The organism is Sporolactobacillus kofuensis, assembly GCF_024125425.1.
Taxonomy (GTDB): Bacteria; Bacillota; Bacilli; order Bacillales; family Sporolactobacillaceae; genus Sporolactobacillus; species Sporolactobacillus kofuensis.
The window spans coordinates 57,672-161,497 of the sequence record NZ_JAMXWN010000007.1 but is presented as its reverse complement, the minus strand read 5'-3'; the positions used below and the strand labels follow the sequence as shown (position 1 = coordinate 161,497).

Here is a 103,826-nt window from a genome sequence, read left to right as displayed (position 1 = left end):
GGCCTTCTAAGCCGTGGGTCATGGGTTCGAATCCCTTCTGGGACATCATATAGGTTACAAATAAAAAGCTGAAACGCCTTGATTCCAAGGGTTTTCAGCTTTTTATTTTTGTATGCTCTCGTGATTTTTAAGCATAGGCACTGATTCCATCATTTTTTTATGGTTTGTCAGTCTAAATCGACCCACACCGATTTAACTTCTGTATACATTTCAAGAGCTGATCTTCCCATTTCACGGCCGAAGCCAGATTGCTTAAATCCTCCGAATGGCATTGTGGCATCAAATAAATTATAACAATTTACCCAAACGGTTCCTGCCTCTAATGCGTGGGCAATCTTGTGTGCTTTTCGAACATCGGTTGTCCATACACCTGCTGCGAGTCCATACTCACTCTCATTGGCTCGTCTGATTACGTCCGTCATCTGTTCATCGTCGTCAAACGGCATCGCAGATACTACTGGCCCAAATATTTCCTCTCTCGCGATCGTCATCTCATCTGTTACATCCGTAAAAATAGTTGGTGGAATAAAATAACCGGATCCTTCAATGGTAGTTCCACCAGTTATTGGGCGTGCACCTTCTTGTTTTCCTTTTTCTAAATAGCCTCTAACGGTCTCAAATTGTTTTGCTGAAACAAGTGGACCAACTTGAGTTTCTTCCTCAATACCGGGACCGACTTTTAGCTTTGCAGCCTGATCTGCCATATCAGACAAAAAGCGATCGTAGATTTTTTTATGGATGTACAAACGTGAACCAGCCGTGCACACTTGTCCTTGATTAAAGAATATGCTACGAAGAGCACCTGGAATTGCTTTACTAAAGTCAGCATCAGGAAAAATAATATTGGGTGACTTTCCTCCTAATTCAAAGGTTACGCGTTTTAGGTACTTGGATGCATCACGCATGATACTTTTTCCTACTTCAGTGGATCCGGTAAACGCAATTTTTCTGATCCTAGGATGATTGGTCATTGCAGTACCTATACGATGTCCATACCCTGAAACAATATTGACAACACCTTCTGGAAATCCAGCTTGCTGAATTAATTCAGCAAGAAAGAGTACGGACAAAGGCGTATTTTCTGCAGATTTTAAAATCACGACATTCCCGGTAGCAAGTGCTGCTCCCAATTTCCAGGACGCCATTAATAACGGAAAATTCCAAGGCACGATTTGACCACATACCCCAATCGGCTCGCGTCGTGTGTATGTGAAAACATTGGGATGCATCGAATTATTGATCACTTCTCCACTGAACTTGTTGACCCAACCTGCATAGTATCGGAAATGATCAATCACTAACGGTATATCAGCATTTCTGGTTTCTCGAATTGGCTTTCCGTTGTCAAGCGTTTCTAATTGTGCAATTGCCTCAAGATTTTCCTCAATTAAATCTGCTAACTTCCAAATTAATCGGCTTCGATCACTTGCTGACATTTTGGACCAAGGACCGTGAAATGCTTTCTCTGCTTCATCAACAGCCCGATCGATATCTTGTTCACCAGCCTCATATACTTCGCACAAAACTTCGCCCGTTGCAGGATTAATGCTTTTGAAACTTTTACCTGAAATGGATTCAACAAATTGACCGCCAATGAAAAGTTTTTTCGGGGATTTATTCAAGAATGCTTCTACTTTTGCGTCCAGTTTTATTTTCTGAATGGTGTGATTCAAATGAATGACTCCTTTTTAAGGTTCTCATGAAGCTTACGTTATTTTTTGTCATTAAATTGTTAAGTATTCAATTTCAAATACGCACCTTTTAATGAATAAAAAAAATTATTCTACACAAATTAGAACGAGACAAAATTTTTCTTTGAACTAAAGGATGATCCGGAAATGAAAGCAGCTGTTCTCGAAAAATATAAAGAACCCCTTTCTATCAAAGATATAAAGGAGCCTGTATTAGCACCAGATGGAGTGATTATAAAGTTAAGAGCTTGCGGTGTATGTAGAAGTGATTGGCATGGCTGGATGGGTGACTGGACAGGGTTTATTCCACCACTGCCACATATTCTAGGTCATGAAATGAGCGGAGAAGTTGAAGAAATAGGGAAAAATGTCCGGAATTTCAAAAAGGGCGATCGCGTGATTATACCCTTTACTCTTGGCGATGGAACATGCCCGCATTGTTTATCAGGTCACTCTAACGTTTGTGATCATCAAGTCATGCCAGGCTTTACATATAACGGAGGTTTTGCTGAATACACACATGTGCCAAAAGCAGACAACAATCTTATGCATTTGCCGGATGGTGTGAAATTCGTTGAAGCCAGCGCCATGGGTTGCCGATTCATGACTGCATTTCATGGGATAACTAGCCAAGGAAACGTGCGTCCTGGTGATTGGGTAGCAATTTTTGGTGCAGGAGGAGTTGGGCTTTCGGCAACCCAGATTTGCACAGCGATTGGTGCCAATGTCATTACAGTCGATATTTCCGATGATAAGTTACAATTCGCGAAAAAAATCGGAGCAGTTGAAACGATAAATAGTAAAAACGAAAATCCTGCCGAAGCGATTAAAGAAATCACAAAAGGCGGAGCGCAAGTAGGGGTAGATGCCCTAGGCATCCAAGAAACGATGCTTAATTCCATTCTGTGCCTTGATAAACGCGGCAGACATGTACAAATCGGTATGACTCCTTTCGGCGATAAAGGTCATCTTAAAATCCCAGTTAATGATATCGTTCGTCGAGAAATCCAATTCAAAGGCTCTTTCGGCATGCCGATTTCTGAATTTCCAGGGATGTTGCAAATGGTGGAAAAAAAGCGTCTTGAACCTGGTGAATTAGTCACAAAGACCATTTCATTGGAAGATATTGATAAAGCGATTCATGATATGACAACATTTTCTGGATTTGGTGTTTCTGTGGTCACAAAATTTGATTGAGAAACGACCTGGCGTGTGCAGAATACAAACGATGATGAAAAACGGACAGACCTCTAAATGAAGAGATCCGTCCGTTTATTTTTTATTAATTGTCTATCTCTCAGTAATCGTAACTCTTGTCATAATGTAACTTTTCTTGAGACAAAAGCCGTTTTGCGTGATAAGACGAGAAATTAAAGGATTGCCAATCCATTTTATTGAGTTCTTGTTTTCGCTCGTATAAGTAATTCTCTATCGGTCCGGCAATCTGGTCGTCCTTCGCGTGAAGAAGACGAATCATGCCGGGAACAGCATCATCTGAGAGCTCCGTAAGATATCCGATATCAATTTTTCCGGTGTGTTCGTACCGATCAATGTTCCATTTCGTGATGAACGCATCAATAGTCGTAAAATTAATCAGAACCAATGCTGTAATACCGGTGAGTACATAGCATTTAAAGAGATTCATTCGCCCATTCCAGATTCTTACTAAGGTGAACATAACCAGTACAAACAAGAAGATCATAAAGGCATGGGTAAACACCCGTAAATAAGTGTACCCATACATTTGTTCATAAAGGTACATACGAACAAACGCAGACACCAACATAATTAGTGTGCAGAAAACGAGTAAAGTTTCCAGTGCCTGCATCATACGATTCATTCTGGTAGTTCCTTTTTTTGTACAATAGATCAAGAGTAGCAAGATGCTGAAATTAATCAAGGTCACGAGAACTAACTCGAAAAACCCTCTGCGCGCATATTGGGCATAGGTAAATTCAGCAGGAAGCGCGAATGAAAAGCCACCAAATAAATAAGAGAATTGAATCAATGTAAAGAGCACATAAATGGCATTGATCATGCTAAGTAGTGTACTCGAGATGACCTGATCAAGGCTGCTTCTTAATGACACAACATGATCCCTATCTTCAAAGACAATGCGCTTTATTTTCGGCTTCCTCATTAAACTCCAAATGTAACTGAACGAGAGCAATGTAATCACGGTACTAAAGATTGTTCTCGGTATCAACGTTTCAAAAGGAATATGAATAAAAATGTTCGGCAATGCGTCGACCATAGAATTAAAAATTTGATCAGCCGATGCCAGCAATGCAACAATCACAGCTACAAGTGGAACTGCAACAAGGATACCGATAGTAATCTTAAAAAAATTACTTTCCTTCTTTGTGCCCATTCCTTGACTCAATTTTTTACTAATCAATTGTAAAGGAAGCGCCATAAAAACAAATGGCCGATAGAGGAACCCAAGGAATAAATCACCAATTGCATGATATGGAGACCATGCGCCCCTTGCTTTGTTTGCCGACCAAGTGGTTTGCATTACGATTAAAATTGGAATTGCAATAAAATTAATTGCATAGAACACCTTATTTGAAAAAATAAGATACGTTAAAGACAGAAGAACCACAGGAATCATCAAAAAACCTGCAAAATTCTTTTCTACAGTACTCTGTGTGTTCCAAAGAAATATGCCGTAGAAAGCAAGAACGAAAATCGGATAAGAAAGACCCAGATTTCGATCAAAGAACAGCACATTGGCCAGAATGCCTAGTAACATGGAACAAAGAAACAGTTTGCCGCTCCTGGTTTGTAACATTGAAAACGACTGTACCCGCCCCAAGCTACTCTTTGATGCTAATTTTTTCACTTTGCACACCCTCCTATTGCTAGATCCAGCCTGCAACGCCTTGATCACGCGAAACCTGCTCGATTTTGCTCGCCCCTTTTTTCAATGTGATTATAACATAATAATTATTGAATAACAGTATTTATTTATCGTTTTTCAATAATTTATTTCTGTTTATTAATAAACTTTAAGATTAATTAACGGATCATAACAATCAATAAATGGGGACACAAGCTAAGCTCTTGAACATATTCACTGATTTCTTTACCGATTTATTAAATTTTGTTCGGTATAAAAGGTATGGTACATAGAAATAGTGCACATAATGTTAGTGAGTCAATAACAGTTCAGGTTATTATTTTGTGAAAAACAGGTAAAATGGACAGATCAGCAAATAAAAATAGGCTTGATCTGTATGTTTCCGACTTGCATCGGACATAAAAGAAAGGATATAATATAGTTGTGAAAGCGCTATCATTATTAATTAGGGAGCGTGACCTTTATGGTTATCATTGGTATTTTCGGATCAATTTGTGTAGCCCTTCCTGTCGTTGCCGCTGTGATCTGGGATCGTTATCATACACGTGCTCAATCGTGAGTTCATCCCAATTCTTTATCATATAAAGTCTCGAAAAAAAAGCAAATCGCTCATGCCCGAAAATACGGACATGAGCTTTTCATTTTTCTGCGTGATTAATTATGATACACTCGAATCTTTACCTTTTTCCTACCCCAAATAATTGCTTGCTTCTTCGTCTTAAAATGAACATCAATAATCTTTCCTTTAATCCGACCGCCGACATCACGAGCGATCGCATAACCGTAACCCGGGATATAAACTTTTGATCCAAGTGGGATAACACGAGGATCTACTGCAATTGCTTTTGCTTTTGGATACTTTCGGTAATCGAACCCGGTCGCAGTGCGTCCGAGTTCACAATAGGAAGTCGCGCTGACTGTAATATTTTTATATTTGGTTTTCGCTGTTGCAGAATTTTGAGGGAGACTTGAGAACAAGACAATGATCGCGGCAATTAAAATAATAATCTTTTTCATGTCATCGACATCCTTTGTTTTTCGTCTGCCTCTAATTTAACAATTTAATGTAACAGCCATGTATCACGACTGTTCCCGTTTGATTACAGCACGATGACAAAGCCGTTGCATTACCTGAACATAGGTCAATAGTTTGCTTAACAGGAGAAAAATTGTGGGTGGATCGTTATTTTTTAAGCGAATTCTGAAGAAGAAGCACGAAGATTGGTGGAAGAAACTTCCTGCCGTATCAAATGCCATAATGACTGTTGCGCTTTACCTTTGCATGTGGCATTGATGAATCGAACGATAATGTCGATTGATTGTACGGATTCGGTGAAAATAAATGTCATAAGAATCATCACCAAGGTAAAAAAATGCCAAATTGTTGCATTCCCCCTATACATAAGTTCATAATAAGAACGTCTGAAGGGTATTCTTGTTTATTAAACTTGATGCCTGTCACTAATAGAAACAATGATTTTAGGAGACAGCACCGCTCAGAAATTGATTTCGAACGGTTTGGGGGTATTAAAAATACAATTAGAGCCAACACGTGTTGTGCAGCTACCTTTTATTGCTGATTTAAAGGGCGCATTAATCAACACTGAAAATTGTAACCACGACAATTATTATCCATACACGATACATTCAGGTGATCATCTCTTTTCGAGAACATTTGCATTGGACAGCCTCAATGTAGACATCACCGATTACTTAGGAATTCGTCATTTTCCAGTTTGGATCATTGAACAACGCAACCTATTCATTGAGGGTGATCGAGTCGTGATCCAAACAACTGATCATCGACTTTTTGCAGGAAAATCTAAATTACTGTCAAGTACATCATTGATACTCCGTAATCATGAAGATGTAAATTGTGAAGTATTAGACTTTTCTTCGATTCACTTTATTGGCCGATTTGCACGTGGCATTAGCATGTAATCCTTTCACTTATGTTGTGCCTCGTTCAACCATTACAAATACTTTTCTATCTTTTCAAGACAGAGGATGCTGTTCAAGCGCATCCTCTTTTTTCATCAACAGCATAAATGGCCCGCTCGATAAATACCAATTATTTTGCTGATGCCTCTAACCGCTTTAACTTGTTAATAATTGGAACCAAGAATGGATTTTCTTGTTCATCATAGCCTTTCATTGGATCAATCCCTTTTACGAGCCGATCCAGCACTACAGACAAGCTATAGTTCTCTATTTTGAGTGATGCATTGACCTCTTGCCAATATAAAGGTGCAGCGATGGTTGCCCCTTCCTTTCCTCGTGGTGAATACGGACATATCAACGTCTTTCCCTCTGCATGCTGCACATAATCAATGTACAGACGACCTCCGCGATTCTTTTTTAGGCGCTCAATCGTGAACTTATCTGGAAATTTTTTGACCAATATTTGAGCAATTGATGCTGTAAAAAGTCGTGTATCTGAATAACTAAGATTAAGCCTTGCTATGGGAAGATGAATTTGAATCCCTCTACTCCCCGAAAGCTTTGGAAAACTAATGATGGATAATCGATCAAAAATTTCCTTCATCGCTTCTGCAGCTTGAATCGCAAGTGCGAAAGATGAACGGTCAGGCGGATCGAGATCAAAAACAATTTCAACAGGTCGCTCGGAATTAATTTTCTGAAAGGGAATATGATATTCAATCGCCAGCTGATTTCCGAGCCAAAGTAGCGTCTCTACATCATTACAGATTATTGACCGTCTGCCGTCCTCTTCTACGGTTTGTATGAACTCCGGTGCATAATCCGGACAGTTTTTTTGAAAAAAAGATGCACCTGGAACGCCGTGCGGAAAGCGAATCGTAGTTAACGCGCGATTCGAAAGAAAGGGAAGCATGAATGGCGCTGCGCACTCTAAATAGGTAATTAAGTGCTTCTTTTGAATGAGCGGTTGAGACCAAATGATCTTTTCCGGATGAGTAATCATCCTGTTCGGATTCGTCTGTATCTGTTTCAGGGTCTTCATACTCAATCCTCCTCAAATCGGCATTGAAGAGGATCAGTCTGTACAAAAGCTTGAATGATGGGTTGTCTCAGAGCGTGACCCGTAGTCCATTCACTAAATGTGACTTTTACTGTTAAGACGGGTTGCAACCATTGAGTACTTTTTACGCGAAGAGGTATCTTCAGAAACGGTCGTACTTCGCTTCTCAGTGACTCAGTAACTTTTGTAATGACTTTCCAGTCTTCATGCGTTAGCTTACCCGTTCCTGCACGCCCGATATAGATCAGTTGTTTCTTCTGATTATAAAGACCAAGTAAGAGTGCATTGACAGATCCATCCCGATAGGTGACACCACCAACAACCGCGATGATATCCTCCACTTTCTTTATTTTACGCCAGTTCGCATTCTTCCCATGAATGAGATACGGACTGTTTCTTTTTTTTGAGACAATGCCTTCCAGATCCTGTTTTCGTGCAACATCGAATAACGTCCGGCCGTCTTCATAACTTGGCACGAGTTGGATCCGATCAGTGACACGAATGATCTTCTGAAGCAATGCTGCACGTTCGAAAAAGGGTCTTTCAGTAAGCCACTTGCCATCACAATAGAGCATATCAAAAATCATGTATGTGACTGGTATTGCATTGAGCAATTGAGGTACGCGGGCAAAATGCCGAATACCATCACGTTTCATCACCTCATGAAACGAAGGCTTCCCCTGATCATTTAATGCGATAACTTCACCATCCAAGATAAATGAGTGACTCTGAACAAAAGTATCAGTCTCGAGCAATTCAGGATATACAGAAGTTCGTTCATTTTTTCTTCGGTTAAATAACCGCACTTCATGTCCATCACAATAGGTCAGGATCCGGACTCCATCCCATTTTATTTGATGCACCCATTCATCGCCTTCGGGGATCGCTTCTCCTTTAATCGGTTCAAAGGGTACAATAGGTTGAAGATTCATAGTTCAGACCGTCTTTCTTCGCCTTGTCGTTGTTTTCCGTTTCGGCTTTGTTTCTTTGACACTGGCCTCCAACGCGGAAAGCAAATCCACCACATTGTGCTGCGCCACTTTGTCCTTCTTCTGTTCAACCGGTATTCCGGATACCTTTTCTTCAATCAATTTCTCGAGCTTCAAGCGATAATCATCTTTATATTGATCGGGTTTAAATTCAGTTGTTAGTTGATTAATGAGTTGATTGGCAATGTCCATTTCCTTTTGCGCATTTTCCGCAGTTAAATCTCCTAGCCCGGGTACTTCCTGAATCTTACGCACTTCGTCCGGATAATAGAGTGTCTCTAGAAGCATGCCGTTTTCAAAACTGCGAATAGCAGCGAGATGTTGCTTGGATCGAATAATAATATTGGCAATTCCGATTTTCTCAGAATCCTGAATCGCCTGTTTCAACAAGGAAAAAGCACGCAATCCATTTCCACTGTCCGGTCCGATAAAATAGGATTTCTCATAATAAATCGGATCGATTTCACTCAACTTCACAAAATTAATGATCTCAATATGTTTATCTACATCTTCTTGCAGATCATCAAGTTCTTTTTCACTGAGCGCAACAAACTGGCCGGGTGTATATTCGTAACCTTTAATGATGTCTTCGTTTGCGACTGCTTTTCCGCACTTTGAGCATGTTCGTGTGTAGTTAATTGGTGACATACATTCCTTATGAAGCATGCGTAAGCGGATATCTTTATCTTCTGTTGCCGTATATAACTTTATTGGAATATAGACGAGACCAAACTGAATCGATCCCTTCCACATTGTACGCATGATCCTCACCTCGGATCTTAGTATGCACACATTCGATCAGCGTATGAGCTGATAATTCTTAAAATGAGAAAAACTTGGTAGAAAAACTTTGATTCATCACTTATGCTTCGATTGCTCGCTTGCCGCGGGCGATCCGTGAGCCTCCTCGTTCAGGTAAAAATCTGCGGGGTCTCACTTGGCTCGCGATCATCTGGAACAGTCCCGCAGGCGTCTCGCATCTTCGCTGTATTTTTGCACAAAAAATCCACTTCACACGCGTGGAAAGCGGAACAAAAAAGATGTTGCTCTCTATTAGAAACAAAGGGCAATTCATAAAATGCAACGAGGACTATCTACTTGCACATGATTTGGTTCCTTTCATTCATGACGAAAAAAAGGGCCCTTTATGCAAGGACCTAAAAGGGGGGTTATTGCTTTCACAAGTTACACTAGTAGCATAACAAAGAATGAATAATTATTCTATATATTTTCACAAATTAATTATTACAATAATATTTTTTCCTTATTAGTCTTTCTTTTTGCCGTTTGATCCAGCTCAAGTTATTTCTGAATAAATACAGTTTATTTGATTTTAGCAAGCTTCATTCAGTTAAACAATGATGAAAATTCACAATAAAGCCATCAATAAACTAATAACAACTACCCAAAACGGAATACAGAGTACCATTGCCCACATGGCGCCTTTAAAGAAGTTGCCCTCCATAATACCACCTCATTCTGCCGGTCTGTTTCTGCTAACTTTTGGCAGTATGTCCATTTCCATGATCAGAAATACTTTGATTACTCAAGAAAAGGGTTGTGAAAGAGGCTTTTTTGCTCCTTCATTTCCCCATTCAATTCATTCTGAACAAACATAATATGTATTATCAGGCAAAAGAGTTCATGATGTCTGATAACCGCCATATGAGTGTCCCTCCTCTTCACTCCGTTACGAAGCGGTGCATTTCCGCAAAAAAGAGAACCGGACTGGAATCCGGTTCTCTTTTCCTTAACCCTTATACACTTCAATGTACCATTAGTTATTTTCCTACAATGTTAAATTCCTTAGAAAACTCGTCTATAGGTTTTCCGGCAATGGTGTAGTACGTCACGATTACTTTGTTATTTTGATCATCCTGTTCCAAGATCACATAGGTTCCCTCTTGGTAATTTCGAGGCAAGCGTAAACTTCCCGGATTAATGACAATCATGTTTTCTTCTTGGAATGTCCCTGCAAAATGTGTGTGACCAAAACATACGACATTTGCCTGTTCTTCCAGACCACGATAACATAACCGATCCGAAGACTGACGAACACCTAGAAGATGACCATGTGCAATAAAAAATTTCAAATTTCCAAATTGCTCAATACGTTCATTTGGATAAGCTTTGGGAACATCACAATTGCCTTCGACGGACAGAAAGCCTTCCATTTCCGTACAGTTTGGTTGTAATTCAGAATCACCACAGTGAATCATGAAGTCTAGTTTACCGGCATAGCGCTGCTTTAACACTGATAATTCACGCGTAAAGCCATGTGTATCGCTGACGATCAGCCCTTTCATGAGCGTTCACCTACCCAGCTTGTCCATTTTTCCTGCAAGACTCGGAGTGCTCGTGCACGATGGCTCATCTTATTTTTCTCTTCTTCCCCCATTTGAGCAAAAGTCAGCTGTTTTTCTGGAATAAGAAAAATAGGATCATACCCAAAGCCGGATGCTCCGTGCCTTTCCTTAGTAACACGCCCGTCACATCGGCCCTCAGCAAAATGTGTCGGTTGATTGGGCAGACTTAGTGCGAGGACACAAACGAAGTGCGCCTTTCGTTCTTCTTCTGACACATCAGCTAACTTACTAAGTAACAGATCTATATTCTTTTCACTATTCTTATCCAGTCCTGCGTAGCGGGCAGAGAATATTCCCGGCTCACCATCGAGTGCATCAACACAAAGTCCTGAGTCATCAGCAAGGGTAATCATACCCGTCTGATGGGCTAATGTTTCTGCTTTAAGCGCTGCATTTTCACGGAAGGTCGTCCCCGTTTCAGGTACGTCCGTATGTATATCCATGTCCTTCAATGAAAAGACTTCTACGCCGAAATCGGCGAGTAATGTCTTGAATTCTTTTATTTTCCCCGGATTGTTCGAAGCAATGAGGACTTTTGTCATTTGCTTGATCCCACCTTCTGCTCATTGAATAAATCACCAAGCACTGCTTTTTCAACTTCAATCAGCTCATGAATGCCTTTCTTTGCAAGACCGAGCAAGTCAGCAAGCTCATTTTCATTGAACGTAGCTTCTTCACCGGTACCTTGGATCTCAATATACTCATCATGACCATTCATGACAATATTCATATCTACATCCGTTGTGGAATCCTCTTTATAGCATAGATCTAGTACCGGGCCGTACACGGGATGAATGCCGACTGAAGTAGCCGCTAAATAAGACTTAATTGGCAAATGGTTCACCTGTTTTCGTTCTTGTGCACGTCTTAATGCAAGAACCATAGCTACAAATGCTCCGGTAATTGAAGCTGTCCGTGTACCACCGTCCGCCTGAATCACATCACAGTCGATCCAAATCGTTCGTTCACCGATCGCTTGGAGATCAACCACAGATCGAAGTGCGCGTCCAATTAACCGTTGAATTTCCATTGTTCTTCCGGTCACTTTGCCTTTCGATGATTCCCGAATCGTACGTTCCGGCGTTGCTCGTGGTAACATAGAATACTCTGCGGTGATCCAGCCTTTCTTCTGTCCACGTAAAAATGGGGGAACTCGATCCTCAATACTTGCGTTACAGATTACTTTTGTTCTGCCAATGGTTATTAGAACAGATCCTTCAGGATGAATAATAAAATCCGGCTGTATTTGAACAGACCTTAGTTCGTCACTTGCTCTTCCGTCTGGTCTCATTCTGTCTTTTGCCTCCGTGTACCAATAATTTAAAAGAAAAATTTCTAGTGAAACCTGAACAACCCCAACGTTAAAGAGGCTATCCAAAAGGTTATGGAATTTAAAACACTAAGCGAAGCCCTTATTTTGCATTACGTGTGCTTTGATTGCTCCTATATTTTTATTTGAATGATCAAACTTAGTACAACAACCACAAAGTAAAAGAGGAGCCTTTTTGCTCCTCTTACTATACCATATTTTACTTTTCACAATTATAGACCGGTTGCATCGACCATCTCTCGAGAAACCGGACCGGATAATATCCTTCCCGATTCCAAAGTGATCTTTGTTGATTGGCCGACTTGAATAGATACTTTTTGAATGGCAGGATCTTCGGTCAATGTCAGGACGAGGCTCCGCAGGACCTGATCATTAATTGTTTTTGCCTTTTTATTATCATAAATTGCATCATTAAAATGGAGAAAAACAGTACCATTCTCAATTTTCGGCTTGCTCATCAATTGGCTATCAGGGTTCATTGGCGAAATTAAATTACTTGTGGCCGGCTCATGAATTAGCGCATGAACCATGGTTGTGACTTGATCAGTACGTCCATCTGCACGAACCGTAACCGGTACATCGTACGTTTTTCCTTTATTTGCAGCCATATAATAAACGGTTACAGGTTCACTGCCTGTTAAATCTGCCACATCTCCAGCCACCTGATTAATGCCATCTGCCCGAGTAAGCATTCTTCCTGATGCATTTTGAACGGCCGGCCATTTATCCAGCTGCTTCCCTTCGACAGTAATGGTCACTGTTTTTACCGATTGAAACTGAGTAAGCGTCCATACAATCGATTGAACAGCCCGATTCTGATTACTCACCGGTGTATCCAAAAGTTCTTTTGAGAAATTCACTGTTAAATTGCCTCGTTGATCGTTTAAAACGTTGAGAATTTCAGTTCCTGAAGGCAGAGTTGCCCGAAATCCATTGGGCAATGCGTTGGCAACTGGTCCATCATCAACCAAATAGTTCAGCACCTGTCTCACCGATGATTTAGTGTTCGGCAAGCCCAGCATTTGCGGTACAACATAACCATTTGCGTCCATTAAGTACAACACTCTTGCTGTAAATTGCGGATGTCGACCACTCTTGGTTAGATCCGCTTTGCTGTTGACATAGCTGACACTGTCCGGTTGACGATCTGCCACACCGCAGCCCGAAAGAAGTCCTATAGATAAAATAAGTGAAACGCCGGTAATAATCATCGATGTTCGTCGATACATGTTCGTACCCTCCTCGTTCCCTATGGGTTGTACTATCATGTATACGAGCAATCCAAATGATTAGACCTCTTGCGCCTAGAAAAGCAGCTTAGTCTTGATCAATGCGAACGGTCTTTACATCCGGTCTATAACCCAGTAATTGTTCACCTATTGTCTCCATCATCTGTGCCGAACCTGTTGTATAAAAGTGATGAATCGGCTGAGAAGATTCTTCTCTCGCCAGATTTTTATGATAAAGAACAGTACTTACTTCCAGCGCAGTCTCTTCACCGGAATCAATCAGTTTTATTCTCGAACCCATTGCCTTCTGAATTTGTGGTCGAAGCATCGGATAATGGGTACACCCCAGAATGAGCGTATCCATATTCTCATCCCCATGCAATTCATTTAGCCGTTTAGTAATCGTTTTATATGTTTCAAGACTGCTGAGATTATTTGACTCAACAAGTGGTACAAACTCCGGACAAGCAAGGCTACTTACGATAACCTCATTATTAATATCAAGGAGCGCTTGTTGATAAGCCTCACTTTTTATTGTTCCAATCGTACCAATGACGCCTATATGAAGGCTGCGACTCACTTTTAGTGCAGAACGTGCACCCGGACGGATAACACCAATCACTGGAATATCAAGAGCTCTCTTAATTTGTTCATATGCAGCGGCAGTCGCTGTATTACATGCAATCACTAGCATTTTAATCGAATGATGTTCACGTAAATAGTGAATCATCTGCCATGTATACTGGCGTACTTCCTCAACAGGACGCGGCCCATAGGGACAGCGTTGATTATCGCCTAAATAAACAATCTTCTCTTTTGGTAATTGTCTCATGATTTCCCGGGCAACAGTTAGTCCTCCCACACCCGAGTCGATCACACCAATTGGCTGGTTCAAAAAAATCCCCTCATTCATGTTGTGTTTCTCGTTACCTACCTTAAGACTGGCGAGAAACTGCAAGTCATTTCTCTGGCTGCTTCTGAAGTCTTCAAAATGCCTCTATCATCTTATCACAATCACTGAAGATGAGTAAGAACAATGAAAAACCTGACATACTTATCAGTCATTCGTAACAAATGGAACAGCTGTTATTCTGATAACCTATGATCATTTATTTTTTTTGTTTTTATCTTTTTAAAAATAAGAATATTTGATCACAACATGATATACTCGATTTATAAAAAAAATGTCATAAATTGGGGGAATGAGCATGTCACTTTTGAAAAGAAAAAAGCAAAACATCAAGACTACCGCTCACTCAAATACAGAAGTGGCATCAATCGGCAGAATTCAAGTTGCAGCCGATCAATTAAAAGGAATTGTGGAACAATTACGGCATGCCGCAGAGACTTTGCATGAAGCATCCAGCTCCAGTCAAGCCAGTGTTTCAGAATTCAAAATACATACAAGCCGAACTGCGGATGATACGGCACAGGTTAATCAAGAAATGCAGCAGATCAGGCAGTCTGCAGAAAAAATTCTTTCAATTGTTAATAGTGTTCATACAGATAGCGAGCAGACCTACGATGATCTGATCTTCTCATTAAAGTCAATCAGTGAATTAGAACGAACAATGAGCGGTATTTTACGCGGTCACCATGAGCTCATCAGACAGATGAATGAACTTGTCGATCACTCAAAGAAAATTGATCAAGTTTTCAAATTCATCGGTTCTATTTCCGAAGAAACGAATATTCTTTCTTTGAATGCTGCGATTGAAGCGGCAAGAGCAGGTGAGGCAGGCAAAGGCTTTTCCGTTGTCGCAAGTGAAATTCGTAAACTATCAGGAGAAACACAGCAAGCTGTTCAGGAAACAAAATCTACAACGCAGTTGATACAAAATGAAATAAAAAAATCAACGGAGCGCGTCAATAAAGAATCGATTGAAATCGATCATGGATCTGAAAAACTGAAGGCGATTGTTGCCCATCTTGATACGTTTAAAGCGAAACTAGAAACCATGATGCTTGGCAGTAAAGAATCAGCCGCTTCCGTTGATGAACAAACAGCTAGCATTTCAGCAGTTTCTGATTTAATCAATCAGATCTCTGCAATGGCCCAAACAAACCAGGCACTTGCAGAAACTGTGGAACAGGATGTTGCCAATCAATTTCAAAGTATTGATCAGATGCTCGCTCTAAATAAACAATTGATCCAGACGTCGAATGAACTCCAGACTTCTATTCAGCAGGACAAAGAATCAACAATCCTGATCGACCCGAGACTGATTGAACATGTAAAAGGAAAGATCCTTCAATTTATAAAAGAACATCCATTGATGCCCATTGATTCCATTCGGCATCAAGCAATTTTTACCATGCTCAGAAATGAATTACCAGAACTTGAAGCAGTCTGGTCAAATCTTCCGGATGGTTCGTTTATTTATTCCGATCCAGCAGCCGCACTTGCAAATGCAGGGGCACGTAAATGGTTTAATGAGGCGCTTAGCGGATCATCCTTTATCTCTAATCCTTATTATTCTGCGATCACGAAACGGCCTTGTGTCACACTTTCTTTCCCAATTCGCCACCAAGGTGAAATCCTCGGTGTGTTTGGTGTGGATTTAACCGTTTAAAGATTACCTAAAGAAGTGCACGATGATCCTAAGAAGATACGCTCCCAAAGTGAGGGGCAAAAAGTCAATCTTGAGTACTAAAAAAGAAAAGCGGAGAGAAAAAATCACTTTTTCTCTCCGCTTCATTTCTGCTTAACCGTGTTTTACACTGGTCATCGCGCGCACCCGATGAGCTGAGCTAAATCCCTTAGCTTCTTTCACAATATACAATGGTCGATCTTTCGTTTCATCATAAATTCTGCCGATGTATTCACCAATCACACCTAATATGAATAACGTGAACCCGCTAAACAGCAATTGAATAACAATAAGCGATGTCCACCCCGGTACGGTACTCGATGTAAAGAACCTGAGTGCAAGCGCAACAATCATGTAGACAAAGCCGGCAATCGAAAGCAATGCACCACTATACGTTGCTATTTTCAAGGGCTTATACGAAAAGGAAGTTAATCCATCAATCGACAGTTTCAGCATTTTCTTAAGCGGATACTTCGTTTCACCTGCAAGACGCTCATCACGCACGTATTCAATCGCAGTCTGATTAAAACCCACCCAGCTGACGAGACCGCGCATGAAACGATTCTTTTCAGGGATTCTCTTCATCTCATTACAGACGCGGCGATCAATTAATCGAAAATCACCAGTATCCAAAGGAATATCAATATCCGTGGATAGACGTAATGTTCGATAAAAGAGGGCTGCAGTCATTTTTTTGAAAAAGGTCTCGCCTTTTCGCTCGATCCGCTTACCGTAGACGACATCAAAACCTTCTCCCCATTTGTCAATCATTTTCAAGATCATTTCTGGGGGATCCTGAAGATCTGCATCAATTACGACAATTGCTTGTCCAGTAGCATAATCCATGCCTGCAGTTATTGCGATCTGGTGACCAAAATTTCTTGAGAATTCAAGGACTTTTACATGGGTATCCCCTTCAGAAATGTAGTTCAACATCTCTGATGTTCGGTCCTTGCTGCCATCATTGACAAAGAGTAATTCATAAGGTTCATAAGTACGGTCCATTACTGTCTTTAATCGCTTGTAGGATTCATAAATCACTTTCTCTTCATTGAACACGGGAACCACTACAGAATATTTGATGGTCATGGCATTGCCTCCCTTGCATTTTCTATTGTCCTGTGCCCTTAATCACTATTTTTTTAAGACATACAGTGTAGACTGCCCATCAAATCCAAATTGATTTGACGTTGCGTTGGACCATTCACTCGTTGGTACCTTTGTGGCATGCTGCTTAATCCAGTTCATCACACTTGAATTCTGTGATCTGCCCGCACTGCCGATCAAGAAATACTTTACTTCTCCATTCTTCACCATTTTTTCCAATTTGCTGACGCTTAATGCAGGATCATTACCTTGGAAACCACCCATTGCCATCACCGCATAATTTGTTTTCATCATGATTGAATAAGCAGATTGAGCACGTTCAACAGCAAGAATATATTTTTCTCCGTTGTAGTGTTTTCTTAGATAGGTCAACAATTTTGTATTCACTTGCTCGTCCATACCGCCGCCTCTTTGGGATCGATTCATTCGATACGTCGAGAAGGCGCCAGGCTGCTGGCTATTAGTACGTTTGGATCCCGACTGAGTTGGTGGTTGACCCGGACCCATGAATTTACTTTGTTTTGACTTTGCGTTCCCTTGTTGACTGGCTTGTCCTCCTGGAAAAGACGGGCCATTTTTCCGGGCGCTCATACTTCCGGAGAATTGTTGTCTGCCCATGCCTGAAAGTGTTGAAGAAGGACCGGCAACAGGGATCGAACTATTAGTTTGGTTCATCGTCGATGGCAATGTCCAATAGAACGGAGCGAGCATTATTAAGAAAAGGCTTGTTCCTGCAATGGTTCCCTGGACTTTACGTTCTGCCATTCGCCAAACAAAACCAAAACTGCTTGTGAGTATACCGGCCACGATCAAGAGTACAACCCACAGGGTACCGATATTGTTTTGAAAGAGGATTACTGCTTCGAAAAAGCAGGTTACGCCAAAAGCGATCGGTAACAGATATCCGCGCCACGCACTTTTTTGGTCACTGAATGCTTGCCACATATAGGAAAAACCGATACCAACGAGTGCAGCAATTGGCGGAGCCATTAGACTTAGATAATAGTGATGGAAGAACCCAGCAACACTAAAGAACGCCATCGCCGGAGCCAGCCAAGCGAGCCAGAATAGAGCAAAGGTATGCTTTTCGTCAAGTTTTCTACGTTTGAACCAGTCTGCAACGATGGCAACGAGACTAAGCAATACAAAAGGCAGAAGCCAACTTGCTTGTCCGGATAACTCCTTTGAGAAGAGACGTAGTGGACCGGCAGTTCCCGTACCGAACATCCCACCGGATTGCTGACGACCTGCCCCTCTAAAGAAACCTTCACTCGAAGATGTCTTACCCCTATTCTGACCAAAACCATTAGTGTTAGAACCATTTTCCAGTGAAGCTAGTGCTTTATTGTTTTGATTCATTTTGCTCGTTGGCCTTGCCCCACCACCATTTTGTCCCATCAAGCGAGAGATACCATTATAACCAAAAGCAAGTTCGAGCACAGAGTTTGTCTGACTGCTCCCGATATAAGGGCGTTTGCTCGCAGGAACAGAATCAACAACTACTGCCCAGGAGAGCGAGAGTGCCGCCAGAACAACCGTTGCAGTGAGCAAATGGATAATTTTTTTCTTACAATTCACTTTCACTGCAAGCCAATAAAATAGATATACGGCTGGTAAGATCATAAACGCTTCGAGCATCTTAACATTAAAGCCGAGCCCAACCATAGCGACACTTAAGATTAACCAACGTAGTTTTGTTGTTGCGGCTGCTTTGATCACGGCCCAAGCAGCGATGACCAACGTAAGAATAAGAATACTGTCAACATTGTTCGTTCGCGATACGGCGACAAAGATTGGTGTCACAGACATCGTCAAACCGGAGATAAACGCTGCGTGCTTTCCAGCCTTATGTTTTACCATCTGATAGATCATCACGGTTGATATAATCGCAGCGATCGCTTCTGGAAGTAGAACACTGAAATTATGAAAGCCAAAAAGTTTGGCACTTAATGTTTGTAGCCAAAGCGCAACCGGAGGTTTATCAACGGTAATAAAGCCCGCGGGGTCAAAGGATGCGTAGAAGAAGTTATGAAAATTCTTCATCATACTTTTTACAGCTACCGTATAGTACTCATTCGTACCCGCTTGATTAAGCAAGAAGAGATTCATAAAAGCTGAAAAAAGGATGACACCAAGTAAATAAAAATCGATTCGTTTGTTTTTGACTAAATTCATCGTACTTTTCCTCCTCAACAACCAAAAGCATCATCATCAATTCCTCTGTTTATCAGCAGAGGTATTAAGCTTAGTGTCATTATGACGATCAATTCTTAAAGAATCCTTAACAGCTACTTTTTATTCAAACAAGCGATTGAGAAGAGATTCTATAAAACACAAAATAAAGGTGTCTCAAAAGTCTGTTGACCGTGAGACACCTTTTCATTTAGAAAATAGGATTGATTAAGCGTGAAGGAACGAGACACGTGTAGATAGTGAGCCACAGTAAGTACTACAGGTTCTCCCGAATCCGCCGGCAGCAATCCTTAATGATCGCAAGCAACCGTAGCGTATGATGAATCTCTTTATTGGCATAGCCTCATAAAAATGAGTTTATCACTAATGATTTGAAACTTTTTGAACTTTCTGTGAACACTCTAATCCGCTATTCATTTTCATAAAAAAATTAAGGATTTATTAATAATTGTCGATTATCGTAGGTTATTGTTCCACAGATCATCTATTCATTCATTAAAGGAAGCGATGGAATTGCAAATCCAAGCGACATCTTTATCCAGCAGCATTGATCAATCAAGCAACTCAACAGATTCAGCAGAGAAACTCAAAAGTCTTGAAAAACAAAAAGAGAAGTTGGAGAATCAGCTGAAGCAGCTGGAATCCAACACATCGAATCCATCGAATCAGCAGCAACATGTTCAGGTGATTGAGAAAGAAATTCAACAGATTGATGCACAAATGAAACAGCTTCAATCGCAATCATTAGAATCCAATGAGAGTCAAAGCAATTCAAACGCAAGCTTACAACAATTCAATACAAATTCAGCCATTTCCAGCCAATCTGTTGATGGTGATTTGTTAACCATCAGCCAAGAAAGTCAACGTGCGAATTAACAGAACACCTTTCTAATCGAGAGAAAAAGCCGTTCTCAGCATCATGTTGAGAACGGCTTTTTATTGAGTACTACTGAAATTTGTTGAGATGAATAAAAAGATTAGTAAGAATAGATTTTAGACTCTTTCAACGTGAACATATTTACTGTACGCCGGTTTCCCAACCAGTTTCTCAATCGGAATAATAGCCTCGATGAGCACGTCAGCGTCAAGATCCGAACGTTTATAAATTTCATTTTTTATGCTTTCACTTGAGACCTCTTGATCAGGAGTGTACTGAAGAATAAACGTAATCGCGTCTCCTTCTTGTTTCACTTTCCATAGTAAAGGAATCTGATCTAAGGAATAGATAAGTTCCTGTAATTCATAGAAAGTCCAAAGTGCACCATGACAATTAATTGTGTTCTCATCTCTGCCGTAATGGATCAAAATCGGCGTTTGGTCGGGATCAGTTGGATCAGCATCTCTGATTTCTAAAAGATCATGATTATAATAACGTAATAACGGCATACCCTCACGCATTGTGGACAGAACACCATACCCGCGTACTCCGTGTGGTACCGGATTTTTGTTTTCATCAACCACTTCAATTTTTACATGTGCGTTATTCAGACGATAATAGCCTTGCTCATCGCTGACAAATAAGCCACCGGATTCTGTACTGCCAAAAAAGGTAAATACAGGAACACCCCAAAGCTTTTCAAAATATGCTTTTCTCTTAGGCGAAACAAGTTCTCCGGCCAGAAACAAAGCCCTTAATCCTTTTGTTGGGAATGGAATAGATAGCTGTTTGGCCACTTCAAATAACTTTTCAGCTTCAGACGGAAGCATAGCTACAATACTCGGCTTTGCTCTTTGCATGATTTCTACAACTCTTCGATCCGGTGTAATCATGCTTGCCTTATCCACACCGATATGTGTTGCCCCTACTTCCTCACATGCCCAATATAAAATAAAAGAAGGAATAGCTAAGGCAAAAGGAAAGCGGTTCAACAGGATATCGTCTTTCCTCAAATTTAATTGGGACTTAAGGATCACTCGAGCTTCTTTCGTCACATCGGAATGACTGTACCAACTTGGCGTCGGCGTACCCGTTGTTCCACTTGTTTCATGGTAGGTTGCTATAGCTTCGATAGGTGCACCAAGTACGTCATAGGCTGAAGCATTGCGGAGCTCCTCTTTTGTCGTAAAAGGGATATCATCCCATGAGTCTATCGTTCGTTGTGCTAATTTATTCTTGTAAAATGAAGATCTTAACGCTGAAGCAACAAACAGATCATTCATGAACAACACTCCCAATCCGTTCTTTTTCAACACGTGATTCCATGATATGGTAATTTTTTTCAATAGCGTCAAAAGAAGAGTGAAAGTCATTTAATAGAGTAGCCAGTTGATTAATCTTAGCTGTCCCACCCTGTTGCACTTTCATTGTAAATTCGGTGATCTTCTCAACTTCGTTGGTGCTTGCTGCTAATTGCTGGACTGCAGCCGTCACTTCCATGATCTGATCTGATGTACCGCTCACTTCCTGGATAATGGTTTCAAAATAGCGCTTTGTTTTGTTCATCACGCTCATACCATCTGAAACTTCATCCATACTTTTGGCAGTCATTTCAACCGCTTTATTTACATCAGATTGAATGTCCGATAGAATTTTTGAAATTCGAACAGTTTCTTCTTTGGACTTATTTGATAATTTTCCCACTTCATTTGCTACAACAGTAAATCCTTTGCCAAATTCACCGGCGCGAGCCGCTTCAATGTGCGCATTAAAGGACAATAATTGTGTTTGTTCAGCTATATCTGTAATGGAATGCACAATCTGATCGACTTCCCCCGAATGGTTCGCCAAATTTGCAACAAACGTGGATAACTGATCCGTAATCTTGTACATGGATTGCATCTGGTTAAGTAGATTTCCAATCAGTTTATTTCCTTCATCTGCGGCAATTGACGCCTTTTTGGATGTGTCCGAAACGACTTCCGAGCTGGCAGCAATCTGCTGAATACCACTTGAAATTTCAGTCATGGTATCCGTACTTTTCACCACATTCTTGGTTTGAATTGATGCCCCCTGCGAAATGTCTCCGGCAACATGCACAAGGGTCTCTACTTGATCCGATAATGCGTGCGTGCGATCAGCTAACTCAGAAATTTCATGTTTCGTCGTATTCAGAATGTCCATGCTCAGGTCTGATCGCTTTTGACTTTCAACAGCCTCATTCAAAAACTGAGCCGATGATTGAATCGGAACATCTCTGTAAATGATGATAAGGCCAATAATCGTCAGGCAAAGGGAGATCATTGGTATAATGCCTTCCCAAAGATGAAAGCCATTGCTCACAAATAAATACACAAGCAACGCATTTGAGAAGATAAATAGAAAAGATAGGACTATGTACAGTTTTAATCTAGTGCTCATGCTCCAATTCCTTCCCTGATTAATTTTTGAAATTACTTTTTTAATATCGGTACTGAATAATAATCTTTTAGAATAAAATGAAAAAAATGCCAATAAAACGATAAATTGGTAAAAAAGTCCTTATTTCGCAAAAATAGATGCAATCTTAAAAAAGAAAATAAGACAGAAAGCAGCTCATAGAGGTGCTCTCTGTCTCTTCATTTTTCGTTTTTTCTTTTTTTCTTCTCTTTGAGAGAATACTAGGTACTAACACTTAGTCCTTTTTATTGATTGCGCTTCGATTGCTTGCCGTGGGCGATCCGTGAGCCTCAGATCACCATCTAGGTTTTTTATGTGGCTTATGCGGTTTATGAGGTTTTCGAGTCTTTTCGTGCTTTCGTCCCTCTTCCAAGAGGAATTCCAATAGAATTTCTTTCTTAATGATTAGTTTTAAAATGCTTTCAAGATCTTTTCGATCAACCTTTCTTTGTTCTGTAACAGAACGTAAAGCCCCCGCTAACGCGTCTTCCATATGTTCAACTGCTTTAACTAAAGCCATTGTTCCATCTCCTTTTCATTAAGTTCACTATCACTTTATTCATTTGCACCTTAGCAGTATAGATGAACGTCTTGTGATGAACACAAATGGGAATTTAACTAGGACAGGAACAATTCTCATAACCTATAGGTCCAAATCGGCCGATTCGTTAAGCATTTCACAGGCGTTTATTATCAATAGGTCAGTGCCTTTTCTTTTGTTTTCATGATGGTTTCACCTATTCATGGTCATTGTAATTACATAAGTTAAAAGTGGAGGTGATTGCGGAATGGCGTCGTCATTTTTTGATAAGGATCCTGCGGAAGAGTTCTTCTCGAAACCAAAAGAACACACTTATTGTAAAAAAGATGTTTATACGAATTGCCATAAAAATCGATGCACGACTTGTTTCAACGGTTGTGATGAAACATATATTGAGTTTGTTGAATCTGCTGCTCATATTGAGCACGCATTAGCAACAGCAATTAGTGATACCAGTTTTCAAGTGAAAATGAGACGTGAAAATCCTGAGAAGCTTATAGAACTGATAAGAGTTGCAACAAAAAAAGAATTAATCTTACAACTGCTCATGGAAGAGGTTCGAAGGGGTTGTTAAGCTGCTTTGATCGTTTACTTGCTCTTGCTTTTTGAAACAGGACAGCTCTCCTTGCCAATACGACGCGAAAATTAAAAGATACCCGCGCGATGCACCATCGGTTCGCACAGGTATCTTTTTTATTGACTAGAATCCATTCATAAGAATCTTATCCAAAAAAACTGGGCAAAACCATCCTTATCTTGCATTAAATGCGCTTCGATTTCTCGCCTGCCAGGGCGTCTCGCATCTTCGCTGCATAAGCAAAAATCGTTCTACTTTCTGACCGAAAAAAACAACAGCCGGTGCTATCGTTTGAGTACCAAGTGCAGATAAACAGTCTAAGTTTTCTTGGCGCCACTTCCTGCTCCTTTTCCGGGTATCCAATAAATGAAAATCGTCGACTTCATGTCCAACACATACGGTCTAATGAACTAGAATTATGATCGTTTTGAACACGAAGCTAGGAGTAAAAAAGGCTCTATGTACCTATAAACAAAAAAATCCTTTCGACGATATTTGACATGTTAAAAAAATATTTTTATCGGGGGCGTATTATGCATACGGATGGTAAATGTTTTAAATTAATACTTACTCTTGCATTAGTGCTTACTTTTACAGTTGTTGCACTCCCGCTCGGGGTGCCGCATGCTTTAGCTTCTTCGTCATTTAGTGACAACTTCGAAAGTGGAGCAAGCAAATGGGCAGCAACTCTCGGAACCTGGGGCACTGCGACAGATGCAACACAACCATCAGGGGATACAACGGTTTATACACAAACAGGCACAAGTACGGAAGGACGTTCTTCTGCGGGTAGTCAGTCCTGGACAGACTACAGCGTCGAGGCAAAAGTAAAGGTCGGCAATTTTAATTCGAACAGAGTCATGATTGCCGGAAGATTTAAGGATGCGAATAATTACTATGCCGCTTCCTTATACAGAGGCAATGCATTAGAAATCAGGAAAAAGATTAATGGTTCAGCTTCAACATTGATAAGTAAAAATTATACCTTTGAGACAAATAAATGGTATACCATCAAACTTGAATTTTCAGGTTCAACGATTAATGTTTATGTTAACGGCACACTTCAGCTGACAGCGACAGACAGCAGCTTGACCTCCGGTGCCATTGGCTTGGTGGCGAAAGCAATAGCCGAGTTTGACGATATTGTTGTCTCAGACAATGTGTCCGATTCGTCATCGAGCTCTCCTACGACACCGCCTGCTTCACCATCTGATCCGGCGCCGGATCCATCATCGGGTTCATCAACACCGGACGCAAATGCGGCCTACTATGTATCGCCGTTAGGTAGCGATTCAAATGACGGAACAATTGATGCACCATTTGCAACGATTTCAAAGGCGGTTTCAGTAGCTTCACCGGGAACGACCATTTATGTCCGAGGGGGTACATACCATCTGTCATCCGTGATCGATCTTAGCAGTAGCGGTTCATCGGAAAAATCAATCAACATCTTCGCCTATAACAATGAGAAGCCGATACTTGACTTCTCTGGCGAAGGCTCAGGTACCAGTACTTTTGGCATTAGAATCACCGGAGATTATTGGCATCTAAAAGGTTTGGAAGTTGAACACGCAGCCGGTAAGGGGATTAGAATCTACGGTAGCCACAATACTGTGGAGAATTCTGTTATTCACAATAACAATGATAGTGGATTGTATATTGGCTTGAATAAAAATGTTTCAAATGATGGCAGTAAAGCCGCTTATAATAAAATAATCAATTGCGACTCCTATCTTAACTACGATAAAGGTGGTTCCACGGGAGACGGGGGAAACGCTGATGGATTTTCCTGCAAATTGAATCCTGGTAATGGGAATTACTTCTATGGCGACCGCGCATGGGAAAATTCCGATGACGGTTGGGATTTGTACATGGCCCAGTATCCGGTGACCATTGACCATTGCTACACATGGCATAATGGAGATGAAAAAAGTTTTAATTATTCCGGAAGTAACTGGGCCGGTAATGGTAGCGGATTTAAGCTTGGCGGCGGCACCAGTTATGGTCAACATGTCGTAACGAATTGCGTTTCCTTTGATAATAAATATGGTGTAAACAGTAATCATAAGGCTTTTGATCAGAATGGTTCATCCGGTGCTCTTGGTGGAGTTAAACTATACAACTGTCTGGCCTTTGATTCTGATTGGGGCTTTTATTTTGCTGTTGCGCCCACGCAAGGCGGACCACATACCTTTATAAATAACGTCAGCTTTGATGAAGTGAAAGGTGACGCGAAATTATACAGTGGAGCAGTACAGAAAAACGACAGTTGGAATCTGCCTGTGACAGCAAACAGCGCAGATTTTGAAAGCATTGCAACAGCCGATGCCAAAGCGCCAAGAAATGCCGACGGCAGCCTGCCGGAAAATAATTTTGCACGATTGACCTCGGGTAGTGACCTGATTGATAAAGGTGTGGATGTCGGTATCCCCTATCTTGGTTCCGCACCGGATCTAGGCGCATATGAGAAGCAATAAGTTCACGCATTAAAATAATGCCGCTTCTCTAAACAGTATTTGCGGTACACGAATAATTATTGAGAATCAGGACAAATCACTAAATTACTATCAACTTTAATCAAATAGCTGATCTCTATGAGGATGTCTCAGAATTGTGTTCGTCAATATTGAGGCATCCTCTTTTATTATTTATAGACTTTAGTACGTTTTGCATACATAGCATGCGAAACACCCACCCTTCGCTTTTGGGGTTTGGCTAGTGAAAGGTGGTTTTGATTGTTGTCTTGCTGCTCTCATTAATAAGGCCTTCAAATTGCAAAAGCTACGCACTACGCTCGAGATGTGATTTACAAACAAAAAACAACAGCCGGTCCTTCATCAGGAACCGGCCGGTGCTATAGTTTGAGTTCTCCGAGCCTCAGCAGTTCGACAACCGCCTGGGAGCGTCCTTTCACACCAAGTTTTTGCATGGTGTTTGAAATATGGTTACGAACGGTTTTTTCACTAATGAAGAGTTCTTTGGCTATGTCTCGCGTCGTCTTGTCTTGGACAAGCAGTTCGAAAACTTCTCTTTCCCTCTTCGTCAGCAAAGGTTTTGGACGGTGATATTCTTCCTTCAAAATTCCCCCTCCTTGCTCAGCAGAAGAGCGGGCGGGGAAGGCTTTTAGTCATTAACATTTTATGAAAACAAGGACGATGCGTGCGAAGATTGATGATTTTACGCAAGTGCCCGTAAACCTTTTTGAATTCTACTCATAATTGCATTTGAGGAAGCATTTTATTGATGAGGATGAGCCATTTGCTCTGGTTTCACAAAGGCGTCAAATTCTTCTCCACTGAGTATGCCAAGTGCAATGGCTGCTTCACGAAGGCTTGTCCCCTCTTTATGTGCATACTTTGAAATTTTCGCTGCCTTTTCATAGCCGATTTTCGGATTCAAGGCGGTCACAAGCATCAGTGAATGGTGAAGAAAATAATCGATTTTTTCCCGGTTAACCTGAATTCCTGTTGCACAGTGGATAGTGAACGAGTGCATCACATCGGTTAACAACTTCACGGATTGCAGGAAGTTATAACCGATCACCGGTTTGAACACATTTAACTCGAAATTTCCTTGGCTTGCTGCAAAACCAATCGCTGCATCATTGCCCATCACTTGAACAGCGACCATCGTTACGGCTTCGGCTTGAGTTGGATTCACTTTGCCCGGCATGATCGAACTTCCCGGTTCATTTGCCGGAATTTCCAATTCACCCAACCCACACCGTGGACCACTGGCAAGCCAGCGCACATCGTTGGCAATTTTCATCAGGTTTGCAGCGAGTGCTTTCAATGCACCATGTGCCGCAACGATTGCATCATGGCTCGTGAGCGCATGGAATTTGTTCTCTGAGGAATAGAAAGACTTGCCGGTAATCGTACTTATTTCTCTGGCAGTCAGCGCACCAAATTCAGCCGGAGCATTTAATCCGGTACCGACCGCAGTTCCACCTATGGCCAAACTTTGCAAGTGGCTCAATGTACGTTCAATCAATGCCTTCGATTCTTTCAGCATAAATGCCCAACCACTGATTTCTTGGCCGACGGTTAATGGGACTGCATCTTGTAAATGCGTGCGTCCAATTTTCACAACATCGCTGAATTCTTCTGCTTTGTTATTCAACGTTTCGCTTAGCGCATCAAGCGCTGGAAATAATTGATCAACTGTAGCTTGGACCGCTGCAATATGGAGAGCGGTTGGAAAAGTATCATTTGAACTCTGCGCTTTATTCACATCATCATTCGGGTGTACGCGCGCTTCACAACCGCATTCGGAGAGTAATTGATTTGCGCGATGCGCGAGCACTTCATTCATGTTCATATTCGATTGTGTACCACTTCCTGTCTGCCAGACAACGAGTGGAAATTCATTATCCCATTTTCCTGCAATCACTTCATCAGCTGCCCGTACTATGGCCTCAGCTTTATCTGAATTCAAGATTGCTAATTTTTGATTTGCGATAGCCGCGCTCTTTTTCAGAATAGCAAAGGCATGAACAATTTCAGTTGGCATCTGTTCCCAGCCAATTTTAAAATTGTCTTTGCTCCTCTGCGTTTGTGCACCCCATAACCGATCTGATGGGACTTTAACTTCACCAAGTGTGTCATTTTCTATTCTGAAATCCATTCCATTCATCCCTTCTAATAACCTATATCTAGTTTTACATACAATTTCCGTTTTGTGAATCATCATCGTTGTGTTAAAATTCCGTCTCTCGATAATATGAACGGATAACTTCTTCCAAAGACACAATTATGAAAAAAAATTGTGATCATAGTGTAACGGGAAAAAGACAGTTATAATAGTTGTTGGAGGGATCGAAGATGACGCGAAACGAAAACTGCCCGCAACCGGAACACTACGGTGATGCTACCGTTCCTGCTTTCGGTTATGAACTCATAAGAAATGTACTTATTCCCGAGTTACTCGGAAAAGAAACAGCTTCAATCCTTTATTGGTCGGGACGCAAGCTGGCACGCCAATACCCGCTTAATAACGAGCAGGAGATTATCACTTTTTTTGAACGCGCAGGATGGGGTACTCTTGAACAGGTAAGTAAGTCAAAAAATACTATGACGTTCGAATGTACTTCACCGCTCGTTGAGTCACGAATCAAAGATTACCCGGATTCAGGAAGTTTTTCGCTTGAGGCTGGGTTTATCGCTGAACAGATTCAGCATCAAAACGGCTATGTTGCAGAAACCTATATGGAAATGAAGACCGGCCGACAGAAAAAAGTGATCTTTCTCATTAAATGGGACGTTAAAGATTCGGTTTCAACAGGAGTCTGAATTTTTCCCTTAAGAATCGTTCATAAAGGAATTGTCTGATGCAGAAAACTACCCCAAAGGAGTTGTCCTTTGGGGTAGTTTTCATAAGATAAACCACATTATTAGAGATAACGTTCATCAACTTATGTTGCCTGAATTACAAACTTACCGATTCTTCTTCTGCCAGATGGAACGTTTCATGAAGCGTATCAAGAGCTACGTTTAATTTGTGTTCATCAATGATCGTTGATACCTTGATTTCTGATGTACTTATCATTTTTACCTTTACGCCTTGTTCAGCGAGCGCATGGAACATCTGTGCAGCGACGCCTGGATTGGAAGCCATGCCCGAACCGACAATGGACACCTTTGCAAGTTCCGATTCGAAGATCATTTCATGATACTCAAGATCATTCTTCTGTGTACGAAGCACATCAAGGGTTTCGTTCAGAACCTCTTGATCAACTGTAAAGGAAAGGCTTGTTCTCGCTTCATCAAGTACATTCTGGACAATGACGTCGATATTAATATGTTTCGCTGCAATGGCATCAAACACCCTTGAAACGGCAACCACATTATTCGGAAGTCCGAGCAACGTCACCTTCGTCACATTTTTCTCAAAAGCGAGTCCTCTGACCGATTTTGTCTTCTCCATCGAAACTTCCTCCTTAATTACGGTACCCTCTTCATCTGAAAAAGAGGAGCACACCACCAACTCAAGATGACTATTCTTCGCATACTCTACCGCACGAGGGTGTAGAACGCCTGCACCAAGATAAGCCATTTCAAGCATTTCATCATAACTGATTTCCTTCAGTTTTCTTGCCTTGTTCACATAGCGCGGATCGGTCGTAAAGACACCGGTCACATCCGTATAGATTTCGCAACGCTCTGCGCCGTATGCGGCCGCAAGTGCAACAGCGGAAGTATCCGAACCGCCTCTCCCTAGCGTCGTGATTGCGCCTTCCTCAGTCACACCTTGGAAACCTGCGACTATGGCAATACCGCCATTTTTTAAGTGTGGACGGATTATTGAGGTGTCAATCGATGCGATCCGTGCACTTTCGTGAACTGCTTCCGTTCTGATTCCAGCCTGCCAGCCGGTAAAGGATTGTGCATCATAACCACGTTCAATCAGGACCATAGAGAGCAAAGCAATCGTCACCTGTTCGCCCGTCGATAAGAGCACATCCATTTCTCGCTTGGACGGTCTGTCGGAAATCTCGTCAGCCATCGAGACAAGTGCATCGGTTGTTTTGCCCATGGCAGAAACCACAACAATGACTTGGTTCCCGGCTTCTTTCTTTTTAATAATTCGATCCGCTACCTTCTGCAACCGTTCAACAGACGCTACTGATGTCCCGCCAAACTTCATTACTGTTAATGCCACCTGTACTCGCTCCTTTAAACTATGACCGGCATATTCTTGCTACGCTCTTTCCGGATCCTCTAAGATTCGATCATGTTCGAAAAGTCCGTCAAATAATCGCAAACGACTTTCGTAATCTTTGGGATCTTCTTTGATAAGTGCGTGCTCCTTATGTTTCATTCTCTGCAGTGACAAAAAGAACAGCGAGAGATCCCCGCTGTTGAACAGTCAATCTTTTTCAACATGCTGAGATAGTTCTCCACACTTGTACAAGTGTGACAGCTCTGCATTTATTCAATGCAGATCCAGTCCGGAAATGAGATGAACCATTTCCAGCTTCGGCAGGATTCCCTTTCAGCCGCGGTCAGTGAAGTTCACCCTTCTCGCGCGGTCTACTCATGAAGACTGCTCCTCTATCACTTCAGATATTTGAAAAATTAAGTTATGGAAATTATAACAAACCTAATCCATGGAAACAATACCTTTTTATTGTGAGTTGTCCAAATAGTTTCTGATTGATTCCGCAACTTTCTCAGGAAGTCCGGCATTCAGTAATTCTTCACTGCTCGCTTCGCGAATCTTTTTGACCGAACCAAATTTAGTGAGCAGTAGCTGTTTCCGCTGTTTGCCAATTCCAGGAATGTCATCCAAGACAGAGTGGATCATTGATTTGGCCCGCACCTGTCTATGGAAAGTAATCGCAAAACGGTGCACCTCATCCTGAATACGCTGAAGTAAATAAAAAGCTTGGCTATTTCTTGTGAGCGGCACAATTTGAGCAGGTTCACCAATAACAAGCTGAGCGGTTCGGTGTTTATCGTCTTTCACCAGCCCACATACCGGTACATAAAGACCAAATTCATTCTCGAGAACATCAATTGCTGCAGAAAGCTGTCCCTTACCTCCATCGATCAGAATAAGATCCGGAAGTGGTTTGCCTTCCTTTAGGACACGCGCATAGCGTCTTCGCACGACCTCACGCATCGTCGCATAATCATCCGGCCCATTGACTGTCTTTACACGATACTTGCGGTATTCACTCTTTTTTGGCCGACCATCTTCAAAAACAACCATCGCTGATACAGGGTCCGCCCCCTGAATATTTGAGTTATCGAAGGTCTCAATACGACGCGGCGCCGGCATATCCAACGCTTCGCCAAGCTGTTCAACGGCACCAACTGTTCTTTTTTCATCACGTTCAATCAGCGCAAATTTTTCTTTTAGTGCGATACCCGCATTTTTCACAGCCATTTCAACGAGGTCTCTTTTTCGTCCACGCTGCGGCTGAAGCACCTCGGTCTCCAGCATCTGCTCGATAAGGTTACGATCAACGGACTGAGGAATCAGTACTTCTTTAGGTTTTATATGATTCTGATGACTGTAAAATTGACCAATAAAGGTCAGAAAATCCTCTTCAGGTTCCTGATAAAAGGGAAACATCGATACTTTTCGCTCAATCAACTTGCCTTGACGCATAAAGAAGACTTGCACACACATCCAGCCCTTGTCATAGGCATAGCCAAAAACATCACGATTATCCAGGTCATTAAAAATAATTTTCTGTTTCTCCATAATGGTCTCAATACTGCTAATCTGATCCCGTAATTCTTTCGCCTTCTCAAAATTAAGCTGATCCGATGCGTCAAGCATTTCCTGATGAAGTCTTTTTTTCACATCCTGATAGCCACCATTTAGAAAACGTGTGATCTCTTCAGCCATATCGTTATATGTTTTTTGGGGAATTTCATTCACACAAGGTGCAAGACATTGGCCAATATGATAGTACAAGCAGACTCGATTAGGGAGCGTTCGACATTTGCGTAACGGATACAAATGATCAAGTAACCGTTTCGTTTCATTCGCAGCAGTGACGTTCGGGTAAGGTCCGAAGTATTTGCCACTCTTTCGATTCACTTTGCGCGTGATGATTAAGCGCGGATATTTCTCCGACGTCAACTTAATGTACGGATAACTTTTGTCATCCTTTAGCATGATATTGTATCTAGGGTCATATTTTTTAATCAAGTTAATTTCAAGCAGAAGTGATTCAATTTCTGATGAAACAACAATATATTCAAAGTCTGCAATATCCGCAACCAACCGTTGTGTCTTCGCATCATGTGATCCACTGAAATAGGAGTGGACGCGATTGAACAGATTCTTTGCTTTGCCCACATAGATAATTTCACCTTGGGCATTTTTCATCTGATAGCATCCGGGTTGCTTTGGAAGCAAGCTTAATTTCTCTTTAATGTTCTGACTTACCATCAATGATCATCCTTTAAAATCAATACAGTTTCCAAACGCTCCTGTTGCACTTACCTTACCTATTATCATCGAGGATTAAGAAACATTCAACTGTTGGAAACATGGAGGTATCGCTAATGAGAAAAACTTGGCAAAAATATCAGTCTATACTTAGCATCGTTTATGCTCCGATTGCTCGCTTGCCGCGGGCGCACCGCGAGCCTCCTCGAACAAGCAATTGCCTGCGGGGTCTCGCTGGTCCGCTGATCCCGCTGGCGTCTCACATCTTCGCTTATTTATAAATTTTTTCTTTTTGTACAATAGAAAAACCGGGACAACATGCGCGCTGCGCAATGCGTCCCGGTTGAGGAAAACAGTTCAATTAGCCGATGTGTTGCTTAATGCGTTCAGCCAATGCTTCTTTAGGCTGAAAGCCAACAACTTTATCGACAACTTCGCCGTCTTTGAACAAGAACATCGTTGGGATACTCATAACGCCGAATTTGCTGGCTGTTGCTTGATTTTCATCAACGTCCAACTTCACAATTTTAAGATTATCCGCTAATTCAGAATCCACTTCTTCAAGAACCGGTGCCATCATTTTGCATGGTCCACACCAAGTTGCCCAGAAATCAGCAAGTACAAGTCCTTTTGACGTTTCATCCGTAAAGTTTGCATCATTTACTTGACTAATAGCCATTACCAAAAAACCTCCTCAAAAAGTTCAAAATGCTCTATGTCACAAAGTATAGCATCTCCACTCAATAGATGCCATTATTCAGCTCGAAACAATTGACTAGTTAAACTCCACGACAGTTACACCACTGCCGCCTTCTCCTTGTGCACCCAAACGGGATGCTTTTACACGTGGATGTCGATCAATTAATTGAGTCACGCCTTTACGCAACGCCCCTGTGCCTTTGCCATGAATGATGGAAACGCGCGGGTATCCGGCAAGCATCGCTTCATCAAGATACTTTTCAACTTTAAGCATCGCATCTTCATAGCGTTCTCCGCGAAGATCAAGTTCAGGCTTAACGGTACGCGCTGATGTGCGCACATTCACAACCGGTCGTACTTTCTTCTCTTCTTTTATTTTCTTCAGATCGTTCGCTTTGACATTCATCTTCAGAATCCCGGCTTGTACCAAATATTCCTGATCACTGATTTTATTCACGATATAGCCATCCTGGCCGAAACTGATAATTTTTACATTATCGCCGGGCTTAAAGCCGGTTGCCACTTTCTTTTGTGGCTGAATTTTTTTACCTGAATCGTTCTGTTCCAGAGCATCTAACGCATGAGCGAGTTTCGTTTTCGCATCGATCAGCTGGTGGTCTTTGACTTCACCATTATTCTTATAATGACGCAGCTCCTCAATGATCTCCTCAGCTTCACGTCTTGCCTCTTTCAGTGCATGTTCAGCTTTTTCTCGTGCCTTCTTCAATATGTCTTCCTTGTCATGTTCCAGCTCGCGCAATTTCTTAGAGAGATCGGCCTCTTTTGCTTCAACTTCGAGTTTCAGCTTACGTGCTTTTTCCTCTTCCAGTTCAGCCGTTTTTCGATTCTTCTCCAAAGAGGCAATCATTTTATCGACCTGATTGGTTTCCGTGCTGATTTGAAGACGGGCACCATCAATAATGTCTGCGGGTAATCCCAACTTTCTTGAAATCTCAAATGCGTTACTTCGACCAGGGACACCAAGGAGCAAACGGTACGTTGGACTCAAGGTTTCGACATTGAATTCAACACTCGCATTCATCACACCTGTGCGTTCATAGGCATAGGCCTTTAGTTCACTATAGTGGGTGGTGCAGACGATCGTGGCGCCTTTCCCATATACCGCATCGAGAATGGCCATGGATAATGCCGCACCTTCCTGAGGGTCGGTACCTGCACCAAGTTCGTCAAAGAGTACAAGGCTACTAAAATCAACATCCTTTAAAATCTCAACGATGTTCGTCATATGCGATGAAAAGGTACTGAGGCTTTGTTCAATCGATTGTTCATCACCAATGTCTGCGAACACTTCACGAAAAACACTGGCTTCCGAACCTTCATCTACCGGAAGTTGCAGGCCGGACTGTGCCATTAGTGTCAACAAACCAATGGTCTTCAAGGATACCGTTTTCCCGCCTGTATTCGGTCCTGTGATGATCAAAGCATGCGTTTGTTCATCGAAAATAACGTCAATCGGAACAACACGTGCGCGATCGATAAGTGGATGGCGTGCTTTTTTCAATTGAATAATGCCTTGATCATTCAATTTTGGACGAGTGGCTTTCATTTGATGTGCATAACTTGCCTTCGCAAAAATAAAATCAAGCTGAGCAAGAGACTCCACATCCTGAAGCATTACATCTGCAAATTCTGCAGTTTCCTCGGATAGGACACGCAGAATACGTTCAATTTCATGCCGTTCTTTCGCTCTTGCCTCACTCAACTGATTATTCAAGTCGACAATTGCCTGTGGTTCAATAAATAACGTTGCACCGGATGCTGATTGATCATGCACAATACCGCCGAATGATGCACGATATTCCTGTTTGACCGGCACCACTTGGCGATCATTACGGATCGTAATGATCGCTTCAGAGAGCATCTTCGCGGTCCCACTTGATCGGACAATACTTTCCAGTTTCTGCTTTACCCTACTGTCACATGTCCGAATTTGACTGCGAATATGACGGAGTGCAGGACTCGCAGAATCCATAACCCCGCCTTGATCATCGATGGCGCTGCGAATTTTACGTTCTAAGCCTCCGGGAGGATCAATCGTATCGACGCGTTCGATCAAAATAGGCAGATCCAGTTCTCGATCATGAACGAGATCGAGAATAAAATTTTTCATTAATCGGGAACCACGGATTGTATCTGCAATATCAATCAGTTCCTTCGCCTGAAGCATCCCGCCGATCTTAGAGCGTTTCAACGGTGGACGGATATCGGTAATCCCTCCGAAGGGAACCGAACCCTTGAGTCGAAGCACCGTAGCGCCTTCATCAGTTTCCTCCTGCCAACGTTTCACCTCATCAAGATCTCCAGATGGGACAAGCGTTTCAATCCTACTTTTCCCTAACGAGGATGCTGTATAATGCATGACCTGTTGTTTTATTTTTCCATATTCGAGTATTCTTAAAGCGTGTTCGTTCAATCATCACATCTCCCTCTATTTGAGGATGCCTTCTTTATTCGGTTAAACTGGTTTTTTTTGCTGTAAAAAGTGTTTCAGTTGATCAATGGGCCATGTATTGAGGACGTTCTCCGGCTTGATTCCGGCACGGATCGCTGTCTCTACACCGAGCTTCATATCCTCCATCATCTTCAAAGAATGACTGTCTGTATCAATGGCAATCTTCACCCCGGCCTCTTGCACTTTTCCTAGCCACTTCGACGATAGATCAAGACGGAAGCGGCTTGCATTCAATTCAAGAGCCGTGCCGGTCTCAGCGGCAAGCGCAATCAATGCTTCAACATCCACGGCATAGCCTCGACGTTTTCCTAACATCCGACCCGTGGGATGAGCAATTAGTCGCACATAAGGATTTCGACAAGCATTTTCCAAACGTTTCATGATTTGCTTCTTGTCTTGGGAAAAAGAGGAATGGATGGATGCAATCACGAAGTCCAATTGTCTAAGTATGTCATCCGGATAATCCAATCGTCCATCCGGTAGAATATCCATTTCTACTCCGGAAAAAAGCGTAAAGTCCTTATTACTTTCATTTATGCTTGATACTTCATTAATTTGTTTCTCCAAACGCTCAATCGATAAGCCGTTTGCGACCCGTAACGAGCGAGAATGATCGGTCAGGCAGGCATATCTATACCCACGCGCGCGCATCGCCTCTACCATCTCTTCGATCGTATGTGCCCCGTCACTCCAAGTGGAGTGCATATGTAGGTCGCCTTTAATATTGGAAAGGGAAATTAGAGGCAAGGGGCCTATTTTCGCACGATCTAATTCATCTCGACCTGCACGTGCCTGAGGAGGAATAAAATTTAAGCCAAAATAACGATAAACTTCTGCCTCGTTCTGAAATACTTTGGTTGTCCCGTCTTCCTTCTCGATCCCATATTCACTGATCTTTTCATTGCGCTCCTTTGCAAGACGTCGAAGAAGGACGTTATGTTCCTTCGAACCGGTGAAATGGAGCAGCATCGATGCAAAAGTTTCCGCTGTTGCAAAACGAAAATCAACCGACACTTGATTGTGATCATCCAGCAGGACGGTCATTTTCGCCTCGCCTTGCCCAATGATCTCATGAATCGGTAACTTCTGGAGCAAATCCTCAGCTGCTTGTTTCGGGTCTGATGTCTCAACAACAAAATCAAGGTCTTTCATTGTTTCTTTTGCTCGGCGTAAACTACCGGCACGCGAGAATCGATGCACATGGTCACAAGATTGAAGTGCCCGTTCTATTTGTTCCGCAAGATCAAGCATGTAGGGAATTGGCAGGACACTCGGACGATGCTGTTGCTCTTTCAATGCCTCAAGGAGATTTCCCTCCGTTTTCGCACCAAATCCTGAGAGTTGGCTGACCTTGCCTTGTTCGCATGCTTCCTGCAGTGAAGACTGATCAGTAATGCCCAGTTCTCTATACAGTTTTCCAATCTTTTTTCCACCAAGACCTGGAAGGTTGCGCAACGGTAAGAGTCCGGAAGGGATCTCCTTAACAAGGTCCTGCAATACTGTTGATTTCCCACTTGTCACTAAATCCGTAATCACTTGGGCGGTTGAACGACCAATTCCTTTTAGTTCACTTAAATTTTCAATTTCGTCCATTGATCTCGGATCATTCTCCAGAGCGAGGCCTGCACGATGGTAAGCTGCTATTTTAAACGGGTTTTCACCTTTTATTTCCAAATATAAGGCAATCAAATCAAGATGTTCAATAATTTGTTTCTTATTCATTCAAAGTCACCTTTTCAGAACGCATAACATCAGATAAATATATTTTCGTTTAAATAAACCAACCAGCAAATGCGACCCACATGTCCTTGAACATCTTCGAAAATACCGGGGTATGTGCAATCATTGATTGGGCAAGCGATGATTGGTGAATGGCTGATTGAATTTCACCTACCGGCGTTAACGAACCGGCAAACAGCAAGAAGAACACGATGAGATACACTTCAATAAAACCAAACAATCCACCACTTAAATGGTTCACAGATCTCACGATTGGTAACTCTGCAAGAAAATTAAGCATCGATCCAAAGATATTCAAAATGATCTTAACGGCTAGAAACAGGATCACAAATGCAATTGCCCGATAATACGCAGTCTGGAGATCCATGTTCCCTAGAAATTGGAACATATCACTTTGTTGCGCAGAAGTCGGGAACGGAATCCAAAATTTCAAAGTTCCTGCAAGAGGTTTGACATACATCATTGCGATAATATAAGCCACAACAAACCCTGCCAGATGCACAAGTTGTAAGATTAAACCGCGCCTGAATCCCATAAAAAAACCGGAGACAAGAATGACAAGGAGTATCAAGTTCAAGAGCATAAGATCTATCCCAACTTTCGTAATTAGCATCATAAGAAGTACTACCGATCACAGAAGAAAAGGTACCTTTAGTAAGATTCGGCAAATGGTGCCGCTTTTTGCTTTTATCATATCAGAAACTTGAGAGTATGAAAAATAAAGTTATCAATTTATCAGAAGAACTGGGCAAAACGCCCAGTTCTTATTTTGATTCAATTCCGCTTTGCTTGATTGCTTGCCTCGGTGATCGTGAGCTTCCTCGGTCACAACCTGCGATCTCCGGGTCTCACTTGTCTCGCGATCACCAGGACGCTCCTAGGCGCCGCGCAGCTCACTTCATTTTTAAGCCAAAAACTTTAATACTGTCTTATTTTAAATAAAACCGGAGGAGGCTCATGCCCACACCGGTTTCATTTCATTATATTAACCTCTCAGTTCTGCTCCAAATTGTTCTGCACAGGCACTGACAATCTTCTCATGAATGGCATTCACTTCATCATCCGTTAAGGTCCGTTCCGGATCAAAATACACAAGTGAGAAAGCCATAGATTTTTCATCATCCGCAACGTGATCGCCCTCATAAACATCAAAGAGGCGCACAGATTTGAGGAGCGGTGAACCATTTTCCTTAATGACACGGTTAAGGTCTGAAGCAGCAACTGTTCGTTTAACGACTAATGCGATGTCACGTGTTGTCGAAGGGAAACGTGGCAAAATATGATAATCAATCGCAGGTTCCCCATGACGCAGCAGTGATTCAATAGCAATTTCAAACACATAGGTTTCATTGAGTCCGTGGTTAGCTTGTACCTTAGGATGCAGGGCACCAACATAACCAATCACTCGCCCATTGAATAAAATATCTGCGGTTTGGCCAGGGTGCATCCCTTCTCTTTTAGAAGGCTGATAGTCGATTTGATCACTAACCGCTAACGCATCAAACAGAGTTTCAACCATTCCTTTTGCTGAGAAGAAATCTACGTCCGTTGATTCACCTTCCCAATTTCGTTCAGTCCGTTTACCTGTGATGATTCCGGCCAAATGCTCTTCTTCAGCAGGCCTTGGATCACCGCTAACCGGAAGGAATACTTTTCCGATTTCATAGAACTTCACATTCGGCATCTGTCGATTCAGATGATATTGGACAACGTTAAGCAGTTGAGGAACAATACTTTGCCGAAGCGCCCCATGTTCCTCGCTCATCGGCCAAATGACTTGAGTTGGTGCCGTATCTCTCGTCTCAACCGCATAGGAGGAAGCATTTTCCTTTGTTGTCAAAGAATAGGTGTAGACCTGGCTCAACCCGATACTTTCCATCAATAGCTCCACTCTTCGGCGCATCTTCTGATACGGTGTCAGTGCTGCGTGCGATGATGTACCCTCAGGAAGCGTTGCAAGAATGTGATTATACCCGAAAATCCTACCGACTTCTTCAACTAGATCTTCTGGAATCGTGACATCAAACCGTCTTGCAGGTACGGATACATGCATGATTTCGCCTTCTCCTGTAACAGAGAAATTCAACCTTTTTAAGGTACCGGTAATTTGTTCACAAGTCAGATCCGAACCAAGCACTTGATTAATCTTCTGCCATGGCATTGTGATCTTATGTTCCGGCACTGTACGTTTTCCTTTTTCTACGATCCCTTTGAGCACACGCGCATGAGCAAACTTTGTAAGCAATTCTGCGGCACGGTCTGCAGCACGTGCAACGCGGTTCCGATCTATCCCTTTTTCATAACGGCTGCTGGCATCAGAACGCAAGGATAGTCGAGCGGCCGTTTTGCGGATGGTCATTGGATCAAACACTGCAGCTTCGAGCAGAACAGATTCAGTAGACGCGGAAACTTCTGTATTTTGGCCACCCATAACACCGGCAAGTGCAACACCTTTATGCCCATTCGTAATGAGCAAGTCATGAGCATTCAGCGCTCTTTTTTTCCCATCTAAAGTCGTTAATTCTTCATTGTCCCCTGCAAAGCGAACAGACACATGATTGGACCCGAACTTGTCATAATCAAAAGTATGCAACGGTTGACCATATTCCAACATCACATAATTAGAAATGTCCACGACATTACTAATTGGACGGACACCGGCTGCGATCAAGCGCAATTGCATCCAGCGCGGTGAGGGTAAGATTTTAATACCTGTCATCATTCGTGCACTGTAATAAGGAACTTTATCCTCGGCATCAACCGTGATACGAACCTTTTCAGCAGTTTCTTGATCCGTTTCCTCAACTACCGGCTCTTTAATTTGAACCGGTCGATCGAGAATGGCGCTCACTTCATAGGCAACACCGATCATGTTCATACAGTGGGCACTGTTCACAAGAATATCCAAGTCGAGAATGGCATCATCGAGATTCAAGTAAGGCAGTGCATCTTCACCCACCGGTACTTCATCGTCAAAAACATAAATGCCGTCTTCGTAAGGTGCCAAAGCCTTATCGACGCCCAGTTCACTCAGTGCGCATAACATACCGTTCGATTCCACACCTCGAAATTTTGACCGCCTGATCTTGACATTACCCGCAATCCTTGCACCGTTCGTGGCAACCGGAACCTTCTGTCCCGCCGCAACATTCGGTGCACCGCAGACGATCTGCACCGTTTCCGATCCTAAATTAACTTGGCACACGTGCAGATGATCCGAATCAGGATGCGGCTCACATGTTAACACTTCACCGATGACAATGCCCTTCAAGCCTTCCCCCGGATAGTTAATATGTTCGACCTCAATACCGGCATTCGTAATTTTATCTGCTAATTGTTCCGGCGTCACTCCGCTTAAATCTACATATTCTTTCAACCACTTATAGGAAACCAGCATGTTAATCTCTCCCTTTTACGCCCGATTAAATTGTTTCAGAAAACGAATATCGTCCGTATAGAAATTTCGAATATCTTCAATCCCGTATTTCAGCATGGCAATGCGTTCGGGTCCCATCCCAAATGCAAAACCGGTGTACTCGCTTGGATCAAACCCGGACATCCGCAGCACATTCGGATGAACCATACCGGCGCCAAGAATTTCAATCCAACCAGTACCTTTGCAGACTGAGCATCCATGTCCGCCGCACCTGAAGCAGGAAATATCCATCTCCACAGAGGGTTCAGTAAAAGGGAAGAAACTTGGACGCAGGCGAATCTCACGATCTGCTCCAAACATATGCTTCGCGAATACAGTCAAAATGCCTTTCAAATCACTTAGACGTACATTGTGGTCAACATAAAGACCTTCAATCTGCATAAACTGATGAGAGTGCGTGGCATCATCATTATCCCGTCGATAGACCTTTCCTGGACAAATGACTTTAACAGGGCCAACACCCTTATGCTTTTCCAAGGTATGTGCCTGAACCGGTGAAGTGTGCGTACGCATCAACAGATCATCCGTAATATAGAAAGAATCCTGCATATCACGTGCCGGATGATCTTTCGGTAAGTTCAGTGCTTCGAAATTATAATAGTCTTGCTCAACTTCAGGTCCTTCTTCAATGGAGAACCCGAGACCAATAAAAAGGTCTTCTACCTCACGAATAATCGAACCAAGCAGATGATGATTCCCGGTTTCTGATTTTCTTCCCGGCAATGTGACATCAACTTTTTCTGATTCCAGCTTTGTTTCAAGCAATTTATTTTCTAGGTATGTTCGCTTCTCTTCAATTTTCGTCGCGATCATTTTTCGAACATCATTGGCAAGTTGTCCGATAACCGGTCGTTCCTCAGCTGAAAGCTTGCCCATTCCCTTCAAGACTTCTGTGATTGGCCCTTTTTTGCCAAGAAAACGGACATGAACCTCTTGAAGCGCCTTTAATCCATCTGCCGAACTGATGTGTTCGAACGCCTGCTCACGCAGTTCAAGCAATTTCTCTTTTAACATCTCACTTCATCCCTTCACTTTTTGAACATCCTTAAAACCAAAAAAGCCCCGTCCCCAAAAAGGGACGAAGCGTCGCGGTACCACCCTTGTTGACAGCATGAATGCTGCCCACTTATAAAACGTTTAACGGCGAAAGCCGGCCTATTCTAGACCGGCATTTCACCGGGTTCAAACGGCAACTCAAGAGTGAATTCGTTCAACTCGTATCATGAGCATGCTTGCAGTCAATGACATACTCTCCCTGAATGGCGTCGTTGAATTACTAATCTCCATCACAGTTATTTTATTCCTATACGTTCATTGGAACGTGCTCAATGAACAACAAATCTTGTGACATTCTTTTCCTAGTATAGGCATTTTCATACACTTATGCAAGCCCACCAGATTGAAGCCAATATAACAAAATCCCAGAGGCAACTGCAACATTCAGTGACTCTGCTCTTCCCGCCATTGGAATCTTGACCTGCTGATCCATTTCTGCCAACAGCTCCGGAGATGCGCCATTTCCTTCATTACCAACCACTAAACCAAAATAAGGACGTTCAACCGTTACCTTATGCAGTTCATCTCCTTGGAGCGAAGAGCCGTACAGTGGAATTTTCTGGTTTTTCATTTCATCTGCCAGACTAAATAAGTTGCGGTGGATCACCGGGAGATGAAAATGGGAACCTTGCGCGGAGCGTAACGTTTTCGCATTATAGCCATCGACACAGCCATCACCGAGAAAAACAGCATCCAAACCAAATGCATCGGCCGTTCGAATCAGTGTACCTAAGTTGCCCGGATCTTGAACCCCATCCACCAACAAATAACGGCCTTGCTGTAATTGAATGGCTGACTGACTCATCTCACAAATGGCAATTATGCCTTGCGGCGTTTCTGTTTGAGACAGCTCAGTAAAGATCTTATGCGTGACCTGAAAAACTTCAATCGTGTCTAGCGGCCAATCCTGAGGAAGATGAAAAGCTACATCGATCAAAATCGTATTGATTTGTTCTTTTGCAGAGAACACAGCTTCTTGGACAAGATGCGGGCCTTCAAGTAAATACTGTTGCTCGCGGTCACGCCATTTTCTTATTTTTAGTTTTTTCCATAATTTCACTTTTTCGTTTTGTAAAGAAACCATTCGTCGCACACAAAAGAACCCCTTTAAAAACGGTACATAATTGCCCGCCTACTATCCATACTATACCATATCACCAGCATTAAATGCTCAAAGAAAGGAGTTCGTGACCTAATGGATTTAGACATTCGCCGTGCAGTGCTGCATAACTTATCGGGCAACAACAAACAACAGCTTCAGGATACAGTTGTTGATGCAATTCAAGACGGTCAGGAGAAGATGCTTCCCGGCCTTGGTGTGCTCTTTGAAGTTCTGTGGAACAAATCGGACAATACCTTTCGGGATCAGATGTTGACCCGTTTGGAACAAGGGGTATAAATGATTCATTCAAAAGAATACCGAAGAAATCGAGAGAGATCCTTCTCTCGATTTTTTTTGTTGAATAGGATCTTATATTAACGAACCTATGTCAGCATCATAAACTAGTTAATAAAAACGTGGAGCTGATTACATGGCGGTATGGATCGACATTAAAACATCACTACATGAACTAAACCTATTCGATGATCATCGATTACTTAATACGTACCCCATTGGCGTCGGCAAGATGGTGACACCAACACCAGCCGGAACATACACAATTATTAATAAACAAGTGAATCCAGGCGGACCCTACGGCGGACTTTGGATGGGACTTTCACGGCCACACTATGGGATCCACGGAACAAACGATCCGTCTTCGATTGGAAAAGATGTCTCACATGGCTGTATTCGACTCTTTAATTCAGATGTTCTTGAATTATCCTCTAAAGCTCCGGTCGGTACTCAAGTGGTCATCCATAGATGATCATAACCACCTGTACCCGTTCAGAGCTGAATAGTTCTTTCATTATTATTGTTTCATAATCTGGGCTTTTTCATTATTCCGCATTGAGCCACCAACTCATATACTGGATTATCACGTGATGGGGAGGTGTAGACTTTGTATAATAATCAACCTTATTACGGCGGAGCTTCTGATTGCAAAGGTGGATACGGCGGATATGGCGGGTATGGCAACAACTGCTGCAGTAATTTTGCTTTAATCGTTGTTCTGTTCATTTTACTTATCATCGTTGGGGCAACCTTTGTTTATTAATCATTACCTAACCTTCATTAATAATCATCATGTCACTCCAATGATTAGGGTACCTTGCACCAGGTACCCTTTTCCATATATGCTAAGAAGAATGGGGTAAAAACCGCCCAGTCCTTGATCTTGCATTGATTTTGCTTCGATTGCTCCTTGCCTGGGGCACCGTGAGCCTCCCCGAACACGCAAAAGTCTGCGGTATCTTGCCGGCACGTGATCTCGCAAGCGTCTCGCATCGCCACTTTTGAATGAACATCGCACCTCAACGTTTTATTCATTCCTATCTTTCAACAAGTAACACCCAAAAATTGGGCATTGGACTTATGCATTTGTCCCTTACATTTCTGAACTTCTAACATAAGATGAACTATCATGTGATAAGGAGGTTATTCACTCATGGGCTATGATGGTGGATACAGCCACGGTAGTGGCTTTGCGTTGATCGTCGTTCTGTTCATTCTTTTGATCATTGTTGGCACAGCATTCTGCTACTAATAATGGAACTGTATAGCCACAAGTTCCATCACCTCTCGTGATTCGAGAGCACCTGTCACCCGGGTGCTCTCTTTTATTCTCTCATGTACATCAATTAAAATGATCAATCATTAACTTTGCATTTTCATCGCCTTCCATATTATATGTATTAGAAAAACCAGGTTAAGCCTGGTCCTTGGCTATCACTCTTTATCCGGTTAATTCATCAAACTTTGTGCATAAATAACACTTCAGTTGCTCGCTTGCCGCGGGCAGTCCAAGAGCCTCCTCGGTCAAGCCACGATCTGCTGGGCCTCCTTTGGCCTGCAATCAACAGGAACGCTCCACAGGCGTCTCGCATTTTCATGTTTGAGCCTAAATTTTGACGAAATAAATGTCGTTCATCCGAGTATCTAAGTCCAAAATTTTATACTTTCTTTAGTTAAAACAAAACCCCCACACGTTAAAATAACGGAGGGGGGTTGAACAGCCGTACTTATTTAGCAGCTGCTTTTGCTTTTTCAGCGAGTGTTGTGAACGCTGCTGCGTCGTTAACGGCGAGGTCAGCGAGCATCTTACGGTTCACTTCAATGCCAGCTACTTTCAAGCCGTTAATCAATTTGCTGTATGATAAGCCATTGAGACGAGCGGCTGCATTGATACGCGCAATCCACAGTCTGCGGAAGTTACGTTTTGTTTGGCGACGGTCACGGTAAGCATAAGTCAGGGATTTGAAGACCTGTTGCTGAGCGACCTTAAACAGTTTGTGTTTTGCACCAAAATAACCTTTTGCTAATTTTAATACTCTTTTGCGTCTGCGACGAGTCACATATCCGCCTTTAACTCTTGCCATTGTAAAAACCTCCTAGAATGAGTCGTTCGAAACAGTCGTGTACATGGCTTCGAATCGACATTGAAAAATAAATCTAATTTTGTCGTTGAGATCAGTTATTAATCAGTTTCTTGAGCTTGTTAGCTAGAGTTGAAGTTGTAATTGCGCTCTTATCCAGATTACGCTTTTGCTTATTCGACTTGTGGCTGAACATGTGGCTCGTGAATGCGTGTTCACGTTTGAACTTACCGGTACCCGTTTTTTTGAAACGTTTTGCGGCACCTTTGTGTGTTTTCATTTTTGGCATAAAAAGATTCCTCCTGGTGGAGTCGGTATCTAAAAGCAGCCGAAATTGCTGATAAAAACCGCTCCTATAATCGCTGTCTTACTTTTCGGCTTTCGGAGCGAGCACAAGAAACATGCTACGTCCTTCCATTTTCGGCTTCGCCTCAACAACACTGACATCTGCGCATTCTTCAGCGAGTTTCTCAAGTACTTGCTTTCCGAGATTAGAGTGCGTAATGGCACGCCCTCTGAATCGAACAGAAGCCTTGACCTTGTCACCTTTTTCAAGAAATTTCTTGGCATTGCGCATTTTCGTATTGAAATCATGCTCTTCAATACTCGGACTCAGTCGAATTTCTTTAAGATTGATGACTTTCTGGTTCTTTCGTGCTTCGCGTTCTTTCTTCTGTTGTTCAAAACGGAATTTGCCGTAGTCCATAATCCGGCAAACAGGCGGTTTAGCACCAGGCGCAACCATAACCAAATCCAAGTTTGCATTATGTGCCATAGTCAGGGCTTCCGCCTTTGACTTAATGCCAATCTGTTCCCCATTTTGACCAATCAAACGAACTTGCTGAGCACGAATCCCTTCGTTAACAATCATATCTTTGCTAATATTGAGCCACCTCCAAATAAATTTGAGCAAATCGTTGGCTAATTGAGCAAGCAAAAATGCGGGCGCAAATGCGCCCGCATAAATTATCAATTCATCATCCATACCTGGCAACAGCATTTCTGCGTCGAACAGGTGAGAAGCCGGGCGCCTCTACTTAATTCGTTGTCAATTCCTTAATTACTATAGCATGTTAAGAAATGGAATGCAAGTACTGAATCCAGTTTATGCGTTAATTTTCTCTCGATTATCAAGCAGAAAATCAAACAACATATCATGGCTGACCTGCTTCGCTTCGTTTTCCAGGCCGAGTTGACGAAGAATTTCCAGTCCGATCGGAAGCGCTGTACCCGCTGCTCTAGATGTGATCACTTTTCCAGAAACAACGACCGGATCTTCACTATATGTCGCTTCTTTAATATGATCACGGAAATCCGGATTGCTGGTTGCTGTTTCGCCTTTTAGAACGCCGGCGCGTTCAAGTGCAATCGGTGCTGCGCAAATTGCGGTGACCAGCTTCCCACTTTCCTTGTAAGAGCGAATTAGCTTCTGAGCACGAGCATCGTCTCTCAAATGAGCTGCTCCCTTAGCTCCTCCAGGAAGATAGATGCCGTCAAAGTCTTGTAAGCCTTCACTGTCTATGCTTCTATCTGCTTTCACAAAGATATGCCTTGATCCTTCGACTAATAGATCAGCCAATGAACACAGAACAACGTCAACGCCTCCTCGGCGAAGTACGTCAATCACCGTCACTGCTTCTGTTTCCTCGAATCCCTCAGCCAATAGCACAAGAAATCTTTTCATCTTTCTTCACTCCCTGCTCCATCTTCTTTAATCGTAACATATTGGAGCTAGCAATCAAAGTGACGTACTCAGTCATAAAAATTGTGTACCCTTTTCTAAGCGTGCGGCAGCTCTTCTCATTCGTTTAGTTCTATTCATCCAGCTCTCCTCCTTCGTTTTATTCACCTGATAATAATTACCGAATGTAGCGTCTATGTTCAAATCGCTTGTCAATGATCTTATTTCTCAATGCATCAATTCGTTTGCGATCCTCATACTGTTGCTGCGCAGATTGTGAATGATTAATTGATAAAGTAAAGGTCAAGGCAAATACATGAAATGTGAACATCATATCCCCCCCTTTCTCCTTTGGAATTTTCTTTTTTAGAAATCCTGCCTGGTCAATAGGCATGTTAAAAGTCACCGAAGCGTCCTGCATGATCTTCCACCCTTTCTTTTCATATTCTTGTTTCCTGTTCGCGTGAAAATATTCCACGAATAGTTGTGTATATAAAAGTGCAACGAAAATCGCAACACTTCATACCTTTGGTCATTTGAAAAATTGAGCTCACGCACCAACTGGTAAATGGTTGATCGTTTATATCTTCGCTGTATTTTTCTTCAAAAAAAGACCGCACGACAACACGTCGCTACGGTCTAAAAAAGAGCACAAAAAGACCGCAGTCAGTGGAGACCTGCGGATTTATTCTTCGTTCATCCCAATTCAAGAATCAATGGAATCAGTATACTAATGAATCGCCCGTTGAGGTCATCCGGACACAATATGCAATTGATAAGACGTTGGCTTTCAATCCTAATGTCATCATGTTCTGATGACCTCCTTTCAGTGATTTACATTCATATTATAGTTGGTAAATTATTCAAAGTAAACCCTAAATAAACAAAATAGGCATTTTTCCATCCGCAATCATGATTCAGCCGGAGTAATCACTACCATTGCCAAGATGTAACGTGCGCCGTGCGAAACAGACACGCTCCTCGAATACGCGATGTAGTGTCTTCATCATGCCATGCTCCGGCCGATCCGTATAGACAATCACTTGTTTCGGAGCGAGTGCAATCAATGACAAAATAATAGACGGTTCGGCTTCGATACCCCATTGTTTTAACAGCGGATAAAAGGAACGCACCGACTGCACATTACGAATCAAACGATGATGTTCATCGAAGAGCTTAAACGGATGTTCATCATAGACTTCAATTTTTTCACAAAGCGGCTTGTATGCATGAACAATTCGTCTCAGCTTGTCTACAAACACCTGATATTCTTGTTCCAGCTTATATTCATCAATGGCAATCTCCACATACTGACGCAGAACTTCTCGATAAGCCGTTAAACGAAAACGAATAATGGACTGAAAAGAGAAGGTGTTATGCTCTTTCAATACACCCTCCAGAGACGCCATGATTGTTTCATGACGATCTTGGAGTGTGCCGGTATGGGGCAAATCATCTTTTTCTCCAGAAAAAATTGCAGCTACGATATTTAAGATTGTTACTTTCTCTTCAGCATCTGTAAAATAATAATACTTTTCAATAATAAACATAATCCATTTTTTTTCATATTTCTCAATAATATATCGGGTAATCAATTGTGCAAATTCTCTATAGTCTGCCGTTTTCTGCGGAAAAACAGCAAGTCGGCTGTTTATCAGCATGACACCGGTAACTTGTCTGAAGGAAGAAGGCATTCTTCGGTAGAAATCAGCAGCCTCTTGCTGGGTATCAAAAACAATGTCCAATGGTTCATCCTCCCCGTCCCAACTTATATAAAGACTATATGGGAGGAATTCCATATTCATGCTTTACAGTTTAAATTATTTTAGAGCCTCATGACGTATTATCGACGATTGGCGCCTTTCATAGTAACGAGATTTGTAAAATGGCGGATGCGTTCCATTAATCGTTTGGCCTTGACGTTCTCAACGCCGCTTTTCTGTGAATAGGAGAAATGATCCTCAAGTTCATCATAATTAAAGTTTGAGGTATAGAGCGTTGGGAGATGGTCCATCATCCGATACTGGAGTATACTGCCAAGTACTTCATCACGAACCCATGGCGTAATCGTTTCTGCTCCGATATCATCAAGAATGAGCAGCGGTGTCTTTTTCAATACATCCAATTTATTATCAACCGTATTATCTTGAATAGCCCCTTTAATTTCTCTGAAAAAGTCAGGGACATAGACAATGAGTGACGCAATATGTCTGCGTTCAGCCAGTCGATTCATAATGGCGCCCATTAGATAAGTCTTACCAACGCCAAATTCACCGCATAAGTAAAGTCCTTTTGCTTCTTCTGGATTATCTAAATAAGCTTTCACAAACTCGCCTGCTGCTAGAATGGCTTGCTGACGCCCTCCGTCAACTTTGTCAATGGATTCGAATGTCGCTTGAAGAATATCCTTAGGAACATAGTAACTGCGGATCAGCTCACTTTGTTGGCGCTTCGATTCACGTTCTCTAAGTAATGGACATGGTGAGAAAGACAGTGAAGGTGTACCCTTATCATTAATCAGCTCAGGTCTGTAGCCCTTCATCATATTTGGACAATTCTCAAGCCCAGGACAATTTGAACAATGTTTTCGTTCTTCAACAAACTGAAACAATCGCGATAGACTTCTGGACCAGGCTGCTGAATCAATGTTAGGATTCTGCTCAGCAAATTGATGAATAGCCGGATTGTTTCTAAGCTTTTCAGCGATCTGCTGCCAATTTCCCGAAATTGATTTTCCACCAGTGATCCCCTTAAATAATGATTGAATTGGTTCCATAGAGTCTCCTCCTTTCCTATCAAATATTATTCAAATAATCCTCAAGCCACTTAGCCCGCTGTTTCACTTCTTCATCGTTAGCAACCGGTGAATTCTTTTGCTTCTTTTGATTTTTCATCCATTCAGGAATAACCTCATGATGCTCATTCCGATTTGGCTTGCGGTTGTTGTAGTTCTTTTTCACCGAACCTGAAGCAGGTGCAGTCTTTATCTGGGCACGTTTTCTCTGCTCTTCTCTCGCGTAAGACATCGCTTGCCGTACAGTGCGCACATTCGCTCTTGCCCATTGTGCCGCCACTTTCTCGACAAATGATTTATTGAGATTATGATCATTAACTTTGGTAATATAATCGATAAGGACATTGATCACACCGGGATTAAGTTTCGTATCAAACATCAAATTTTCGATGAGTCGGAGATCCGGTGCAGCCGGTTTACTTCCTTGTCCGAGCGCCTGTAATAATTGATAAGGCGAATGCTGTTCATACCAGGCAATTAATTGTTCTTCCTCATTTTGAGGGGCATTCGTGATCTCTCGTTCCTGCTCCGGTTGTGCGCGTTCATAAAGGGCAGGAAGTTCATCAGCCCCATGTTCAAGCAGGTAGAAATCCCGCACCTCTTTTCGGAGCACTTCAATATCCACTGTCCCGGTATGTAAGGCAGCGGATTGAAGGGCGCGACTCATATCATAGGGATCAACCTGATAGATAAAAGCCAGTTTTTCAATCGACGTTTTCACTTCGTCGGTAAGCGCATCTTCAGAAAGAATCGCATCTGAAAGAAAGGCATTCATTTTCTTGAAATCGAAGGTATTGTTAAAATGAATTGCCCGTGCTTCTTCCCGTGCTTGCCATGAACCTTTGGTTTGTATAGCCCTCATCTCATCCGGAGATTCTTCAGTAGGCATCGATTCAAACACGTCATCAAAAGATACAGAAATGTCCTCATATTGATTGAGTTCAAAAGAAGAAGATGCAAATTCCCGGCTCAATTTCTTATATTCTCTCGGGCCAACCTGACGGTAGAGGAACAAATTCAAAAATCCGTCTTTGAAAAAAAGATCTGGTGTCAGCGGCGGTTCAAGACGATATAAGAATTGACTTGGATTCACATCTTTCTTTTTCAACGTCTGCAATAATCCGATTGCTTCAAGTTTCTTCCTAGCGGTGAGTATTCGGTCCAGAGATACATTCATCGCACCCATAAGATGATGATGGGTAAGAAATTCTTCTGAATCATCCGTCTCTTGCCAGAACGTGAAGTAGAGACTTACCGCTTCAATACCAATGATTGGCTGGTAGAGACAAGTAATCACACGTTGATCAGTCGAATGGAGCAGTCCTGCCGATTGCACGCGGTAATGATCACCCGGAAGTACTTCTTTCCATGATTGCAGCATGCCCTTTCCTCCATTCTGCGTACCTGCGCAGAATTCAGTGATCCGATTTCAACCGGTTTCCCTCAATCGGTCACTTCTTGCTATTTTTTTCTTTTTCCAGCTGATCTTTCAATTCCTGAATCTTCTTGGCAAATACATTAATGTCTGTAAATTGCCTATATACAGAAGCGAAACGGACATAGGCCACTTCATCCACTTTCGCAAGTTCATTCATCACAATTTCTCCGATTTCATGACTGTTTACTTCTGAGCGTCCTTCATCACGAAGTGTTTTTTCAACATCATTTGCAAGCCGTTCGAGCCGTTCAAGCGGTACCGGACGTTTCTCACACGCTTTAATCAACCCGCGCAATATTTTTTCATGACTAAACGCTTCACGGTTGTCACCCTTTTTCACGACGACAAGCGGCGTTTGCTCGACCTTCTCAAATGTCGTAAACCGATGATGACACAACTCGCATTCTCTGCGTCTTCGGATCGCCCGTCCATTGTCAACCGGACGGGAGTCCAGTACTTTCGTCCCCATTTGTTTACAGCTTGGACAGCGCATTATTTTCACCTCATTCGCTGTTTCGATAAACTTATTGTAACGTACCGGACACCGGTTGAAAAGCCGAGCCGGTACATGTTGTTATGGATCTTTTATACTAGAGACCACTTCTTAATTAGTTTGGCTAATTGTGCCTCAGTTTGTTCAATAGAACCATTATTGTCAATGACCGCATCTGCCTTTCGTACCTTTTCAGTAAGCGGTAATTGTGCATGAATCCGTGCACGAGCTTCATCCGAACTGAATCGATTTCTAGCCATTAATCGTGTCCTTTGGTTCTGTTCTGTAACAGTGACAACAATGATCTTATCCACTAAAGTCTCCAGTCCGTTTTCAAAAAGAAGTGGAATGTCAAGAACCACGGTTTGTATGCCTACTCGCTCAAGTTGGTCCAATTCTTTCATCATTCTTTGACGAATGACAGGGTGCATTAAGTCATCCAATTGTTTGCGTTTCTCGGCATTTTGAAAAACGAGTTTTCCAAGCTTGCGTCGATCCAGATTGCCCGATGGGAGAATCATCTGACCACCGAATTGTTTCGCTATTTCTGTCAATGCCGCCTCGCCAGGTTCAACCACTTGTCTGGAAATGACATCTGCATCAATGACAGGGTACCCCTGCTTAATGAACCACTTTGAAACGGTACTTTTTCCACTTGCAATGCCCCCGGTCAAACCAATTTTCATCATTTAGCTTTCCCTCGTGGTTGGCAATGTGGGCAATAGTGTGTCCCTCGCCCATTTGCTTTTATTTTCTCAATTGGGGTACCGCAACGCTCGCATGGTTCGCCCTTTCGCCCATAGACATTCAATTGTTGTTGAAAAAGCCCCATATGTCCTTGACTGTTGACAAACGTACGAATCGTGCTACCACCGAGCGAAACTGCAGCACGCAACGTAGCAACAATAGCCTCCCTCAAATCTTCCAATTTGCTTGTCGATAGATCACACGCCGTGGTTAAAGGATGAATGCCTGCTTTAAAGAGCGATTCATCGACATAAATGTTTCCAAGGCCAACGACAACGGTCTGATCGAGCAATACTTGTTTGATCGTGCGTCGTGTGTTTTGACAAGCAGCCACAAGGTGTTGGGTGGTCAACTCCGATGAAAGTGGCTCAGGGCCAAGTTTTGATAAGGGGAGATGATTCCATTCCTCTCCTTTTCGAAAAAGATGCATGGTCCCAAACTTTCGTACATCGCGATAACGGAGTGCTGTATTGTCAGTAAAATGAAAAATAATATGGGTATATTTATCAACCAGCTCATTCTCAGGATCCAAGCGGTAACGGCCTTCCATTCTCAGATGTGAAACGAGCACAAAATCATGAAATTGAAAAAGCAGGAACTTTCCTCTGCGCCGAACGTCCTCCAACGTTTCACCAATTAATTGTTTTTGAAATTGATGAATATCTGCAGGTCTTCGAATGATATTGGGCCAGCGCACTTCAACATCTTTCACGGTCTTTCCAATCACCAGGTCATTTAATGTCCGTTTCACTGTTTCCACTTCAGGTAATTCCGGCATGATGTCCCCTCCTTATGTCTCTCTATACACGACCTAATCGCCCGGCAATCCCTTAGTTCTTTCGGATCATTTTGCATCATACCAAGTGGGGCCATAGGAACATTCGACTTTTAATGGAACATTTAATTGAATCGCGTGTTCCATCACATCCGGGACAATCTGTTGCATCCGTTCAATCTCCTGTTCCGGAACTTCAAAGATCAATTCATCATGAACTTGAAGCAACATTCTTGTGGTCAACTGTTCTTCTTTTAGCCGCATATCCATATTAATCATTGCCTGTTTGATCACATCTGCTGCGCTCCCCTGAATTGGGGTATTCATTGCTGTCCGTTCTGCAAAACTGCGGCTATTAAAATTTCGACTATTAATATCCGGCAAGTAACGGCGGCGGTTTAAGAGTGTGGTCACATAGCCTTCGGTTCTCGCCTTTTTGACAATTTCGTCCATATAACGTTGAACGCCCGGATAGGTTTGCAAATATTTTTCAATGAATCGAGCGGCTTCCTTCCGCGTGATTCCGAGATTCTGCGAGAGGCCATAATCACTGATCCCATAAATAATCCCAAAGTTAACGGCTTTCGCATGACGTCTCATGAGTGCGGTCACTTCATCCTTGTCCACACCAAACACATCCATCGCCGTTTTGGTATGAATATCCATACCTTCAATAAAAGCTTCCTTCAAATTTTCATCATCGGCAATATGCGCGAGTACACGGAGCTCGATCTGTGAATAGTCGGCTGAAAATATTTGCCAACCTTCATGAGTCGGGAGGAACGCTTTACGTATTTTTCGTCCTTCTTCGAGACGAATGGGTATATTTTGCAGATTCGGATCGGTTGAACTCAGCCTACCTGTTTGTGTAAGTGCCTGATTATAGCAGGTATGTACCCTGCCTGTCTTCGGATGAATGACTTTAAGTAAGCCTTCTACATAGGTAGACTTGAGTTTTCCTAATTGGCGATAATCTAAAATTTTCCCAATAATTTCATGCCGTCCACGCAATTTTTCAAGCACATCGGCAGCTGTTGAATAGCCTGTCTTCGTTTTTTTCACTGGGGGAAGCTGTAATTTTTCAAAAAGAATCTCTCCCAATTGCTTTGGCGAATTAATATTGAACGTCACGCCTGCCATTTCGTAAATAGACTGTTCAATGACGTTCAGTGTGCGATCAAGTTCATCGCCCATCGCCTTTAACGTCTCACTGCTTGCCTTAATCCCGGTGAATTCCATCTTAGCAAGCACGCGGGCAAGCGGAAGTTCTAAATCAAACAGCAACGCTTTTTGTTCATTATTCATCAGTTCTTCGATGAGTTTAGGCTCTAATTGAAGTAAGGCTGCAGCCTTGTTGCCCAGATGTTGCGCCTGACCGTCGCCTTCTGGGATTTTCCTTTTTGCCCCTTTGCCATAAAAAGCATCATCCGTTTCAATGGTCGCGATCCCACGCTTTCTTGCCAGAAATGCCAGATCTTGCCCTGCTTCCGCCGTATCAATCAAATAGGTAGCAAGTCGAACATCAAATGCGGCACCTTGTAACTTGATCCCCCGCCAGTTCAATGCTACTTCAGCTTGTTTACTGTCCAAGAGCACTTTTTTCATTGTCGGGTCTTCTAGCCAGTTACAAAAAGTTTTATCATGGAGTGCTTGATCGGTCTCAATAAAATAAGTGCCGACTGCATTGGATACGGCAAACCCCAAAATATCTCCATAATGGTAATTCTCATCGAGCATCTGAACAATTAATGCACTAGGGGATACGAGCTGTTCCGCTTCAAAATGACTGATGACATCCACCGAAACGGCAGTATGGTCCGATGCAGGTTCTTCCACGTCTGAATCACCGAGCTTATCAAGCAAGGATTGAAACCCAAGCTCTTGGAACAATGCCCGCAATCGATCCGTCACCTTGTTTTCATAAGCACATGCATCCACGGTCAATGTGAGTGGGGAATGCTTATCAATCGTTGCAATTTGTTTACTTAATAATGCTTGAGCTTTATTGTCTTCCAACTTTTCCTTCAATTTTTTTCCTGAGACGTCGTCAAGATGTTCATAGACGCCTTCCACCGTTCCAAATTGCTTCAAAAGTTTGGTTGCTGTCTTTTCGCCAACACCGGGAACACCAGGGATATTGTCTGAAGTGTCACCCATCAGGCCCTTTAGATCAATAACGGCTTCGGGTTTAATCCCGTAGCGTTCATGAACCATGTCCACATCATAATTCACAGTGTCGGTGATCCCTTTTCTGATCAGCGATACTTTGATTCCATCATCCACAAGTTGAAGATAATCCTTATCCCCTGTGACAATCCGGACGTCAAATCCTTCTTCATGTGCCGTCCGTGCCAAGGTGCCGACAATATCGTCCGCCTCATAATTCTCTAATTCGTACCTTCGTATCGCCATTGCATCAAGCAATTCATGAACGAGCGGAAATTGTTGTGAAAGTTCTGGCGGTGTTTTCTGACGACCGCCTTTATAGTCCTTATATGTTGCATGGCGAAAAGTTGTTTTGCCAGCATCAAAGGCAACAAGAAGATGCGTTGGTTGCTCTTCCTCAATTACTTTCATGAGCATCATCGCAAAACCATAAACCGCATTCGTATACATGCCCTGATTATTACTAAGTAGTGGTAGAGCAAAAAAGGCGCGATATACAACATTATTTCCATCAATTAATACAAGTTTATTCATCATTTTCCTCCTGAAATGCAAACGAAAACCTGTGCTGCTTATGATTATATTCTAAAGCAACACAGGTCATTTATCCAATCATGGGTGGTGATTTTAAAAAGGTAATCGTAAAGGTAGAACCCTTACCTGGCGTACTGGTCACATGGATTGTTCCTCCATGTGCCTCTACGAGATGCTTGACAATGGCAAGTCCTAGCCCTGTTCCACCGGAATCTCGGCTTCTTGCTTTATCGACACGGTAAAAGCGTTCAAAAATCCGTGGAATTTGTTCGGCCTCAATACCGATGCCCGTATCGGAAATGATGAGCTGAACATCCTGTTCATGTTCTTGAATGGAAAGCGTGACTGTTCCATTCTCAGGTGTATAGGCAATGGCATTCGTAATCAAGTTAATCATAATCTGTCGAATACGAAATGCATCACCCAATACAATGCCATCACTGCCATTTTTGCGTACGATTTTAATATTCTTCGTCGTGACCTTTTCTTTGAAAATCAACAACACATTGTCGAGAAGCTCTCTCAATGAAACTTGCACCCAATGGAGTTCAAAATGTTCCCGCTCAATTTTTGAGAGTTCGAGTAAATCCGTGATCAAGCTCTGAAGTCGTTGGCCCTCATGAAGCATAATTTGGAGAAACTGCTCTTCTAGATCTTTATCATCGCGAGCACCATCAAGAAGTGTTTCTGTAAAACCGATTAATGATGTGACTGGGGTCTTCAGCTCATGAGATACATTGGCGACAAAGTCTCTGCGCGTGTTCTCTAGCTTCTTTATTTCAGTAATGTCATGAAAGACAACCACAATGCCCCTGACTCTATGATGCTTATTAATAATCGGCGCACAAGAGACATCAAAGTGTTTCCGTTCAATACCTACCGTGAGATGCAACTGCTGAGCTAGTTTTTTCTTCGAATCAAAGACTTCATCGATCATTTGACGCACATTTTCGTACGGGATCACCTCATGGTAATCAGCCAACTCCCAATGCGCTGCAGGAGTATGAAAATCATCTTTGAATGTTTGGTTTACGTAGTTAATGCGCCCGCTGCCATCGACAAAGATCAAGCCATTACCAATATTTTCAATAAGTGTGGACATACTATCCTGTTGACGCCGATACGAACGGCTGAGTTCATGCATTGCATCTGAAACGCGATTCATCGCTAAGTTTAATCGTAACACGCTTTCGCGTTTGACATGATCCGATGCAATCATGTTATATGAACCTTCAAGAAGATTTTCTGCCATGCGTGAAGCAAAGCGAATCGGTTTGGCATAGGAACGTACCAAGTAATCTCTATAAAGAAGGAGAGCGATCCCCCCAATGATAATAAAGAAATAGATAAGACTTAGACCGATAATGACCGTTTTTTTGCCCTCAATTTGCACATAACCGACTGTTTTTTGATCTGCTTGTAGTGGAGCTATGTATCTCAGATGATCATTGACCTGATGGATGCCAATGGATTGGTGAAGTTTCGTATTTTGCATCCCCGTTGAATCATAGAGAAGTTGTCGTTCACGATTATAGATCGTGACTTTTACGTCACCTTTTTTTGAAAAATGAATCAGTCCCGCATTTTCACGATCAATCTGTAATCGTCCGTCTCGAACAACAAAAGATTCAATCCAATTCTTACGTTCATCCATCATTTGCTGATCTTGATGAAGCAGGGCTATTTGTATTACTTCGTTTGAAACAAAAACCACGAAGAATAAGCCGGCGATCACAAATCCCCAGCGCATCCATATTTTTCTGTCAAGCCTTTGGTTCTTCAAGTTTATAGCCCAACCCTCTGACGGTTTTAATGTATAAAGGTTTTCGTGTCACATCTTCAATTTTGTCACGAAGATGGCTCACATGAACATCAACAATTCGAGTGTCTCCGGCAAAATCATAATTCCATACTGCATTTAACAGTTGTTCTCTGGTTAAGACTCTGCCTTTGTGCTTCATTAAATAAACCAAGAGTTCAAATTCTTTCGGCGTCAAAACCATTTCTTCATTTTTAAAAGTCGCTTCGAAGTTGTTTGGATAGACTTTCAGGTCACCAATCGTCAAAACCTCATGCTGTTCTTGTTTACCCAAATCCGTTCTTCGCAAGATCGCCTTCACCCGAGCAACTACCTCTCGCGGACTAAATGGCTTTGTCATGTAATCATCAGCGCCTAGTTCGAGACCGAGTATTTTATCGAGTTCATCATCTTTGGCAGTCAACATGAGAATGGGAATAAAGGATTGTTCTTGTCGCAGTTGTTTACAAACATCCATGCCATCCATTTCCGGCAACATCAAATCAAGAACCATCAAATCAGGTCGCGATTCTTTGGCGAGCCGAAGAGCATCCGTCCCCTTAGTCGCCGTGAGCACATCATAACCGGCTTTTTTTAAATTGAATGAGAGCAATGTAACAATAGATGGCTCATCATCCACAACCAGTATTTTTTTTGCCATGGCTCACACCCCCTGCTTTTCTCTATATCTTATCATAACAATTTTTGGTTGAAGATACAGCAATACGTGTTTTTGAGTATGTGATAAGCTTTTCTTGATTGTGAGGCTTTCAGTGCTCGCTTGCCGCAGGCGATCCGTGAGCCTCCTCATACATACGTGTGATCTTCGGGGTCTCACTTGGCTCGCAATTTCCGCAGGCGTCTCGCACTACGCCTTACGATGCACCTAATCCCTCCGAGAAACTTTTTACACAGACGTTCTTGATCATCCAAACCGACCGGAAATGTAATCCGCTGTACTTTTCTTCTCCGGATTCGTAAACAACGTTTTCGTCTTACCAAATTCAATTAGTTCACCTTGATAAAAAAATGCTGTGTAATCAGCAATACGCGCAGCTTGTTGCATATTGTGCGTGACAATAACAATCGTATAACTGTTCTTGAGTTCAAGCAGTAATTCTTCAATCTTTGCACTCGATACGGGATCGAGTGCAGAAGTTGGTTCATCAAGCAAGATTACATCTGGTTTCAAAGCAAGCGCCCGAGCAATGCAAAGACGCTGTTGTTGTCCACCGGATAAACCCAGTGCTGATCGATCCAGTCGGTCTTTTACTTCATCCCAAAGTCCAACTTGTTTTAAGCAGTCTTCAGTGACTTGATTCAATGTCTTTTTATTTCTCACCCCTGCAAATCGTAAAGGCAATTGAATATTTTCACTGATCGATTTTGGAAATGGGTTCGGTTGTTGAAAAACCATACCGATTTCTTTGCGCAGTTGAACAACATCCACTTTAGGATTTAAAATATTAACATCTTTATAGAGAAGACTTCCTTCACATCTCGCTCCCGGAATAAGGTCATTCATCCGATTGATCGTGCGAATAAAAGTTGATTTTCCACAGCCTGATGGACCGATAAGTGCTGTAATCGATTTTTCATGAATAGGAAGGTTCACATCTTTAACCGCATGATTCTCTCCATAATAGATATTTACATTTTCCACGCTAATTTGAACCGGCATTTCTTCAACATCAACAGTATTATTAAATGAAACTATATTTTTTTCCATCTGTATCATTTTAATTCCTCCTCATTTACTTGCCAGAAAACTTTTGGTTAATCATCTTACCTAATGCACGCGCAAACAGGTTGAAAAGCAAGACGCAGACGACAAGAACAGCGGCTGATCCATTGGCAATTCTTGACACATCCGGCATGATTCCCCCTGTATTGACCGCCCAAATATGAACGGAAAGTGTTTCAGCAGACCGAAACAAGTTAAGCGGAGAATTTGGTGAAATCGGATTCCAATTACTAAAATTCAGATCCGGTGTAGAAAGACCTGCTGTGAATAATAATGCGGCTGATTCACCAAAGACACGGCCTGCTGATAAGATAATACCCGTTAATATGCTTGGAAAAGCAGCGGGAAGCAAAATCGTCTTAATCGTATGCCAGTGTGTCAAACCGAGAGCCAAACCGCCTTCTTTCTGATGAAGCGATAAAGCTCGGAATCCATCCTCGGTCACACGAACAATGACTGGTAAGTTGAATACGGTTAGGGCAAGTGCTCCGGAGATTACAGAAAATCTAAAGCCGAAATAATTAACAAAAATAAGCATACCGAACATCCCGACAACAATTGAGGGGAGAGAAGCTAAGACTTCGACACAGGTTCTTATAAAAGATGTTAATCGTCCAGGCTTTGCATATTCAGCTAGATAAATGCCTCCACTCACACCAATTGGAATGGTAAGAATCATGGTAATGATGAGAACATAGAATGAGTTCCAGAGTTGGTCTTTGATTCCGCCTCCTGCAAGAAAAGGACTCGCTGATGTCGTCAGAAATTGCCATGAAATGTTGGTCACACCTTTAAATAGAATGTAACTTAACAGCGAAACGAGTATACCTGCCATGACCGCAGCACATAAAATGATGACCGACAATGCAATCCGATTGGTGACTTTGCTGCTCATCATGCATTCCTCCTTCTTGACAAGAAACGAATAATAACGATAAACACATAAGAAATCAATAAGAGTAGAAATCCAAGTGACCATAGTGCATCATTCAACACACTGCCCATGGTCGAGTGGCCCATGCTCAAAGTGATAATGGTAGTCAACGTCGCCGATGGATCAAAAATCGATCCTGGTAATTTGGTGACATTACCAATGACCATCTGTACAGCAAGTGCTTCACCAAAAGCACGAGACATACCAAGGACAATAGCTGTGACCAAACTTGATCCGGCTGCTGGAATAACCACCCGCCATATTGTTTGCCATTTGGTTGCTCCAATGGCATACGATGCTTGTCGTAACGAGTCTGGGACTGCGCGAATACTATCTGCGGCTATACTTGCAACTGTTGGCAGAATCATAATGCCGACAACGATCGCACCTGCAAGTAAGTTAAACCCGGAACCGCCAAAATGTTGACGCATAAAGGGAACAATAATAGACAAACCAATTAGCCCATATACCACTGAGGGTATGCCGACAAGGATTTCAATCACTGGTTGCATGACTTTCGTTCCCCATTTTTTTGCCAACTCGGCCATAAAGATTGCCGTGCCGATTGCAATCGGAGTCGCAATCAGAGCCGCTAAAAATGTTACTGCCATTGAACCAAAGATAAATGGGAACGCACCGTATGAGGGGTTTACTGTGCGATCCGGATACCATTGTGTTCCTGTAATAAACGTCCAAAAGTTTAGGTGATCAACAACAAATGCACGAAGACCCTGGATCATCAAAAATAATGTAATCGCAATGACTGCCACAATCATAAGCAAAGCGCTGCTGTAAATGAACATTTTTCCCCGTGTCTCGCTTGCTCGATCCGTCAATCGCCAAAGCAAACCTTTCTCGTTTATCAGCTTTGCATTGTTGTCTAACCGTGATGCCGGATCAGCGGTGGCTATTTTGCTGATTTTCATCCTCACACCTCATTTACATGCCTATATGACGGTGAGCGGGCGTTCACACTTTTCCCGCTAAACCGTCATTAGGCTTTTGTCATTATTTATTTAATGCCTATTTGATAGGCAACTTATTTATCTGTTTGTTTTCCAGTTGCATCGCGTTGAACTTTCATGTCTTTCACGGAAAGGTAACCTTGAGCCGGTACATCTTTGCCTTGTACAGCATCACTCATCATGAAGTCGATGAATGCTTTAACCAGCTTAGAAGGTTTACTCTTCGTGTACATGTGTTCATAAGCCCATACAGGGAATTCACCGGTAGCAACAGTTTTCTCAGTTGCTTCAACGCCATCAAGTGAGAGTTTCACAACGGATTTGTCGTTAGCAGTAAAGTAGGAAAGTGCCATATACCCTACAGCTCCCGGAGTTTCCGCGATGATCTTCTTAACTGTATTGGTTGAATCCTGTGTGATTCCTTCTGCCGGGGTTTTATTGTCAAGAGCAAATTGATCGAATGTTGCGCGTGTACCAGAACCATCCGGACGATTTACAAGCGTGATCTTCTGATTTTTACCGCCAACTTCTTTCCAGTTCTTCACTTTGCCCGTGAACACTGCTTGTAAGTCTTTCTTCGACAGGTTCTTAACGCCAGCCTTAGGATTGACAGCTGCAGTCATACCGACAACTGCTACTTGATAATCTTTCAGTGCTTTTGCATCAATGTTCGTTTTGCTTTCAGCGAAGACATCCGACATACCAATATCAAAATTTCCTGCTTGAGCTTCGCTTAATCCAGTACCACTACCGCCGCCTTGAACCTCAATTTGAACATTAGGATTCTTTTCCATGAATTCTTTTGCTGCTTGAGCTGCAAGTGGTTGCAAAGCAGTTGAACCACCGATGGTGATTTTTCCGGATAAAGCTTCGGATGAACTTGAATCTGACTTAGAAGAACTGCTGCCCGCTGAGCCGTTTCCGTTTCCACAGCCACTAAGAATGAGTGTTAATGAAAGTACGAAAGCCAGACCAATCGCAAGCAAGTTTTTCTTTTTCATAAGAAAATTTCCCCCTCAGAATGTTGAGTCACCTTATTACACTTATAATAATAAGGCTCGTTTTTTAAATGGATATAAACGAATTGTAAAGGTTTTGTAAAGACGGATTTTGTCGAGAAGATTTATTTACTACATAGGGTTTGCATGCCCCACTCTGTTCATGCATCAAATCAACAAACTTTGTAGCAAAAAAAAGGAGAGAAGGCGTTGAGCCTTCTCTCCTTTTTCCTGTCTTATTAAGTGCTCTTTATTTTGAACAATTGATCACATTTACATATTCTCGATCAATGTATCAGCGAAAACTGAACAGTTCACTTCAGTTGCGCCTTCCATAAGTCTGGCGAAGTCATAGGTAACGACTTTACTTGAAATGGTTTTTTCGATGGCATTAATGATTAGTTTTGCCGGTTCATACCACTTTAGGTGTTCGAACATTAACACGCCGGATAGAATAACTGATGAAGGGTTAACCTTATCTAGCCCTGCATATTTCGGGGCAGTTCCGTGTGTTGCTTCAAATAACGCAATACCTGTTTCATAGTTAATATTTGCACCAGGAGCAATACCGATCCCGCCGACCTGCGCTGCGAGCGCATCTGAAATATAATCCCCATCAAGATTCATTGTTGCCACAACATCATATTCATTTGGCCTTGTGAGAATCTGTTGCAAGAAATTGTCTGCAATCGCATCTTTAATTAATACTTTACCATCAGCGATCGCTTGCTGTTGGGCCTTGTCTGCAGCATCCTTTCCCTGTTCTGCAGTAATCTGATCATATTGTTTCCATGAAAAGGTTTGTTCAGGAAATTCCCTTTCAGCCAATGCGTAGCCCCAATTTTTAAAAGCGCCTTCTGTAAACTTCATAATATTTCCTTTATGAACAAGCGTCACACTTTGTCGACCTTCATTAATCGCATACTGGATAGCCGCACGAACCAAACGTTCTGTGCCTTCCTTTGAAACAGGCTTGACGCCGATTCCCGATGTCTCTGGGAAGCGAATCTTTCTGACTTTCATTTCATTCTGTAGAAAATCGATGACTTTCTTTGCTTCTGCTGATCCGGATTCAAATTCGATGCCGGCGTAGATATCTTCGGTATTTTCTCGGAAAATGACCATATCCACTAATTCCGGATGTTTCACTGGAGAAGGGACGCCTTCGAAATAACGAACCGGACGTAAGCAGGTAAATAAGTCTAACTGTTGACGCAGCGCAACATTTAATGATCGAATTCCTCCACCAACCGGTGTTGTCAGTGGTCCTTTTATAGCGATCACATATTTTTTAATTGCATCGATTGTCTCAGAAGGAAGCCACTCCCCGGTAAGATCAAAAGCTTTCTGGCCTGTTAATACCTCTTTCCAAACGATTTTCTTTTCACCACGATATGCCTTTTCGACTGCAGCATCAAAAACACGTGAGGCGGCATGCCAAATGTCAGGTCCAATCCCGTCGCCTTCGATATAAGGGATAATCGGATAATTGGGTACGTTAAGTACGCCATGTTCTACTGTAATTTGTTCACCTTGTGCCACGATGTGTACCTCCAGACCTTTATTAGGACTAATGATTTGAAAAACGTTTTGAAGCTCTCAACTTGATTTTTGCTCGTGTACTGTCAATCTTCTTCTCAGGGATCATCGCTGTTGCACGGGAAGAAGTCGTCGTAAGCGAGGACCATTATATTCCGCACGTGGTCGGATCAGTCGATTATCATTGTACTGTTCGAGAATATGCGCTGCCCATCCTGATGTTCTGCTTATGGCGAACACTGGTGTGAACAGGTCATGATCAATGCCTAAACTATCATAAAGTGTTGCAGAGTAAAAATCAGTATTTGGCAACAAGCCTTTTTTCTCTTTCATTAGTTTCTCAATCTTTTGTGATAGTTCAAATAGATGCATATCTCCGTTCATTTCGCTAATCGCTCTTGCCATAGATTTCAGAATTCGTGCACGCGGATCACCATTTTTATACACCCGATGTCCAAATCCCATTATTTTCTTTTTATTCTCAAGCGCATTTAAAATGTAATCATCCACCCACTCAATGGACCCGATTTCTTCAAGCATACGCATGACTTGTTCGTTCGCACCGCCATGCAGAGGTCCCTTTAGCGCACCAATCGCAGATGTAATTCCTGAGTACATATCCGAAAGTGTGGCCACACAGACACGAGCGGTAAATGTTGAAGCATTCAACTCATGATCTGCATGCAAAATGAGCGCTTTGTCAAACATTCCTGATTCTAAGTTGTTGGGTATCCGACCATTCAACATATACAAAAAGTTCGCGGCAAAAGTTAATTTCGGATTTGGTGCTATCGGATCTAGCCCTTTCCGAATACGTGCAAAGCCTGCAACTATTGTCGCTATGCTTGCCTGTATACGGATGGCTTTCGCGCGATTTGATGCCTTATCCATCTGTTCCGCATCAGGATCATAAATGCCTAACGTTGATATGGCCGACCGTAAAACTGCCATAGGGTGTACATGTTCTAATGGACTATTACGCATAGAATCAAAAAGTTGTTCAGGAACATTCGCATTTTCAGCAAGATCTTTTTTTAATGATGCAAGTTGATCGGCAGTAGGCAACTCGCCGTTCCATAACAAATAAACCGTTTCTTCAAATGTCGACTGTTCGGTTAAATCTTGAATACTGTATCCTCGATAAGTCAGTACATCATCTTTGATTGAACTGATCGCTGAGGTTGTTGCAACAACGCCTTCTAATCCCCTCGTCGCTGTCAAATCGATTCCCTCCCAGAAACGCTACCTATTGCTTATAAACGTCAGGTTTATTATCCACTGATTTTAGAAACGTTTTCAACTATGGCTTAAATCAATGTCGCAAATTTCAATCCGGCCCTATCTTCTTTATAGTGACACCTGAAAGAAGCAACCATTAATTTGATTATATCCGCAAGTTCGTACTTTGTGAAATTTTACACCATTGTTCTTTGAAGCGATCATCTACTCATATATTAGAATTCTTCGCATAGGTTTAGTGATAAGGTGGGATGACGCTATGAATTCAAGAGAATTACAACCAATTATCGTCGTATTATTAATCATCATGCGTATCCTTATCGTTCTGGCAATCACTGCCTGTATTTTACTTATAGTATTTCTTTCCGTCCGATACGCCCTCCCATTTCTCATCGCCTGTGTCCTTGCATTTTTAATCAATCCGATCGTTATTTTTATCGAAAAAAAAATAGGGCTTCCTCGTGGGGCAGCCTCATTTGTCGTTCTGTTTTCCTTTTTCTCGTTATCGATTGGGATACTACTCTTTACCGCAATTGCCCTTATTAAGGGTGTATCTTCATACTCACGATCCATACCGAGTGAAATTCAAGTACTCCTTGGCGATTTGCAAACTTTTTTCTTTTCCCATCTCGTTCCTTCTTGGGAACAAGCCATGCATATTTTTTCCGGTATGCCGGACAGCCAGCAGAAAGCGATTCAATTAAATATTGAAAGCATCGCAGGTACGCTCGTAGATATGATTAATGACCTTGCAACACAGCTTCTAACAAACCTCACGCAATTCGTGACGACCATTCCCGACACCCTAATCTCAGCAGCTTTCATCTTTCTTGCCGCTTTTTTTCTCTCAAAAGATTCCGAGCAGATCAAATCACGATTCCTTACCTTCTCAACTCGCTCAGTAGTTGGGAAGACAATGAATTCAGTATTTATCCAATTGAAAAAAACATGCTTCGGTTTTGTACGAGCTCAATTCATCCTGATTATGATGACTATGGGTCTTGTTTACATCGGACTGCTCGTCATGAAAGTCCCACACCCATTCACCATTGCCTTAATCACTGGCATTGTCGATCTCATCCCTTATTTAGGTACCGGAGCTATTTTCATTCCATGGATTATTTATCAATTTTTTATGCACCATTATTTCTTGACTATTAGTTTGTCGAGCCTATATATCGCCACAATTATTCAACGGCAATTAATGGAACCAAAAATCATGTCTTCCAATATTGGACTCGATCCATTCGCTTCACTTGTCTCTATTTATTTCGGTTTCCGCTGGCTTGGCATTGCTGGTCTTGTCATCGGTCCAATCACACTCGTCATTATTAAGACGCTCTATACTGCTGGCACATGGCATATTATCTGGTTCTATATTCTTGGCAAAAAGACTTAATCTGAAGTCACTTTTTGAAAGAGCGAAAGAAAAATTGACTCTGACTAAACCATTTACGCAGAAAGCGCCTTATCCGAATCACAAATGCAACCCTCAACACAGGGATCAACAATAAAATGCCGATGCAATCACTAATGAGTCCAGGCAGACATAAAAGCAACCCGCCCAGTAAAAGACATGCACCATCAAGTACTGAGTCACTTGGGATTTGTCTTTGCATAAATGCATCGCGAATCCTTTGCACAATCACAAACCCTTGCCGTTTTACCATCCATATGCCAAAAAGAGCAGACAGCAGGACAATAATGATCAGATTTAACCCACCAATTAAATGTCCAACATAAATGAACAGGCAAACTTCCAATAATGCATAGAGCATCAAAAAGATCAGCATCTTCCTTAACAAGAAATTACACTCCTCTCAGAAATCAATCTAATCCTGCTGCTTCAACAATAATGGCATGAAGCTTAGGGTATGTTCTTCGAATCGACACCGGGCGAATGGACAAATCCGTCCAGCAGTGCGTGCTTTTTCCATCTACTAACAATTTTCGATCTGATTCCCTGAAAATTTTATATGTAAAACTCATTTTTATGCTGTCATAGGAAGCGAGCGAAGTTTCGACAACAACAGTATCATCATAATAGGCCGGCGAGTGATAATGAACCTCGACGCCAAGCACGGGCATCATCAAACCCTCTTCTTCAATTTTTCGATAAGAGAGTCCGATTTGCCGAACCCAATCTGTTCTGGCAACTTCAAACCAGTTAATATACTGGCTATGGTGAACAATTCCCATTTTGTCCGTTTCATTATATCTTGCAACAATTTTCGTCTTAGCTATTTTCATCTCTAGAATCACTCCGGTATTAAAAATTTAAGAGAAGGCGTTGATACGCCTTCTCTTATCATAAATGATGAAACTATAGAATTAAAATGAAACGCTAAAGATGAGACAAATTCTATTTATCTTGATTATGCTTGTGTCAAGTTTTCACCAACAGCATGTATTCTCATAATATTTGTCTTACCAGATGCTGCAACTGGAAGTCCGGCAGTAATCACAACAAGATCTCCATCTTTAACAAGTCCCGTTTTCTTACCGCTATTAACAGCAATTTCGAACATTTCGTCAGTCGTTTTTGCAAGTTCACTCATCACTGGAGTAACACCCCAAGCAAGGCACAATTTGTGAGCTACGCGTTCAGAGTTTGTTACGGCAACGATCGGTGCTTTCGGACGGTAGTGAGATACGACACGTGCGGTATAACCACTCACCGTAGCAGTAATGATCGCGCCAACTTCAAGGTTCAATGCAGTATGAGCAACAGCTTCACCAATGGCAGCAGTTACGGTTGGTTCGCTGGAGTCGCTCAATTTCTTTAGAATGCCCTTGTAATCCAGTGCGGATTCAGCTTTAAGCGCGATGTTACTCATTGTTGTCACCGCTTCAACCGGCCATTTTCCGGAAGCAGACTCACCAGAAAGCATGATAGCGTCCGTACCGTCAAAGATCGCATTTGCAACGTCGCTAGCTTCAGCGCGTGTACAACGAGGGTTGCGAATCATAGAGTCAAGCATCTGTGTTGCTGTAATAACCGTCTTGCCAACCTTATTGCACATTTTAATCAAGCGCTTCTGAACGAGCGGAACATCTTCCGGTGGGATTTCCACGCCAAGATCACCACGTGCAATCATAATTCCATCGGAAACTTCAAGAATTTCTTCAATGTTATCTACAGCTTCTTGGCTTTCGATCTTAGGGAAGATATGAACGTCTTCTGCACCGTGTTCTTTACACAGGTTACGGATATCAATGACGTCAGATGCATGACGAACAAAAGAAGCAGCAATGAAATCAATGCCTTCGCCAATACCGAAAACAATGTCATCTGCATCTTTTTCTGTCATACCCGGTAATTTGATGCTGACATTAGGTACAATAATTCCCTTCTTGCTTTTCAATACGCCTGTATTCAAAATCTTGTTATGGATGAGTCCTGCTTCTTTGTCGATGCCTGTTACTTCAAGCTCGACTAAACCATCGTCAATGAGGATTTTAGAACCAACCTTTACATCATTAATTAATTCAGAATAAGTGATAGAGAACTTTTCAGCCGTCCCAGCAACTTCATTTGTAGAGATATCTACTGATTTGCCTTCTTCCAGTAATACTTCCGGAGTTGCCATGTCATGGGTACGGATTTCCGGACCTTTTGTATCAAGCAAAATACCGATTGTTTTTCCAGTGATTTCCATAGCTTTTCTTAGATTGAGAACTTTATTATGATGCTCTTCATGATCACCGTGTGAGAAGTTGAAACGTGCAACATTCATTCCTGCGTTGATCATTTTTACGAGCGTTTCAACCGTATCACTTGCAGGTCCCAGTGTACAAACAATTTTTGTCTTTTTCATCGAGTTGTTCCCTCCAGCTTTTATATGGATAATTCTTTTGCTAACTGATACAGATCTTTATTAAATACATGTTTTTTCGTGAGCAGATCAAGAATATCATGTGCTACGATTTGATTATTTTGAATGGCAATCATTTTTCCCTTCTCACCATTCAGTAATAATTCAACAGCTTTATTTCCCATACGAGCTGCCAATACCCGATCAAAAGCAGATGGTGCACCGCCACGCTGAACATGTCCGAGAACAGTCACACGAGTATCCATATTGGCTCTGGCTTTTATCGCTTTGGCTACTTCATCCGCACTGCCGACGCCTTCTGCCACAATGATAATATTGTGCTTTTTCCCGCGTTCTATGCCACGGTTCAGACGTTCAACGATTGTATCTAATTCTTCTTTTGTTTCGGGAATGAGAATTGATTCAGCACCATCAGCTAGTCCTGCCCACATGGCAAGATCACCACAGCCGCGGCCCATAACCTCTACAATAAAGCGGCGTTCATGTGATGTAGCCGTATCACGAATCTTATCAATTGCATCGATAATCGTGTTCAATGCGGTATCAAATCCCAAAGTGAAATCAGTGCCTGGAATATCATTATCAATCGTGCCTGGGATTCCGATCGTTGGGAAACCTAACTGTGTCAGTTTGACTCCGCCCATGAAAGACCCGTCGCCTCCTATAACGACTAGCCCCTCGATGCCAAACTTCTTCAGCTGTTCAATGGCGATTGCTCGGCCTTCTTCAGTCTTAAATTCCTCACAGCGGGCCGTATAAAGAATTGTCCCCCCACGTTGAACAATATCCCCCACATCAGAAACTTCCAATTGTTTGATGTTTCCGGTAATTAATCCCTTATACCCATGATAAATTCCGTACACTTCCACACCACGATAAATCGCCGATCTTACAACAGATCGAACGGCAGCATTCATACCTGGCGCGTCACCACCGCTCGTTAATACACCAATCTTTTTCATCATAACAATCACCCCATCTTAGAGCCCCTACTTAAAGGGAATTCGAAAAGAATTTGAAAAATCACCTATAAATCACAGTGCCCACTAGATTCGACCTTAGTATGTATCTCGCAGTTGCTCACTACATACTGCGGAAGAAAAACTTATGCCCATGCTACCCTTGATCTTGTTGGTTTTTTTCTCTTTTTCGAACAGGAATTCTTATTGCCTTTCTGATGAATACGAAAACGCTGATTGATTGGTTTTCTCTTGAATCCTGTCATAATTGCCGATTGCACGATACTTAGCGAGTCGCTGCTCACGAACTTGTTCAGTGGTTAATTGACTTAATTCAGTCAACGATTCAACAAGTGCATGATCAATGATGTTCGCCTGTTCTTTCGGATTGTGATGAGCGCCGCCCAAAACCTCCGGAATCAGTTTATCAATTATGCCAAGATTTTTCAAATCGGATCCGGTTATTTTCATCGTCCGAGCTGCTTCTTCCGCTTTTCCTGCATCTTTCCACAATAAAGCTGCTGCGCCTTCAGGGGATATAACCGAATACCACGAATTTTCCAGCATAAGTATTTGATTACCTACGCCAATTGCTAAAGCACCGCCACTTGCACCTTCACCGATCACCACACAAATCACAGGTACAGACAACCATGACATTTCAAAAAGATTTCTTGCAATTGCTTCACTCTGGCCACGTTCTTCTGCTGCTTTACCAGGAAACGCACCCTTTGTGTCAATAAAGGTAATAATTGGGCGATGAAACTTGTCCGCTTGTTTCATCAGTCGAAGTGCTTTTCGATATCCTTCCGGATGAGGACTACCAAAGTTTCGCATAATATTTTCTTTAGTATCACGTCCACGTTGCTCGCCGATGATCGTCACCGGATGACCATGAAACTTTGCAATTCCTCCGACAATAGCTGGGTCATCCCCGTATAACCGATCTCCATGACATTCAACAAAATCAGAGAACAGCATAGGAATATAATCCAATGTTGTCGGCCTTGTCAGTTTTCTTGCGATTCGAACACGCTCCCAAGGTGTCATGTTCCCATAGGTCTCTTTTTCAAGAGTGATCAGCCGCTCTTGGAGACGGTTCAACTCATCGGAAAGATCAATATTTTTCTCATCCATGAACTGTTTCAGTTCAGCAATTTTCCCTTTAAGTTCCAAGATTGGCTTTTCAAAATCTAGTTCCGGTCCCATCCAGAGACACCTCCTTCAGCATGAATCGACAGTACCTGTCCAAGGACAGTTCTTAATTCAGACCGAGGGACGACTTGATCGATCTGTCCATGCTTCAATAGAAATTCAGCGGTTTGAAAATCATCCGGTAATTCCTCGCCAATGGTCTGCTCAATAATTCTTCGTCCTGCGAACCCAATTAAAGCACCGGGTTCTGCAAAATTGTAATCACCAAGTGAGGCAAAGCTTGCCGATACCCCTCCTGTTGTCGGATGGGTCATAATTGATATATAAAGACCGCCATGTTCACTGAAGCCTTTTAACGCAGCACTTGTCTTTGCCATTTGCATCAGGCTAAGCACACCTTCCTGCATGCGTGCACCGCCAGAAGCGGAAAAAATGATAACAGGTATGCTGTTCTTATCCGCATAGTCAATCAATCGAGTAATTTTTTCACCGACGACCGAACCCATGCTGCCCATTCGAAATCCTTTATCCATTACGGCAACAGCGCAATCATAGCCTTCGATTTGACCTTTACCTGTCCAAACCGCTTCATTTAGATTCGTTTTCTTTCGATCAGACTCCAGCTTATTCATATAATTCGGAAACTGAAGTGGATTTAAAGAAATCATGTCCTTGTCGAATTCCATATATGATCCTTCGTCAAAAAGCATTTCTGCGCGTTCATGAGCACCTATAGGGTAATGATACCCACATGACTGGCAAACAAACAAATGCTTCTGCAACTCTTTGACATACATGATCTTCTTACACTTTGGACATTTACGAACGATGCCTTCGGGAACATCTTGTCTTGCTTTTACGGATGGAACCGTAGCATACTTTTTTTTCTTAATAAAAAAGTCCTTCATCAAGTATATCACCCTCTTACTTTGTCAAAGCCAGATTTTTCACCCGTATCACAACATGTCATTAATTCTTCACTTATAATTCATGTAATTGTCGATTGTTCACGCGAACGCTCGAATAACTCAGAAATATATTTCTTATTTTAAAAATGAATGCTTTCTCCTATTTCTCAGTAACTACAGGTTCACTTTAAACATGTGCTTTCGTCTACTGGGCCTGTTTCTTCTGGTTCCACAAAAATTCCAAACTTCATTATTATAGCAAAGGTTGTTCGAAAACATAAGACACACGCCCTAAACCCATAGAACAAGTGGAATCAAACATCATTTTCTCTTCTATTCATATCAATCGTATCATTATGCAAAAATCTCACTGTATTTGATCATAACATTTTTTTCTCCAAGAATTCTCCTGATCTCCTCGATGAATGGCTGATGCAGGCTGACTGCATAGTTTGGCGCAAGCGCAATTGTTTTTTTCTGATTCTCATAGTACATAACCACGCGATGTGTTCCCGATTCTTTACCAATGAGTGATTTCACTTCTTCGAGGAGTTGCGGTTGATAATGTGCACGATCAATTTTCAGAAAAAGAACCGTCTGACGTTCCGATAAGTATTTATCCAAATCGATTGCACTGAGCACAGTTAGCTGTGCCTTATCGTCTTGTCGTCCCTCAGAACGCTTTGCCTGTATGACAAGCATCTGTCCGTCACGAATGATTTCGTGCAAGCTGCCAAATTGTGCAGGAAAGCAAACCGCATCAATCATACCTGTTTCATCCCCGGCCACAAAGAAAGCCATGAACTGTCCGGACTTTGTTTTTATTCGTTTTAATTGCTCAACCATTACTGCCACAGTGACCGGTTTCCCAATCGGATGATTCCCGATCTCACCCACTGTTGAGAATGTGTCTGGCAATCGATCTCGATAGTCACTTAACGGGTGTTCGGATAAATAGAAGCCAAGAACTTCACGCTCATAATGCATTTTTTCATCGGCACTAAGTGGAGGAACATCGGTATAATCCCTATCCTCACGACCAGGAATCAGTAATGATGTTTGGCCGTTATTCTTACTCTGTTCTTCTTCTCCAAATTGTATTGCCCGATCCAACGTGGCGAGCAAGACCGCACGATCGACATCGAAACCATCGAATGCTCCTGCAAAGATCATCGATTCTATCGCCTTGCGATTAACCTTCTTACTTGAAACTCTACGACAGAAGTCATAAAGATCCTTGAATATGCCTTGTTGCTGCCGTTCTCGTATTAGTTCATCGACTGCACCATTGCCAACATTTTTGATTCCTGATAACCCAAATCGTATCGCATTACCTGATGGTTCAAAAGTCCCCATGCTCTCATTTATCGAAGGCGGCAGAAGCTTAATCCCATTATTATTTAGTTCAATCAGCGACGCCTTAAACTTTTCAAAATTACCAATGATTCCGGAAAAATGAGCCGCCATGAATGCTTGAGGATCATGTGCTTTTAAATAAGAAAGCCGATAAGTGATAAAACTGTAGGCCACCGCGTGAGAACGATTGAATCCATAGTTTGCAAATCGAACGATTAGTTCAAAAATTTGGTTCGCTGTTTCAAGCGAATAATGATTGGTCATACACCCCGCGATAAAGCTTTTCTTCTGATCTTCAAGTAAATCAAGTTTTTTCTTTGATACGGCACGTCGTAAAATATCCGCATGTCCTAGTGAGTAACCAGCCATCTGAACCGCAATTTGCATGATTTGCTCTTGATACACGAGGACTCCGTATGTAGGTTTGAGTATCGGTTCCAAATCAGGATGAGGATAAACGATTTTCTCCTCACCATGTTTTCGAAGAACATATCGATCAATAAACTGAACAGGGCCTGGGCGATAGAGTGCTATAACCGCAACAATATCCTCAAATTCCGTTGGCTTTAACTTCCGTAACACCTGGCGCATCCCATCTGATTCGAGTTGGAAAATCCCCATCGTATCACCACGGCTCAACAGTTGAAATGTTTCCGAATCATCTAGTGGGATAGATTCCAAGGCTACCGGGGTTTTGACCGATGTCGTGGTTCTTCGCATAATCTCCTGCATGAAGGTCAGGTTGCGTAACCCAAGAAAGTCAATTTTTAAATGCCCTAATGATTCGAGAATTGTCATGGAGTATTGTGTGACTGGAATCCCATCGTGTCCTTTCTGTACAGGTACGGATTCCGTTAAAGTTTCCTCGCTCAACACTACACCTGCTGCATGGATGGAAGAGTGCCGAGGCAATCCTTCTACTTTGTGCGCAAGTGAGAAAAGCGTTTTGGCTTCTTTCGATGAATTGACGATACTGCGCAATTTTTCGGATCCTTCATACGCTTTCTTTAATGTCACTTTCGGCAATCCTGGCACCAATCGTGCCATTCGATCAACGAGACGTGGGTCCACCCCTAGTACACGACCGATGTCACGTATTGCTGCTTTTGCTGCCAAAGTTCCAAAGGTGATGATTTGTGCTACATGTTCACGACCATATTTTTCAAAAACGTAATCGATCATCTTGTCACGATCAACATCTGGGAAATCCAGATCAATATCCGGCATCGTCACACGCTCTGGATTAAGAAATCGTTCAAAGAGCAAATTGTATTTGATCGGATCAACTTCGGTGATCTTCAAAACATAAGCAACAAGTGAGCCTGCAGCAGATCCTCGTCCAGGGCCAGGCAAGAAACCGCATTTCCTCGCATGTGCCACTAAATCAGCAACAATTAAAAAATAATCATTGAACCCCATCTTGTTAATTATTGAGAGTTCATGATTCAGCCGAGCACGCATTGAATCCGTGATTGTGACATATCGTTTTTCAATTCCTCGCTCACAGATGCGTCTAAGTAATTGTTCCGATGTTTCATTTGCAGAATGTGGGAATACAGGTAATTTCACCTTGTCAACCGAGAACGTCACTTGACAAGCCTCGGCGATTTTCGCCGTTCGCTTCAGCGCCTCGGGAAGCGTGGAGAACCGTTCCTCCATTTCTCTCGTCGATTTAAAACTCCAATCTTGATGGCTTTGCGGTTGTTCACCTATCTTATTTCCATCACGAATACATCTCAGACACGCGTGTGCCGTAGCTTCTTCCGGATCAAGATAATGAATGGTGCAGGCAGCCACCTCTGGAATGGACAGTTTTCGACTGAGTGAAAGGAGTTGGTGTTCAAGTGAATCATCTAAAGATCTGCCGGTCCGTTGAATTTCCAGAAAGAAGCGGTTGCCTAAAATTGACCGCAATCGAATCGCCAGTTTTTCAGCATACTGATCTTTATGAATCATAAGCTTTCGATCAATCGGACCTTCCGGACCCCCGGACAACGCACATAATCCTGAAGCATAGCGCTCAAGTTGAGAATAAGAAATACAGCCACTTTCCTCCATTTGAACGAGTGAGGAAAGTTTAATCAGATTCTTATAGCCTTCGTTATTCTGTGCCAGCAAGGTTAATATCGGATGGTTCTGCAGCGCCTTGTTTTTCACATTTTGTGCAGGCTGATCGATGTCCTCAACACTGAGTTCCATTCCGATAATCGGATGAATACCTGCTTGCTTACATGCATTGTAGAATGGAATGACGCCATACATCACGTCGCGATCTGTCAATGCAAGCGCTGTCTGACCGGTACGCTTGGCACGATCAACTAAGTCATTGATTCGGCAGGTACTGTCCAACAAACTATATTCACTATGCACATGAAGATGGACATATGGCATGGCGTTGTTCTCCTCTCAAAGTATAAATGAGCAGTTTGGGACAAACCCTCATTAGTCTTTTTTACAAAGCATACACAAATCTTGAATCAATTGATCTGCTTCGTCCCAGCTCCTAACCGATGCCCCAGAGGCCATTGGATGTCCTCCGCCGTTATACTTAGCCGCTAATTGATTAATTTCCGGCCCTTTTGAACGAAGTCTTGCACGTATCACTGTGTCTTCCTCTGAAAACAAAACCCAAGCTTTCAAATGCTCAACATTGGCAAAACTATTCACAAGTGCAGATGCATCTGAAGGATTCAACTTATATGAACGAATAAGCTCTTGAGAAAGTTTCACAAAACCGACACCTTCTTCGGTTAACGTGAAATGTTCAAGGACATAACCATTCAAACGTGTCTGAGCTAAACTGCGTTGATATAACTGATTAAAGAAGGATTGGCGATCAAAAGATTGTTTGACAAGCCTAGCTGCAGCAAGATAAGTATCAGAAGTTACATTACTGAATTGAAATCTGCCAGTATCACCAACAATACCCGCAAAAAGTAGACGTGCCGCTTCCGGTGACAGCTTAAGTTCAGGATGTGTCTGATAGATCGAGGTAATCATCTCACTCGTTGAACTTGATTGTGTATTCACCCATTGAGGATCACCATAGGCATCAACAACGGGGTGATGATCAATTTTCACTAATTCCGCACCATTTGAATACCGTGTATCTGAAATACGTTCGCGGTTCGCCGTATCACAGACAATGACAAGCGCTCCAGAATAGATTTGATCTTCGATGTTATCCATAGGCATGAGGAATTGCAGAGACTCTGATTCTTCGCCTACGACATATACGTTTTTATTTGGAAAATTATCTCGGATTAGATAGGCTAACCCGCCTTGGGAGCCAATGGCGTCAGGATCCGGGCGAACATGCCTGTGAATGATAATCGTTTGATATTGCTTCACTAATTCTAATAGCTTATTGATCAAGCGAAAAACCTCCCCTTAAAAATTAGATGGATATAGATAGTCATTTGAGAGAACAGAACCTTTTATACTTACTTAATAACGATCAGTGAACGACATCGGCACTAAAGCACCGAAATTTGAGAACATTACTTACCTTGCTTTCTATAACACGGAGCAGTGGTTATGTCCGGCATTCTTTTAAGGGCATGATAATCACTTTTTACTTAGTTTCATTGTAGCACATATGTTCGATTTTTAGTCATTGAAAATGGTTTCAAGCAAAGAAAGGAGCCCCAGACGTTGATTCAAATCGGTCACGTGACCAAGTTGAATCAACTGGGCTCTACTATAAATTGGGCATTTAATAATGCTTTTCCACAAAGCTGGTCATCCACAAAGAGCTCGATATCCATTTTTGCATTCCGCCTTGTCATTTCCAATATTTTTGGCCGAACAGTTACCGTTTGCTCAAGTTGAACGGGCTTAAAGAAATAAAAGGACAAATTATCAACAACCAAATCCCCTCTTCGCAAGTGATTTAACACCCGACGACAAGTGGTTGTAATCATCGACGTCATCACACCGTGAGAGACTGACCCGAGATAATCACTCATTTGCGGTGTCACGCTAAATTGAAAAATGTAATGATTGGTTTCCGAATAGTCTTTCAGCTGTGAAGAAACAATGTCTTCAATTGTCTCGCCCATTTGTGGCTGTTGCTGAATCATCTGTAGTGCCTTGAGCACATCACGACGTGTGATCATTCCTAGTAAGTGCTGCTGATCATCGACGACCGGAAGTCCTTCTATACCTTCCCAGATCATCCGATGTGCGGCGGACGCAACCGACGTTGACGGTTTGACAACAAGCGGTTGCCTAGTCATAATCTCTTCGATTGTATGTGCCTCCTTCTCTTTCATAACATCCTTCATGGCAACAATACCGACGACTTTCATTTGCTGGTCAACGACCGGAAATCTGCTATGCGCGGTTTGCCGATTAAGCTCATACCATCTTTTTGGGGAATCATAATTAAATACAAACTGCGTCTCAGAGAATGGGATGAGAATATCAGAAACATGAACGATTTCTTTTTTTATCAGCTGATCAAAGATTGCACGATTAATTTTTGCTGCTACTGTAAACGTGTCATAGGTTGTCGAGATCACCGGTAGCTGAGTTTGATCAGCAAGTCGCTTAATCCGTTCACTTGTGCTGAACCCCCCAGTAATCAGTACAGCGGCTCCTTCATTCAGTGCATAGGCATGAACAGACTCACGGTTTCCGACAATCATCAGATCATTCGCTCCGATATACCGCTTCATCGCGTCCATCTCCATCGCACCAATGACAAAATGATTCAGCGTTCGTGAAAGGCCTGCCTTACCACCAAGAACTTGTCCTTCAACAATGTTCACCACTGTATCAAAAGTCAGCTTTTCGATGCTCTCCTGACTTTTCTTCTCTATCCGAATCGTCCCCACACGTTCAACGGTACTAACCAACCCTTGAATCTCAGCATCTTTGATCGCACGATATGCTGTGCCTTCGCTTACTTGAAGTACCTTGGCCGTTTGACGAACAGATATCTTACTGCCTATTTCCAAATCAGCGATATAATGTAAAATTTGTTCATGCTTTGTTTCCATCTCAATCTCTCCAAACAGCTGTTATAAGTCTATTGACTGGCCTGATGATAAAACAAGCCCATGTCCGTCAAGCTGATTGACGAATTTACTAGGATCCTGCTTGATCACTGGGAACGTATTGTAGTGAATAGGAACAACTGTCTTTGCTCTAATCCATTGTGCAGCAATTAGCGCATCTTCAGGTCCCATTGCAAAGTTGTCGCCAATTGGCAAAAATGCGAGATCAATCGTATTCTGTTCACCAATTATTTTCATATCTGAAAAAAGCGCTGTATCACCTGCATGGTAAATGGTTTTACCATCAATTGTGAGTAAAAGTCCGGCTGGCATTCCTGTATAAATAATTTCATGTTTTGCAGGGTTTGAAATACTTGAGCCATGGAATGCTTGAGTGAGTTTTACTTTTCCAAATGGGAACGTGTATGCTCCGCCAATGGACATGCCATGCGTATTTAAACCTTTCCATCCGAAATAGGTGGCAAGTTCGGCAACGGCGATCACTAAGGAACCATCCCGCTCCGCGATCTCTTGTGTATCGGCAATATGATCACCATGTCCATGAGTTAAAAGAATAGCATCAATTCTTGGAAGATCATTGATTGAGATTGGAGACTGTTGATTTTCACTGATAAATGGGTCAATCAATAAATTTGCTTTTTCCGTTTCAAGTAATACAGTCGAATGACCAATGTATGTAATTCTCATGTCTTCTTAGCTCCTTTTATAAAATGTCCATTCACATCACAACAATCATCGACATCGTCGGCTCCATCTGGCAATAATCAATACCGAGTCACAGTGAAAAGGGTAAGTTTAGACTTATTATACACTACCCGGTGCACATTTCGCAGTAATCACCAACACCTGTTCTTTCCGAATAGAAAGTAAGTGAAAGAACGATTGAAAAACAATGACAAATCGTTCCTTCCCTATCAAATTGTGTTACATTAGAAGTATCATTATTGATATGGAGTGACCTTAATTGTCAGAGAAAATGAAGCAGATTGAAGAATGGCTAAAAAAACAGGAAGGCCGATTCGCGTACATTGCTGATCCCACTAATGTATTCTACCTTACTCATTTTAAATGCGATCCACATGAACGCTTTCTCGGTCTATTCCTTTTTCCTGAGGATGAACCTTTTCTCATTTGTCCAGAACTTGAGGTCGGACAGGCACGTAGCTCTGACTTCGGACATGAAGTCATTGGCTATAGAGATGATCAAAACCCTTGGGATTTCGTTAAGAAAGCCTTGGCAGCGCGCCGTACCGATTTTAATAATGTCTTTATTGAACCAAGCACATTGCCTTACAACAAAGCTTTAGCTTTAAAAGAAATTGCAGAAACCATTACGTTCCAATCGATCGAGAATTATCTTGCATCAATGCGGAATATTAAGGATGCTACTGAGCTTGCCGCTATGAAAAAGGCAGGAGAGATTGCTGATTACGCCGTCAAGCTAGGTGTTGAAGCCATTAAAAAAGGACGAACAGAAGCTGCAATCGTTGCTGAAATTGAACATGAACTCGCAAAACAGGGCTATTCTCAAATGGCTTTTGACACGATGGTCCTCGCTGGTGATAATACGGCTAACCCACATGGCTACCCGGGAACAAGACAAATCCATGAAGGCGATTTTGTCCTTTTTGATCTAGGTGTCGTTATTGATGGTTATTGCTCGGATATTACACGAACGGTCTGCTTCAAGCATGCATCTGACGAACAGCATAAAATCTACGAGACCACTTTGCAAGCAAATTTAGCTGCAATCAAAGCCGTTCACGAAGGATTGCGTATCGGCGATCTTGATGGAGTCGCAAGAAAAGTGATCACAGACGCAGGTTATGGTGAATACTTTACCCACCGTCTTGGACACGGACTAGGGCTCGGCGAACATGAGCAACCATCAATGAGTGCGGACAATAACCAAACATTGAAACCAGGCATGGTATTTACTGTTGAACCTGGTATTTATGTCCCTGAAGTTGGCGGTGTGCGTATTGAAGATGATATTTACTTGAGTGAAAATGGCGCATTGACACTCACTCACTATCCAAAAGAACTTCAAATTATTGATTAATCGTTTCTAATGAATAACTCCTTATAAGTACAAACTGAGCGTCTCTAATAAGAGACGCTCTGTTTGTACTTCTGAAAAGAAATCTGTGATTAAAATTTTATAGAAGAATCCGTTTTTGAGAAAGAAATTTGATTTTGCTTAAAGAAGATCCATACAAGTATTGTTACACTGAATCAACGTTTAAATTTCTTGGTGTCGCTTTGACAAACGCATCGTATCTCTAGCAATCATCACTTCTTCGTTTGTCGGGATCACCAGAACTTTGATTGGCGACTTTTCAGTACTAATCATTATTTCTTTACCATTTATTTTATTTAGTTCACGATCCCAATCAATGCCCATAAATTCCAAATCCTGAAGTACACGTGCACGGATCATAGAACTATGTTCACCGATACCAGCTGTAAAAATAATTGCATCGACTCCTGACATTTTCGCTGCATATGCACCAATATATTTTTGGATGCGTTCAACAAATACATCAATCGCTCGTTTTGCACGCTTGTTTCCACGCTTTGCTTCCTTATCAATATCTCTCAGGTCACTTGAGAATCCGGATAAACCGAGAAGACCGCTTTTTTTATTCAACACATTGATGACTTCTGTTGCGTTCATCCCCGTTTTATCCATGATGTAGGGAATGAGTGCAGGATCAATGTCTCCGGAACGTGTGCCCATGGTCAATCCTGCGAGTGGCGTAAATCCCATCGATGTGTCAATAGATTTACCGCCTTTGACAGCAGTAATACTGGCACCATTTCCTAGATGACAAGAGATTAAGCGCAACTGATCACTTGGACGTCCAAGCAGTTCAGCTGCTCGAGAGGCGACATACTTATGACTTGTTCCATGAAAGCCATACTTACGAATACCATACTGTTTGTAATAATCGTAGGGAAGACTATATAAGTATGCCTCACTGCCCATACTCTGATGGAAGGCTGTATCAAAAACAACGACCTCAGGAACATTTGGCAGTACTTCCCGAAATGCGCGGATACCCACAAGGTTTGCTGGGTTGTGCAGGGGGGCCAGTTCTGAAAGATCCTCGATTTTTTTGATCACTTCATCGTTCACCAATGCTGAATCATCAAATGTCTCACCGCCATGAACAACACGATGGCCAACACCTTCTATTTCAGTCAATGAGTGAACTATTTTTAACTCTGTAAGCTTTTCAAGTAAAATACGAACAGCAACTTCATGATCAGAAATCGATGCGATTTCCTGTTGCTTTTCACTTTTGAATGAAATTGTAAAAATTGAATCCGACAGACCAATGCGTTCAAATGAACCCTTCGTTACCAAATGCTCGGCGGGCATATCTAGAAGTTGAAACTTCAGCGATGAACTACCGGCATTGATCGCAAGAATTAAAGCCATTGTCGATCACCCTCTCGTCTTCTTAAACCGATCGGTGCAGAAACCAATGATCTAACTGCTGCATGAACGTACGCATCTTTACTTCATCTGAGAAATCAGGCATTTCCGCGAGAAGTGCCTGCTTGGCAAGCGTCGTAGTTCCGGATTTTTTCTGCATCAATAAAATGCTCTTCGTTTGATCTGAATTTTTGAAAAGTGTTTCAGGAAGCTGGATCAACGCAAGAATCGTGGCGTGCTTCTGAATGAAATGATGAAAAATGCGATTCTGATCATCTGAGAACAGATGATTTGGTACCAAGGCGAGCAAATGGCCGCCATCCTTCAGTTTACGTAACCCTTGTTCAACAAACAGAAAATGTGTCAGCGGTTTTTCCACAACATCTTTTAGTATATAGGTGTCTGCTGCCGCTTGATCCGGATAAATACCAACAGGAATATCGCTAACAACAAAGTCAACAGATTCCGTTAGGATCGGTTTTAATCCATCTTGATGAAAGAGCTGAATTTCCTTTTGCTGTAAATTGCTGTTTGCTGCAGCAAGTCTGAGTAATAAAGGGTCTGCATCAATGCCATAAGCCAAAATCTCGTCAGTTTTCGCTTGATTCATGATCGCCGTTAACAAGTTCGCCATGCCAACAGCCGGGTCAAGAACTGAAAACGGGTGATTTCCCGCCATCATTGCAACCATATGACCCATCAGGAGCGCCAATGTGTCCGGAGTCATTTCATGATTTGGCTGCGGAGATGCTTTCATTCCTTTTAACGCGGCAAGCTGCACGGCTCTTCGAACATCTTCAGCTGTCATCTTCTGACTATAATAGCGATCGTGGAGAGGGCTTAGCTTCGTCGTTAAATCCTTATCCTTAATTTCATCTTGTACTAATCCTTCTAGAGTGCTACATAACGCATTCAGATAGTCTGTTTCATGATGTTTTCTGATAAATAGAGTGGCTTGATCAATGATCGAAAAGAGCTCACTGACTGTCGTTGTCTGCAAATCGATTCCTCCAAATGTAAAGCGCTTACATTGTCTATTATACAGTTAAGCTGATAAGATTACCTGCTCGTTTTCATAATTTATGAGAAATGTATGTGAATTTATGTATGTTTTGATAGGATCGCCATGTAGATGATTGGACATAAACAAGTTCAGAATACCCATATACGTAAAAACGAATACCTGTGCAGGATATAATAATCTGCTGTTTGATGTGCATTCAAATCTTCTCATACTTCACTCACTCCTTTCTTCACTATAGCTTAATTCTATGTTTAGGGCAATTGTCACAAAAAAGTGAACACTGTGAGAAAGTCCCAAAAGATAGTACGAGATTTAGCCGATACATGTTTCAAAATATATTTCTAAATGGGTTAAAAAAATAAAAAATTAATTACGAAAAATACTCGATTAAAACCGCCGAATCCTCATTCTCATTCATGCTTCGAATGTTCGCTTACCGCTGGCGATCTGTGGGCCAAAACAGTCAATCCATCATCTGATGGTTCCCACTTGCTCGTCAAGTCTCTAGTAACGGCGAAGGCGGGCTTATGCTCACTTCCGCTTATCTTTTATCGTAAAAAAATCGGAGGGGCGTATTGCCCTTCCGATTGCTCAAAACTCTTCTTCCTGCCAATCACCACGACGTTTTTTCCTTTTTTGGTTGCTACTGGATCCCCCGCCACTTTCTAATAGTTCTTTAATTTTTTCAATGGTCTGCGGTGCAAGATCAATGAGTCGTTCGTAGAGGTGCGTGTTGTTATCCAGATGGATCGTTTTGACACCTTCACGTCCGATAATCAGAAAAGCAATGGGTGTGATGGATACTCCTCCACCTGTTCCTCCGCCAAAGGGAAGATAGGCTTCCGCCTCTTCAGCAGGATCTTCATCTGAGTTTTCATTTTTCGTATTAAATTCACTTCCGCCGGCAACAAAACCAAATCCCACTTTTGATAAGGTAATAATTGTATGTCCGTCGTCAGTTTCAATAGGATCTCCGACAATCGTCCCTACATCCACCATGGATTGAAGGCTTTCCAGAGCGGTCTTCATCAATCCCTGAATCGGATGATCTGCCATATGCTTAACCTTCTTTCAACTGGTGCCTGATTTTCTTAATCATAACTATAGCGTCTCCGATCCTTATCTGAAACATGCATGACAAACTGGAGTACAAACATTTTCCTTGAAACCGTGGAATGACATTTATTCTTGGGTGATCAGAGCTAATCGGAGCAATCCAAGGAATGATGGAGCTTTTCAATGACCAAATTACACCACAGAGCAATGCGGTTTCCGCAGCATCACCAGATCCGCACGTTGTCACCCAGCTCATTTGACTTACCTTAATCTTTTCGCGAATAGGAAGCTGTTGAAGAGCGTTCACCATCCTCTTAGCTTTCTCCGACCAATGCTCAACACGCTCCTTAACATCATCAGATTGGTTCTTATCGGCATGTTGTCGTGAATGACTTTTCTTTTTCTTCCTTTCGTGTAGCTTAAGTGGGAACGTCCAAATCCGTTTTCGCCACAGATATAGTTCTGCTTTGATCTCGATCTGATGCATGCCAATAAGGCAATGGATACGTAAGGTGAGTACGCTTCTTAATACCGCAATCATGACTATAACGAGGAGGCATAGGATCACTCCTGAAACAATGAGAACTAGGCGCACCATGAACGCTCCTTATTCGAACATTTTCCCTTCTCTAGTCAGTATTGAGTAAACACTTCGCAATCATACAAAAAACTCGAGCGCATCAAGCTCCCGAGTTTTGCTATTGGTTAGTCATGACTCAAACATTTTTTAAGTCCGTTCTTAAGTTAAAAATCATTCAACGTCCTTAGCTTTTTCACGTTGAAATTCACTTTTGTCCCGGTGTCTCTTCTCTAGAACCTTGAGTACCCGATCAAATCCAACCTTCTGTTCACGCAACATCACCAGTGTATGGTAGATTACATCGGACACTTCCCATTCTAATTCAGCTACAGAACGATTCTTGGCGGCAATAATGACTTCTGAAGTCTCCTCGCCGATTTTCTTTAGAATTTTATCAATGCCTTCATTGAATAAATAAGTGGTATAAGTACCTTCCGGACGCTCTGCTTCGCGCTTTGCGATCACATGCTCCAATTCAGCAAGAATCTCATAGCGATCTGCTCCTGCAGCTACAGCCTCTTGTTTATCACTTTTCTCGGGAACAAAACAGCTGTATTTTCCAGTATGACAAGCCGGTCCTGCCGGGTCAACTTTGACCAATAATGTATCCGAATCACAATCAATAGCCCAATCTACGATCTTTTGTACATTTCCTGATGTAGCACCTTTGTGCCAAAGTTCCTGACGTGATCGACTGAAAAACCATGTTTCGCCGCTCTCTAATGATTTTTCGATGGATTCTTTGTTCATATAAGCCATCATCAGAATTTCTTTACTTTGTGCATCTTGTACGATTGCTGGGATAAGACCTTTTTCATCAAATTTTAGTGCATCAATATTCATCGTATTGCCACTCCCTTTTGTTTTAAAAACGACTTAACATTTGCTACAGATGTTTCTTTATAATGAAAAATTGAGGCCGCAAGTGCGGCATCCGCTTTTCCTTGCTCGAATGCATCAAGAAAATCAGCTGCGCTTCCTGCACCGCCTGAAGCAATAACCGGAACATCGACTGCCTCGCTGATCTTACTCGTCAGATTCAATTCAAAACCCTTTTTCTCCCCATCTTGGTCCATACTGGTGAGCAAAATCTCTCCCGCTCCAAGTGCAACTGCCTTCTTCGCCCACTCAATCGCATTTAAAGACGTTTCCTTCTGACCGCCATGCGTAAATACTTTATATGTACCTGTTTCTGGGTTCCATTTCGCATCAATAGCACAAACAATGCATTGACATCCGAAATAATCAGCACCTTCTTTGATCAATTCAGGACGTGCCACAGCAGAACTATTCAGTGAAATTTTGTCGGCACCCGCACGGAGTAAGGTCTTGATATCTTCTAAAGATCGGATTCCTCCGCCAACGGTAAAAGGAATGTTGAGTTTGGCTGCGACTTGCTTAACAACTTCGACCATCGTTTTTCTGCCTTCGTTAGAAGCTGAAATGTCTAAAAAAACCAATTCATCAGCACCTTCGGCATTATAATACATCGCAAGTTCTACCGGATCTCCGGCATCCCGCAAGTGAACAAACTGTTTTCCTTTTACAACACGTCCGTCTTTCACATCGAGACAGGGAATAATTCTCTTCGCCAGCATCAGCTCTTCACCGCCTTGATCACATCCGGTAATGAGATTTGTTTTGTATACAGTGCTTTTCCGATGATTGCGCCACTCAAGAGTTGATTATCAATCAACTGTTTCACTTCATTTAATGTCGTAACCCCTCCTGATACAACAACCGGTTTACCAATTTCTCTTGCTAATTGTTCAGCTGCTGAGACGTTTGCTCCTTGAAGCGCACCATCTCTGGATATATCCGTAAAAATAAACTGTTCGGCGCCTTCTAAAATTAATTGTTTCGCAAGATCCGCTGCACGTAAATCGGAAACTTCAAGCCATCCGCGTACGGCCACTTTGCCATTTTTAACATCAAGGCCAATGGCAATGGAATCCGAATACCGTTGAAGCGCACTTCGGCAAAATTCCGGATCACTGATGGCTGAACTACCAAGGATTACGCGCTTCACACCTTGACTTAAATAATTTTCAATCGTTTCCATTGAGCGAATACCTCCGCCCACCTCAATATTAATCGGCACCTCTTTAGCCATTTGGGCAATTAACTGTTGATTGATCGGATATCCTGCCTTCGCCCCGTCTAAGTCAACAACATGAATCCATTCGGCACCTTGATCATAAAAGGATCGGGCAATATCGATAGGTGCATCCCCATACACTGTTGATTGATCATAATCTCCCTGAAATAGGCGAACGCATTTGCCATCGATCAAATCAATCGCCGGATAGACTGTGAACATCAGCCTTCCTCCTTTTCGCATGAATTGAGTGTTGTATTCACATAGTGCAAATAATTTTCTAAAAGAGATTGACCAAACGCCCCACTCTTCTCCGGATGAAATTGCGTACCAAACACATGATTTTTGCCAACAACAGCCGGAACTTTTCCATAATAATCGGCTGAAGCAATTAATGAGTCTTGTTCTTTGAGATCCGCATAGTAAGAGTGAACAAAGTATGCGTAATCCGGCTTAAGTCCCTTGAGTAAGACCGAATCTGGCTTACTGAATTCTAGTGTATTCCAGCCCATATGCGGAACCTTATAGCGCTCGTCTTGATCCGAAATACCTGAAAAGCGGACAATCCGACCCGGGATCAGTGCTAACCCTTTGGTCAGCATGCCTTCTTCACTTTCATCAAATAATAACTGCATCCCAAGACAAATACCAAGCAGTGGCTTTGTTTGCGCATAATTTCTGATATAAGCGGTCAGCTGCTTCTGATTAAGGAGTGCCATAGCGTCCTTAAAGGCACCAACGCCAGGAAGAATTAATCCGTCGGTTTTATCCAACTCGCTTGGCTCATCGCTGATCAAATAGGATTGTTCAAGCCTATTTAACGCTTGGCTGAGACTATACAAGTTGCCCATACCATAGTCCACAATTCCGATCATCCTAATGTTCCCTTCGTTGACAGAACCCCTTGAATTCTTGGATTTTGAACTGTCGCCGCGTCAAGGGCACGGCCGAGAGCTTTGAATATCGATTCAATCATGTGGTGTGTATTTTCTCCATAGCGAATCGTTACATGCAGATTCATTTGCGCTTCAATACATAATTTATCCAAAAACTCTTTCACGAGTTCGGTATCAAATGTCCCCACCTTTTGGGAAGGAAATTGTCCATTAAATACGAAGTAAGGACGCCCACTCAGATCAATGGCAACTTCTGAAAGTGCCTCATCCATTGGAACGACTGCATAGCCATAGCGATTAATCCCCTTCTTATCCCCGACAGCCTGACGAATTGCTTTGCCAAGACAGATGCCAATATCTTCAGTCGTATGATGATCATCCACATCCGTATCACCCTGTGCATGAACATCCAGGTTGAACAAACCGTGCTTGGCAAATAAAGTCAGCATATGAGTTAAGAATGGTACACCTGTTTCCAGATTTGATGTACCGTCTCCATCAATCGCAAGTTTTAATTTTATTTGCGTCTCAAAAGTATCACGTGCCACAGATCCGATTCGCTCACCCATGAATAACCGCACCTTTCAATCTTTTTTCAACCGCACGGGCATGGCCCTCAAGTCCTTCAAATCGAGCAAACGCGGCGATCGCTTGTCCATTGATCTGAAGTGCTTCATTGCTATATTCAATAATGCTTGAGCGTTTCACAAAACTTTCAACACCAAGTGGACTTGCATAACGTGCCGATCCATTTGTCGGAATAATATGGTTTGGGCCAGCAAAGTAGTCGCCCACTGGTTCTGAACTGTATTTTCCTAAAAAGATTGCACCTGCGTGATGAATCATAGGAAGAACAGCATGTGGATCAACTGTGGCTAGTTCCAAGTGTTCAGGTGCAATTTGATTAATAACATTTGCCGCCTCTTGAAGATCTGCCACTAATACAAGTTTACCCTGATCGTTCACAGATGCAGACGCGATCTCTTCTCGAGGTAACTCTTGAAGCTGTTTGTTTACTTCTTGTTCGACAAGTTCTCCAAATTGCTGAGAAGTCGTCACAAGTACCGGCATTGAGAGCCGATCATGTTCTGCCTGTGACAAGAGATCTGCAGCGATCCATGCAGCATTTGCCGTTTCATCCGCCACAATTGCGATTTCACTTGGTCCGGCAAGACTGTCTATGGCAACATCACCAAAGACATGTTTCTTTGCGAGCATAACATAGAGGTTTCCTGGTCCAACGATTTTGTCGACCGGCTGAATGGACTCGGTACCATAGGCCAATGCGGCAATCGCTTGGGCACCGCCAACTTGATAAATCTCGTGGATACCAATTTCCTGTGCGGCTGCTAAGACACCATCAGCAATTAAGCCATTTTTCTGAGGTGGGGACACGAGTACGACTCGCTTGACACCGGCGACGAGTGCCGGAATTGCTCCCATCAATACCGACGAAGGGTAACAGGCTGTTCCACCGGGCACATAAACACCGACAGAATCAAGTGCTGTAACCTTTTGACCGAGAACGACACCATGTTCCACTTGCTCAGTCCACGAAGCCGGCATTTGTTTCTCATGAAAGTCACGAATATTTTGCGCGGCTTGTTGAATCGCTTTTCGAACCGCAACCGGTACACGTTCAACTGCCTCACGCATTTCTTCTTTCGATACACGCAGAGATCCAAGCTCAATGCCATCAAATTGTTTTGTATAGGCTTTTAACGCTGCATCTCCGTTGGTTTTTACATTGGAAATAATTGATGCGACTGATTTTTGCGCTTCTTCTTTCGCTTCTACTTTTCTTTTCTTTAGAAAGTCCAGATTCCCATCTTTAATCCATTCCAACCTTGGTCCCCTCCGTCGCTTTGATCATCTTTTCAACAATTTGGTCTATCTGTGTTTTTTTCTGCCTGTAACTTACCGGATTCACAATCAGCCTTGAACTGATATCAAGTAGCCTGTCATATTCCACAAGTCCATTTTCTCTCAACGTCTGTCCTGAGGAAACAATGTCGACAATTGCATCGGCGAGTCCGACAATCGGTGCCAATTCGATTGACCCATTCAGTGCAATTAAATCAACTTGCTCTCCACGTCGACGATAAAAGTCGGAGGCAATGTTTGGATATTTGGTAGCAATCTTGAGAAAAGGATTACGACTTTGGTGTTCAGGCAATCCTGCGACAGCCATATGGCATTTGCTAATGCCTAGATCAACCATCTCATAAACATCTCTTCCGCTTTCAAGTAATACATCTTTACCGGCGATTCCAAGATCCGCCGCACCATACTCCACATAGGTAGGAACATCCACAGGTTTTGCCAAAATAAAACGAAACGGTTCGGTCTTCAAGTCGAGAATTAATTTACGCGTTGTTTCAAACGTTTCTGGAAGCCGAAAGCCCGCATTTCTTAATAACCGACATGCATCGCCGAAAATGCGCCCTTTTGGCATAGCAATTGTAATGACCGATTTATTCATTCTTCTGTCTCCGTTCTCTCAAGAAAATAATTGACCGCATCAAATTGTTCTCTAAAGGTTTCAAGATTATCTATTCCGTCCGCATGCTGGAGTACAACTGCGTGACCCTTTTCTCTCTCTTCAGCAGCAAACTGCATCGCTTTTCCAACATTTTCACGATCATAAATCACCGCTCTTTTCTTTTGCGTACTCCGATCGGTCGACACCTTAATTGCGCTCATTAAACGATCGAGACGAATACCAAACCCGGTAGCCGGACAGGGTCGATTGAATTGTGCCAGCAGATCATCATAACGGCCACCACTGGCAACTGGGAATCCGAGATTGCCGCCAAACCCTTGAAAGACAAATCCTGTATAATAGTTGAGATGCGGAACCAATGTAATATCCAAATCAATCTTTTCATCAAGACGTTCAAGCTTGAGTAGATGAATGAGTTCGATAATATTTTTATAATAAGCTTGCACCGTTGCTGATGCACCTGTTACCAAAGATTTTAGAAATGCTAATGTTTCCTCATTAGTTAATCTTCTTGAGTCGACAAAAGTATTGAGCTGATTCGCCACTTTCTCAGGTAATCCCAATGTGTCAACATATTCGTGAAATCCAACATCATTCTTGTTATAAAGCAGGTTTCTAAGTTCTTCAACACGAGCATTGTCCTTAACAAGATCATAAAAAAACGCATTGACGAATCCGACGTGACCAACAGCAAGACGAACGGACTCCAATCCTGACTTCTCAAGTAAACTCATCATTAGCGACATAACTTCTACATCAGCATAGGGTGTTGCATCACCAATTAATTCCGCACCTGTTTGTTCAAATTCACTCGGATGACCGCCTTCCTTGCGCTGACTGCGGTAAAGATCCGCTGTATAAGCAAGTCTAAGCGGGAGCGGTTCTTTTCTAAGACTTGAAGCGGCAACTCTGGCGATCGGTGTCGTCATATCCGGACGTAAAACGACGGGATGCCCTTCAGCATCCAAAAATTTAAACAAACGGTGATCTGCGATTGCTGAGGCCCGTCCAACTGTTTCCGCATATTCTAAAGCAGGTGTTTTGATAAAATCATAACCCCAGCAGATCAGTTCACGCTGGAAAATCATCTCTAATCGAGATAGTTCTTGTTGTGCTTTAGGCAATGTGTCCCTAAGCCCAAGCGGTTTTTCAAACATATAGGGTTGCGACATCGTTGTTCTCCTTCTCGCAGTATCTCTCTTTAATTAACCTTTATAAAAATAATTTCAAAAACAGAATGCTTTATCTTATTAGCATAGTAAAGCGATTAATTGTATTTTAATGGAATTCCGGTAATTAGTCAATAGGAGTGAACGACTTAGTATCTAGAAAAACCGAGCAAAAACATCTGTCCTTGTTCTGCGTTAACTCTTCTTCGATTGCTTGCCGCGGGCAAGCCTCCACATACAAGGCAAAAAGTCTGCGGGGTCTCTCTGCGATCTGATCCCGCAGGCGTCTCGCCTCTTCGCTGTTTTTTCAAGCAATAAGTAAAAAGGACGGCCGAAGCCGTCCTTAAACGATCGTTTCTATTTAGAATTTTCCACCAAGTTGTTGCTGTGCAGTCGCTACGAGACGCTTCGTAATTTCACCACCAACAGAACCGTTGGCACGCGAAGTCGTATCAGGACCAAGTTGTACACCAAATTCGGAAGCAATTTCAGTTTTCATTTGTTCGAGAGCTTTTTCAGCACCTGGAACAAGAATCTGATTTGAGTTATTATTATCAGCCATGTTTCTCACCTCCTTGTGCCATTATGATGTGCAATCTCGAATTCCTACATGCACAAGGAGTCATGGTAATTATTTCAATAGTTCTTAAGAAATACAGCCTTAAAGCAGATCACTAATTGCATCCTCTTTTGTATCAGCATCAATGACAAGTGTTTCAATGCCATGAACTGCTGCATTGACCAATTCATCAACAGCGAGCTTGCGTTCAAAACGCTCTGCATGAATTCGATCAGGGCGCGTTCTAGGCGCTTTTGGAAGAAAAATTGTACAGCAATCTTCATAGGGACGAATCGAAATATCGTATGTGTCGATATCTTTCGCAATTTGTGCAATATCAATCTTATCCATAGTGATCAGAGGACGCAACACCGGTAGATTTGTGACTGAATTAATGGTATTCATGCTTTCTAGTGTCTGACTCGCCACTTGTCCTAAGCTCTCTCCTGTAGCAAGTGCGAGCGCGCCACGTTGAATTGCAGCCTTTTCAGCAATGCGAAACATTAACCGTCTCATAATCGTGATCCGGTAGTCTTCAGGTACCGCGTCACGAATCGCAACTTGAGCTTCTGTAAAAGGCACAAGATGGAGGATAAATTTTCCGGTAAAACCTCTGAGCTTCTTTGACAAATCAATCACTTTCTGTTTTGCACGATCACTCGTATATGGCGGGCTTTGGAAATGAATAGCCTCAATCGTTGCACCACGCCTTGCAATGAGATATGAGGCAACCGGGCTATCGATACCTCCTGACAACAGAAGCATGACTTTGCCGCTCGTGCCAACTGGAAGTCCGCCAGCTCCTTTAACTTCTTTTCCGTAGATACGTGCTTCGTGATAGCCGACTTCAACACGAATGAGTAAGTCCGGTCGATGGACATCAACTTTAAGCCAATCGCATTGTCTTAGGACTGTCGCTCCAAGATCCTGATTCAATTCACTGCCATGAATCGGATAACGTTTATCCTTTCGCCGAGCTGCTATTTTAAACGTCTTTGCTCCTTTTTCTTCGTTGGCAACACGCAATACACCTTCACGTATTTGATCGAGTTCTGTGCCGACTTTAAAGGCTGGAGAGATATTCTGAATACCAAATACTCGTTGCAGAATCGCAAGTACAGACGCTGAATCTTCACCGTTTAACTTAATTTCTAAATCATCAAAATGGCGTTTGATTTCCAGTTGAGGAAATTCACGGAGCTTCTCTCGGACATCGTCCTCTAACTTGACGACAAATTGTTTTTTGTTTTTACCTTTCAGGGTGATTTCGCCGAAACGAACCACGAAATAATCATAAATCACTCAATTCACCTCATTACAATCTTTAACTGGTTGACTGTTTCAGCCAGTGTGGAAAGAAAAACATCAATTTCTTGTTCGGTTGTTTCATAAGCCATACTAATCCGTATCGCTTGCTCAGCTTCGTCCGGTGAGACTCCCATGGCAACCAGAATGCCGCTCGCACCATTTTCTTTCGAGGAGCATGCCGATTTTGTGGAGACATAGATTTCATTTTTTTCAAGTGCATGAACCAATACTTCTGCTTTTATTCCAAGTAATGATACATTAACAATATGTGCTGCTGAAAGCTGTTCAGGCGTATGAACAGATGCATTGTCAATGTTTTTCAACCCGTCAAACAACTTTTTCTGGAGCCTTTTTAAATGATTAATTCCCTCTTGCTGATGTTCAAGTGTCAGTCGAAGGGCTTTGACCATACCGCATATTCCCGGCAAGTTTTCAGTACCTGATCGTCGTTCCTGTTCTTGTCCGCCACCAGCAAAAAGCGGTGACAGTAGAGTACCTTTTCGTACGTATAATAAGCCTGTCCCTTTTGGTCCATGAAATTTATGCCCGGAAATTGTGCATAAATCTATGCCGCTCGTTTGCAACTGTAACGGAACCTTGGCAAACCCTTGAACTTGATCGACATGAAACACAGTCTTAGGCTTATCTTTCAGAAAAGCACCAATCTCCTCAACCGGTTGAATCGTTCCCACTTCATTGTTCACATGCATTATCGAAACAAGAATGGTGTCTTCACGATAAGCTTTCTTGAATTGTTCAAACGAGATTCGACCTTCGCTGTTTACAGGCAAATAAGTGACCTCAAAACCAAGTGTTTCCAGTTGTTCAAATGCGTGACCCGCAGAAGCATGTTCAATCGCAGTTGTAATTAAATGTTTGCCCCTATTTCTATAGGCAAATGCCGCGCCTTTTATCGCCAAATTATTTCCTTCTGTCCCTCCAGAAGTAAATACAATTTCACTCGGATCAATATGAAGAAGCGAAGCTGCCTGTTCGCGCGAACGCGTCAAAAGCATTTCACTCTTACCTCCAAGACTATGCAATGATGAAGGATTCGCAAAATAGTGTTCAGAAACCGTACGGAGAGTATCCAGTACTTCAGGGTAGGGTTTCGTGGTTGCACTGTTATCCAAATAAATCATGAACGTACAATAACTCCCTTCTTAGCAAACGGATAAAGCAAAATAAGTGTTAAACAATTTCATTTGTACCCATCTTGTTTGAATCTTAACACGAGGCTTGCCTGATGTCATTGCTTAAGCTTCGTGTCCTTCGTATAATTCGGCACGCTTTAAAATTTTCGGTTCTTTTTTTTCAATAGCACGAACAGCCGTTTCAACAGCAGCCTGGTAGTCATATGTTCTAAAATAACGTTCTGCAGCTTTGAGTTCTTGATCAATATCCTGATAATCTGTCCGATATCGGTTTCCATATCGAATCATTTCCTCAGCAAAATTGGCGGTATCCACAAGTTTCTCTGCTTGATGGAAGACATTTTCAATGTCCTCAGAAGCTTGGGTCAGAAGTGATTGTACATTAACCATATTTAATGGCTTTTCGTCCAACTTCAAATACACAGATTCAAGCTGCTCGCCTGCCTTCCGTACAGCAGCTGAAAATGAGCCCGGTACACCCGGCAAATTACTTTTTTGAATGATCCGCTTGGTCTCAAAAAGTTGTTTTTTTAATTTCTGAATTTGTTCTCGAGCATTCATTTCATCTTTGCGTAATGTTTTTATTTTTGCGCTAAATTCATTAGCGACGGTCTCCATTTCGGCTAGATCTGTCTGAAGAGAATCAATCCGCTCATAAATTGAACTAAATGCTTCTTGTTGCTCTTCGCTTTGCGTATCTGAAAATACGCGTTCCAACTTTTGAAATGACTTTCCTAAATCATGCTGCATCTTCAGATCTTCTTCGCCAATATGATAACTATCGCGAATAATTTCTGTTTCATTATTTAATTCTTTTATTTTTCCCTCAACGCGTACAAGATTTTCCTCAAATTTCGGTGTTAAATCCTGAAGCTTTTTGCGACTAATCACTTCTTTTTCCAACTGTGCATAGAGCCAATCCATTTGATCATGGATGCCACTCAATCCATCTTTTGCCTCTTCCAGCGATAATTCATTCACAGCTGTTTCCATAAGTGTACAGTGTTTTTCTATTTCTTCTAGCTGTGTATCGATTTGTAAATGGTCAAGATTATATTCCTGTTCGATCATTTCCTGCTGACCTTGGCGAAGTTCTTTTATTTGATCCGGAATCGCCTTATGGAGATCCTGATAAAGGCCAGGTACAGCTTTAATCTGATTCTGAACCTTTTCTGCTGCCTGCTTCACGTCAAGCAGTACTTTCCGTGCTTCCAAGTAATTGCCATTTTCTGTTTCCGTCTCATAACTTTTCAATTGATTTTCAATTTCTTGAACAGATTTTTCAAGCGAGGGAAGTGTCCGATGGAATTGGCTTCTTTTTGTGATGAGTTCTTTTTTGATTTGGTGAAAAATTTCTTTTATCGGTGTAACTTCTTCTCGGTTTTTTGTTTCACTCTCCAAAACCGTGTTCAACTCGCTCAGGATTTCTTTGATCCTTGAATCGATCGTTGTCATTTTGTTTTCGGCTTCTTTGATCAAGAGATCCGCCTTATGAAAACGATACTTTTCAGTAAACTCTTCAGCTTTGAAGAGCGTTTCTTCGATCTCCGGCAGGGACTGGGTAACAATGGTATCCCAATCTTTATGCCATAAGTCGAACTTGGATTCTGTATCGCCTGCCATATTCAAATTCTTTACTTTTGACAATTCCTTTGCAATCGGTAGATTAAGCAGTTCCTCTCGCCTTGTTTCTGAACGGTCAATACCTGCAAATGTTCTTTTTCTCATCCAGGCACCGTAAGCAACAATAAATATAATAAGTAATATCAGTCCGACTAAAATAAAAAGCATACGGAATTTCCCCCATTCTCGCATGGAACGTACATATCTTTTTAATGTCTATATTGTATCAAAATAAAGTGGTTTGAGGTCAATAAAATAGATAATCTGTCGATTTTTCATAAGACATTTCGGATTTTGTCCAATTTCCAACGGTTTCTGCTCTTTATTTATCATGCTGTTGTTAAGAAGGTGTGAACCCGACTCCCAACTTAATTTCTATGTGCTTTCCGCCGAAAATTTTGGCACAAAGAAACTCGCCAGATCCGCTGATCACTGACGAGCAAATTTTCCATTATCTATTTTCTCGCACCTGCAGTACTGGGTCATTGATGATGAGTAAGAGTTAATCATCATTCGTCACGGACCTTGGTCTTCTGCAAAGTTTTTCTAACCCATCGTTCTTCCTATGTAAAGTTACTTTTTGTTGAAAAGACGTTATTGCTCCTGAACAAAATAAAACGCCTGTTCTTCTTCATTAATTCGAAACATATACATGACTTTGTGTTAACTGTGCCGCCCAATGACGGATATAACGCACATAGTGTATCAAAAAGGATGACTCATTCGGCTGCATAAAAAATACTTCTCTTAAGTATTGTGGCTCTAAGAAGGGCATAATGATCATCTCTCGATATTGAATAATTGCAAATTCAAGTTGAATCGGATTACGCGTATTTTTATCGAATACCGCCTTAAATAAACGTCCAAGTAAAAACTTTTCCTTCATCAAATAGCTGGACATCAACTCGCGAACAAGCTGATTGTCAAGCGTCATTTCCCGTTGAACAAAGCGAGAAAGGTAAAAATACCGCTGTTGATAACGAATCAGTTGTTCTGCAATGATTGTTAATTGCTCAGCTCCGGATACCTTACCCTCGTGCTCCTTCTGAGCCTCTTCAAGTGTCGTCAAATACCCTTCGAAGAATGTTGACATCAAGTATTCTAATAAACCTTGTTTTCCCCCGAAATAATAGGAAACGAGTGCAACATTCACACCAGCATCAGAAGCAATCGCACGCACAGATGTACCGTCATAGCCGCCCATGTTGAACAATTTTAGTGCTGAATGAACAACCGCTTCTTTTGATTTTTTCCTACCGACCTGAGGTACACTTTTGATTGTCAATCATCTTCACTCCTATCTTGACTGATTCGGACACCAATCTGCTGCTCTTACTATATACGTTCGGCGTAAATGACGTCTACCCTTTAAAAAGCTTTCGACACCAACGCTGAAATATCCGACTCTTTCTGTTAAAATGAGAGTACTTTCACTGATAATCGGGGTGTAAAACGAATGAACTCTGTCAATAAAACGCGAATTCAAGTGCTTGAATCCTTAATAAAAGATGAACCAAACCGTATTGCTAATCTCGCAAACGCATCCGCTTGGCTAAACGAATGCCTGGATAAAATTAATTGGGTTGGCTTTTATTTACTCGAGAATAACGAACTTGTTCTCGGTCCCTTCCAAGGAAAAACTGCCTGTATACGGATTCCATTGGGGAAGGGCGTCTGCGGAACTGCAGCCCAGGAAAAAGAAATTATTCGTGTCCCAGACGTACATGAATTTCCCGGTCATATTGCGTGTGATGCAGTTTCCCGCTCAGAAATCGTGGTACCGCTCATCAAAAACGAAGAATTGATTGGCGTTCTCGACATCGATAGTCCGATTTGTGATCGATTTTCAGAAGATGATCAGCAATTTCTTGAAGCATTTGCTGAAACACTTGTTGCTCATCTGTAAGCTTGACATTATCCCTTAAATAAAGGTATAATTGCCTTCGTGTAAAATGAGGCAGCACTGGAAGGGTCCAAAGCATTTCTATTTTGTTCCTCTTGATATACAAGAGGTGTACTGTGTAACCTAGACTGCCTGGGCGAAGGTACAAGATGGCAAAATATCTTTGGAAGAGCTTGCAGAGGTGTCATTTTATACCGCGTGGGTTTGTTTCTTTAGATCATAGGTCTAAGGGACACTCTCGAATAAAATGACGAAGGAGGAGTCATTCTATGGCTCGCTATACTGGTCCGGTTTGGAAGAAATCACGCCGTTTGGGTATTTCACTCAGCGGTACAGGTAAAGAACTTGAAAGGCGTCCGTACGTTCCTGGTCAACACGGCCCGACACAACGTATTAAGTTGTCTGAATATGGACGTCAACAACAAGAAAAGCAAAAACTGCGTTTCATGTACGGTTTAAATGAACGTCAATTCCGTCGCACATTTGATGATGCAGCGAAAATGAAAGGCGTTCACGGTGAAAACTTCATGATTCTGCTTGAATCTCGTCTTGATAACCTTGTTTATCGTCTTGGTTTGGCTAGAACACGCAGACAATCACGTCAGCTTGTTAACCACGGTCACATTACCGTTAACGGCAAACGTGTAGATATTCCGTCTTATCGTGTAAAACCAGGTGAAACGATTGGTGTCCGTGAAAAATCACATAACCTCGTAATCATCAAGGATTCTGTTGAAACGAATACATTTGTTCCAGAATACCTGACTTTTGACGAAAAAACTCTCGAAGGCACATACAGCAGACTTCCTGAACGCTCGGAACTCCCTGCGGAGATCACAGAAGCAATGATCGTCGAATTCTATTCAAAATAATAGAACACGTTGTAAAAAATCCTTGCAGCTTAGCTGTGAGGATTTTTTTTTGCAAGGTAAGGAAGTATTAAACTTTTTGCTTAAAGTGGAGCAGAGACGCGAGACGACTTCGGGATCAGGTGCCAGCGAGACCTCGCAGATCCTCTGATTCGAGGAGGCTTGCGGTTACCCGCGGCAAGCCGTATTCGATGCCTCATCAATGCAAAATAGACCGCCTGAGAAATTTTTGCACAGTTATACTTATACAAACAAACCTTATCAGCTTTCTTTTATTGTGATAACAAAGGATTATGCGAGTGGAGTAGAGAAAAAAGGTTAAAACCCTTTTTTAACTACACATTACTAATGTCATCTACCCGAATTGCGTTTATTCTTTTCAACAGTTGAAATTTACGCTAATATATAAGAAGCTTTAATTAAATTTTTAGAATGTTATAAGCTATTCATGACTAAATTTCAGAGGAGTTTTGCGCATGCGTGCCCCATTAAAAAGCTTTTCCGATTTTTTCGACCGGTTGGCGGAAAAATGGGCCTCAAGTTCAGTGATACAAACGGTACAATCGATAACCGGTTTCATTTGGAATTCTCTCTTACTCACGATATGTATAATCGTTATCGGATTATGCTTTGCGGCCGGTACTGTTTCCGGTTATTTCGCTGCTCTCGTCCATAATCAGCCCGTGCTCAGTTATAAAACACTGAAACATGATATTAACAATTATTCTCAGAGTAGTGTCAGCTACTTTGCAGGTAATATTCCAATTGGGAATATGAACAGTGATCTCGTCCGAACCAAGACACAATTGAAAGATATCTCCCCATATTTAACACATGCTGTTGTAGCAACCGAGGATGAACTCTTTTATCAGCACCATGGTGTTGTCCCCAAGGCTGTTATTCGCGCAAGCATGGAGGAACTGCTCAATAAACCACAAGTGACAGGAGGCAGTTCGATTACACAACAATTGGTCAAAAATCAAATTTTGACCAATGAAGTGTCCCTCGACCGTAAGTTCAAAGAAATTATGCTTGCACTCCGTGTAGAACGCTTTTTTACTAAGAATCAAATCCTTGAATCTTATCTGAATATGGCTTCGTTTGGCCGTGATGCATCAGGAAAGAATATAGCCGGTGCTGCAGCAGCAGCCGAAGGAATTTTTGGTGTCAAAGCAGACAAGCTCTCACTTGCTCAAGCAGCTTTTATCGCTGGTCTTCCAAAAAATCCATTTACATACTCCCCATTTCAAAACCATGGTGGACTGAAAGAAGATATGTCCCCCGGAGTCAACAGAGCACATACTGTGCTTAGGCGAATGTATGCAGCAGGGTATATCAATAAAACGCAATTGAACACTGCATTGAACTATGACTACAAAAAGCACTTTGCCAAACCCGAAAAAACGATCAATAGTGATTATCCTTATTTGTTAAAAGAAGTACAAGATCGTACAACCATCATTTTCGCGGAAATCATGGCTCAAAAACAAGGGTACAGCAGCGATAAATTATACACAGATTACATCAACTATCAAAAAATGGTCTACGAGCATAACAACAATGTATATGCAGGAAAGACACTTCAAGAGATTGCCAAAATTCATGATTTCGATTTTGCTTCCGTGCAAAAGCATGATGTTCTATTTACGGAATTTATGAGAGATGCATCCATTGATTTGGCAAATGGCGGTTATCGTATCTACACAACAATCAATAAACCGATCTATGATGATATGGAAACATTTGCACAGAACTATTCCGGTTATAGCCCAGATCAGTATGCACGTACGACAAATGGACAAATTCAAGAAATAAAAGATAGTAAAACCGGAAAGATGGAAAAAGTGAAAGACCCGATGCAAGTTGGTTCTATTCTGATTCAGAATAAAACCGGCCGCATCATTAGCTTCGTTGGCGGTCGAGGATTCGGCAGTTCACAATTAAATTATGCAACTGAAGTCCCCCGCCAAAATGGATCAACGATGAAACCATTGCTTGTCTATGCACCGGCGATGGAGCTCGGTCTCATTCAACCCGGTTCAATTGTTCCCGACCTTCCTTATAAACGCACAGTAAATGGAAAAATCTATGCTCCGACTGATTACGGGTCAACATCGAGCAGCAAATTGTACCATGGATTTGAAACTGCACGTGCAGCGCTTGCCGCTTCACATAACGTGCCTGCAGTCAGTGTATTTACAAGACTAAGCAATGTAACAAATCACGCACCGGATTACTTGAAAAAAATGGGCATCACCTCACTTGTTGGCACGGATGGTCATAACGTCTCAGCAGCGCTAGGCGGGATCACAAGAGGCATAACGATCGAGGAAAATACCAATGCGTACACGACGTTCGCCAATAATGGTAATTTTGTGGATGCATACATGATTGACAAAATTACCGACAGCACTGGAAAGATTATTTATCAACATAAAATAAAACCTGTCCCTGTATTCTCGAAACAAACCAATTATCTTATGCTTGATATGATGCGTGATGTTTTTAAATATGGCACCGGAGCCGCACTTCCGCATCTGCTACAATTTTCTGCAGACTGGTCAGGAAAAACAGGAACGTCACAGGATTGGCGTGACTCATGGCTTGTTGCGTCAAACCCAAATATCACGATGGGTGTTTGGAATGGCTACGCACATAATCAGCAATTGAATAAAAATATCTATTCCACACAAACGAAACAACTATGGGCAGGATTTGCCAATCGTGCATATGACGTAGACCCTGATCTTATGGCGCCAAAAGCTCGATTTAAACAGCCTAAAGGTGTTGAAAAGACAACCTATTGCGGGCTTACCGATGGAAAAGCCACCCCATATTGTAAAGCAGCTGGCTTTGAGGAAAATGATTTGATCAACAAGAAATATTTGCCGAAAGCATCCATTGAAGTGCTTGAACCGCTCAATGGACAACCAGATACCGGGACGCAGGCCGTCAATGAACAGAATCCTTCTACTGATAACCAAGCGAATCCTAACCAAGCGAAAAATGAGAAAACGACCGATTACTCGCTCTTTCGCATTAAGCCTGATTTCTTAAAATCTAGATTTCCTTATACTGATTTACATTCAGCAAATCAAAAATTACTTGGCAGGATACGCCCTTAATCTAAGCTCATCTTATGATTCGAAAAACTGGGCGAAGTAAAGTCCTTAAGCCCTGCCTGATTTTGGTGACGCTCCGGTTGCTCGCTTGCACCGAGCGTCTCTATTTTTACATAAATACCATTAGGTTGTTCGTGTATAATGAAAGCCCCTACCAAAGAGAACCATTGTTCAGTCGTTTCTCTCAAGTAGGGGCTTTACTGTTTTTTCATTAAATTTTTTGTTATTTTGTTGATTTTCTGTTATCGATACGATGCGGAAGAACAACAGTCATGCTGTCTACCTTTTCATTATTCATCAATTTAGTGAGCAACCGCATCGCAACCGCACCGATATCGTATGTAGGTTCTGCGATACTTGAAAGCGTTGGGCGAACCATTTGAACAAGCCTTGTATTTTCACTGCTGACGACTTCAATATCTCCAGGAACACGTAATCCTTCATCTTGGATTTCATGAATGGTTCCAATCGCCATTTCATCCGAATCCACGAAGATTGCAGTCGGCTTGATCTCTTGGTTTAAAAACTGAGCAGTGGCTTCTTTACCGGATTCATAGGTATAGTCTCCTTCGGTCACCAAAGATTCATCAAATGGTAACTGATGAGCCTCAAGTGCCCTTTTATAACCATTCAGCTTGTATTTTCCATTAATCGGTACTTCCACAGGACCATTAATGAAAGCGATCCGACGATTACCCTTTTCGATGAGTTCTGAAATAACTTCAAAAACAGCTTGTTCATAATCAATCGTTACTGAAGGAATTTCATGCTGCTCGTCTACAGTTGAAGCTAGAACAATCGGAACATTTGACTGCTTGAATTCCTCAATATGTTCGTGATCAATCTTACCACCCATAAATACAATACCATCCACTTGCTTACCAAGGAGCGTTTGAATCAATCGAATTTCCTTGTCCTTATTTTGATCAGAGTTACATAAGATGATGTTGTACTTATACATGGTTGCAATATCTTCAATACCGCGTGCGAGTTCCGAAAAATATACACTTGAAATATCCGGAATAATGACACCTACAGTTGTTGTCTTTTTACTTGCCAAGCCTCGAGCAACTGCATTGGGACGATACCCCAACCTTTTAATTGCTTCAGATACTTTTTTTCGTGTTGTCGGCTTTACATTTGGATTGCCGTTCACTACTCGAGAAACAGTCGCCATTGAAACGCCAGCTTCTCGAGCTACATCGTAAATTGTTGCACTCAAAGCTCATTCCTCCTCAAAATCCACCAAATTGTCTATAGTCAGCCTGAAACCCTGTTCATGCTCTATACCGTTTTCATTTTATGGTAACTCAAAGATACATCAATTAGTCTTGATGCCCACATTCAAATACTAACAAATTTTGACTGGATTCGCTATATTTATTTCACTTTGTCTACACAAACAAGGATTACCGAAAGCGCAATCCACTGTGTATTCATCTATGGGATGAATAAAAAATAAATGTATTGGCGCAATCAATAATCCTTGGGGATCGGGATCATTTGTTCATAGTGATCTTGTTTTTCACTCTTGGCAGGGGAAATTTGGTGTGTCAATTCGATCGACTTCTGCTTTGCTGTCTGAATGAATTCTGAACCTTTCCCTTTCAAAGAGATGCTCTGTTTCTGAATATCTTTTATTACTCTTTTTCCAGAAGGAGCCGCAAGTAGAAAAATTGCAACCGCACCAAGCGCGCTGCCTATCATTAGACCTGTAAAGAAAGCAATTCCTTTTCCTTCGGAATTCGCTTCACGTCGGCTCATGAAAAACGCCCCCTTATTTCTCTACTTTATTGTCTTTACTAACATTCTGCCAGCGATGCACAAGATCGATTATTGCTTTGCCCCATTGGAGGGT

The 103,826-nt window shown here is 42.1% G+C and carries 92 protein-coding genes, 1 pseudogene, 1 riboswitch and 1 other annotated feature (1 of these 95 only partly in view); of the genes and pseudogenes, 16 read left to right on the top strand and 77 right to left on the bottom strand.

From position 1 onward, the window contains the following. Window positions 1-167: 167 nt before the first annotated feature. Window positions 168-1,673 (bottom strand): aldehyde dehydrogenase family protein, encoded by a 1,506-nt coding sequence (locus NIE32_RS07725; RefSeq protein WP_290443510.1) that lies wholly within the window; start codon window positions 1,671-1,673, stop codon window positions 168-170. Window positions 1,674-1,838: 165 nt separating this feature from the next. On the opposite strand from NIE32_RS07725, the gene NIE32_RS07720 reads away from it, so the two are divergent. Continuing rightward, window positions 1,839-2,888 (top strand): zinc-dependent alcohol dehydrogenase family protein, encoded by a 1,050-nt coding sequence (locus NIE32_RS07720; RefSeq protein WP_253054495.1) that lies wholly within the window; start codon window positions 1,839-1,841, stop codon window positions 2,886-2,888. 100 nt (window positions 2,889-2,988) lie between these two features. Here NIE32_RS07720 and NIE32_RS07715 read toward each other — a convergent pair whose 3' ends face one another. Both NIE32_RS07715 and NIE32_RS07710 read right to left on the bottom strand, forming a co-directional pair. Continuing rightward, window positions 2,989-4,536: a DUF4153 domain-containing protein gene (locus tag NIE32_RS07715; protein WP_253054493.1), complete on the bottom strand. Its 1,548-nt coding sequence runs from the start codon at window positions 4,534-4,536 to the stop codon at window positions 2,989-2,991. A gap of 672 nt (window positions 4,537-5,208) precedes the next feature. Next, window positions 5,209-5,571, bottom strand: a complete 363-nt coding sequence (locus tag NIE32_RS07710) for a 3D domain-containing protein (protein WP_253054491.1) — start codon at window positions 5,569-5,571, stop codon at window positions 5,209-5,211. Between the two features lie 456 nt (window positions 5,572-6,027). Here NIE32_RS07710 and NIE32_RS07705 point away from each other — a divergent pair, with 456 nt between their 5' ends. Further along, window positions 6,028-6,495, top strand: a complete 468-nt coding sequence (locus NIE32_RS07705; protein ID WP_253054489.1) for a hypothetical protein — start codon at window positions 6,028-6,030, stop codon at window positions 6,493-6,495. 130 nt (window positions 6,496-6,625) lie between these two features. Here NIE32_RS07705 and ligD read toward each other — a convergent pair whose 3' ends face one another. The 8 genes from ligD to racE all read right to left on the bottom strand — a co-directional run bounded on the left by ligD (window position 6,626) and on the right by racE (window position 14,364). Then, the gene (gene ligD / locus NIE32_RS07700) at window positions 6,626-7,537 is read right to left on the bottom strand and encodes a non-homologous end-joining DNA ligase (protein ID WP_253054487.1); all 912 of its coding nucleotides are present in this window, start codon (window positions 7,535-7,537) and stop codon (window positions 6,626-6,628) included. 2 nt (window positions 7,538-7,539) lie between these two features. Continuing rightward, window positions 7,540-8,487: an ATP-dependent DNA ligase gene (locus NIE32_RS07695; RefSeq protein ID WP_253054485.1), complete on the bottom strand. Its 948-nt coding sequence runs from the start codon at window positions 8,485-8,487 to the stop codon at window positions 7,540-7,542. 3 nt (window positions 8,488-8,490) lie between these two features. Further along, window positions 8,491-9,306: a non-homologous end joining protein Ku gene (ku, locus tag NIE32_RS07690; protein ID WP_253054483.1), complete on the bottom strand. Its 816-nt coding sequence runs from the start codon at window positions 9,304-9,306 to the stop codon at window positions 8,491-8,493. A gap of 1,019 nt (window positions 9,307-10,325) precedes the next feature. Beyond that, entirely contained in the window at window positions 10,326-10,850 is a 525-nt protein-coding gene (locus NIE32_RS07685) for a metallophosphoesterase family protein (RefSeq protein ID WP_253054481.1), read from the bottom strand. After that, window positions 10,847-11,452, bottom strand: coding sequence for an XTP/dITP diphosphatase (locus NIE32_RS07680; RefSeq protein ID WP_253054479.1), 606 nt, complete (start codon window positions 11,450-11,452; stop codon window positions 10,847-10,849). The genes NIE32_RS07685 and NIE32_RS07680 overlap by 4 nt, the downstream gene beginning before the upstream one ends. Continuing rightward, entirely contained in the window at window positions 11,449-12,201 is a 753-nt protein-coding gene (gene rph / locus NIE32_RS07675; protein WP_253054478.1) for a ribonuclease PH, read from the bottom strand. Before rph ends, NIE32_RS07680 begins: the two co-directional genes overlap by 4 nt. A 251-nt stretch (window positions 12,202-12,452) precedes the next feature. Further along, on the bottom strand, window positions 12,453-13,469 hold the full coding sequence (locus NIE32_RS07670) for a GerMN domain-containing protein (RefSeq protein WP_253054477.1): 1,017 nt from the start codon (window positions 13,467-13,469) through the stop codon (window positions 12,453-12,455). A gap of 88 nt (window positions 13,470-13,557) precedes the next feature. Further along, complete coding sequence (racE, locus tag NIE32_RS07665) at window positions 13,558-14,364, bottom strand: glutamate racemase (protein WP_290443507.1); 807 nt, start codon at window positions 14,362-14,364, stop codon at window positions 13,558-13,560. Window positions 14,365-14,677: 313 nt separating this feature from the next. On the opposite strand from racE, the gene NIE32_RS07660 reads away from it, so the two are divergent. After that, window positions 14,678-16,042 (top strand): methyl-accepting chemotaxis protein, encoded by a 1,365-nt coding sequence (locus NIE32_RS07660; protein WP_253054476.1) that lies wholly within the window; start codon window positions 14,678-14,680, stop codon window positions 16,040-16,042. Window positions 16,043-16,174: 132 nt separating this feature from the next. Here the strand turns inward: NIE32_RS07660 and NIE32_RS07655 are convergent, their stop codons facing one another. Together NIE32_RS07655 and NIE32_RS07650 are read right to left on the bottom strand one after the other, a co-directional pair. Beyond that, window positions 16,175-17,149 carry a glycosyltransferase family 2 protein gene (locus tag NIE32_RS07655; protein ID WP_253054475.1) on the bottom strand — a complete coding sequence of 325 codons (975 nt, stop codon included), beginning with the start codon at window positions 17,147-17,149 and terminating at the stop codon, window positions 16,175-16,177. A gap of 45 nt (window positions 17,150-17,194) precedes the next feature. Continuing rightward, entirely contained in the window at window positions 17,195-19,342 is a 2,148-nt protein-coding gene (locus NIE32_RS07650; RefSeq protein ID WP_253054473.1) for an ArnT family glycosyltransferase, read from the bottom strand. Between the two features lie 525 nt (window positions 19,343-19,867). Here NIE32_RS07650 and NIE32_RS07645 point away from each other — a divergent pair. Next, entirely contained in the window at window positions 19,868-20,236 is a 369-nt protein-coding gene (locus NIE32_RS07645; protein ID WP_253054471.1) for a FlxA-like family protein, read from the top strand. Window positions 20,237-20,353: 117 nt separating this feature from the next. Here the strand turns inward: NIE32_RS07645 and NIE32_RS07640 are convergent, their stop codons facing one another. From NIE32_RS07640 to NIE32_RS07630, 3 genes are all read right to left on the bottom strand, one after another. Next, window positions 20,354-21,520, bottom strand: coding sequence for a phenylacetate--CoA ligase family protein (locus NIE32_RS07640; protein ID WP_253054469.1), 1,167 nt, complete (start codon window positions 21,518-21,520; stop codon window positions 20,354-20,356). Further along, entirely contained in the window at window positions 21,513-22,658 is a 1,146-nt protein-coding gene (locus tag NIE32_RS07635) for a methyl-accepting chemotaxis protein (protein ID WP_253054467.1), read from the bottom strand. Before NIE32_RS07635 ends, NIE32_RS07640 begins: the two co-directional genes overlap by 8 nt. A gap of 313 nt (window positions 22,659-22,971) precedes the next feature. Continuing rightward, a complete protein-coding gene (locus tag NIE32_RS07630) occupies window positions 22,972-23,196 on the bottom strand; it encodes a hypothetical protein (RefSeq protein ID WP_253054465.1) in 225 nt (74 codons plus the stop codon). Between the two features lie 268 nt (window positions 23,197-23,464). Here NIE32_RS07630 and NIE32_RS07625 point away from each other — a divergent pair, with 268 nt between their 5' ends. Together NIE32_RS07625 and NIE32_RS07620 are read left to right on the top strand one after the other, a co-directional pair. Beyond that, window positions 23,465-23,791, top strand: a complete 327-nt coding sequence (locus NIE32_RS07625) for a hypothetical protein (protein WP_253054463.1) — start codon at window positions 23,465-23,467, stop codon at window positions 23,789-23,791. A gap of 536 nt (window positions 23,792-24,327) precedes the next feature. Then, window positions 24,328-26,271 (top strand): right-handed parallel beta-helix repeat-containing protein, encoded by a 1,944-nt coding sequence (locus NIE32_RS07620; protein ID WP_253054461.1) that lies wholly within the window; start codon window positions 24,328-24,330, stop codon window positions 26,269-26,271. Window positions 26,272-26,648: 377 nt separating this feature from the next. Here the strand turns inward: NIE32_RS07620 and NIE32_RS07615 are convergent, their stop codons facing one another. Both NIE32_RS07615 and fumC read right to left on the bottom strand, forming a co-directional pair. Next, entirely contained in the window at window positions 26,649-26,873 is a 225-nt protein-coding gene (locus tag NIE32_RS07615; protein WP_010026148.1) for a helix-turn-helix domain-containing protein, read from the bottom strand. 158 nt (window positions 26,874-27,031) lie between these two features. Beyond that, complete coding sequence (gene fumC, locus NIE32_RS07610; protein ID WP_253054459.1) at window positions 27,032-28,420, bottom strand: class II fumarate hydratase; 1,389 nt, start codon at window positions 28,418-28,420, stop codon at window positions 27,032-27,034. A gap of 197 nt (window positions 28,421-28,617) precedes the next feature. On the opposite strand from fumC, the gene NIE32_RS07605 reads away from it, so the two are divergent. Beyond that, window positions 28,618-29,085, top strand: a complete 468-nt coding sequence (locus tag NIE32_RS07605) for a YslB family protein (protein ID WP_253054457.1) — start codon at window positions 28,618-28,620, stop codon at window positions 29,083-29,085. A 136-nt stretch (window positions 29,086-29,221) separates the two neighbouring features. Here the strand turns inward: NIE32_RS07605 and NIE32_RS07600 are convergent, their stop codons facing one another. From NIE32_RS07600 to NIE32_RS07560, 9 genes are all read right to left on the bottom strand, one after another. Continuing rightward, on the bottom strand, window positions 29,222-30,454 hold the full coding sequence (locus NIE32_RS07600) for an aspartate kinase (protein ID WP_253054455.1): 1,233 nt from the start codon (window positions 30,452-30,454) through the stop codon (window positions 29,222-29,224). A 223-nt stretch (window positions 30,455-30,677) separates the two neighbouring features. After that, window positions 30,678-30,857: riboswitch (Lysine riboswitch) on the bottom strand. Between the two features lie 62 nt (window positions 30,858-30,919). After that, window positions 30,920-32,701, bottom strand: coding sequence for an excinuclease ABC subunit UvrC (uvrC, locus tag NIE32_RS07595; RefSeq protein WP_253054452.1), 1,782 nt, complete (start codon window positions 32,699-32,701; stop codon window positions 30,920-30,922). A gap of 361 nt (window positions 32,702-33,062) precedes the next feature. After that, on the bottom strand, window positions 33,063-33,380 hold the full coding sequence (trxA, locus tag NIE32_RS07590; protein WP_253054450.1) for a thioredoxin: 318 nt from the start codon (window positions 33,378-33,380) through the stop codon (window positions 33,063-33,065). A 96-nt stretch (window positions 33,381-33,476) separates the two neighbouring features. Next, window positions 33,477-35,834 carry an endonuclease MutS2 gene (locus NIE32_RS07585; protein ID WP_253054448.1) on the bottom strand — a complete coding sequence of 786 codons (2,358 nt, stop codon included), beginning with the start codon at window positions 35,832-35,834 and terminating at the stop codon, window positions 33,477-33,479. A 42-nt stretch (window positions 35,835-35,876) separates the two neighbouring features. Next, a complete protein-coding gene (polX, locus tag NIE32_RS07580) occupies window positions 35,877-37,595 on the bottom strand; it encodes a DNA polymerase/3'-5' exonuclease PolX (protein WP_253054446.1) in 1,719 nt (572 codons plus the stop codon). A gap of 49 nt (window positions 37,596-37,644) precedes the next feature. Next, window positions 37,645-38,196, bottom strand: a complete 552-nt coding sequence (locus tag NIE32_RS07575) for a CvpA family protein (protein WP_253054444.1) — start codon at window positions 38,194-38,196, stop codon at window positions 37,645-37,647. A gap of 402 nt (window positions 38,197-38,598) precedes the next feature. Next, window positions 38,599-41,010, bottom strand: a complete 2,412-nt coding sequence (pheT, locus tag NIE32_RS07570; RefSeq protein WP_253054442.1) for a phenylalanine--tRNA ligase subunit beta — start codon at window positions 41,008-41,010, stop codon at window positions 38,599-38,601. A gap of 15 nt (window positions 41,011-41,025) precedes the next feature. Beyond that, window positions 41,026-42,063 (bottom strand): phenylalanine--tRNA ligase subunit alpha, encoded by a 1,038-nt coding sequence (gene pheS / locus NIE32_RS07565; protein ID WP_253054440.1) that lies wholly within the window; start codon window positions 42,061-42,063, stop codon window positions 41,026-41,028. 57 nt (window positions 42,064-42,120) lie between these two features. Next, window positions 42,121-42,348 (bottom strand) — a binding site (T-box leader). 82 nt (window positions 42,349-42,430) lie between these two features. Further along, a complete protein-coding gene (locus tag NIE32_RS07560) occupies window positions 42,431-43,189 on the bottom strand; it encodes a TrmH family RNA methyltransferase (protein WP_253054520.1) in 759 nt (252 codons plus the stop codon). Between the two features lie 111 nt (window positions 43,190-43,300). Between NIE32_RS07560 and sspI the strand changes: the two genes are divergently transcribed. The 4 genes from sspI to NIE32_RS07540 all read left to right on the top strand — a co-directional run bounded on the left by sspI (window position 43,301) and on the right by NIE32_RS07540 (window position 44,753). Continuing rightward, the gene (gene sspI, locus NIE32_RS07555; protein ID WP_253054438.1) at window positions 43,301-43,504 is read left to right on the top strand and encodes a small acid-soluble spore protein SspI; all 204 of its coding nucleotides are present in this window, start codon (window positions 43,301-43,303) and stop codon (window positions 43,502-43,504) included. Between the two features lie 133 nt (window positions 43,505-43,637). Next, the gene (locus tag NIE32_RS07550) at window positions 43,638-43,973 is read left to right on the top strand and encodes a L,D-transpeptidase (RefSeq protein WP_253054436.1); all 336 of its coding nucleotides are present in this window, start codon (window positions 43,638-43,640) and stop codon (window positions 43,971-43,973) included. A gap of 135 nt (window positions 43,974-44,108) precedes the next feature. Next, entirely contained in the window at window positions 44,109-44,264 is a 156-nt protein-coding gene (locus NIE32_RS07545) for a YjcZ family sporulation protein (RefSeq protein WP_253054434.1), read from the top strand. 390 nt (window positions 44,265-44,654) lie between these two features. Next, on the top strand, window positions 44,655-44,753 hold the full coding sequence (locus NIE32_RS07540) for a YjcZ family sporulation protein (protein ID WP_253054433.1): 99 nt from the start codon (window positions 44,655-44,657) through the stop codon (window positions 44,751-44,753). A gap of 475 nt (window positions 44,754-45,228) precedes the next feature. Here NIE32_RS07540 and rplT read toward each other — a convergent pair whose 3' ends face one another. The 20 genes from rplT to citZ all read right to left on the bottom strand — a co-directional run bounded on the left by rplT (window position 45,229) and on the right by citZ (window position 65,409). Continuing rightward, window positions 45,229-45,585, bottom strand: a complete 357-nt coding sequence (rplT, locus tag NIE32_RS07535) for a 50S ribosomal protein L20 (RefSeq protein WP_253054431.1) — start codon at window positions 45,583-45,585, stop codon at window positions 45,229-45,231. 91 nt (window positions 45,586-45,676) lie between these two features. Further along, entirely contained in the window at window positions 45,677-45,871 is a 195-nt protein-coding gene (gene rpmI / locus NIE32_RS07530) for a 50S ribosomal protein L35 (RefSeq protein WP_249096039.1), read from the bottom strand. Window positions 45,872-45,949: 78 nt separating this feature from the next. Next, a complete protein-coding gene (gene infC / locus NIE32_RS07525; protein WP_253054518.1) occupies window positions 45,950-46,453 on the bottom strand; it encodes a translation initiation factor IF-3 in 504 nt (167 codons plus the stop codon). Window positions 46,454-46,687: 234 nt separating this feature from the next. Then, window positions 46,688-47,266, bottom strand: coding sequence for a DJ-1 family glyoxalase III (locus NIE32_RS07520; protein WP_253054430.1), 579 nt, complete (start codon window positions 47,264-47,266; stop codon window positions 46,688-46,690). 175 nt (window positions 47,267-47,441) lie between these two features. Continuing rightward, window positions 47,442-47,684, bottom strand: a complete 243-nt coding sequence (locus tag NIE32_RS07515; RefSeq protein WP_253054428.1) for a hypothetical protein — start codon at window positions 47,682-47,684, stop codon at window positions 47,442-47,444. Between the two features lie 496 nt (window positions 47,685-48,180). Continuing rightward, entirely contained in the window at window positions 48,181-49,008 is an 828-nt protein-coding gene (locus tag NIE32_RS07510) for a putative sporulation protein YtxC (RefSeq protein WP_253054426.1), read from the bottom strand. Between the two features lie 98 nt (window positions 49,009-49,106). Continuing rightward, complete coding sequence (gene dnaI, locus NIE32_RS07505) at window positions 49,107-50,039, bottom strand: primosomal protein DnaI (protein ID WP_253054424.1); 933 nt, start codon at window positions 50,037-50,039, stop codon at window positions 49,107-49,109. Between the two features lie 19 nt (window positions 50,040-50,058). Further along, a complete protein-coding gene (locus tag NIE32_RS07500; protein WP_253054422.1) occupies window positions 50,059-51,438 on the bottom strand; it encodes a replication initiation and membrane attachment family protein in 1,380 nt (459 codons plus the stop codon). A 70-nt stretch (window positions 51,439-51,508) separates the two neighbouring features. Next, window positions 51,509-51,988 (bottom strand): transcriptional regulator NrdR, encoded by a 480-nt coding sequence (nrdR, locus tag NIE32_RS07495; RefSeq protein WP_253054421.1) that lies wholly within the window; start codon window positions 51,986-51,988, stop codon window positions 51,509-51,511. Window positions 51,989-52,080: 92 nt separating this feature from the next. After that, the gene (gene coaE / locus NIE32_RS07490) at window positions 52,081-52,677 is read right to left on the bottom strand and encodes a dephospho-CoA kinase (RefSeq protein ID WP_253054419.1); all 597 of its coding nucleotides are present in this window, start codon (window positions 52,675-52,677) and stop codon (window positions 52,081-52,083) included. After that, entirely contained in the window at window positions 52,674-53,513 is an 840-nt protein-coding gene (mutM, locus tag NIE32_RS07485; protein ID WP_253054418.1) for a DNA-formamidopyrimidine glycosylase, read from the bottom strand. The genes coaE and mutM overlap by 4 nt, the downstream gene beginning before the upstream one ends. 66 nt (window positions 53,514-53,579) lie before the next feature. Continuing rightward, window positions 53,580-56,210 carry a DNA polymerase I gene (polA, locus tag NIE32_RS07480; protein ID WP_253054516.1) on the bottom strand — a complete coding sequence of 877 codons (2,631 nt, stop codon included), beginning with the start codon at window positions 56,208-56,210 and terminating at the stop codon, window positions 53,580-53,582. A 70-nt stretch (window positions 56,211-56,280) separates the two neighbouring features. Continuing rightward, window positions 56,281-57,993 (bottom strand): two-component system histidine kinase PnpS, encoded by a 1,713-nt coding sequence (gene pnpS, locus NIE32_RS07475; protein ID WP_253054417.1) that lies wholly within the window; start codon window positions 57,991-57,993, stop codon window positions 56,281-56,283. Next, window positions 57,974-58,669 (bottom strand): response regulator transcription factor, encoded by a 696-nt coding sequence (locus tag NIE32_RS07470; RefSeq protein ID WP_253054415.1) that lies wholly within the window; start codon window positions 58,667-58,669, stop codon window positions 57,974-57,976. Before NIE32_RS07470 ends, pnpS begins: the two co-directional genes overlap by 20 nt. A gap of 264 nt (window positions 58,670-58,933) precedes the next feature. Beyond that, a complete protein-coding gene (gene pstB, locus NIE32_RS07465; RefSeq protein WP_253054514.1) occupies window positions 58,934-59,737 on the bottom strand; it encodes a phosphate ABC transporter ATP-binding protein PstB in 804 nt (267 codons plus the stop codon). A gap of 25 nt (window positions 59,738-59,762) precedes the next feature. Next, entirely contained in the window at window positions 59,763-60,647 is an 885-nt protein-coding gene (gene pstA, locus NIE32_RS07460) for a phosphate ABC transporter permease PstA (protein ID WP_253054512.1), read from the bottom strand. After that, window positions 60,647-61,612 carry a phosphate ABC transporter permease subunit PstC gene (gene pstC, locus NIE32_RS07455; RefSeq protein WP_253054413.1) on the bottom strand — a complete coding sequence of 322 codons (966 nt, stop codon included), beginning with the start codon at window positions 61,610-61,612 and terminating at the stop codon, window positions 60,647-60,649. The genes pstA and pstC overlap by 1 nt, the downstream gene beginning before the upstream one ends. Window positions 61,613-61,725: 113 nt before the next feature. After that, the gene (locus tag NIE32_RS07450; protein WP_253054412.1) at window positions 61,726-62,652 is read right to left on the bottom strand and encodes a phosphate ABC transporter substrate-binding protein; all 927 of its coding nucleotides are present in this window, start codon (window positions 62,650-62,652) and stop codon (window positions 61,726-61,728) included. A 270-nt stretch (window positions 62,653-62,922) separates the two neighbouring features. Beyond that, window positions 62,923-64,191, bottom strand: a complete 1,269-nt coding sequence (gene icd / locus NIE32_RS07445; RefSeq protein WP_253054410.1) for an NADP-dependent isocitrate dehydrogenase — start codon at window positions 64,189-64,191, stop codon at window positions 62,923-62,925. Window positions 64,192-64,293: 102 nt separating this feature from the next. Further along, window positions 64,294-65,409 carry a citrate synthase gene (citZ, locus tag NIE32_RS07440; protein WP_253054408.1) on the bottom strand — a complete coding sequence of 372 codons (1,116 nt, stop codon included), beginning with the start codon at window positions 65,407-65,409 and terminating at the stop codon, window positions 64,294-64,296. Between the two features lie 277 nt (window positions 65,410-65,686). Here citZ and ytvI point away from each other — a divergent pair, with 277 nt between their 5' ends. Beyond that, on the top strand, window positions 65,687-66,826 hold the full coding sequence (ytvI, locus tag NIE32_RS07435) for a sporulation integral membrane protein YtvI (protein WP_253054407.1): 1,140 nt from the start codon (window positions 65,687-65,689) through the stop codon (window positions 66,824-66,826). 7 nt (window positions 66,827-66,833) lie between these two features. Here the strand turns inward: ytvI and NIE32_RS07430 are convergent, their stop codons facing one another. The 10 genes and pseudogenes from NIE32_RS07430 to NIE32_RS07385 all read right to left on the bottom strand — a co-directional run bounded on the left by NIE32_RS07430 (window position 66,834) and on the right by NIE32_RS07385 (window position 79,349). After that, window positions 66,834-67,232, bottom strand: a complete 399-nt coding sequence (locus tag NIE32_RS07430) for an FxsA family protein (protein WP_253054405.1) — start codon at window positions 67,230-67,232, stop codon at window positions 66,834-66,836. Window positions 67,233-67,254: 22 nt separating this feature from the next. Next, the gene (locus NIE32_RS07425; RefSeq protein ID WP_253054403.1) at window positions 67,255-67,677 is read right to left on the bottom strand and encodes an acyl-CoA thioesterase; all 423 of its coding nucleotides are present in this window, start codon (window positions 67,675-67,677) and stop codon (window positions 67,255-67,257) included. 131 nt (window positions 67,678-67,808) lie between these two features. Further along, window positions 67,809-69,245 (bottom strand): annotated as a pseudogene (gene pyk / locus NIE32_RS07420) (pyruvate kinase); the annotation flags it as partial. 20 nt (window positions 69,246-69,265) lie between these two features. Continuing rightward, window positions 69,266-70,225: a 6-phosphofructokinase gene (gene pfkA / locus NIE32_RS07415; RefSeq protein ID WP_253054510.1), complete on the bottom strand. Its 960-nt coding sequence runs from the start codon at window positions 70,223-70,225 to the stop codon at window positions 69,266-69,268. A gap of 201 nt (window positions 70,226-70,426) precedes the next feature. Continuing rightward, on the bottom strand, window positions 70,427-71,431 hold the full coding sequence (gene accA, locus NIE32_RS07410; RefSeq protein WP_253054401.1) for an acetyl-CoA carboxylase carboxyl transferase subunit alpha: 1,005 nt from the start codon (window positions 71,429-71,431) through the stop codon (window positions 70,427-70,429). Further along, a complete protein-coding gene (accD, locus tag NIE32_RS07405) occupies window positions 71,416-72,288 on the bottom strand; it encodes an acetyl-CoA carboxylase, carboxyltransferase subunit beta (protein WP_253054399.1) in 873 nt (290 codons plus the stop codon). Before accD ends, accA begins: the two co-directional genes overlap by 16 nt. A 351-nt stretch (window positions 72,289-72,639) precedes the next feature. Beyond that, a complete protein-coding gene (dnaE, locus tag NIE32_RS07400) occupies window positions 72,640-76,032 on the bottom strand; it encodes a DNA polymerase III subunit alpha (protein WP_253054398.1) in 3,393 nt (1,130 codons plus the stop codon). Window positions 76,033-76,083: 51 nt separating this feature from the next. Then, window positions 76,084-77,016 (bottom strand): DHH family phosphoesterase, encoded by a 933-nt coding sequence (locus NIE32_RS07395; RefSeq protein ID WP_253054397.1) that lies wholly within the window; start codon window positions 77,014-77,016, stop codon window positions 76,084-76,086. Window positions 77,017-77,327: 311 nt separating this feature from the next. Further along, window positions 77,328-78,644, bottom strand: a complete 1,317-nt coding sequence (locus NIE32_RS07390; protein WP_253054395.1) for a DRTGG domain-containing protein — start codon at window positions 78,642-78,644, stop codon at window positions 77,328-77,330. A 21-nt stretch (window positions 78,645-78,665) separates the two neighbouring features. Then, complete coding sequence (locus NIE32_RS07385) at window positions 78,666-79,349, bottom strand: metal-dependent hydrolase (RefSeq protein WP_253054393.1); 684 nt, start codon at window positions 79,347-79,349, stop codon at window positions 78,666-78,668. 277 nt (window positions 79,350-79,626) lie between these two features. Here NIE32_RS07385 and NIE32_RS07380 point away from each other — a divergent pair, with 277 nt between their 5' ends. Further along, window positions 79,627-80,724, top strand: a complete 1,098-nt coding sequence (locus tag NIE32_RS07380; RefSeq protein ID WP_253054391.1) for a M24 family metallopeptidase — start codon at window positions 79,627-79,629, stop codon at window positions 80,722-80,724. A 180-nt stretch (window positions 80,725-80,904) separates the two neighbouring features. Here NIE32_RS07380 and NIE32_RS07375 read toward each other — a convergent pair whose 3' ends face one another. From NIE32_RS07375 to refZ, 17 genes are all read right to left on the bottom strand, one after another. Beyond that, window positions 80,905-82,107, bottom strand: a complete 1,203-nt coding sequence (locus NIE32_RS07375; RefSeq protein ID WP_253054390.1) for an acetate kinase — start codon at window positions 82,105-82,107, stop codon at window positions 80,905-80,907. Between the two features lie 22 nt (window positions 82,108-82,129). After that, on the bottom strand, window positions 82,130-83,104 hold the full coding sequence (locus NIE32_RS07370; protein ID WP_253054389.1) for a class I SAM-dependent methyltransferase: 975 nt from the start codon (window positions 83,102-83,104) through the stop codon (window positions 82,130-82,132). A gap of 615 nt (window positions 83,105-83,719) precedes the next feature. Beyond that, complete coding sequence (ytfJ, locus tag NIE32_RS07365; RefSeq protein WP_253054388.1) at window positions 83,720-84,184, bottom strand: GerW family sporulation protein; 465 nt, start codon at window positions 84,182-84,184, stop codon at window positions 83,720-83,722. A 4-nt stretch (window positions 84,185-84,188) separates the two neighbouring features. Then, window positions 84,189-84,782, bottom strand: a complete 594-nt coding sequence (locus NIE32_RS07360) for a DUF2953 domain-containing protein (protein WP_253054387.1) — start codon at window positions 84,780-84,782, stop codon at window positions 84,189-84,191. A gap of 153 nt (window positions 84,783-84,935) precedes the next feature. Further along, a complete protein-coding gene (hisIE, locus tag NIE32_RS07355) occupies window positions 84,936-85,607 on the bottom strand; it encodes a bifunctional phosphoribosyl-AMP cyclohydrolase/phosphoribosyl-ATP diphosphatase HisIE (RefSeq protein ID WP_253054385.1) in 672 nt (223 codons plus the stop codon). Further along, window positions 85,604-86,362, bottom strand: coding sequence for an imidazole glycerol phosphate synthase subunit HisF (gene hisF, locus NIE32_RS07350; RefSeq protein ID WP_253054383.1), 759 nt, complete (start codon window positions 86,360-86,362; stop codon window positions 85,604-85,606). The genes hisIE and hisF overlap by 4 nt, the downstream gene beginning before the upstream one ends. Beyond that, complete coding sequence (hisA, locus tag NIE32_RS07345; protein WP_253054381.1) at window positions 86,362-87,084, bottom strand: 1-(5-phosphoribosyl)-5-[(5-phosphoribosylamino)methylideneamino]imidazole-4-carboxamide isomerase; 723 nt, start codon at window positions 87,082-87,084, stop codon at window positions 86,362-86,364. Before hisA ends, hisF begins: the two co-directional genes overlap by 1 nt. Then, the gene (gene hisH, locus NIE32_RS07340; RefSeq protein WP_253054379.1) at window positions 87,084-87,737 is read right to left on the bottom strand and encodes an imidazole glycerol phosphate synthase subunit HisH; all 654 of its coding nucleotides are present in this window, start codon (window positions 87,735-87,737) and stop codon (window positions 87,084-87,086) included. The genes hisA and hisH overlap by 1 nt, the downstream gene beginning before the upstream one ends. Continuing rightward, window positions 87,734-88,327: an imidazoleglycerol-phosphate dehydratase HisB gene (gene hisB, locus NIE32_RS07335; protein ID WP_253054377.1), complete on the bottom strand. Its 594-nt coding sequence runs from the start codon at window positions 88,325-88,327 to the stop codon at window positions 87,734-87,736. Before hisB ends, hisH begins: the two co-directional genes overlap by 4 nt. After that, on the bottom strand, window positions 88,320-89,603 hold the full coding sequence (hisD, locus tag NIE32_RS07330) for a histidinol dehydrogenase (RefSeq protein ID WP_253054375.1): 1,284 nt from the start codon (window positions 89,601-89,603) through the stop codon (window positions 88,320-88,322). Before hisD ends, hisB begins: the two co-directional genes overlap by 8 nt. Continuing rightward, window positions 89,590-90,240, bottom strand: coding sequence for an ATP phosphoribosyltransferase (hisG, locus tag NIE32_RS07325; RefSeq protein WP_253054373.1), 651 nt, complete (start codon window positions 90,238-90,240; stop codon window positions 89,590-89,592). The genes hisD and hisG overlap by 14 nt, the downstream gene beginning before the upstream one ends. Beyond that, the gene (locus NIE32_RS07320) at window positions 90,237-91,433 is read right to left on the bottom strand and encodes an ATP phosphoribosyltransferase regulatory subunit (protein ID WP_253054371.1); all 1,197 of its coding nucleotides are present in this window, start codon (window positions 91,431-91,433) and stop codon (window positions 90,237-90,239) included. The genes hisG and NIE32_RS07320 overlap by 4 nt, the downstream gene beginning before the upstream one ends. A gap of 358 nt (window positions 91,434-91,791) precedes the next feature. Next, window positions 91,792-91,992, bottom strand: a complete 201-nt coding sequence (locus tag NIE32_RS07315; protein WP_253054370.1) for an alpha/beta-type small acid-soluble spore protein — start codon at window positions 91,990-91,992, stop codon at window positions 91,792-91,794. A gap of 99 nt (window positions 91,993-92,091) precedes the next feature. Next, on the bottom strand, window positions 92,092-93,291 hold the full coding sequence (gene thiI / locus NIE32_RS07310; RefSeq protein ID WP_253054369.1) for a tRNA uracil 4-sulfurtransferase ThiI: 1,200 nt from the start codon (window positions 93,289-93,291) through the stop codon (window positions 92,092-92,094). 5 nt (window positions 93,292-93,296) lie between these two features. Further along, the gene (locus tag NIE32_RS07305) at window positions 93,297-94,439 is read right to left on the bottom strand and encodes a cysteine desulfurase family protein (RefSeq protein WP_253054367.1); all 1,143 of its coding nucleotides are present in this window, start codon (window positions 94,437-94,439) and stop codon (window positions 93,297-93,299) included. Window positions 94,440-94,553: 114 nt separating this feature from the next. Next, on the bottom strand, window positions 94,554-96,242 hold the full coding sequence (locus tag NIE32_RS07300; RefSeq protein WP_253054365.1) for a septation ring formation regulator EzrA: 1,689 nt from the start codon (window positions 96,240-96,242) through the stop codon (window positions 94,554-94,556). 466 nt (window positions 96,243-96,708) lie between these two features. Continuing rightward, window positions 96,709-97,278: a forespore capture DNA-binding protein RefZ gene (gene refZ, locus NIE32_RS07295; protein ID WP_381450963.1), complete on the bottom strand. Its 570-nt coding sequence runs from the start codon at window positions 97,276-97,278 to the stop codon at window positions 96,709-96,711. A 252-nt stretch (window positions 97,279-97,530) separates the two neighbouring features. Here refZ and NIE32_RS07290 point away from each other — a divergent pair, with 252 nt between their 5' ends. From NIE32_RS07290 to NIE32_RS07280, 3 genes are all read left to right on the top strand, one after another. Then, window positions 97,531-97,980: a GAF domain-containing protein gene (locus NIE32_RS07290; protein ID WP_253054361.1), complete on the top strand. Its 450-nt coding sequence runs from the start codon at window positions 97,531-97,533 to the stop codon at window positions 97,978-97,980. 266 nt (window positions 97,981-98,246) lie between these two features. Then, a complete protein-coding gene (rpsD, locus tag NIE32_RS07285; RefSeq protein ID WP_253054360.1) occupies window positions 98,247-98,849 on the top strand; it encodes a 30S ribosomal protein S4 in 603 nt (200 codons plus the stop codon). Between the two features lie 473 nt (window positions 98,850-99,322). Then, window positions 99,323-101,971, top strand: coding sequence for a transglycosylase domain-containing protein (locus NIE32_RS07280; protein WP_253054358.1), 2,649 nt, complete (start codon window positions 99,323-99,325; stop codon window positions 101,969-101,971). A gap of 220 nt (window positions 101,972-102,191) precedes the next feature. Here the strand turns inward: NIE32_RS07280 and ccpA are convergent, their stop codons facing one another. The 3 genes from ccpA to NIE32_RS07265 form a co-directional block, all read right to left on the bottom strand. Further along, window positions 102,192-103,190: a catabolite control protein A gene (gene ccpA / locus NIE32_RS07275; protein WP_253054356.1), complete on the bottom strand. Its 999-nt coding sequence runs from the start codon at window positions 103,188-103,190 to the stop codon at window positions 102,192-102,194. Window positions 103,191-103,444: 254 nt separating this feature from the next. Continuing rightward, window positions 103,445-103,732, bottom strand: a complete 288-nt coding sequence (locus NIE32_RS07270) for a YtxH domain-containing protein (RefSeq protein WP_253054354.1) — start codon at window positions 103,730-103,732, stop codon at window positions 103,445-103,447. A gap of 13 nt (window positions 103,733-103,745) precedes the next feature. Then, window positions 103,746-103,826, bottom strand: partial view of a DUF948 domain-containing protein gene (locus tag NIE32_RS07265; protein WP_253054352.1) — the end only. The gene runs 351 nt beyond the window's last position; 81 of the gene's 432 nt are visible here — the last part of the coding sequence; its start codon lies off the right edge, out of view; it ends in the stop codon at window positions 103,746-103,748.

Excerpts from the sequence above, each read along its gene's own strand:
- NIE32_RS07680 (WP_253054479.1), bottom strand. The coding sequence starts at position 11,452 with ATGACAAAAGTCCTCATTGCTTCGAACAATCCGGGGAAAATAAAAGAA.
- hisIE (WP_253054385.1), bottom strand. The coding sequence starts at position 85,607 with ATGAATATTGATGCACTAAAATTTGATGAAAAAGGTCTTATCCCAGCA.
- pstC (WP_253054413.1), bottom strand. The coding sequence starts at position 61,612 with ATGAAAATCAGCAAAATAGCCACCGCTGATCCGGCATCACGGTTAGAC.
- NIE32_RS07385 (WP_253054393.1), bottom strand. The coding sequence starts at position 79,349 with ATGAGAATTACATACATTGGTCATTCGACTGTATTACTTGAAACGGAA.
- pheT (WP_253054442.1), bottom strand. The coding sequence starts at position 41,010 with ATGCTGGTTTCCTATAAGTGGTTGAAAGAATATGTAGATTTAAGCGGA.
- fumC (WP_253054459.1), bottom strand. The coding sequence starts at position 28,420 with ATGGATTTCAGAATAGAAAATGACACACTTGGTGAAGTTAAAGTCCCA.
- polX (WP_253054446.1), bottom strand. The coding sequence starts at position 37,595 with ATGAATAAGAAACAAATTATTGAACATCTTGATTTGATTGCCTTATAT.
- NIE32_RS07540 (WP_253054433.1), top strand. The coding sequence starts at position 44,655 with ATGGGCTATGATGGTGGATACAGCCACGGTAGTGGCTTTGCGTTGATC.
- NIE32_RS07270 (WP_253054354.1), bottom strand. The coding sequence starts at position 103,732 with ATGAGCCGACGTGAAGCGAATTCCGAAGGAAAAGGAATTGCTTTCTTT.
- NIE32_RS07660 (WP_253054476.1), top strand. The coding sequence starts at position 14,678 with ATGTCACTTTTGAAAAGAAAAAAGCAAAACATCAAGACTACCGCTCAC.
- refZ (WP_381450963.1), bottom strand. The coding sequence starts at position 97,278 with ATGGGCGGCTATGACGGTACATCTGTGCGTGCGATTGCTTCTGATGCT.
- NIE32_RS07300 (WP_253054365.1), bottom strand. The coding sequence starts at position 96,242 with ATGCTTTTTATTTTAGTCGGACTGATATTACTTATTATATTTATTGTT.
- NIE32_RS07645 (WP_253054471.1), top strand. The coding sequence starts at position 19,868 with ATGGAATTGCAAATCCAAGCGACATCTTTATCCAGCAGCATTGATCAA.
- NIE32_RS07280 (WP_253054358.1), top strand. The coding sequence starts at position 99,323 with ATGCGTGCCCCATTAAAAAGCTTTTCCGATTTTTTCGACCGGTTGGCG.
- coaE (WP_253054419.1), bottom strand. The coding sequence starts at position 52,677 with ATGATGAAAATTGGTTTGACCGGGGGCATTGCAAGTGGAAAAAGTACC.
- hisH (WP_253054379.1), bottom strand. The coding sequence starts at position 87,737 with ATGATCGGAATTGTGGACTATGGTATGGGCAACTTGTATAGTCTCAGC.
- NIE32_RS07550 (WP_253054436.1), top strand. The coding sequence starts at position 43,638 with ATGGCGGTATGGATCGACATTAAAACATCACTACATGAACTAAACCTA.
- ytvI (WP_253054407.1), top strand. The coding sequence starts at position 65,687 with ATGAATTCAAGAGAATTACAACCAATTATCGTCGTATTATTAATCATC.
- pheS (WP_253054440.1), bottom strand. The coding sequence starts at position 42,063 with ATGTTAAAAGAGAAATTGCTTGAACTGCGTGAGCAGGCGTTCGAACAC.
- NIE32_RS07605 (WP_253054457.1), top strand. The coding sequence starts at position 28,618 with ATGACGCGAAACGAAAACTGCCCGCAACCGGAACACTACGGTGATGCT.
- NIE32_RS07640 (WP_253054469.1), bottom strand. The coding sequence starts at position 21,520 with ATGAATGATCTGTTTGTTGCTTCAGCGTTAAGATCTTCATTTTACAAG.
- hisB (WP_253054377.1), bottom strand. The coding sequence starts at position 88,327 with ATGGGTGAGCGAATCGGATCTGTGGCACGTGATACTTTTGAGACGCAA.
- NIE32_RS07390 (WP_253054395.1), bottom strand. The coding sequence starts at position 78,644 with ATGGAAACAAAGCATGAACAAATTTTACATTATATCGCTGATTTGGAA.
- NIE32_RS07650 (WP_253054473.1), bottom strand. The coding sequence starts at position 19,342 with ATGAATTTAGTCAAAAACAAACGAATCGATTTTTATTTACTTGGTGTC.
- NIE32_RS07520 (WP_253054430.1), bottom strand. The coding sequence starts at position 47,266 with ATGAAAAGATTTCTTGTGCTATTGGCTGAGGGATTCGAGGAAACAGAA.
- NIE32_RS07290 (WP_253054361.1), top strand. The coding sequence starts at position 97,531 with ATGAACTCTGTCAATAAAACGCGAATTCAAGTGCTTGAATCCTTAATA.
- NIE32_RS07360 (WP_253054387.1), bottom strand. The coding sequence starts at position 84,782 with ATGGTGCGCCTAGTTCTCATTGTTTCAGGAGTGATCCTATGCCTCCTC.
- mutM (WP_253054418.1), bottom strand. The coding sequence starts at position 53,513 with ATGCCGGAATTACCTGAAGTGGAAACAGTGAAACGGACATTAAATGAC.
- nrdR (WP_253054421.1), bottom strand. The coding sequence starts at position 51,988 with ATGCGCTGTCCAAGCTGTAAACAAATGGGGACGAAAGTACTGGACTCC.
- NIE32_RS07470 (WP_253054415.1), bottom strand. The coding sequence starts at position 58,669 with ATGGCAAAAAAAATACTGGTTGTGGATGATGAGCCATCTATTGTTACA.
- rpsD (WP_253054360.1), top strand. The coding sequence starts at position 98,247 with ATGGCTCGCTATACTGGTCCGGTTTGGAAGAAATCACGCCGTTTGGGT.
- NIE32_RS07560 (WP_253054520.1), bottom strand. The coding sequence starts at position 43,189 with ATGGTTTCTTTACAAAACGAAAAAGTGAAATTATGGAAAAAACTAAAA.
- polA (WP_253054516.1), bottom strand. The coding sequence starts at position 56,210 with ATGAATAAACTTGTATTAATTGATGGAAATAATGTTGTATATCGCGCC.
- rph (WP_253054478.1), bottom strand. The coding sequence starts at position 12,201 with ATGAGACCAGACGGAAGAGCAAGTGACGAACTAAGGTCTGTTCAAATA.
- NIE32_RS07630 (WP_253054465.1), bottom strand. The coding sequence starts at position 23,196 with ATGGCTTTAGTTAAAGCAGTTGAACATATGGAAGACGCGTTAGCGGGG.
- dnaI (WP_253054424.1), bottom strand. The coding sequence starts at position 50,039 with ATGGAACCAATTCAATCATTATTTAAGGGGATCACTGGTGGAAAATCA.
- uvrC (WP_253054452.1), bottom strand. The coding sequence starts at position 32,701 with ATGGTAAGTCAGAACATTAAAGAGAAATTAAGCTTGCTTCCAAAGCAA.
- NIE32_RS07515 (WP_253054428.1), bottom strand. The coding sequence starts at position 47,684 with ATGCAGGACGCTTCGGTGACTTTTAACATGCCTATTGACCAGGCAGGA.
- sspI (WP_253054438.1), top strand. The coding sequence starts at position 43,301 with ATGGATTTAGACATTCGCCGTGCAGTGCTGCATAACTTATCGGGCAAC.
- pstB (WP_253054514.1), bottom strand. The coding sequence starts at position 59,737 with ATGGAAAAAAATATAGTTTCATTTAATAATACTGTTGATGTTGAAGAA.
- NIE32_RS07705 (WP_253054489.1), top strand. The coding sequence starts at position 6,028 with ATGATTTTAGGAGACAGCACCGCTCAGAAATTGATTTCGAACGGTTTG.
- rpmI (WP_249096039.1), bottom strand. The coding sequence starts at position 45,871 with ATGCCAAAAATGAAAACACACAAAGGTGCCGCAAAACGTTTCAAAAAA.
- trxA (WP_253054450.1), bottom strand. The coding sequence starts at position 33,380 with ATGGCTATTAGTCAAGTAAATGATGCAAACTTTACGGATGAAACGTCA.
- ytfJ (WP_253054388.1), bottom strand. The coding sequence starts at position 84,184 with ATGGCAGATCATCCGATTCAGGGATTGATGAAGACCGCTCTGGAAAGC.
- NIE32_RS07710 (WP_253054491.1), bottom strand. The coding sequence starts at position 5,571 with ATGAAAAAGATTATTATTTTAATTGCCGCGATCATTGTCTTGTTCTCA.
- NIE32_RS07695 (WP_253054485.1), bottom strand. The coding sequence starts at position 8,487 with ATGAATCTTCAACCTATTGTACCCTTTGAACCGATTAAAGGAGAAGCG.
- ligD (WP_253054487.1), bottom strand. The coding sequence starts at position 7,537 with ATGAAGACCCTGAAACAGATACAGACGAATCCGAACAGGATGATTACT.
- NIE32_RS07685 (WP_253054481.1), bottom strand. The coding sequence starts at position 10,850 with ATGAAAGGGCTGATCGTCAGCGATACACATGGCTTTACGCGTGAATTA.
- pstA (WP_253054512.1), bottom strand. The coding sequence starts at position 60,647 with ATGAGCAGCAAAGTCACCAATCGGATTGCATTGTCGGTCATCATTTTA.
- NIE32_RS07635 (WP_253054467.1), bottom strand. The coding sequence starts at position 22,658 with ATGAGCACTAGATTAAAACTGTACATAGTCCTATCTTTTCTATTTATC.
- NIE32_RS07500 (WP_253054422.1), bottom strand. The coding sequence starts at position 51,438 with ATGCTGCAATCATGGAAAGAAGTACTTCCGGGTGATCATTACCGCGTG.
- NIE32_RS07620 (WP_253054461.1), top strand. The coding sequence starts at position 24,328 with ATGCATACGGATGGTAAATGTTTTAAATTAATACTTACTCTTGCATTA.
- ku (WP_253054483.1), bottom strand. The coding sequence starts at position 9,306 with ATGCGTACAATGTGGAAGGGATCGATTCAGTTTGGTCTCGTCTATATT.
- pfkA (WP_253054510.1), bottom strand. The coding sequence starts at position 70,225 with ATGAAAAAGATTGGTGTATTAACGAGCGGTGGTGACGCGCCAGGTATG.
- hisF (WP_253054383.1), bottom strand. The coding sequence starts at position 86,362 with ATGCTGGCGAAGAGAATTATTCCCTGTCTCGATGTGAAAGACGGACGT.
- NIE32_RS07575 (WP_253054444.1), bottom strand. The coding sequence starts at position 38,196 with ATGCTCTTGAACTTGATACTCCTTGTCATTCTTGTCTCCGGTTTTTTT.
- NIE32_RS07305 (WP_253054367.1), bottom strand. The coding sequence starts at position 94,439 with ATGATTTATTTGGATAACAGTGCAACCACGAAACCCTACCCTGAAGTA.
- NIE32_RS07720 (WP_253054495.1), top strand. The coding sequence starts at position 1,839 with ATGAAAGCAGCTGTTCTCGAAAAATATAAAGAACCCCTTTCTATCAAA.
- NIE32_RS07450 (WP_253054412.1), bottom strand. The coding sequence starts at position 62,652 with ATGAAAAAGAAAAACTTGCTTGCGATTGGTCTGGCTTTCGTACTTTCA.
- hisA (WP_253054381.1), bottom strand. The coding sequence starts at position 87,084 with ATGTTCACAGTCTATCCGGCGATTGATTTGATCGATGGCAAATGCGTT.
- NIE32_RS07320 (WP_253054371.1), bottom strand. The coding sequence starts at position 91,433 with ATGTCGCAACCCTATATGTTTGAAAAACCGCTTGGGCTTAGGGACACA.
- NIE32_RS07375 (WP_253054390.1), bottom strand. The coding sequence starts at position 82,107 with ATGGCTTTAATTCTTGCGATCAATGCCGGTAGTTCATCGCTGAAGTTT.
- NIE32_RS07655 (WP_253054475.1), bottom strand. The coding sequence starts at position 17,149 with ATGACCATCAAATATTCTGTAGTGGTTCCCGTGTTCAATGAAGAGAAA.
- NIE32_RS07315 (WP_253054370.1), bottom strand. The coding sequence starts at position 91,992 with ATGGCTGATAATAATAACTCAAATCAGATTCTTGTTCCAGGTGCTGAA.
- dnaE (WP_253054398.1), bottom strand. The coding sequence starts at position 76,032 with ATGCCATATGTCCATCTTCATGTGCATAGTGAATATAGTTTGTTGGAC.
- NIE32_RS07670 (WP_253054477.1), bottom strand. The coding sequence starts at position 13,469 with ATGTATCGACGAACATCGATGATTATTACCGGCGTTTCACTTATTTTA.
- NIE32_RS07425 (WP_253054403.1), bottom strand. The coding sequence starts at position 67,677 with ATGAAAATAGCTAAGACGAAAATTGTTGCAAGATATAATGAAACGGAC.
- accA (WP_253054401.1), bottom strand. The coding sequence starts at position 71,431 with ATGGGACCGGAACTAGATTTTGAAAAGCCAATCTTGGAACTTAAAGGG.
- rplT (WP_253054431.1), bottom strand. The coding sequence starts at position 45,585 with ATGGCAAGAGTTAAAGGCGGATATGTGACTCGTCGCAGACGCAAAAGA.
- hisG (WP_253054373.1), bottom strand. The coding sequence starts at position 90,240 with ATGAATAAATCGGTCATTACAATTGCTATGCCAAAAGGGCGCATTTTC.
- NIE32_RS07625 (WP_253054463.1), top strand. The coding sequence starts at position 23,465 with ATGGCGTCGTCATTTTTTGATAAGGATCCTGCGGAAGAGTTCTTCTCG.
- infC (WP_253054518.1), bottom strand. The coding sequence starts at position 46,453 with ATGATTGTTAACGAAGGGATTCGTGCTCAGCAAGTTCGTTTGATTGGT.